Annotated in this window: 106 protein-coding genes and 1 riboswitch (2 of these 107 cut by a window edge); of the genes, 60 read left to right on the top strand and 46 right to left on the bottom strand. The window is 68.9% G+C overall.

Features of this window, described 5'->3' with window-relative positions:
* The 9 genes in view from ACRAQ3_RS09760 to ACRAQ3_RS09720 are tightly spaced (at most 54 nt apart) and all read left to right on the top strand, a layout consistent with a single transcriptional unit that may run on beyond the window.
* On the top strand, positions 1-805 hold the final stretch of the coding sequence (locus tag ACRAQ3_RS09760) for an AMP-binding protein (RefSeq protein WP_432254488.1). It extends 818 nt beyond the left edge of the window; 805 of the gene's 1,623 nt are visible here — the last part of the coding sequence; the start codon falls outside the window, past its left edge; the stop codon is at positions 803-805.
* Between the two features lie 14 nt (positions 806-819).
* The gene (gene kynA / locus ACRAQ3_RS09755; RefSeq protein WP_432256276.1) at positions 820-1,593 is read left to right on the top strand and encodes a tryptophan 2,3-dioxygenase; all 774 of its coding nucleotides are present in this window, start codon (positions 820-822) and stop codon (positions 1,591-1,593) included.
* 35 nt (positions 1,594-1,628) lie between these two features.
* Positions 1,629-2,765 carry an ABC transporter substrate-binding protein gene (locus tag ACRAQ3_RS09750; RefSeq protein ID WP_432254487.1) on the top strand — a complete coding sequence of 379 codons (1,137 nt, stop codon included), beginning with the start codon at positions 1,629-1,631 and terminating at the stop codon, positions 2,763-2,765.
* Between the two features lie 54 nt (positions 2,766-2,819).
* On the top strand, positions 2,820-3,740 hold the full coding sequence (locus ACRAQ3_RS09745; protein ID WP_269395853.1) for a branched-chain amino acid ABC transporter permease: 921 nt from the start codon (positions 2,820-2,822) through the stop codon (positions 3,738-3,740).
* Positions 3,741-3,784: 44 nt separating this feature from the next.
* Positions 3,785-4,765, top strand: coding sequence for a branched-chain amino acid ABC transporter permease (locus tag ACRAQ3_RS09740; protein WP_432254486.1), 981 nt, complete (start codon positions 3,785-3,787; stop codon positions 4,763-4,765).
* Complete coding sequence (locus ACRAQ3_RS09735; RefSeq protein ID WP_432254485.1) at positions 4,758-5,507, top strand: ABC transporter ATP-binding protein; 750 nt, start codon at positions 4,758-4,760, stop codon at positions 5,505-5,507. The genes ACRAQ3_RS09740 and ACRAQ3_RS09735 overlap by 8 nt, the downstream gene beginning before the upstream one ends.
* Positions 5,504-6,193 carry an ABC transporter ATP-binding protein gene (locus tag ACRAQ3_RS09730; RefSeq protein ID WP_432254484.1) on the top strand — a complete coding sequence of 230 codons (690 nt, stop codon included), beginning with the start codon at positions 5,504-5,506 and terminating at the stop codon, positions 6,191-6,193. The genes ACRAQ3_RS09735 and ACRAQ3_RS09730 overlap by 4 nt, the downstream gene beginning before the upstream one ends.
* Positions 6,194-6,197: 4 nt before the next feature.
* Complete coding sequence (locus tag ACRAQ3_RS09725) at positions 6,198-6,653, top strand: acyl-CoA thioesterase (RefSeq protein WP_432254483.1); 456 nt, start codon at positions 6,198-6,200, stop codon at positions 6,651-6,653.
* Positions 6,643-7,041, top strand: coding sequence for a RidA family protein (locus ACRAQ3_RS09720; protein ID WP_269395848.1), 399 nt, complete (start codon positions 6,643-6,645; stop codon positions 7,039-7,041). The genes ACRAQ3_RS09725 and ACRAQ3_RS09720 overlap by 11 nt, the downstream gene beginning before the upstream one ends.
* On the opposite strand, the gene ACRAQ3_RS09715 is transcribed toward ACRAQ3_RS09720, so the two are convergent.
* From ACRAQ3_RS09715 to ACRAQ3_RS09705, 3 genes are read right to left on the bottom strand one after another with little or no spacing between them, the layout of a single operon-like run.
* Positions 7,038-7,790: a metallophosphoesterase gene (locus tag ACRAQ3_RS09715; protein ID WP_432254482.1), complete on the bottom strand. Its 753-nt coding sequence runs from the start codon at positions 7,788-7,790 to the stop codon at positions 7,038-7,040. The genes ACRAQ3_RS09720 and ACRAQ3_RS09715 overlap by 4 nt on opposite strands.
* Positions 7,791-7,827: 37 nt before the next feature.
* On the bottom strand, positions 7,828-9,372 hold the full coding sequence (locus ACRAQ3_RS09710; protein WP_432254481.1) for a CRTAC1 family protein: 1,545 nt from the start codon (positions 9,370-9,372) through the stop codon (positions 7,828-7,830).
* The gene (locus ACRAQ3_RS09705; RefSeq protein ID WP_432254480.1) at positions 9,369-10,634 is read right to left on the bottom strand and encodes an ROK family protein; all 1,266 of its coding nucleotides are present in this window, start codon (positions 10,632-10,634) and stop codon (positions 9,369-9,371) included. The genes ACRAQ3_RS09710 and ACRAQ3_RS09705 overlap by 4 nt, the downstream gene beginning before the upstream one ends.
* Before the next feature lie 218 nt (positions 10,635-10,852).
* Between ACRAQ3_RS09705 and xylF the strand changes: the two genes are divergently transcribed.
* From xylF to ACRAQ3_RS09685, 4 genes are all read left to right on the top strand, one after another.
* The gene (xylF, locus tag ACRAQ3_RS09700) at positions 10,853-11,887 is read left to right on the top strand and encodes a D-xylose ABC transporter substrate-binding protein (RefSeq protein ID WP_269395845.1); all 1,035 of its coding nucleotides are present in this window, start codon (positions 10,853-10,855) and stop codon (positions 11,885-11,887) included.
* Positions 11,888-11,985: 98 nt separating this feature from the next.
* Positions 11,986-13,311, top strand: a complete 1,326-nt coding sequence (locus ACRAQ3_RS09695) for a sugar ABC transporter permease (protein WP_432254479.1) — start codon at positions 11,986-11,988, stop codon at positions 13,309-13,311.
* A 1-nt stretch (position 13,312) separates the two neighbouring features.
* A complete protein-coding gene (locus ACRAQ3_RS09690) occupies positions 13,313-14,119 on the top strand; it encodes an ATP-binding cassette domain-containing protein (RefSeq protein WP_269395843.1) in 807 nt (268 codons plus the stop codon).
* 201 nt (positions 14,120-14,320) lie between these two features.
* Positions 14,321-15,295: a hypothetical protein gene (locus tag ACRAQ3_RS09685; RefSeq protein ID WP_432254478.1), complete on the top strand. Its 975-nt coding sequence runs from the start codon at positions 14,321-14,323 to the stop codon at positions 15,293-15,295.
* A 4-nt stretch (positions 15,296-15,299) separates the two neighbouring features.
* Here the strand turns inward: ACRAQ3_RS09685 and ACRAQ3_RS09680 are convergent, their stop codons facing one another.
* Complete coding sequence (locus ACRAQ3_RS09680; protein WP_269395841.1) at positions 15,300-16,016, bottom strand: endonuclease/exonuclease/phosphatase family protein; 717 nt, start codon at positions 16,014-16,016, stop codon at positions 15,300-15,302.
* A 7-nt stretch (positions 16,017-16,023) separates the two neighbouring features.
* Positions 16,024-17,412, bottom strand: a complete 1,389-nt coding sequence (locus ACRAQ3_RS09675) for a phospholipase D-like domain-containing protein (RefSeq protein WP_432254477.1) — start codon at positions 17,410-17,412, stop codon at positions 16,024-16,026.
* A gap of 164 nt (positions 17,413-17,576) precedes the next feature.
* Between ACRAQ3_RS09675 and ACRAQ3_RS09670 the strand changes: the two genes are divergently transcribed.
* The 17 genes from ACRAQ3_RS09670 (at position 17,577) to ACRAQ3_RS09590 (ending at position 35,464) form a co-directional block, all read left to right on the top strand.
* The gene (locus ACRAQ3_RS09670) at positions 17,577-18,611 is read left to right on the top strand and encodes an LLM class flavin-dependent oxidoreductase (protein WP_432254476.1); all 1,035 of its coding nucleotides are present in this window, start codon (positions 17,577-17,579) and stop codon (positions 18,609-18,611) included.
* Positions 18,611-19,069 carry a metallophosphoesterase family protein gene (locus ACRAQ3_RS09665; protein WP_432254475.1) on the top strand — a complete coding sequence of 153 codons (459 nt, stop codon included), beginning with the start codon at positions 18,611-18,613 and terminating at the stop codon, positions 19,067-19,069. Before ACRAQ3_RS09670 ends, ACRAQ3_RS09665 begins: the two co-directional genes overlap by 1 nt.
* A 113-nt stretch (positions 19,070-19,182) precedes the next feature.
* The gene (locus tag ACRAQ3_RS09660; protein ID WP_432254474.1) at positions 19,183-20,241 is read left to right on the top strand and encodes a C4-dicarboxylate TRAP transporter substrate-binding protein; all 1,059 of its coding nucleotides are present in this window, start codon (positions 19,183-19,185) and stop codon (positions 20,239-20,241) included.
* Positions 20,242-20,354: 113 nt separating this feature from the next.
* Positions 20,355-20,876: a TRAP transporter small permease gene (locus ACRAQ3_RS09655; RefSeq protein WP_432254473.1), complete on the top strand. Its 522-nt coding sequence runs from the start codon at positions 20,355-20,357 to the stop codon at positions 20,874-20,876.
* 4 nt (positions 20,877-20,880) lie between these two features.
* Complete coding sequence (locus tag ACRAQ3_RS09650) at positions 20,881-22,218, top strand: TRAP transporter large permease (RefSeq protein WP_269395835.1); 1,338 nt, start codon at positions 20,881-20,883, stop codon at positions 22,216-22,218.
* Between the two features lie 7 nt (positions 22,219-22,225).
* Entirely contained in the window at positions 22,226-23,038 is an 813-nt protein-coding gene (locus tag ACRAQ3_RS09645) for an IclR family transcriptional regulator (RefSeq protein ID WP_432254472.1), read from the top strand.
* Positions 23,039-23,130: 92 nt separating this feature from the next.
* The gene (locus ACRAQ3_RS09640) at positions 23,131-25,218 is read left to right on the top strand and encodes a 3-hydroxyacyl-CoA dehydrogenase NAD-binding domain-containing protein (RefSeq protein WP_432254471.1); all 2,088 of its coding nucleotides are present in this window, start codon (positions 23,131-23,133) and stop codon (positions 25,216-25,218) included.
* 14 nt (positions 25,219-25,232) lie between these two features.
* Positions 25,233-26,408: an acetyl-CoA C-acyltransferase gene (locus ACRAQ3_RS09635; RefSeq protein ID WP_432254470.1), complete on the top strand. Its 1,176-nt coding sequence runs from the start codon at positions 25,233-25,235 to the stop codon at positions 26,406-26,408.
* Positions 26,409-26,421: 13 nt separating this feature from the next.
* Complete coding sequence (locus ACRAQ3_RS09630) at positions 26,422-27,618, top strand: acyl-CoA dehydrogenase family protein (RefSeq protein ID WP_432254469.1); 1,197 nt, start codon at positions 26,422-26,424, stop codon at positions 27,616-27,618.
* A gap of 10 nt (positions 27,619-27,628) precedes the next feature.
* On the top strand, positions 27,629-28,753 hold the full coding sequence (locus ACRAQ3_RS09625) for an acyl-CoA dehydrogenase family protein (RefSeq protein ID WP_432254468.1): 1,125 nt from the start codon (positions 27,629-27,631) through the stop codon (positions 28,751-28,753).
* A gap of 1 nt (position 28,754) precedes the next feature.
* On the top strand, positions 28,755-29,183 hold the full coding sequence (locus ACRAQ3_RS09620; RefSeq protein ID WP_432254467.1) for a PaaI family thioesterase: 429 nt from the start codon (positions 28,755-28,757) through the stop codon (positions 29,181-29,183).
* The gene (locus ACRAQ3_RS09615; protein WP_432254466.1) at positions 29,180-29,974 is read left to right on the top strand and encodes an oxepin-CoA hydrolase, alternative type; all 795 of its coding nucleotides are present in this window, start codon (positions 29,180-29,182) and stop codon (positions 29,972-29,974) included. Before ACRAQ3_RS09620 ends, ACRAQ3_RS09615 begins: the two co-directional genes overlap by 4 nt.
* Positions 29,971-30,993, top strand: a complete 1,023-nt coding sequence (locus ACRAQ3_RS09610; RefSeq protein WP_432254465.1) for an NAD(P)H-dependent flavin oxidoreductase — start codon at positions 29,971-29,973, stop codon at positions 30,991-30,993. The genes ACRAQ3_RS09615 and ACRAQ3_RS09610 overlap by 4 nt, the downstream gene beginning before the upstream one ends.
* Positions 30,990-32,552 (top strand): class I adenylate-forming enzyme family protein, encoded by a 1,563-nt coding sequence (locus tag ACRAQ3_RS09605; protein ID WP_432254464.1) that lies wholly within the window; start codon positions 30,990-30,992, stop codon positions 32,550-32,552. The genes ACRAQ3_RS09610 and ACRAQ3_RS09605 overlap by 4 nt, the downstream gene beginning before the upstream one ends.
* Before the next feature lies 1 nt (position 32,553).
* Complete coding sequence (locus ACRAQ3_RS09600) at positions 32,554-33,765, top strand: acyl-CoA dehydrogenase (protein WP_432254463.1); 1,212 nt, start codon at positions 32,554-32,556, stop codon at positions 33,763-33,765.
* 14 nt (positions 33,766-33,779) lie between these two features.
* Positions 33,780-34,541 (top strand): electron transfer flavoprotein subunit beta/FixA family protein, encoded by a 762-nt coding sequence (locus tag ACRAQ3_RS09595; RefSeq protein ID WP_269398383.1) that lies wholly within the window; start codon positions 33,780-33,782, stop codon positions 34,539-34,541.
* Positions 34,538-35,464, top strand: coding sequence for an electron transfer flavoprotein subunit alpha/FixB family protein (locus tag ACRAQ3_RS09590; RefSeq protein WP_432254462.1), 927 nt, complete (start codon positions 34,538-34,540; stop codon positions 35,462-35,464). The genes ACRAQ3_RS09595 and ACRAQ3_RS09590 overlap by 4 nt, the downstream gene beginning before the upstream one ends.
* A 136-nt stretch (positions 35,465-35,600) precedes the next feature.
* Here the strand turns inward: ACRAQ3_RS09590 and ACRAQ3_RS09585 are convergent, their stop codons facing one another.
* Genes ACRAQ3_RS09585 through ACRAQ3_RS09575 form a run of 3 tightly spaced genes read right to left on the bottom strand, consistent with a single transcriptional unit; the run spans position 35,601 to position 38,675 of the window.
* Positions 35,601-37,133, bottom strand: coding sequence for a PhnE/PtxC family ABC transporter permease (locus ACRAQ3_RS09585; protein ID WP_432254461.1), 1,533 nt, complete (start codon positions 37,131-37,133; stop codon positions 35,601-35,603).
* Positions 37,114-37,794 (bottom strand): ATP-binding cassette domain-containing protein, encoded by a 681-nt coding sequence (locus tag ACRAQ3_RS09580; RefSeq protein ID WP_432254460.1) that lies wholly within the window; start codon positions 37,792-37,794, stop codon positions 37,114-37,116. Before ACRAQ3_RS09580 ends, ACRAQ3_RS09585 begins: the two co-directional genes overlap by 20 nt.
* Entirely contained in the window at positions 37,794-38,675 is an 882-nt protein-coding gene (locus tag ACRAQ3_RS09575; protein ID WP_432254459.1) for a putative selenate ABC transporter substrate-binding protein, read from the bottom strand. The genes ACRAQ3_RS09580 and ACRAQ3_RS09575 overlap by 1 nt, the downstream gene beginning before the upstream one ends.
* Before the next feature lie 137 nt (positions 38,676-38,812).
* Here ACRAQ3_RS09575 and ACRAQ3_RS09570 point away from each other — a divergent pair, with 137 nt between their 5' ends.
* Complete coding sequence (locus tag ACRAQ3_RS09570; protein WP_432254458.1) at positions 38,813-39,805, top strand: aldo/keto reductase; 993 nt, start codon at positions 38,813-38,815, stop codon at positions 39,803-39,805.
* A 57-nt stretch (positions 39,806-39,862) separates the two neighbouring features.
* Here ACRAQ3_RS09570 and ACRAQ3_RS09565 read toward each other — a convergent pair whose 3' ends face one another.
* The 4 genes from ACRAQ3_RS09565 to ACRAQ3_RS09550 form a co-directional block, all read right to left on the bottom strand.
* Positions 39,863-40,546: a type 1 glutamine amidotransferase domain-containing protein gene (locus ACRAQ3_RS09565; protein WP_432254457.1), complete on the bottom strand. Its 684-nt coding sequence runs from the start codon at positions 40,544-40,546 to the stop codon at positions 39,863-39,865.
* 35 nt (positions 40,547-40,581) lie between these two features.
* On the bottom strand, positions 40,582-41,610 hold the full coding sequence (locus tag ACRAQ3_RS09560; protein ID WP_432254456.1) for an NADP-dependent oxidoreductase: 1,029 nt from the start codon (positions 41,608-41,610) through the stop codon (positions 40,582-40,584).
* The gene (locus ACRAQ3_RS09555) at positions 41,610-42,197 is read right to left on the bottom strand and encodes a TetR/AcrR family transcriptional regulator (protein ID WP_432254455.1); all 588 of its coding nucleotides are present in this window, start codon (positions 42,195-42,197) and stop codon (positions 41,610-41,612) included. Before ACRAQ3_RS09555 ends, ACRAQ3_RS09560 begins: the two co-directional genes overlap by 1 nt.
* Before the next feature lie 118 nt (positions 42,198-42,315).
* Positions 42,316-42,711 (bottom strand): VOC family protein, encoded by a 396-nt coding sequence (locus ACRAQ3_RS09550; RefSeq protein WP_432254454.1) that lies wholly within the window; start codon positions 42,709-42,711, stop codon positions 42,316-42,318.
* A 215-nt stretch (positions 42,712-42,926) separates the two neighbouring features.
* Here ACRAQ3_RS09550 and ACRAQ3_RS09545 point away from each other — a divergent pair, with 215 nt between their 5' ends.
* Positions 42,927-44,147: an MFS transporter gene (locus ACRAQ3_RS09545; protein ID WP_432254453.1), complete on the top strand. Its 1,221-nt coding sequence runs from the start codon at positions 42,927-42,929 to the stop codon at positions 44,145-44,147.
* Between the two features lie 15 nt (positions 44,148-44,162).
* Here ACRAQ3_RS09545 and ACRAQ3_RS09540 read toward each other — a convergent pair whose 3' ends face one another.
* From ACRAQ3_RS09540 to motA, 5 genes are all read right to left on the bottom strand, one after another.
* A complete protein-coding gene (locus tag ACRAQ3_RS09540; RefSeq protein WP_085897933.1) occupies positions 44,163-45,398 on the bottom strand; it encodes a saccharopine dehydrogenase family protein in 1,236 nt (411 codons plus the stop codon).
* A 34-nt stretch (positions 45,399-45,432) separates the two neighbouring features.
* Positions 45,433-46,530: a carboxynorspermidine decarboxylase gene (locus ACRAQ3_RS09535; protein ID WP_432254452.1), complete on the bottom strand. Its 1,098-nt coding sequence runs from the start codon at positions 46,528-46,530 to the stop codon at positions 45,433-45,435.
* A gap of 91 nt (positions 46,531-46,621) precedes the next feature.
* Positions 46,622-47,044: a hypothetical protein gene (locus ACRAQ3_RS09530; protein ID WP_432254451.1), complete on the bottom strand. Its 423-nt coding sequence runs from the start codon at positions 47,042-47,044 to the stop codon at positions 46,622-46,624.
* Positions 47,034-47,258 carry a hypothetical protein gene (locus ACRAQ3_RS09525; RefSeq protein WP_432254450.1) on the bottom strand — a complete coding sequence of 75 codons (225 nt, stop codon included), beginning with the start codon at positions 47,256-47,258 and terminating at the stop codon, positions 47,034-47,036. The genes ACRAQ3_RS09530 and ACRAQ3_RS09525 overlap by 11 nt, the downstream gene beginning before the upstream one ends.
* Positions 47,255-48,121 carry a flagellar motor stator protein MotA gene (gene motA, locus ACRAQ3_RS09520; RefSeq protein WP_269398368.1) on the bottom strand — a complete coding sequence of 289 codons (867 nt, stop codon included), beginning with the start codon at positions 48,119-48,121 and terminating at the stop codon, positions 47,255-47,257. Before motA ends, ACRAQ3_RS09525 begins: the two co-directional genes overlap by 4 nt.
* 129 nt (positions 48,122-48,250) lie before the next feature.
* Between motA and ACRAQ3_RS09515 the strand changes: the two genes are divergently transcribed.
* The 7 genes from ACRAQ3_RS09515 (at position 48,251) to ACRAQ3_RS09485 (ending at position 54,602) form a co-directional block, all read left to right on the top strand.
* Entirely contained in the window at positions 48,251-49,303 is a 1,053-nt protein-coding gene (locus tag ACRAQ3_RS09515) for a hypothetical protein (protein WP_432254449.1), read from the top strand.
* A complete protein-coding gene (locus ACRAQ3_RS09510) occupies positions 49,300-49,548 on the top strand; it encodes a MucR family transcriptional regulator (protein WP_269398366.1) in 249 nt (82 codons plus the stop codon). The genes ACRAQ3_RS09515 and ACRAQ3_RS09510 overlap by 4 nt, the downstream gene beginning before the upstream one ends.
* 133 nt (positions 49,549-49,681) lie before the next feature.
* Entirely contained in the window at positions 49,682-50,137 is a 456-nt protein-coding gene (locus ACRAQ3_RS09505; RefSeq protein WP_269398365.1) for a MucR family transcriptional regulator, read from the top strand.
* A gap of 107 nt (positions 50,138-50,244) precedes the next feature.
* Entirely contained in the window at positions 50,245-51,228 is a 984-nt protein-coding gene (locus ACRAQ3_RS09500; RefSeq protein WP_432254448.1) for a flagellar motor protein MotB, read from the top strand.
* 227 nt (positions 51,229-51,455) lie between these two features.
* Positions 51,456-52,223 carry a hypothetical protein gene (locus ACRAQ3_RS09495; RefSeq protein ID WP_269398363.1) on the top strand — a complete coding sequence of 256 codons (768 nt, stop codon included), beginning with the start codon at positions 51,456-51,458 and terminating at the stop codon, positions 52,221-52,223.
* Between the two features lie 74 nt (positions 52,224-52,297).
* Positions 52,298-53,917 carry a flagellar hook-length control protein FliK gene (locus tag ACRAQ3_RS09490; RefSeq protein WP_432254447.1) on the top strand — a complete coding sequence of 540 codons (1,620 nt, stop codon included), beginning with the start codon at positions 52,298-52,300 and terminating at the stop codon, positions 53,915-53,917.
* A gap of 16 nt (positions 53,918-53,933) precedes the next feature.
* Complete coding sequence (locus ACRAQ3_RS09485; protein WP_432254446.1) at positions 53,934-54,602, top strand: flagellar hook assembly protein FlgD; 669 nt, start codon at positions 53,934-53,936, stop codon at positions 54,600-54,602.
* A gap of 52 nt (positions 54,603-54,654) precedes the next feature.
* On the opposite strand, the gene ACRAQ3_RS09480 is transcribed toward ACRAQ3_RS09485, so the two are convergent.
* The 5 genes from ACRAQ3_RS09480 to flgF all read right to left on the bottom strand — a co-directional run bounded on the left by ACRAQ3_RS09480 (position 54,655) and on the right by flgF (position 58,337).
* Positions 54,655-55,278, bottom strand: a complete 624-nt coding sequence (locus ACRAQ3_RS09480) for a flagellar basal body-associated FliL family protein (RefSeq protein WP_432254445.1) — start codon at positions 55,276-55,278, stop codon at positions 54,655-54,657.
* Between the two features lie 62 nt (positions 55,279-55,340).
* Complete coding sequence (flgH, locus tag ACRAQ3_RS09475) at positions 55,341-56,117, bottom strand: flagellar basal body L-ring protein FlgH (protein WP_269398359.1); 777 nt, start codon at positions 56,115-56,117, stop codon at positions 55,341-55,343.
* The gene (gene flgA / locus ACRAQ3_RS09470) at positions 56,114-56,770 is read right to left on the bottom strand and encodes a flagellar basal body P-ring formation chaperone FlgA (RefSeq protein ID WP_269398358.1); all 657 of its coding nucleotides are present in this window, start codon (positions 56,768-56,770) and stop codon (positions 56,114-56,116) included. The genes flgH and flgA overlap by 4 nt, the downstream gene beginning before the upstream one ends.
* Complete coding sequence (gene flgG, locus ACRAQ3_RS09465) at positions 56,770-57,555, bottom strand: flagellar basal-body rod protein FlgG (protein WP_269398357.1); 786 nt, start codon at positions 57,553-57,555, stop codon at positions 56,770-56,772. The genes flgA and flgG overlap by 1 nt, the downstream gene beginning before the upstream one ends.
* A 35-nt stretch (positions 57,556-57,590) precedes the next feature.
* Positions 57,591-58,337, bottom strand: coding sequence for a flagellar basal-body rod protein FlgF (flgF, locus tag ACRAQ3_RS09460; protein ID WP_269398356.1), 747 nt, complete (start codon positions 58,335-58,337; stop codon positions 57,591-57,593).
* A gap of 161 nt (positions 58,338-58,498) precedes the next feature.
* Here flgF and ACRAQ3_RS09455 point away from each other — a divergent pair, with 161 nt between their 5' ends.
* The 11 genes from ACRAQ3_RS09455 to ACRAQ3_RS09405 all read left to right on the top strand — a co-directional run bounded on the left by ACRAQ3_RS09455 (position 58,499) and on the right by ACRAQ3_RS09405 (position 69,022).
* Positions 58,499-60,214: a hypothetical protein gene (locus ACRAQ3_RS09455; RefSeq protein ID WP_432254444.1), complete on the top strand. Its 1,716-nt coding sequence runs from the start codon at positions 58,499-58,501 to the stop codon at positions 60,212-60,214.
* 94 nt (positions 60,215-60,308) lie between these two features.
* Positions 60,309-61,616 (top strand): flagellar hook protein FlgE, encoded by a 1,308-nt coding sequence (locus ACRAQ3_RS09450; protein ID WP_432254443.1) that lies wholly within the window; start codon positions 60,309-60,311, stop codon positions 61,614-61,616.
* Between the two features lie 55 nt (positions 61,617-61,671).
* On the top strand, positions 61,672-63,087 hold the full coding sequence (flgK, locus tag ACRAQ3_RS09445) for a flagellar hook-associated protein FlgK (protein WP_432254442.1): 1,416 nt from the start codon (positions 61,672-61,674) through the stop codon (positions 63,085-63,087).
* A gap of 12 nt (positions 63,088-63,099) precedes the next feature.
* Complete coding sequence (locus ACRAQ3_RS09440; RefSeq protein WP_432254441.1) at positions 63,100-64,161, top strand: flagellin; 1,062 nt, start codon at positions 63,100-63,102, stop codon at positions 64,159-64,161.
* Between the two features lie 131 nt (positions 64,162-64,292).
* The gene (locus tag ACRAQ3_RS09435; RefSeq protein WP_269398633.1) at positions 64,293-65,408 is read left to right on the top strand and encodes a flagellar basal body P-ring protein FlgI; all 1,116 of its coding nucleotides are present in this window, start codon (positions 64,293-64,295) and stop codon (positions 65,406-65,408) included.
* Entirely contained in the window at positions 65,408-65,722 is a 315-nt protein-coding gene (locus ACRAQ3_RS09430) for a rod-binding protein (protein WP_432254440.1), read from the top strand. Before ACRAQ3_RS09435 ends, ACRAQ3_RS09430 begins: the two co-directional genes overlap by 1 nt.
* The gene (locus tag ACRAQ3_RS09425) at positions 65,719-66,138 is read left to right on the top strand and encodes a hypothetical protein (RefSeq protein WP_432254439.1); all 420 of its coding nucleotides are present in this window, start codon (positions 65,719-65,721) and stop codon (positions 66,136-66,138) included. Before ACRAQ3_RS09430 ends, ACRAQ3_RS09425 begins: the two co-directional genes overlap by 4 nt.
* Before the next feature lie 107 nt (positions 66,139-66,245).
* A complete protein-coding gene (locus ACRAQ3_RS09420) occupies positions 66,246-67,193 on the top strand; it encodes a flagellin (protein WP_269398636.1) in 948 nt (315 codons plus the stop codon).
* Between the two features lie 173 nt (positions 67,194-67,366).
* On the top strand, positions 67,367-67,771 hold the full coding sequence (locus ACRAQ3_RS09415) for a flagellar biosynthesis regulator FlaF (RefSeq protein WP_085897999.1): 405 nt from the start codon (positions 67,367-67,369) through the stop codon (positions 67,769-67,771).
* Position 67,772: 1 nt separating this feature from the next.
* Positions 67,773-68,201 carry a flagellar biosynthesis repressor FlbT gene (locus ACRAQ3_RS09410; RefSeq protein ID WP_269398638.1) on the top strand — a complete coding sequence of 143 codons (429 nt, stop codon included), beginning with the start codon at positions 67,773-67,775 and terminating at the stop codon, positions 68,199-68,201.
* Positions 68,198-69,022, top strand: coding sequence for a DUF1217 domain-containing protein (locus tag ACRAQ3_RS09405; RefSeq protein WP_432254438.1), 825 nt, complete (start codon positions 68,198-68,200; stop codon positions 69,020-69,022). Before ACRAQ3_RS09410 ends, ACRAQ3_RS09405 begins: the two co-directional genes overlap by 4 nt.
* A 72-nt stretch (positions 69,023-69,094) precedes the next feature.
* Here ACRAQ3_RS09405 and ACRAQ3_RS09400 read toward each other — a convergent pair whose 3' ends face one another.
* Genes ACRAQ3_RS09400 through fliF form a run of 5 tightly spaced genes read right to left on the bottom strand, consistent with a single transcriptional unit; the run spans position 69,095 to position 73,721 of the window.
* Positions 69,095-70,168, bottom strand: a complete 1,074-nt coding sequence (locus tag ACRAQ3_RS09400; RefSeq protein WP_269398640.1) for a flagellar motor switch protein FliG — start codon at positions 70,166-70,168, stop codon at positions 69,095-69,097.
* Positions 70,169-70,179: 11 nt separating this feature from the next.
* Positions 70,180-70,986 (bottom strand): flagellar type III secretion system pore protein FliP, encoded by an 807-nt coding sequence (gene fliP, locus ACRAQ3_RS09395; RefSeq protein WP_432254437.1) that lies wholly within the window; start codon positions 70,984-70,986, stop codon positions 70,180-70,182.
* Positions 70,987-70,994: 8 nt separating this feature from the next.
* A complete protein-coding gene (locus tag ACRAQ3_RS09390) occupies positions 70,995-71,354 on the bottom strand; it encodes a FliM/FliN family flagellar motor switch protein (protein WP_432254436.1) in 360 nt (119 codons plus the stop codon).
* On the bottom strand, positions 71,351-72,001 hold the full coding sequence (locus ACRAQ3_RS09385; protein ID WP_432254435.1) for a hypothetical protein: 651 nt from the start codon (positions 71,999-72,001) through the stop codon (positions 71,351-71,353). The genes ACRAQ3_RS09390 and ACRAQ3_RS09385 overlap by 4 nt, the downstream gene beginning before the upstream one ends.
* 1 nt (position 72,002) lies before the next feature.
* A complete protein-coding gene (gene fliF / locus ACRAQ3_RS09380) occupies positions 72,003-73,721 on the bottom strand; it encodes a flagellar basal-body MS-ring/collar protein FliF (protein WP_432254434.1) in 1,719 nt (572 codons plus the stop codon).
* 141 nt (positions 73,722-73,862) lie between these two features.
* Here fliF and ACRAQ3_RS09375 point away from each other — a divergent pair, with 141 nt between their 5' ends.
* The 4 genes from ACRAQ3_RS09375 to ACRAQ3_RS09360 are packed head-to-tail and all read left to right on the top strand — an operon-like array spanning position 73,863 to position 76,425.
* The gene (locus ACRAQ3_RS09375; RefSeq protein WP_269398645.1) at positions 73,863-74,426 is read left to right on the top strand and encodes a flagellar basal body-associated FliL family protein; all 564 of its coding nucleotides are present in this window, start codon (positions 73,863-73,865) and stop codon (positions 74,424-74,426) included.
* Positions 74,427-74,439: 13 nt separating this feature from the next.
* Positions 74,440-75,393 carry a flagellar motor switch protein FliM gene (locus tag ACRAQ3_RS09370; RefSeq protein WP_269398646.1) on the top strand — a complete coding sequence of 318 codons (954 nt, stop codon included), beginning with the start codon at positions 74,440-74,442 and terminating at the stop codon, positions 75,391-75,393.
* On the top strand, positions 75,377-75,760 hold the full coding sequence (locus ACRAQ3_RS09365; protein WP_432254433.1) for a flagellar motor switch protein: 384 nt from the start codon (positions 75,377-75,379) through the stop codon (positions 75,758-75,760). Before ACRAQ3_RS09370 ends, ACRAQ3_RS09365 begins: the two co-directional genes overlap by 17 nt.
* Positions 75,757-76,425 (top strand): MotE family protein, encoded by a 669-nt coding sequence (locus tag ACRAQ3_RS09360; protein WP_269398647.1) that lies wholly within the window; start codon positions 75,757-75,759, stop codon positions 76,423-76,425. The genes ACRAQ3_RS09365 and ACRAQ3_RS09360 overlap by 4 nt, the downstream gene beginning before the upstream one ends.
* Before the next feature lie 29 nt (positions 76,426-76,454).
* Here the strand turns inward: ACRAQ3_RS09360 and flhB are convergent, their stop codons facing one another.
* The 8 genes from flhB to flgB are packed head-to-tail and all read right to left on the bottom strand — an operon-like array spanning position 76,455 to position 82,739.
* On the bottom strand, positions 76,455-77,576 hold the full coding sequence (flhB, locus tag ACRAQ3_RS09355) for a flagellar biosynthesis protein FlhB (protein WP_269398648.1): 1,122 nt from the start codon (positions 77,574-77,576) through the stop codon (positions 76,455-76,457).
* Between the two features lie 9 nt (positions 77,577-77,585).
* Positions 77,586-78,341 (bottom strand): flagellar biosynthetic protein FliR, encoded by a 756-nt coding sequence (locus tag ACRAQ3_RS09350; protein WP_085897710.1) that lies wholly within the window; start codon positions 78,339-78,341, stop codon positions 77,586-77,588.
* A gap of 3 nt (positions 78,342-78,344) precedes the next feature.
* The gene (flhA, locus tag ACRAQ3_RS09345) at positions 78,345-80,444 is read right to left on the bottom strand and encodes a flagellar biosynthesis protein FlhA (protein WP_432254432.1); all 2,100 of its coding nucleotides are present in this window, start codon (positions 80,442-80,444) and stop codon (positions 78,345-78,347) included.
* Positions 80,445-80,451: 7 nt separating this feature from the next.
* Entirely contained in the window at positions 80,452-81,279 is an 828-nt protein-coding gene (locus ACRAQ3_RS09340; protein WP_432254431.1) for a lytic transglycosylase domain-containing protein, read from the bottom strand.
* Positions 81,276-81,545 (bottom strand): flagellar biosynthetic protein FliQ, encoded by a 270-nt coding sequence (locus tag ACRAQ3_RS09335; protein WP_085897708.1) that lies wholly within the window; start codon positions 81,543-81,545, stop codon positions 81,276-81,278. The genes ACRAQ3_RS09340 and ACRAQ3_RS09335 overlap by 4 nt, the downstream gene beginning before the upstream one ends.
* Positions 81,546-81,585: 40 nt before the next feature.
* Positions 81,586-81,909, bottom strand: coding sequence for a flagellar hook-basal body complex protein FliE (locus ACRAQ3_RS09330; protein WP_432254430.1), 324 nt, complete (start codon positions 81,907-81,909; stop codon positions 81,586-81,588).
* Positions 81,910-81,918: 9 nt separating this feature from the next.
* On the bottom strand, positions 81,919-82,329 hold the full coding sequence (gene flgC, locus ACRAQ3_RS09325) for a flagellar basal body rod protein FlgC (RefSeq protein WP_432254429.1): 411 nt from the start codon (positions 82,327-82,329) through the stop codon (positions 81,919-81,921).
* A gap of 17 nt (positions 82,330-82,346) precedes the next feature.
* On the bottom strand, positions 82,347-82,739 hold the full coding sequence (gene flgB, locus ACRAQ3_RS09320; RefSeq protein ID WP_085897705.1) for a flagellar basal body rod protein FlgB: 393 nt from the start codon (positions 82,737-82,739) through the stop codon (positions 82,347-82,349).
* 67 nt (positions 82,740-82,806) lie between these two features.
* Here flgB and fliI point away from each other — a divergent pair, with 67 nt between their 5' ends.
* Positions 82,807-84,201, top strand: coding sequence for a flagellar protein export ATPase FliI (gene fliI / locus ACRAQ3_RS09315; protein WP_432254428.1), 1,395 nt, complete (start codon positions 82,807-82,809; stop codon positions 84,199-84,201).
* Positions 84,202-84,292: 91 nt separating this feature from the next.
* Entirely contained in the window at positions 84,293-85,546 is a 1,254-nt protein-coding gene (locus tag ACRAQ3_RS09310; protein WP_432254427.1) for an Hsp70 family protein, read from the top strand.
* A gap of 102 nt (positions 85,547-85,648) precedes the next feature.
* Here the strand turns inward: ACRAQ3_RS09310 and ACRAQ3_RS09305 are convergent, their stop codons facing one another.
* The 5 genes from ACRAQ3_RS09305 to ACRAQ3_RS09285 all read right to left on the bottom strand — a co-directional run bounded on the left by ACRAQ3_RS09305 (position 85,649) and on the right by ACRAQ3_RS09285 (position 90,326).
* Positions 85,649-86,629, bottom strand: a complete 981-nt coding sequence (locus ACRAQ3_RS09305) for a branched-chain amino acid ABC transporter permease (RefSeq protein WP_106535125.1) — start codon at positions 86,627-86,629, stop codon at positions 85,649-85,651.
* Entirely contained in the window at positions 86,629-87,516 is an 888-nt protein-coding gene (locus tag ACRAQ3_RS09300; RefSeq protein WP_085897703.1) for a branched-chain amino acid ABC transporter permease, read from the bottom strand. Before ACRAQ3_RS09300 ends, ACRAQ3_RS09305 begins: the two co-directional genes overlap by 1 nt.
* A gap of 75 nt (positions 87,517-87,591) precedes the next feature.
* The gene (locus ACRAQ3_RS09295) at positions 87,592-88,794 is read right to left on the bottom strand and encodes an ABC transporter substrate-binding protein (protein WP_432254426.1); all 1,203 of its coding nucleotides are present in this window, start codon (positions 88,792-88,794) and stop codon (positions 87,592-87,594) included.
* A 46-nt stretch (positions 88,795-88,840) separates the two neighbouring features.
* On the bottom strand, positions 88,841-89,566 hold the full coding sequence (locus ACRAQ3_RS09290) for an ABC transporter ATP-binding protein (protein ID WP_432256275.1): 726 nt from the start codon (positions 89,564-89,566) through the stop codon (positions 88,841-88,843).
* A gap of 10 nt (positions 89,567-89,576) precedes the next feature.
* On the bottom strand, positions 89,577-90,326 hold the full coding sequence (locus ACRAQ3_RS09285; protein WP_432254425.1) for an ABC transporter ATP-binding protein: 750 nt from the start codon (positions 90,324-90,326) through the stop codon (positions 89,577-89,579).
* Between the two features lie 310 nt (positions 90,327-90,636).
* Between ACRAQ3_RS09285 and ACRAQ3_RS09280 the strand changes: the two genes are divergently transcribed.
* Together ACRAQ3_RS09280 and ACRAQ3_RS09275 are read left to right on the top strand one after the other, a co-directional pair.
* The gene (locus ACRAQ3_RS09280) at positions 90,637-91,209 is read left to right on the top strand and encodes a TRAP transporter small permease subunit (protein ID WP_269398670.1); all 573 of its coding nucleotides are present in this window, start codon (positions 90,637-90,639) and stop codon (positions 91,207-91,209) included.
* A 1-nt stretch (position 91,210) separates the two neighbouring features.
* Positions 91,211-92,596 (top strand): TRAP transporter large permease, encoded by a 1,386-nt coding sequence (locus ACRAQ3_RS09275; protein ID WP_269398660.1) that lies wholly within the window; start codon positions 91,211-91,213, stop codon positions 92,594-92,596.
* Positions 92,597-92,676: 80 nt separating this feature from the next.
* Here the strand turns inward: ACRAQ3_RS09275 and ACRAQ3_RS09270 are convergent, their stop codons facing one another.
* A complete protein-coding gene (locus tag ACRAQ3_RS09270; RefSeq protein WP_269398661.1) occupies positions 92,677-93,762 on the bottom strand; it encodes a TRAP transporter substrate-binding protein in 1,086 nt (361 codons plus the stop codon).
* Positions 93,763-93,958: 196 nt separating this feature from the next.
* Here ACRAQ3_RS09270 and ACRAQ3_RS09265 point away from each other — a divergent pair, with 196 nt between their 5' ends.
* Both ACRAQ3_RS09265 and ACRAQ3_RS09260 read left to right on the top strand, forming a co-directional pair.
* The gene (locus ACRAQ3_RS09265) at positions 93,959-99,109 is read left to right on the top strand and encodes a DUF4011 domain-containing protein (RefSeq protein ID WP_432254424.1); all 5,151 of its coding nucleotides are present in this window, start codon (positions 93,959-93,961) and stop codon (positions 99,107-99,109) included.
* Positions 99,110-99,288: 179 nt separating this feature from the next.
* Complete coding sequence (locus ACRAQ3_RS09260; RefSeq protein ID WP_432254423.1) at positions 99,289-100,263, top strand: DMT family transporter; 975 nt, start codon at positions 99,289-99,291, stop codon at positions 100,261-100,263.
* Positions 100,264-100,377: 114 nt separating this feature from the next.
* Here ACRAQ3_RS09260 and thiC read toward each other — a convergent pair whose 3' ends face one another.
* The 5 genes from thiC to ACRAQ3_RS09235 form a co-directional block, all read right to left on the bottom strand.
* Positions 100,378-102,189 (bottom strand): phosphomethylpyrimidine synthase ThiC, encoded by a 1,812-nt coding sequence (thiC, locus tag ACRAQ3_RS09255; protein ID WP_432254422.1) that lies wholly within the window; start codon positions 102,187-102,189, stop codon positions 100,378-100,380.
* 82 nt (positions 102,190-102,271) lie between these two features.
* A riboswitch (TPP riboswitch) is annotated at positions 102,272-102,409 on the bottom strand.
* Between the two features lie 29 nt (positions 102,410-102,438).
* Entirely contained in the window at positions 102,439-104,253 is a 1,815-nt protein-coding gene (malQ, locus tag ACRAQ3_RS09250; RefSeq protein WP_432254421.1) for a 4-alpha-glucanotransferase, read from the bottom strand.
* A 70-nt stretch (positions 104,254-104,323) separates the two neighbouring features.
* A complete protein-coding gene (gene glgB / locus ACRAQ3_RS09245; protein ID WP_432254420.1) occupies positions 104,324-106,546 on the bottom strand; it encodes a 1,4-alpha-glucan branching protein GlgB in 2,223 nt (740 codons plus the stop codon).
* Entirely contained in the window at positions 106,543-109,824 is a 3,282-nt protein-coding gene (gene treS / locus ACRAQ3_RS09240) for a maltose alpha-D-glucosyltransferase (protein ID WP_432254419.1), read from the bottom strand. Before treS ends, glgB begins: the two co-directional genes overlap by 4 nt.
* Positions 109,824-110,644, bottom strand: partial view of an alpha-1,4-glucan--maltose-1-phosphate maltosyltransferase gene (locus tag ACRAQ3_RS09235; RefSeq protein WP_432256274.1) — the 3' end only. Its footprint extends 1,150 nt past the window's final position; the window shows 821 of its 1,971 coding nt (coding positions 1,151-1,971); its start codon lies off the right edge, out of view; the stop codon is at positions 109,824-109,826. The genes treS and ACRAQ3_RS09235 overlap by 1 nt, the downstream gene beginning before the upstream one ends.

The following is a 110,644-nucleotide window of genomic DNA, read 5'->3' as shown; positions in this document are numbered from 1 at the left end:
GCCGCCCAACATGATCGAGATCATCGAGAAGTATAAGGCGACCGTCTGCTTCACCGCGCCGACCGCCTACCGCGCCATGCTGCGCGCGATGGACGAGGGCGCGGACCTGTCGTCGCTGCGCTGCGCCGTTTCGGCGGGCGAGACGCTGCCCGCGCCGGTCTATCACGAGTGGATGGAGAAGACCGGCAAGCCGATGCTCGACGGCATCGGCGCGACCGAGCTTCTGCACATCTTCATCACCAACCGGCTCGACGACAGCCATCCGGGCTGCACCGGGCGGCCCGTCACCGGCTATGTCGCCAAGGTGGTGGATGACGAGATGAACGAGGTGCCGCGCGGTACGGTTGGGCAACTGGCGGTCAAGGGGCCCACGGGCTGCCGCTATCTCGCCGACGAGCGGCAGCGCGACTACGTCCGCGACGGCTGGAACCTCACCGGCGACGCCTTCGTGCAGGACGAGGAGGGGCGCTTCCACTTCGCCGCCCGCTCCGACGACATCATCCTGTCCGCGGGCTACAACATCGCGGCGCCCGAGGTCGAGGCGGCGCTGCTGTCGCACGAGGCGGTCGCCGAATGCGCGGTGGTGGGCGCGCCCGATCCCGATCGCGGGCAGGTGGTGCAGGCGCATGTGGTGCTGGCCGAGGGCCACGAGGCCTGCGACGCGATGACGAAGCTCTTGCAGGACCACGTGAAGGCGCAGATCGCGCCCTACAAGTATCCCCGCTCCGTCGTGTTCTGCGACGCGCTGCCCAAGACCGAGAGCGGCAAGATCCAGAGGTTCCGGCTGCGCGAGGGATCGAAGTGACCGACGATCCCGTCATGCGGTTCGAGGGCAAGATGTCCTACACGGACTATCTCGGTCTCGACGCGGTGCTGACCGCGCAGCACCCGCGCACCGAAGAGCATGACGAGATGCTGTTCATCGTGCAGCATCAGGTGACCGAGCTGTGGATGCGGCTGGCGTTGCACGAGCTGGACGCGGCCCGCAGCGCCATTGCCGAGGACCGGCTGCGTCCGGCCTTCAAGATGCTGACCCGCGTGGCGCGGATCTTCGAGCAGATGAACGCGGCGTGGGACGTGCTCAGGACCATGACGCCCAGCGAATACACCCGCTACCGCGACGCGCTGGGGCAGAGCTCGGGCTTCCAGTCCTGGCAGTACCGGCTGATCGAGTTCACCGTGGGCAACCGCAACGAGAAGATGATCGGCCCGCATGAGCACCGTCCCGACATCGTGGAGCGGCTGCGCGCCGAGCTGGCCCGTCCGAGTCTCTACGACACCGCCATCGGCTGTCTCGCCCGCGCCGGCTTCGACGTGCCGGAACAGGCCGCGCATCCCGATGACCGCGTCATGGCCGCATGGACCGAGGTCTACCGCGATCCCGAGACGCATTGGCCGCTCTACGAGCTGGCCGAGAAGCTCGTCGATTTCGAGGACTACTTCCGTCGCTGGCGCTTCAACCACGTCACCACGGTGGAGCGGGTCATCGGCTTCAAGCGCGGGACGGGGGGCACGGGGGGCGTCAGCTACCTCAAGCGGATGCTCGAAATCGAACTCTTTCCAGAGCTTTGGCACTTGCGTACCAATCTATGACCGGCCCCAAGACCGGCATTCACAGGGAGACGAGAATGACCAGATACCTGACGACGACCGCCCTCGCGCTGTCGATGATCGGCGGCACGGCCATGGCCGAACCGGTCAAGGTCGGCATGATCACCACGCTGTCGGGCGGTGGCGCCAGCCTCGGCATCGACACGCGCGACGGCTTCATGCTGGCGGTCGAGGAGGCGGGCAACCCCGAGCTGGAGGTCGTCATCGAGGACGACCAGCGCAAGCCCGAGGTAGCGGTGCAGCTCTCGGACGAGATGATCCAGTCCGAGGATGTCGATGTGCTGACCGGCATCGTTTGGTCGAACCTCGCCATGGCGGTGGTGCCGGGCGCGACGCGGCAGGGCAAGTTCTACCTTTCGACCAATGCCGCGCCCTCGCAGCTCGCGGGCAAGGGCTGCCACGAGAACTACTTCTCGGTCAGCTACCAGAACGACAACCTGCACGAGGCGGCGGGGCAATACGCCACCGACGAAGGCTTCGGCAGCATGTTCATCATGGCGCCGAACTACCCGGCCGGTCAGGACAGCCTCTCGGGCTTCAAGCGCTTCTACGAGGGCGAGGTCGCGAGCGAGGTCTACACCCAGCTCGGCCAGACCGACTACGCCGCCGAGATCGCCCAGATCCGCGACAGCGGCGCCGACGCGCTGTTCTTCTTCCTGCCGGGCGGCATGGGCATCTCCTTCATGAAGCAGTGGGCCGAGGCGGGCATCGACATGCCGGTCGTGGGCCCGGCCTTCTCCTTCAGCCAGGACATCCTGCCCGCGATCGGCGAGGCGGCGGTCGGCGTGAAGAACACCGCGCAGTGGTCCCCCGATCTCGACAACGAGGCCAACAAGGCCTTCGTCGCGGGCTTCGAGGAGAAATACGACCGTCTGCCGTCGCTCTATGCGGCGCAGGGCTACGACACGGCGCGGCTGCTGCTCTCGGCGATGGAAAAGGCCGATATCGCGGATGCGGAGGCCTTCCGCGAGGCGCTGCGCGCCGCCGAGTTCGACAGCGTGCGCGGTGATTTCGCCTTCGGGCCGAACCAGCACCCGGTGCAGGACATCTATGTGCGCGAGGTGATCTCAGAGGACGGTACGCTGACCAACAAGATCGTCGCCACGGCGATGGAGGATCGCGGCGACGCCTACGCCGAAGAGTGCAGCATGTAAGACCCCGCGCGGCGGGCCGTTCCGGCCCGCCGCATCCCTGACGAAAGCGAGCCGATGTCGATGTTATTGCTGATAGAGCAGCTGCTGAACGGGCTTCAGTCCGGGCTGATGCTGTTCCTGATGGCCGCCGGTCTCACGCTGGTTTTCGGCGTGATGGGGCTGATCAACCTCGCGCATGGCTCGCTCTACATGATCGGCGCCTTCGCCTGCGCGGGCGTGGCAGCGGCCACCGGCTCCTTCTGGCTCGGCCTCGCCGCCTCGATCGCGGCGGCCGCGGCGGCGGGTGCGATCGTCGAGGTGGCGGTGATCCGCAGGCTCTACCGCCGCGACCATCTCGACCAGGTGCTCGCCACATTCGCGCTGATCCTGATCTTCTCGGAAGGCACGCGCTGGCTCTACGGCTCCTTTCCGCTCTATCTCAACGTGCCGCCCAGCTTGTCGGGCAGCGTGACCCTGCCGGGCGGCATCCAGTATTCGCTGTTTCGCCTCGCCATCATCGGCGCCGGGCTTCTCGTGGCGGTGGGGCTGTTCCTGCTGATCGGCAAGACCCGGATCGGCGTGCAGGTCCGCGCGGGCGAAGCCGACCGCGAGATGATCGCGGCGCTGGGCGTCGATATCGGCCGCCTCTACACGCTGGTCTTCGCGCTTGGCGCGGCGCTGGCGGGAATGGCGGGCGCGCTGGTCGGTACGATCCAGTCGGTGCAGGTCGGCATGGGCGAGCCGGTGCTGATCCTCGCCTTCGTGGTGATCGTCATCGGCGGCATCGGCTCGATCAAGGGCGCGCTGGTCGGCGCGCTGCTGGTCGGGCTCACCGACACGATGGGCCGGGTGCTGCTACCATCGATCTTCGATCTCTTCATGGAGACCTCGGCGGCGACGAGCGTTGGCGCGGCGCTGGCCTCGATGGCGATCTACATCCTCATGGCGCTGGTGCTGATCGTGAAACCCGGCGGGTTGTTCGGAGCGCGGGCATGAGCGCGGCGGAGATCACGGCGGCGCCTACGGGGCGGGGAGGGCGCATGGCACGCGCGCAGATCGTCAACGCCGCGCTGGCGCTCGGGCTGATCGGCTTCGGCCTCGGCGCCTGGGCGATGGGCGAGACCTTCCTCGTGACGCTGGCGACCAAGGTGGCGATCCTCGCCATCGCCGGCGCCGGGCTGAACCTCGTGCTGGGCTTCGGCGGGCTCGTCTCCTTCGGCCACGCCGCCTATTTCGGCTTGGGGGGCTACACCGCCGGCATCCTCGCGCATCACGCGCTGAACTACACGCCCATGTTCGAATGGCCGGTGCTGTTCGAGGGCACCACCTCGATGCCGGTGATCTGGCTGGTGGCCATGGCGGTGGGCGCGCTGGCCGCGGCGGTGATCGGCGCGCTGTCCCTGCGGACCACCGGCGTCTACTTCATCATGATCACCTTGGCCTTCGGGCAGATGATCTTCTACTTCGCCATTTCATGGCCCGCCTATGGCGGCGAGGACGGGCTGCCGATCTACGTGCGCAACGGCTTTCCGGGGCTGAACACGCTCGACCCGATCCAGTTCTTCGGACTCGTCGTCGCGTTGCTGCTGGCGGTGCTGGGCCTGATCGCCATGCTGGCGCGCTCGCGCTTCGGTCTCGCGCTTCAGGCGGCGCGGCAGAACCGGCAGCGGCTGATGGCGGTGGGCATCCGTCCCGGCGGGGTGCTGCTGGTGGCCTTCGTCATCTCGGGCGCGATCACGGCGCTGGCCGGTGCGCTCTATGCCGACCTCAACCGCTTCGTCAGCCCCTCGATGCTGTCATGGCACCTGTCGGGCGAGTTGCTGGTGTTCCTGATCCTCGGTGGCACCGGGCGGCTCTTCGCGCCGCTGGCGGGTGCCGGGCTCTACATCGCGCTCGAACACCTGCTGGGCGGGGTCAGCGATCACTGGCAGTTCTTCTTCGGGCTGCTGCTCCTGGGCGTCGTGCTGTTTGCGCGCGGCGGCGTCATCGGATTCCTCGCGGGGGGCAGAAAACATGGCTGATCCGATCCTCGACATCCGCGGCCTGTCGAAGAGCTTCGGCGCGCTGAAGGCCACCGACGACGTGTCGCTCGACCTGCGCCCGGGCGAGATCCATGCGTTGATCGGGCCGAACGGGGCGGGCAAGTCGACGCTGATCAAGCAGATCTCGGGCGAGATCGCACAGGATGCGGGCGAGATCCGGCTCGACGGGCGCAGCCTGTCGGGCGTCGACGCGGCCGGGCGGGCGCGGTCGGGCATGGCGCGCAGCTTCCAGGTGTCCTCGGTCGCGTCCGAGTTCACGGTGCTGCAGAACGTGGTGCTGGCCGTGCAGGGTGCGTCGGGGGCGACATTCCGCTTCTTCCGCCCGGTGATGCGCGACGCCGCGCTCCTCGATCCCGCGCGCGACTGCATCGCGCAGGCCGGCCTCACGGGGCGCGAGGACGTGCCCGCGGCGGCGCTGGCGCATGGCGAGCGGCGGAAGCTCGAGATCGCGATGGCGCTGGCGCTCCGGCCGCGGCTGTTTCTGCTCGACGAGCCGATGGCCGGGATGGGCACCGAGGGCGCTCGGGCCTTGGGCGACCTGCTCGACGGGTTGCGTCACCGCGCGCCGATCCTACTGGTCGAGCATGACATGGACGCGGTGTTCCGGCTCTCGGACCGGGTGTCGGTGCTGGTCTATGGCCGCGTCGTCGCCACCGGCACGCCGGACGAGATCCGGGCCGACCCGGAAGTGCAGCGGGTCTATCTGGGGGAAGAGGCATGAACGCGCTTCTGGAAGTCGAGGATCTCTGCGCCTCCTACGGTGCGAGCCAAGCGCTGTTCGGCGTCTCCTTCACGCTGAAGGAGGGCTGCGCGCTGGCTCTGATGGGCCGCAACGGCATGGGCAAGACCACCACCATCGCCTGCATCACCCGAATGATGGCGGCCAATTCGGGGCGCATCGCCTTCGCCGGGCAGGACCTGTCGCGGCTGCCCTCGCACCGCGCGGCGCGGCTCGGCCTGGGCCTCGTGCCGGAAGGCCGCCGCGCCTTTGCCGGGCTCACGGTGCGCGAGAACTTGATGGCCGCCGCGCGGCGCGGCGAATGGACGATGGCGCGGGTCTGTGCGCTGTTCCCGCGCCTTGCCGAGCGGGCCGGGCAGCGCGCCGAGACGCTGTCGGGGGGCGAGCAGCAGATGCTGGTGATCGGCCGCGCGCTGATGACCAACCCGAAGCTCCTGATCCTCGACGAGGCGACCGAGGGGCTGGCACCGGTGGTGCGGGCCGAGATCTGGGCCGCGATCCGCGAATTGAAGACGCAGGGCCAGTCGATCCTCGTGGTCGACAAGTCGCTGCGCGAACTGGCGACGGTGGCCGATGACTGCGTGGTGCTCGAGCGCGGCCGCGATGTCTGGCACGGCGCGCCTGCGGCGCTCTCGGGTGATCTCGCGCAGCAATATCTGGGAGTGTGAGGCGATGGTCTTCACCACCACGCGCAAGGTGCGGTTCGAGCATTGCGACCCGGCGGGGATCGTCTTCTACCCGCGCTATTTCGAGATGCTGAACGCCTGCATCGAGGACTGGTTCGAGGAGCGTCTCGGCCGCAGTTTCGGGGCGATCCACGTCGATGGCGGCTTTGCCGTGCCGACTGCGCGCTGCGAGGTGCGCTTCACCGCGCCGAGCCGGATCGGCGATCCGCTGGAGCTGCGGCTCAGGCCGCTGCGTGTCGGGCGTTCCAGCCTCGATCTGGAGATCGACATCTCCAGCAATGGCGAGGCGCGGCTGCGCGCCGATTTCACGCTGGTCCATGTCGCGCAGGCGACGGGGCGGCCGGCGCGCTGGCCCGACGCGCTGCGCGGACCGATCGAGGAAGACATCGCCCGGACGGGCGCGACAGAACAGACCGAAGGAGAGGCCCCGCATGGGACATGAGATCATCCACCCCGAAGGCTGGGCGCCCGCCAAGGGCTATGCGAACGGCGTGATGACGCCAGAGGGGCATCTCTTCGTCGGCGGCCAGATCGGCTGGACCGAAAACCAGGTGTTCGAAACGCATGATTTCATCGGCCAGATGGAACAGGCGCTGCGCAACATCCTCGCGGTGGTCGAGGCGGCGGGCGGCAAGGCCGAGCACATCACCCGGCTGACATGGTTCGTCACCGACAAGAGCGAATATCTCGCGCGGCAAAAGGAGGTGGGGCAAGCCTATCGCCGGGTGCTGGGGCGGCATTTCCCGGCGATGACCATGGTGATCGTCGCGGGCCTCGTCGAGGACGAGGCGCTGGTCGAGATCGAGGCGACGGCGGCGATCCCGCGCTAGGCCTCGGGTTCGGGGCGCAGCGGCGTCCGGCCAGCGGGCGTCAGCAGCGACACCTCGCGTCCCTCGATCACCGCCGCCGCCAGCGGCCGCCCATAGGCCGCGCCGCCGTCGAGATCGACCCGGTTGCCGAAATGGCGGGGACGTTCGAGCGCGGTGTGGCCATGCACCACCAGCGGGCCGTGATCGCGGCCATCCTCGAGCCAGCCCTTGCGGATCCAGACGAGGTCGTCCTCGGTCTGGTCGGCGAGGGCGACGCCGGGGCGGATGCCCGCATGAACGAAAAGCACCTCCCCGCGTGAATGGGTGAGCGGCAGCGCGGCGACAAAGTCGCGATGCGCGCGGGGCACCTTCGCCACGGCCTCGCGATGCACCTCGTAGAGATCGCGCCCCGCCACCGGTGCCACGCCGTAGCTTTCGAGCGTGGTGTCGCCGCCCAGCCTCGGATCGAGCCAGCCGAGATCCTCGCGTAACCCCGGATCGTGCCAATCGGGATCGTTGAGGAAGCGGTGAAACATCCGGTCGTGATTGCCCAACAGGACGATCCACGGCGCGCCGGCCGCGATGCCCTCGATCAACATCTCGATCACGCCCCGGCTGTCGGGGCCGCGATCGGTGAGATCGCCCAAATGGATCACCGGGCTTTCACCGTCGCCGGTCCGGTCCCGGTCGGCCGCGATGAGGTCATGCGCCGCGCGGAGTTTCTCCGGGTGGCCGTGAATGTCGCCGATGGCGTAGCTGCGTGTGCTCATGGCCGCGAGCCTAGCGTCGGGCGCGGCGGTGGCAAGCTCAGCCGGGCAGGGCGGCGCGGTCCAGTGTGACGATGCGGTCCCCCTCTACCTCGTGCGGGCCCGTGATCGCGCCGTCGGGCCATTCGACGCTGACCCGCGCGCGCTTGGCGGCACCCAGCCCGACATGGAGCGGCCCGAGCTGTCCACCTGCATGGCCGCCGCCGATGGTCCTTTGCAGCGCCTGCCGGCCCGCTTTCGTCTCGACCGTCACTACCGCGCCGATGGCGAACCGGTTGCCGCCGGGTTGGCGCAGATCGAGGCCGAGCCAGTGGCCGGTGCCCTCGCTCGCATTGCGCCAAAGCTCCATCGGCGCGCGGCGGTTGAGAACCACGAGGTCGAGCCGCCCGTCGCCGTCGAAATCGGCGAGCGCGGCGCCACGCGACCGCTCGGTGGTGGCGATCCCTGCCTCGACCGAGGTCTCGGTGAAAGTTCCGTCAGCCTGCTGCATCAGCAGGTTGTTGGGGTCGCGCATGGCATTGGAGGGCATCTGGTCGACATTGCCCTTGGCTATGAACAGGTCGGCACGCCCGTCATTGTCGATATCGCCGAATTCTGCGTGCCAGCCGGTCGAGGGGCGGCCGTCATCGCCGATATGCGGACGCTGCGCATAGGAGCCGATCGAGAAGGGCGCGGCGGCATAGCTGCCATCTTGTTGCGCGAGCTGCAGAAGCTGGTCGCCCATGGAGGTGAGCATCACCTCGTCGCGCCCGTCGCCCGTCAGGTCGCGCGAGGCGATGCCCATGCCCCAGAGCGAAACGGTGGGCCAGCCATCGGCCTCGTCCAGAAACCGGCGCGCTTCGATGTCCCACATCTGCTCGAAGCCGCCGCGCACGTAGTAGTGCCGGTCGTTGGAGATCCTGAGCGCGCGCCGCCCCCGCGCGTCGCGCGCCGCGAGCATCGACAGCGCGCAGAAGCCGGGGCCGAGTTCCTCGGCGCGCCAGCCATCCGCCCCGGGCCGCAGGATCGCGTTCTCGTCGCAGGCCTCGAAGGGGCCTTCCGGGTCGTCGCGATCCACGTAATTCCCGATCGCCATCACCGGGCGCTCATCCGCCTCCCACCATGCGGTGAAGGCGGTGGTCCAGCCGTCGCCCGGGGGCAGCCCCAAGGCCTCGGTCGCATCCTCGAACCGGCAGTCGCCCAGGCCCCGCAGCAGCCGGTTCGGACCGGCGCGCATCACGAAGAGATCGGGTCGGCCATCGGCGTCGGCGTCGAGCGGATAGGCCCCGGTGGTGCCGCGCAGATCGGGCAGGGGCACGGGATCGAAGGTGAGATCGCCGCGGTTGCGCATGAGCCGTGCCGGGGTCTCGCCCCCGGCGGCGAAGATGTCGGGCCGCGCGTCGCCGTCGCAGTCGAACACCGCGACGCCGCCCCCCACGAAATGCTCCCAACCGCCCGCATAGACATGTTCGGGAAGCGCCGCCGAGCGGTCCTCGAAGCGCGGTCCGGCCGGGGCAGGGCCTGCCGAGAGCAGGGCGGTCAGTCCGAGCGCCGCGATCCCCGCGCGACCGATCTCGGTCCCGGTCCGCCGATCCCGCCGCGTCATGCCGAGCGCGCCTCGGCGAGCACCGTCCCGGTGACGTCGGCCAGCGCCAGCGCGCTCGCGCCGCGGGCCCAGACCAGATCGCCCCAAGCGTGGATCTCGATCCGGGCCGGGACGCGCCCCTCGACGAGGGTGAGCTCGCGCATCTCCGACAGCACCTCGTCGGCGTAGAGATAGTCGTAGCGCATCCGTTCGCCCGAGAGGATCACCAGCTCCGGGTCGAACAGCTGGATCACGTTGGACAGGCCGAGCGCGAGGTAGCGTCCGGCGCGGTTGAAGATCGACCGGGCGGCCCGGTTGCCGCTCTTGGCCTCGGCATAGAGCGCGTCGAGCATCACCTGCGGGCTCTGCGGCGACCGGCCCAGCGCCGTGGCCGCCTCGCGGGCCAGAGCGTAATCGGCGATATAGGCCTCGAGGCAGCCACGTTTGCCGCAGCGGCACAGCGCGCCGTCGAGCTGCACCTTGGTGTGGCCCATCTCGAGCCCCATGCCGCGTTCGCCGCGATAGAGGCGGTTGTCGATCACGAGCCCCATGCCGACGCCGTGCTCGATGGTGACCACGGCGAAGTCCGAGCGCTGCCGCCCGACGCCGAACCACAGCTCGGCGAGGGTGAGCATGTTGGCGTCGTTGTCGATCAGCACCGGCAGTCCGAAGCGGCGGCTGGCCTCGGGACCGAGCGGCATGTCCGGGCCCAGATGCGGCGACCAGAGCACGGTGCCGCTTTCGTGGTCGACCATGCCCGAGAGGCCGACGCCCACCGCGAGAAGCTCGTCTCGCGGCCGCCCGGCCTGCGCCAGCACCGCCTCGATCAGCGCATCGATTTCGTGGCAGGTCTGGTCCAGCGTGCGGCGGCTCGGCGGGACCGGCCGCGCGGCATCGGCGAGGATGGCGCCGGAGAAATCGACCAGCACGGCGGTGTTGCGCTCGTCGGAGATCTTGATGCCGATGACGAGCCGACCCTCCGAGACCAGCTCGAGCGCCACCGGGGGTCGGCCCCGCGTCGTTGGGGCCGCGCCGGCGCTCTCGACCTCGCGCAGCAGGCCGAGGCCGATCAACTCCGAGGTCAGGGTGGTGACCGACCCGGCGCTGACGCCGAGGGCACGGCTGATATCGGCGCGGGCGGTGCGCCCATGGGCGCGGACATGCTCGAGGATCTGTTGCCGCAGCGGTCGCGCCTCGCGCTGCGCGCCGGGCAGCAGCGGTCCGACGCCCTGTTGCGGTTCGGCCACGGTATCGTCCGCCTCCGCCGGTTGTGCGTCGATCATAGTTCGATCCCCGAATTATCTGCAGGCCTCCTCCGGCCGATATTCCCGATTTGCTCGAAATGCGGCGCGCCTGCCATCGATTGTTACCGTCTCGGGGCAGCTCTTGGCAAAATATATTTTGACAAGCGAACTAAATATGCGACTGTGTCGGTCAACCGGTCCCTGGGAGGGGATCGGCATCCCGGTGGGACGGGAGACATGTTTTAGGGAGGATACCCATGCGCAACGCAATTCTGGCCGCCGTCGCCCTGACGGCCGGCTTCAGCACGACCGCGATCGCCGAGCAGCACGGCATGACCGTGGGCGTCAGCTGGTCCAACTTCCAGGAAGAGCGCTGGAAGACCGACGAGGCCGCGATCAAGTCCGCGCTCGAAGCCGCAGGCGCCGAATACGTCTCGGCCGATGCGCAGTCCTCCTCCTCGAAGCAGCTCTCCGACGTCGAGAGCCTGATCGCGCAGGGCGTCGACGCGCTGATCATCCTCGCGCAGGACACCCAGGCGATCGGCCCGGCCGTGGACGCCGCCTTCAACGAAGGCATCCCGGTCATCGCCTATGACCGGCTGATCGAGGACGACCGCGCCTTCTACCTGACCTTCGACAACGTCGAGGTGGGCCGAATGCAGGCCCGCGCCGTGCTCGAGGCCGCGCCCGAGGGCAACTACGTGATGATCAAGGGCTCGCCCACCGATCCCAATGCCGACTTCCTGCGCGGCGGCCAGCAGGAGGTGCTGCAGGAGGCGATCGACAGCGGCGCCATCACCATCGTCGGCGAGGCCTATACCGACGGCTGGCTGCCCGCCAACGCCCAGCGCAACATGGAGCAGATCCTGACCGCGCAGGACAACCAGGTCGACGCCGTGGTCGCCTCGAATGACGGCACCGCCGGCGGCGCCGTGGCCGCGCTCACCGCGCAGGGCATGGACGGCATCCCGGTCTCGGGTCAGGACGCCGACCACGCCGCGCTCAACCGCGTCGCGCAGGGCACGCAGACCGTCTCGGTCTGGAAGGACAGCCGCGAGCTGGGCCGCGAGGCCGGCGAGATCGCGATCGAGCTGGCCGGTGGCGCCGAGATGAGCGCGATCGAGGGTGCCGAGGAGTGGACCTCGCCCGCGGGCACCACGCTCTGGGCCAAGTTCCTCGATCCGGTCCCGGTGACCATCGAGAACCTCGACGTGGTGGTCGATGCCGGCTGGATCGATCAGGAAACCCTGTGCCAGGGCGTGACCGGCGACGTTCCCGCCTGCGCCGAGTGATACGCGCCGCCCCGGCCCGGTGATCCGGGCCGGGGCGTCACGCCCCCATGACCGCGCGCGCTCCCCCGCGCCGCGCCTCTCCGTCCAGGAGCCCCCACATGTCCGATACCGATACCGTCCCCAACGCCGCCCCCTCGGGGCAGCGGCCCGCGGACAAGGCGCCCGCGCGCTCCTTCCTGAACCAGCTGGAACTCGACCTGCGCCTGCTGGGCATGGTCGGGGCCTTCATCATCGTCTGCGTCGTGTTCAACGTGCTGACCGATGGCCGCTTCCTGACCCCGCGCAACATCTTCAACCTGTCGATCCAGACCGTCTCGGTGGCGATCATGGCGACCGGCATGGTGTTCATCATCGTCACCCGCCACATCGACCTCTCGGTCGGCGCGCTGCTGGCCACGGCATCCGCCGTCATGGCGATGATGCAGACCCGCTGGCTGCCCGACATGATGGGCCTGCCGCTGGGTCACGCGGCGCTGCCATGGCTGTCGATCCTCGCGGGCTTGATCACCGGCGCGGTGATCGGCGCGTTCCAGGGCTGGCTGGTCGGTTACCTCACCATTCCCGCCTTCATCGTGACGCTGGGCGGGTTGCTGATCTGGCGCAATGTCGGCTGGTACATCACCTCCGGCCAGACCATCGGCCCGCTCGACGAGACCTTCCAGGCCTTCGGCGGCATCAACGGCACGCTGGGCGCGCAATGGAGCTGGATCGCCGGCCTTCTCGCCGCCGTCGTCGCGGTGCTGGCGCTGTGGTCGGCGCGGCACAACAAGATCGGTCACGGTTTCCGGGTCAAGCCGATCTGGGCCGAGGCGGTGGTCATGGCCATCATCGTCGGCGCGATCCTCGGCTTCGTCGCCATCCTCAACGCCTACGAGATCCCGAGCCGGGTGCTGGCCCGCGACTTCGCCGCGCGCGGCGCGGAGATGCCCGAGGGCTTCACCGCCTCCTACGGCATTCCCTACTCGGTGCTGCTGCTGATCGCGGTGGCGGTGGTGATGACGGTGATCGCTCGCAAGACGCGGCTCGGCCGCTACATCTTCGCCACCGGCGGCAATCCGGACGCGGCGGAGCTGTCGGGCATCAACACCCGGCTGCTCACGGTCAAGGTCTTCGCGATCATGGGCACGCTCGTCGCCATCTCGGCCGTGGTCGCCTCGGCGCGCCTGACCAACCATTCCAACGATATCGGCACGCTCGACGAGCTACGCGTCATCGCCGCGGCGGTGATCGGCGGCACGGCGCTGTCGGGCGGCATCGGCACGATCTACGGCGCCATTCTTGGCGCGCTGATCATGCAGTCGCTGCAATCGGGCATGGCCATGGTCGGCGTCGACGCGCCCTTGCAGAACATGGTCGTCGGCACCGTGCTGGTCGCCGCCGTGCTGATCGACATCATCTATCGCCGCCGCGTCGGAGGGAAGTGACATGGACAAGCAATCCGATCCCCGCGCCTCTGGCGCACCCGATCCGCGCGCCTCTGGCGCAACCCCCCTCGTCGAACTGAAGGACATCCGCATCGCCTTTGGCGGCGTGCAGGCGGTCGATGGGGTGTCGCTCGATCTCTACCCGGGCGAGGTGGTGGGGCTTCTGGGTCATAACGGCGCCGGCAAGTCGACGCTGATCAAGATCCTCTCGGGCGCCTACAAGGCGGATTCGGGCGAGATCTGGATCAACGGCGAGAAGGCCTCGATTCACAGCCCTCGCGACGCACGGCGCTACAATATCGAGACGATCTACCAGACGCTGGCGCTGGCCGACAATCTCGACGCCGCCTCGAACCTGTTCCTGGGGCGCGAGATCGTCACTAGGATGGGCTTTGTCGACGATGCCAAGCAGGAGGCCGAGACGCGCAAGATCATGGCGCGGCTCAACCCCAATTTCCGCAAGCTTTCGGAGCCGGTTTCGGCGCTGTCGGGTGGCCAGAGACAGTCGGTGGCGATCGCCCGCGCGGTGTATTTCAACGCCAGGATCCTGATCATGGACGAGCCGACCGCGGCGCTCGGCGTGCACGAGACGGCGATGGTCGCGGACCTGATCAAGGAGTTGAAGGCGCAGGGTCTGGGCATCTTCCTGATCAGCCACGACACCCGCGAGATGATGGAGCTGTGCGACCGGGTCTCGGTGATGAAGAACGGCCAGCTGGTCGGCACCGAGCGGGTCGAGGACGTGACCGAGGACGATATCCTGTCGATGATCATCATGGGCAAGAATCCCAAGCGCGACGCCGCCTGAAGCCGGGCGGGACGCAGCGATGTTCCGGCCGTCCCGCAAGGGGCGGCCGGATTTTCATTTCTGCCGCTGAGCCGGACCTCTGCATATCGAACCTCGCACGCGCTGCGTGGTTTGCGCCACGCTCGCTCCCGAACGGCTTGCCGTCGCGGCAGCGGCCGCTAGGGTCTGGCCAGCCGGGCGCGTCGCCCGAGGGAGCGGCAGATGCAGACCGAACAGTTTCGAGAGATCGTGGAGGAAGCGCGCAGCGCTCCTTCCGCTCTCAACACGCAGCCCGCGCGCTGGCGCCGCAAGGGCGACACGATCCTGATCGGTTGCGACCCCGCCGCGACGCTGCCCGTCTCCGACCCGCATGGCATTGCCGCCGGCCTCGCCTGCGGCGCGGCGGCGGAGGCCACGATCCTCGCGCTCTCGGCGCGGCGCATGGGGGCGGGCTTTACCGACCTCTGGGGCCAGGACGACCGGGAGACGATGCCGGGGCTGCGGCTGGCGGCGCGGATCACGCTCGAGGCGCAGACCGACCCGGACCCGCTGGGGCGGCAGCTGCCGCTGCGCTTCAGCGATCGGGGGCCCTACGAGCCGGGGCCGGTGGATCTCTATGGCTGGACCCGCCGCGATGCAATCCTCGTCACCGACGCGGGACGTCGCGACTGGCTGGCCGATCTGCATGACCGGGCGGCGATGGCGCATCTGCGCGACGGCGCGGCGCGGCGCGAGCTGCTGTCGTGGCTGCGGCTGAGCCCGCGCCACCCGCGCAAGCGCCATGACGGGCTCGACCGGGCGACGCTGCGGCTGAGCCCGCGCGCCGCGGCCGAGGCACGGCTGGTGCTGGGCCCGTTGTGGCGCCCGGCGGACATGCTTGGACTGACCGACCGGCTGGTGGGCGAGACCATGCAGATCCGCAGCAGCGCGGTGATCGCGCTGTTCCATCGGCCCGTCGCCGACAGTCCGGTGACCGCGGGCCGCGCCTATCTGCGATTGCTGCTCGAAGCCTCGAAGCTGGGCCTCGCGGGCTGGCCGATGGGGGTGCTGACCTCGCGCCACGACGCGCGGGAGGAGGTGGCGCGGCATGTCGGAATCGATCCGGAGCGGCGGCTGATGCAGGTGATCCGTTTCGGCCCGCCCGGGACGCATCCCGATCAGCGGGCACGGCGGCCTCTGGAGGAGCTGATCGTCTGATCGCTCAGACGTGGTGCAGATCGGCCCAGATCGGCAGGTGATCCGAGGCCGCGGGGGCGGGCTGTTCGTGCCAAACGCCGCTTTCGGCGATCACCAGCCCCGGGCCGGTCGCGATCCGGTCGAGCGCGGCCACGGGGCGCCGAGCGTGAAAGCTGCGTCCCGGCGCGTGTATCTCGAAGTGCCGCGCCAGCCGGCCCAGCCCGACCCGCTCCGACCACTCGTTCATGTCGCCCGCCAGCACCGTCGGGCGTTCGGGCATCCGGTCCAGCTCGTCCATGATATGGGTGAGCTGCAACCGACGCGAGCCGCGCAGCAACCCCAGATGCAGCCCGCCTACCCGCAGAGGCCCCGCCGGCGTGTCGAGATCGGCGGCGATCGCGCCGCGCGGCTCGAAGCCCGGAAGCACCATCCGGTGCAGGTCCCGCACCGCGATGCCCTCGCGCACCAGCATCGCGTTGCCGTGCCATCCGAGGCTCTTGGCCGATTGCCCGAAATCCACGACATGCAGGCCGCCGAGCTGCGAAAGCTCGGTCAGCGGGATCGCGGTGGGCCGTGCCCCGAGCCGCAGATCGGCCTCCTGCAGCACCACGATATCGGCCTCCATCGCCGCGATGACGTTGCAGATCCGGGCCGGGTTGCGGCGTCGGTCGGTGCCCAGCGCCTTGCGGATGTTGTAGCTCACCAGCCTGAGACGGCCGGGACGAAGATGGGGCTGGGTCATGGCATCCTCACAGCATCGGCGCGCCGAGGCGGAACACCCCCTCGGCCAGCCTGCGCCCGAGGCCGGGGCGGCGCACGCCCTCGCGGCACAGCGCCGTCTCGGCCGCGAACCAGTCGGCCAGGAGCGCGACCGATCCCGCATCATAGACGAAGACCGCCACTTCGAAATTGAGCAACATCGAGCGCACGTCGAAATTGGCCGAACCGGCCCAGGCCGCGTCATCGATCACGCCCGCCTTGGCATGGGTCATCTGCCGTGGCAGCTGCAGCACCCGACCGCCGGCCTCGTCGAGGCTCCGCAGATAGGCGCCGCGCGCGAAATCGGCGATCCGCTGGTTCGAGCGGGCAGGGACCATGACGCGCACGTCGACGCCTCGTCGCGCCGCGGTGCACAGCGCCGCGTTGAGCGGCTCGGTCGGCAGGTAGTAGGGCGTGGCGATCCAGATCCGGCGGGTGGCGGCGTGGATCATCTGCACCAGAACGTCGTGCAGTGGATCGAGATGGGTATCGGGCCCCGACGGGACGACCTGCACCACCGCATCGCCGGGCCGCTCCTCGACATGCAGCTCCGGCAGCGCGTCGGGGTTGTCTTCGACGACTCCCCAATCGGCGCGAAACAGGTCCCACAGCACCTCGACCGAGGGCCCTTGAAGCGTGAAGGACAGGTCGCGCCACAGCTCGGGGTCGCGCGGTCCGCGACCGGTCTGAAGCGGCGTCCCCATGTATTCGCAGCCGACATTGCGACCGCCGGTCCAGGCGCGGGCACGGTCGGCGATGATCATCTTGCGGTGGTTGCGCAGGTTCATGTGGCCCTTCAGCGGCCAGTTCAGGAAGGGCTGGTGCCAGCGCAGTTCGCCCCCGGCCGCCTCGAAGCGCGCCAGCGCCGCGCGCGGGCACCAGAAGCCGCCCAGCCGGTCGATGATCAGCCGCACCTGCACGCCATCCTCGACCTTGGCGGTGAGCCGGTCGACGAAATCGCGGCCGATCTCGTCGTCGTGGATCAGGTAGAAGGTGATGTCGAGCTCGTGCCGGGCGCTCGCCACGAGGTCCCGCATCGCTTCGCGCGCATGGGCCGCGTCGCGATGCAGCTCGATCTTGTTGCCGGCGCTGGCGGGCGGCACGCCATAGGCGCGGAACGCCTCCGAGGGGCCGCCGGCGGGGTCTGGCCGGTCGCGACCGGCGGAGGAGGAGAACCGGATGAAGGGGTGGCGGGTCCGGGTCTTGCGAAACCCCAGCGCGAAGAACAGCGGGATCGCGGCCCAGGGCAGCAGGATGATCGCGAGAATCCAAGCCGCCGCCGATTGCGGGGTGCGGCGCTGCTGCAGCAGCATCACCGTGGCGAGCAGCGCGAGGCCGATCCCGAGCAATGTGAAGAGGAACGTGTCGTAGGTGAACAAGCGCCCGGAATCCTTATGCTCCATCAAGATGTGGGGGAAACGCCGCCCTTGCGCAACGGGGTTCCGCGCCGTCGGACATCGATGCACAGATCATGCGCGAAAGCGACAGTTGGACCGGGCGGGGCGGGCCGCTAGCTCAGTCTCGTCAGGAGCGGGAGAACACCATGGAGCTTGGCCTCTACACCTTTGGCGACGTCGGCACGGACCCGGTCACCGGTGCCCGGGTCGACCCGGCGCTCAGGCTGTCGCAGCTGGTCGAGGAGATCGCGCTTGCCGACGAGGTCGGGCTCGACGTGTTCGGACTGGGCGAGCATCACCGCCCAGATTACGCGGTGTCGGCCCCGGCGGTGGTGCTGGCGGCGGCGGCCGGGCGCACCCGGCGGATCAGGCTGAGCAGCGCCGTCACCGTGCTGTCCTCGGACGATCCGATCCGGGTGTTCCAGCAATTCGCGACGCTCGACAATCTCAGCGGCGGCCGGGCCGAGATCATCGCCGGGCGCGGCTCCTTCATCGAGAGCTTTCCGCTCTTCGGCCACGACCTCGAGGATTACGAGGACCTGTTCGAGGAGAAGCTGCAGCTCTTGATGGCGTTGAACGAGGGAGAGGTGATCCGCTGGCCCGGCAGCACCCATACCCACGCGATCCCCGGGCGCGGCGTCTATCCGCGGCCCGTGCAGGAACGGCTGCCGATCTGGCGCGCCGTGGGCGGTTCGCCGCAATCGGTGGCCCGCGCCGGTGCGCTGGGCCTGCCGATGGCGCTTGCGATCATCGGTGGCGAGCCGGCGCGGTTCGCGCCCCTGTTCGACCTCTACCGCAAGAGCGCCGCGCAGGCGGGGCAGGAGCCCAGCGCGTTGAAGACCTCCCTCAACGTGCATGGCTTCGTGGCCGAGACCAGCCAGCAGGCCGCCGACATCATCTATCCGGCGCAGGCCGAGGTGATGAACCGGATCGGCCGGGAGCGGGGCTGGGGTCCCACGAGCCGCGCCCAGTTCGATGCGGCACGCGGCCCGGGGGGCGCGCAGTTCGTCGGCAGCCCCGCCGAGATGGTCGACAAGATCCTCGCCACGCATGAGATCTTCGGATTCGACAGGCTGCTGATCCAGATGGCAATCGGGGTCTATGACCACGCGCAGCTGATGAAGGCGATCGAGCTTTTCGGCACCCGCGTCGCGCCCGAGCTGCGCCGCGCCACGGCCTGATGCGGATCGGCGTCATCTCGGACACGCACGGGCTCCTGCGACCCGAGGCTCTCAGGGCGCTGGCCGGGGTGGACCACATCCTGCATGGCGGGGATATCGGCCGCGAGGACATCGTGACGGCGCTGGAGGAGATCGCGCCGGTCACGGCTATCCGGGGCAACATCGATACCGCGCCGTGGTGCCGGCGATTTCCCGAAACCCGCGATATTGAGCTGGACCGGCTGCGGCTCCACATGCGGCATGACCGCAAGACGCTCGATTTCGATCCCGCTGCGCGGGGTTTCGACGTGGTGATCAGCGGCCATTCGCACAAGCCGCAGATCGAGAGACGGGGCGGCGTGCTCTACCTCAACCCCGGTGCCGCCGGACCAAGGCGATTCAAGCTGCCGATCACGCTGGCCATTCTGGAGCCGGGGCCGGATGGGCCCATCGCCGAGCTGGTGCCGCTTCTCGATTGAGGCGCGTTGCCGCGCTGCGGCGTATGCAACGGGTTGCCAGAACGGTACTGCTCTCGTAGGTTTCGTTTAGCAGAATACAATTCTACTATGCGAAATTCAGGGAGGAGACTGAAATGACGCGATTTCTGAAGGCGGCCCTCGCCTCGACGATTCTCGCCGGTGCCACGCTCGGCTCCGTCGCCCATGCCGAAACCACGCTTTTCTTCGGCGAGGCCGGTCCCAACCGCGGTGCTCGCGCCGAGGCGCTGAACTGGTTCGTGGAGGATGTGAAGACCCGCACCGATGGCGAGCTGAACTTCGACGTGCAATGGGGCGGCGCCCTGTTCAAGGCCGATGCCGCGGCCCAGGCCGTGGCCGATGGCGTGGCCGATGCGGGCACCATCATCGGTGTCTACTTCCCGCAGGAAATGCTGGCCTACGGCATCGCCGACCTGCCGGTGCAGAACCCCGATCCTTGGGTCGGCATGAAGGCCACCGACGAGCTGATGCGCAATTCCGAGGCGATCCAGGCGAACCTCGCCGATCAGAACCTCGTATATCTGGGCACCTACACCACCTCGGCCGTGCATATCGGCTGCAAGGGCACGGCGATCCGCTCGGTCGAGGACATCGACGGCCTCAAGGTCCGCGGCGTCGGCGCCTATGGCAAGACCTTCGCCGATTTCGGCGCCAACCTCGTCAACATGTCGATCTACGACGCCTATCAGGGCCTCGATTCGGGGCTGCTCGACTGCAGTCAGGGCTATTCCTACGCGGTCGGCGCGTTGAACCAGCAAGAGGTCATGGACAGCTACACCATGCTCAACTGGGGCCAGGTCGGTGCGCTGGGCATCTTCATGAACAAGGACGCCTATGACGCGCTCCCCGAGGATCAGCAGCAGGCGCTGATGGAGGCGGGCAAGGGGCTTTCCGACGAGTTCGGCCGCCTCGTGAACGCCGACAACGACGCCGCCATCGAGAAGATGAAGGAAGCGGGCGTCGAGATCATCGAACTCCCCGAGGCCGAGCGCGCCAAGCTCGTGGAGAAGGGCAACACCTATCTCGAGGAGTGGGCCGCGCAGGCCGATGCCGCCGGTCTCGACGGTGCGGCGCTGCTCGAGGAGTACCGCAGTCTGATCGCCAAGTATCAGGCCGAGGTCGACGAGAAGGGTTACCCCTGGGAGCGTGGCTGAACCACGCCCCATGGGAGCTTCGGGCGGCGCGCCTCACCCGCGTCGCCCGTCTTTCACCTGACCATATCCGCTGATGACCGCCGGGGCCCGGCCCCGGCGCCAAGGGAGTGCGCATGCTGAGCCGTATCGAAAGCTTCCTGCTCAACCTCGCCGCCGCGGCGGTGATCGGGCTTGGGCTGCTGATCACCACCAGCGTGGTGCTGCGCGCGACGCTGAACTCGGGCATCCCCGACACGATCAACATGGTGCGCGAACTGATGGTCGCCGCCATCGTGCTGCCGCTTGCGGCCACGGCGGCGGCGCGCGGCAACATCGTGGTCGAGGTGCTCTCCGAGCGGCTGCCGCCGCGCACGCAGGATTGGCTGGTGGTGCTGGGCTCGCTGGTCGGCCTCCTGGCGCTGGCGCCGCTGATCTGGGCCGGCTGGAACGAGGCGGTGCACACGCTGAAATCGGGAAGCTACTTCTTCGGTCAGCTGTCCTTGCCGAAATGGCCGGGCCGCGTGATCTTCCTGTTCGGCGTCTCGTTCTGCTGGCTGCGCCTCGCGATCCAGATGGTGGGCGACATCCGCACGATCCGCTCGGGCGGCCGGGTGCTCGTCGATCCTTCCAAGCACTCTCCCCACGAAGAGGTCTGAGACCATGGACGGCACTCTCATCGGTCTCGTGGCCTTCGGCGCGGTCCTGTTCCTCTTGGCGCTGCGCGTGCCGATCGCCTTCGCGCTCGCGGCGATCGCCACCATCGGCACCTTCGTGATCTTTGCCTTCCGCACCGGCGCCTTCGCGCCGGAGCGGGCGATCCGGCCGACCACCTCGCTGGTCTTTTCCAACAGCTTCGATCTCATCCACAGCTACGACCTGTCGATGATCCCGCTCTTCGTGGCGCTGGGCCACATCGCCTACCGCGCCGACATCACCACCAAGATCTACCATGCCGCGCGGGTCTGGCTCGCCCGCGTGCCCGGCGGCGTCGCCATGGCCTCGGTCGTGGGCTGCGGTGGCTTTTCGGCGATCACCGGATCCTCGATCGCCTGCGCCTCCACCATGGGCCGCATCTGTACCCCCGAGATGCTCTCGGTGGGCTATGACAAGCGCCTCGCCACGGCGAGCGTCGCCGCCGGCGGCACGCTGGGCTCGCTCATCCCGCCATCGGTGCTGTTCATCATCTACGGCATCTTCACCGAGACCTCGATCAGCCAGTTGTTCCTCGCCGGTATCCTGCCGGGCATCGTTTCGCTGCTGGGCTTCCTGCTGGTGATCTTCATCTGGGTAAAGCGCGACCCGGCCTCGGCGCCCGCCTATACCGGCACGATCTCCATGGCCGATCGCGGCCGCGCCGCGCTCGAGGCCTGGCCCGCCGTGCTGCTGTTCGTGATCATCGTCGGCGGCATCTATGGCGGCATCTTCACCGCCACCGAAGCGGCGGCGGTCTGCGTCTCGGCGGCGGTGCTGATCGGGCTGGTGCAGCGCAAGCTGACGCTGCGCGCGATCTGGGAGAGCTTGCGCGAGACCTGCATCCAGACCACCTCGATCTTCCTGATCGCGGCGGGGGCCAAGATCTTCGTGGCCTTCATCGCGCTCACCGGCGTCGCGCCCGACATCGTCGAGGCGGTGACCGCGGCCGAGCTGTCGCCGATCCTGCTGATGGCGGCGATCGCGCTGATCTACCTCGCGCTGGGCATGTTCCTCGATCCGATCGGCATCATGGTGCTGACGCTGCCGCTGATGATCCCGCTGATCGAGACCTACGGCTTCGATCTGATCTGGTTCGGCGTCGTCGTCATCAAGCTCCTGGAGATCGGCCTGATCACGCCGCCTGTGGGCCTCAACGTCTTCGTCATCGCGGGCGTGGTCGGGCGCGACGTGCCGATCGACCGCATCTTCGCCGGCATCGCGCGGTTTTTGTCGGTGGACGTTCTGGTGCTGATCCTGATCATGGCGGTGCCGGCGCTGTCGCTGGTCATCCCCTATTCGATGTGAGGCGCCCATGAAGATCACCGACGAAAGCCAGGACCGCCGTTTCGCCACAACGCTGGCGCGGGGCCTGTCGGTGCTGCGCGCCTTTCGGCCTTCGGACGACGGGCTGGGCAATGCCGAGATCTCCGAGCGGACCGGCCTGCCGAAATCGACCGTCTCGCGGCTGACCTTCACGCTCCAGTCGCTGGGCTATCTCACCCATGCGCGGCGCCACGACCGTTACCGCCCCGGACCGGCGCTGCTGGCACTGGGCAACGTGGCGAGCGCCTCCATTTCCTTCGTCGAGCTGTCGGGGCCGATCATGCAGCGCGTGGCTGACGAGACCGGCACGCTGGCGCTCCTGTCGGTGCGCGATCGGGGCCGGGTGCTGATCACCAAGACCTGGCGGCCGCAGAATGTCTCGTCGATCTGGCTCGAGGTCGGGCACCGGCTGCCCTTCAAGGGATCGAGCTCGGGCCACGCGATGCTGGCCGCCCTGTCGGAGGAGGGCTTCGTCGAGGCCGTCGCCGATGCCGAGGGGCATCGCGGCCTCGACGAGGAGACGGCGCGCGAGGCCCGGCGCGAGGCCTATACGCAGCTCGTCACCGAGGGCTTCGTGATCGCGAACCCGGCGGTCTATTTCGCTTCTAACATCCACGCCGTCTCGGTGCCGTTCCAGTCGCGCGACCTGAGCGAGCCGGTGGTCTTCACCTGCGGCGCCATGCCCAAGGATCTGAGCATGGAACGGATGAGGGGCGAGGTCGGGCGGAAGCTGCAGGCCGGGGTGCGCGAGCTCGAGCGGATCATGGGGCAGGGGCCGTTCCTGACCCGGCACGAGATCTGAATGCCGTATCAGTTCCGCATTGCGGAATTAAGATTTGCATGTTGAAATAGATTGGCGCGGCCGATAGGTTGAGGCCGGAGAGGGAGGACCAGATGGCAGGTACAGTGCATTTCGAGAGCCGGGGCCGGGTCGCGGTCATCACGGTGGATCATGCGCCGGTGAACGCCTTGGGCCGCGACGTGCGGGCCGGGCTGGTGCAGGCGATCGAGCGGTTCGAGGCCGATGCCGCCGAAATCGCGGTGATCCACGGGGCCGGGCGGCTTTTCATCGGTGGCGCCGACATCTCCGAATTCGGCAAGCCGCCGCAGGAGCCGTCGCTGCCCGAGGTGGTGAACCGGATCGAGGCCTGCACCAAGCCGGTCGTCGCCGCGATCCACGGCGCGGCCTTGGGTGGCGGTCTGGAGATCGCGCTCGGCGCGCATTACCGCGTCGCCGTCCCGGGCGCGCAGCTGGGCCTGCCGGAGACGAAGCTCGGCGTGATCCCCGGCGCCGGCGGCACCCAGCGCGCGCCGCGCCTCGTCGGCGCCGAGGCCGCGATCGAGATGGCCACCACCGGCACCCCGGTTTCGGCCCGGAAGGCCGTCGAGCTGGGGCTGGTGGATCGTCTCGGCGAGGGCGAGGCGCTCGAGGCCGGTCTCGCCTATGCCGAGGAACTGCTGCAGCAGGGCGCAGGCCCGCGCCCGGTCCGCGACATGGCCGCGCCCGCGCATGACGCCGCGATGTTCGAGGCCCGCCGCGCAGCGCTGCAAAAGAAGCTGCGTGGCGAGGTCGCCCCGCTGGCCGCGCTCGACGCGATCGAGGCGGCGACCAAGCTGGGCTTCGACGAGGGCCTCGCCGAGGAACGCCGTCAGTTCATGAAGATGATGGAGACGCCGCAGCGCGCGGGGCTGATCCACGCCTTCTTCATCGAGCGCAAGGTCGCCAAGCTGCCCGAGATCGAGGGCGTCGCCCCCCGCGACGTATCGGCCATCGGCGTCATTGGCGGCGGTACCATGGGGGCGGGCATCGCCACCGCGGCGCTCTTGCGCGGCCTGACCGTGACGCTGGTCGAGCGCGACGAGGAGGCCGCATCCCGCGCCCGCGCCACCATCGAGAAGAACCTCGCCGCCGCCGTGAAGCGCGGGAAGCTGAAAGAGGACAAGCGCGACGCGATCCTTGGCAATGCCCTCTCCTGCGTCACCGGCTACGACGCGCTGAGCGGGGCCGACGTGATCATCGAGGCCGTGTTCGAGAGCATGGACGTCAAGAAGGACGTGTTCCGGGAACTCGACCGGGTCGCCAAGCCCGGCGCGGTGCTGGCGACCAACACCTCCTATCTCGACATCGACGAGATCGCGCAGGCGACCAAGCGTCCGGAGGACGTGATCGGGCTGCACTTCTTCTCGCCTGCCCATGTGATGAAGCTTCTGGAGGTCGTGGTCGCCGACAAGACCGCGCCAGAGGTCACCGCCACCGCTTTCGCGCTCGGCAAGAAGCTGGGCAAGGTCTCGGTTCGTGCCGGCGTCTGCGACGGCTTCATCGGCAATCGCATCCTGTCGCATTACCGGACCGCCGCCGATCACATGATCCTCGACGGCGCCAGCCCCTACCAGATCGACAAGGCCCTGCGCGATTTCGGCTTCCCGATGGGCCCCTACCAGGTCGGCGATCTCGCGGGGCTCGACATCGGCTACATGACGCGCCAGCGCAAGGCCGGTCAGCGCCACGAGCGCGACCGTTACCCGGGCTGGGCCGACACGCTCTACGAGATGGGGCGGCTGGGCCAGAAGACGCAGCGCGGCTACTACATCTACGACGAGGAAAGCCCGCGCGGCCGCCCCGACCCGGAGGTCGAGGAGATCATCGCGGCCGAGCGCGAGAAGCAGGGCGTGAGCCCGCGCGACTTCACCGACGAAGAGATCGTCGCGCGTTACATGGCCGCCATGGTCAACGAGAGCGCCCGCGTGGTCGAGGAGGGCATCGCGCAGCGCCCGCTCGATGTCGATGTGACGCTGCTCTACGGCTACGGCTTCCCGCGCCATCGCGGTGGCCCGATGCACTATGCCGACACGGAAGGCCCTGCCACGATCCGCGACCGGATCAGGCAATACGCCGCCGAGGACGATCACTTCTGGCAGGTGGCGCCGCTGCTCGACCGCCTCGCCGACGAGAATTCCACATTCGCCAGCCTGAACGGCTGAGAGGGAGAGACGACATGACCGACGCCGTCATCGTATCCACCGCCCGCACCCCGATCGGCAAGGCCGCCCGGGGCGCGTTCAACATCACCCATGGCGCCGACATGGCGGGCCATGCCGCCCGTCACGCGGTCGAGCGCGCCGGTATCGATCCGGCGCTGATCGAAGACGCGATCTTCGGCTGCGGCTACCCGGAATACGTCACCGGCGGCAACATCGCCCGTCAGGCGGTGATCCGTGCCGGGATGCCGGTCTCGATCGCAGCGACCACCGTGAACCGCTTCTGCGCCTCCGGCCTGCAGGCCATTGCCATGGGTGGGCACATGATCAGCCAGGAGGGCGCGAAGGCGATCCTCGTCGGCGGCGTCGAGAGCATCTCGATGGTGCAGCCGCCCGTGCGCCATTCGCGCAACGCCTGGATCGAGGAGCACAAGCCCGAGATCTACCACGCGATGATCGAGACCGCCGACACGGTGGCCAAGCGCTACGGCATCTCGCGCGAGGCGCAGGACGAGCTGGCGCTGTCGAGCCAGCAGCGCACCGCCGAGGCTCAAAAGGCCGGGCGCTACGACGCCGAGATCGCGCCTATGGAGGTGACCAAGGCGGTCAAGGACAAGGAAACCGGCGAGGTTTCCCACGTCACCGAGACCATCTCGATGGACGAGTGCAACCGTCCTTCGACCAATCTCGAAGGCCTGCAAAAGCTCCAGCCGGTGCGCGGCGACGGCAACTTCATCACCGCCGGCAACGCCAGCCAGCTCTCCGACGGCGCCGCCGCGCTCGTCATGATGGACCGCAAGGAGGCCGAGCGCCTCGGCCTAGACATCCTCGGCGCCTTCCGCGGCTTTGCCGTGGCGGGCTGCGAGCCCGATGAGATGGGCATCGGCCCGGTCTTCGCCGTGCCGCGTCTCCTGGAGCGTCAGGGCCTCACCGTCGACGACATCGACCTGTGGGAGCTGAACGAGGCCTTCGCCTCCCAGGCGCTCTACTGCCGCGACACGCTGGGCATCGACAACGATAAGCTCAACGTCTCGGGCGGCTCGATCTCGATCGGCCATCCCTTCGGCATGACCGGCGCGCGGATGACCGGCCACCTGATGATCGAGGGCCGCCGTCGCGGCGCCAAGCTCGGCGTCGTGACCATGTGCATCGGCGGCGGGCAGGGTGCTGCCGGCCTGTTCGAGATCTACTGAGAAGGGGGCCGCAATGGACCTGAGCTTCACCGAAGAGCAGAAGGCCTTCCGCGCCGAGGTGCGCCGCTTTCTGGACGAGAAACTGCCCAAGCGCCTGTCGGACAAGGGCCGTCTTGGCCAGCGGCTGACCAAAGAGGATTACGAGGAATGGCACGCCATCCTCAACGAGAAGGGCTGGCTCGCGGGCAACTGGCCCAAGGAACATGGCGGCGCCGGCTGGAACGCGGTCGAGCGGCACATCTTCGAGGAGGAGACCACCGCCGCCCATGCGCCGCGCATCGTGCCCTTCGGCCTCGCGATGCTCGGCCCGGTGCTGCAGAAGTTCGGCTCCAGGGAACAGCAGGATTACTGGCTGCCGCGCATCCTCAACGGTGACGACTGGTGGTGCCAGGGCTATTCCGAGCCGGGCGCCGGCTCGGACCTCGCCTCGGTCAAGACCACCGCAGAACGCGACGGCGACCATTACGTGGTCAACGGGCAGAAGACTTGGACCACGCTGGGCCAGTACGCGAACATGATCTTCTGCCTCGTGCGCACCTCCAAGGAAGGCAAGCCGCAGGAGGGGATCTCCTTCCTGCTGGTCGACATGAACGACCCCGGCGTCACCGTGCGCCCGATCGTGCTGCTCGACGGAGAGCCGGAGGTGAACGAGGTCTTCTTCGACAACGTCCGCGTGCCGGTGGAGAACCTCGTCGGCGAGGAGAACAAGGGCTGGACCTACGCCAAGTACCTGCTGACGCATGAGCGCACCAACATCGCCGGTGTCGGCTTTGCCAATGCCGGTCTGGCCAATCTCAAGCGGATCGCGAAGCTGGAACAGTGCCAGGGCCGCCCGCTGATCGAGGACCCGCTGTTTGCCGCGAAGATCGCCGAGGTCGAGATCGCGCTGATGGCGATGGCCACGACCAATCTGCGGGTGGTCTCGGCCGCAGCCGCCGGTCAGGCGCCGGGCGCGGAAAGCTCGATGCTCAAGGTCAAGGGCACGGTGATCCGGCAGGAAATCAACGCGCTGACCAAGCAGGCCGTCGGCCCCTGGGCCATGCCTTTCGTCTCCGAGGCGCTGGATGCGGGCTCGAACGAGGGGCCGGTCGGGCCGGACTACGCGATGGCCGCGACGCCGCATTACCTGAACAACCGCAAGCTCTCGATCTATGGCGGATCGAACGAGGTGCAGAAGACGATCATCGCCAAGGCGATCCTGGAACTCTGAGGAGCGGGCCATGAACTTCCAACTGACCGAAGAGCGGCAGATGCTGCAGGACGGGCTGCGCCGCTATCTCGGCGACGCCGTCACCCCCGCCGCGCTCGAAGCGGCCGAGGCCACCGGCTCCTCGCCCGAGATCTGGGCTGGGCTGTCCGAGATGGGCGTCGCCGGTGCCCTGTTCACCGAAGACCAGGGCGGCTTCGGCGGCATGGGCTTCGACCTGATGACCGTGTTCGAGGAGCTGGGCCGCTCGGGTGCCACCGAGCCGATGCTCGAGCTGCTGCTCGCGGGCGGGCTGGTGGCCGAGCTGGGCACGGAGGCGCAGAAGGGCCTGATCGAGCAGGCGGTCGAGGGCAGCGTCCAGCTCGCTTTCGCGCATGGCGAGCCGGCCAGCCGCTTCGACGTCGAGCGGGTCGAGACCCGGGCCGAGCGTTCGGGCGAGGGCTGGAGCCTCACGGGCCGCAAATCGGTCGTCGTGAACGGCGCGCAGGCCGATCACATCGTCATCTCGGCGCGGACCTCCGGCGAGGCGCGCGACCGCGACGGCATCAGCCTGTTCCTGCTGCCCAAGGGCACGGCGGGCGTCGAAATCCGCGACTACCCGCTGAGCCATGGCGGCCGCGCGGCCGAGATCACGCTCGACGGCGTGTCCCTGCCCGAGAGCGCGCTTCTGGGGGCCGAGGGCGCGGCGATCGAGGCGATCGAGACTGCGCAGGCACGCGCCACCGCCGCGCTTTGCGCCGATGCGCTCGGGGCGATGGAGACGGCGCGCGGTTTCACCGGCGACTATCTCAAGACCCGCAAGCAGTTCGGCCAGCCAATCGGCAAGTTCCAGGCGCTGCAGCACCGCGCCGCCGACATGCTGATCGAGATCGAGCAGGCGCGCTCGGCGGTGATCAACTTGTGCGGCCATCTCGAGGCCGACCGCGACACCCGCGAGATCCATGTCTCCGCGACCAAGCATCTCGTCGGCAAGGTGGCGCGGCTGGTGGCCGAGGAGGCGATCCAGATGCATGGTGGCATCGGCATGACCGAGGAATACGATCTCGGCCGCTTCGCGCGCCGCCTGTCGATGCTCGATCAGCGCTTCGGCGACGCGACCTTCCATCTCGGGCGCTTCGTCCGGCTTCGGGCCGCCTGAGATGACCGGGGAGGGGATCATCAGGGGCGAGACCGGGGCGCAGCGGCTGCTGGGCTACACGCTCGACGTGGGACAGGGCGACGGACGGGCGCGCTGTCACCTGCGGGTGGGGCCGGAGCACACCAACAGGCACGGCATGCTGCATGGCGGCATCGTCGCGACGATCCTCGACAACGCGATGGGCGCCACCGGTAGCCTGACCCGCGACCCCGAGGGGCGGCACCCCTTCCTGACGATCTCGCTCAACACCCAGTACCTCGCCCCCGCCCGCGAGGGCGAGGCGCTCGTGGCGGTGGGCCGGATCACCGGCGGCGGTCGCAAGCTGTTGTTCATCGAGGGCGAGTTGCGGGCCGAGGACGACCGACTCGTCGCCACCGCGACCGGCGTGTTCAAGCCTGTGTCGCAACCTGCAAAGGAGGGCACGGCATGAGCATGGCACGGATCCAGGATCTCGGCGACCGGCTGGTGGTGTGGAACCTCAACGCCGCCCGGCGCGGTGCGCTGACGCCGGATTACTACGCGGCGCTGCAGGAGGCGATCATGACGGCGGCCTATACGCCGCGCATCGCCTGCGTGGTCCTCGCCTCCGAGGGCGGCTTCTTCTGTGCCGGCGGCGATCTGGGTGTGCTGGCGACCCGCGCGGCGCAGACCGAGGCCGAGCGGCGCGGCAATATCGACCGGCTGCACGACCTGATCCGCGCCGTGATCGGTTGCCCCAAGCCGGTGATCGCCGCCGTCGAGGGGGGCGCCGCCGGGGCCGGGCTGTCGCTGGCGCTGGCCTGCGATTTCACCATCGCCGCCGAGAACGCCCGCTTCACCGCAGCCTATGTGAAGGCGGGGCTGGTGCCCGATGCCGGGCTCACGCATTTCCTCACAGCCCTGCTGCCGCGGGCGCTGGCGCGGCGCATGGTGCTCTTGGGCGAGCCGATCGCGGCCGAGCGGCTGCAGGGGCTCGGCGCGCTTTCCGAACTGGCGCCCGAGGGCGAGGTGTTCGAGCGCGCCATGGCGCTGGCCGACCGGCTGGCGCAGGGGCCGACCGTCGCGCAGGGCGAGATCAAGGCGCTGATGAACGGCGCCGCGACGGGCGATTTCTTTAGCCAGCTCGATGCCGAGCGCGACGCCATGGCCCGCGCCCAGGGAACGGCCGAGGCGGCCGAGGGCATCGGCGCCTTCCTCGAAAAGCGCAGCCCGGATTTCGCCAAGCTGAGGGAGCGGACATGATCGATCCGGTCTTCGACACCGCCGTCACCCGTGCCTATGGCACGCGGCTGCCGATCGTGGCGGGCGGGCTGATGTGGCTGTCGGACGCGTCCTATGTCTCGGCCTGCGCGCGCGCGAGCATCATCGGGTTCCTGACGGCGGCGAGCTTCCCCGAGCCCGACGCGCTGCGCGCCGAGATCCGGCGCACGCGCGAGATGTCGCAGGGCGGCGCCTTCGGGGTCAACGTCTCGATGCTGCCCAAGCTGGTGCCGGGCGAGCGCACGGAGGAGATCTTCGCGCTGATCGCCGAGGAGGGCGTGCGCTTCGTCGAGACCTCGGGACGCAACCCCGAGCCATGGCTGCCGATGCTGAAGGATGCCGGGATCACCGTGCTGCACAAGGTGCCGAGCGTGCGCTTCGCAGAGAAGGCGCAGGCGGTGGGCGTCGACATGGTGTCGATCGTCGGCGCCGAATGCGGCGGCCATCCCGGCCTCGACCTCGTCGGTTCCTTCGTCAACCTCGCGCTTGCCGAGCGGCGGTTGAAGATCCCGTTCCTGATCGGCGGCGGCGTCGGTCATGGCGGGCAGATCGTGGCCGCGCTGGCGGGCGGCGCTGCGGGCGTCGTGGTCGGCACGCGCTTTCTCGTCGCCGAGGAGATCGGCGCGCATCCCGATTACAAGCGGGCGCTGTCGGGCGCGCGCGAGACCGACACGATGCTCACCATGTCCAGCGTGCGCAACACCATCCGCACGCTGAGGAACGAGACCTCGGAGACGGTGGCGCGGTTGGAGGCGGAGAACCCGGAGATCGGGATCGAGGCGCTGCTGCCGCATGTCGCGGGGCGGATCGGGCGCCGGGCCTACGAGACCGGCGACGTGTCACGCGGCATGCTCTCGGCCGGTCAGTCGCTGGGGCTCACCGGGGAGATTGCGCCGCTGGCGGAGATCGTCGGCGGGCTCGAGGAGGAGGCGCTGGCGGCGCTGGCGCGGCTGCGCCCCGCGCCAGCGCGCGACAGGATGCAGGAGGGGATGATCGCATGACGAGTGCCGAGATGGCCCAGAGCCCCGAGGCCGGGACGAGGACGCGCCGGGTGCACGAGCTGATCGCCCGGCAGGCGGCCGATCGCGGCGACGCGCCGGGGCTGATCGACAGCGATGGCCGCGTGCTCAGCCACGCCGAATACCACGCCGCCATCGAGGAGATGGCCGGGCTGCTGCGCGACCGCGCCGTGGGGGCGGGCGACCGGGTGCTGATCGTCGCCGAGAACTGCGCCGCCGCGGCGCTGGCGATCTTCGCGGCCTCGCGTCTCGACGCCATCGCGGTGCCGGTCAACGCCCGCATGACCGGCCCAGAGCTGGAGCGCATCACCGTACATGCCGCGCCGCGCGCGATCCTCTACACCTCGCATGTCTCGCCCGAGGCGCGCGCCCATGCGCAGGCGGCGGGCGCGGCTGAGGTCACCACCACGACCGGCAGTCTCGGCGTCGCCGAGGGCCCCGCTGGGGCGCCGGAGCCGGGGCCCGCGGGCCCCGAACGGGTCGCCGTGATTCTCTACACCACCGGCACCACGGGCGACCCCAAGGGCGTGATGCTGACCCATGCCAACCTGCTCTTCGCCGGCGCCTCGAGCGCCGCGATGCGCGCGATGGTGCCCGGGGACCGGATCTACGGGGCCTTGCCGCTCACCCATGTGTTCGGTCTTGCCTCGATGCTGATGGCCGGCGCCTCCTGCGGCGCCTGCGTCCAGCTGGAGACCCGCTTCGCCCCCGACCGGCTGCTGGCCGCCCTGAAGGACGGCGCGACGGTGCTGCCGGCCGTGCCGCAAATGCACGCGCTGCTGATGAAACACGTCGCTTCGCTCGGCCTCGACCGGCTGGAGGGCGCGAAGCTGCGCTACGTCTCCTCCGGCGCCGCGCCGCTCGATCCGGCATGGAAGCGCAAGGCCGAGGCCTTCTACGGGCTGCCGCTGCAGAACGGCTACGGCATGACCGAAAGCACGGCGGGCGTCTGCGGCACCCGCAACCCGATCGGCACGCCCGACGTCTCGGTCGGCCCGGCGCTGCCCGGCATCGAGATCCGCATCGACCCGGCGGCGAGCGACGCCGAGGGCGTGGGCGAGATCCACACGCGCGGGCCTCATGTGATGAAGGGCTACTACCGCAACCCCGAGGCCACGGCGCAGGTGATCGATGCCGAGGGCTGGCTCAGGACCGGCGATCTGGGCCGGATCGACACCGAGGGCCGCCTGCACGTGGTGGGCCGTTGCAAAGAGCTGATCATCCGCTCCGGCTTCAACGTCTATCCGCCCGAGGTCGAGGCGGCGCTGAACGATCACCCCTGCGTGGTGCAGGCCGCGGTCATCGGCCGCAGCCGGGGCGGCAACGAGGAGGTGCTAGCCTTCGTGCAGTGCACCGATCCGGCGCCCGAGCCGGCGACGCTGAAAGCCCATGTCTCGGAGCGGCTTTCGAGCTACAAGCGGCCATCGAAGATCCTGATCGTGGACCGGCTGCCCGCCGCGGCGACCGGCAAGATCCTGAAACACAAGCTGCTGGGCACCTTTGCGGATCGCCTGGCGGCACTCGACGCGGAGGAGAACTGACATGCCCAAGGATACACACGGCCACGGCCCCGAACTCGCTCAATTCGACTGGAGCGACCCGTTCCTGCTGGAGGCCCAGCTCGACGAGGACGAACGGATGCTGCGCGATGCGGCGCGGGCCTTCGCACAGGACAAGCTCGCCCCGCGCGTGACCGAGGCCTACCGCGAGGAGACGGCCGATCCCTCGATCTTCCGCGAGATGGGCGAGGCGGGCCTGCTCGGCGTCACCGTCGAGGAGGAGTATGGCGGTCTCGGCGCGTCCTATGTCACCTATGGCCTGATCGCCCGCGAGGTGGAGCGCGTGGACAGTGGCTACCGCTCGATGATGTCGGTGCAGTCGAGCCTCGTGATCTACCCGATCCACGCCTATGGCTCCGAAGAGCAGAAGAAGAAATACCTGCCCGGCCTGTGCTCTGGCGAGCTGATCGGCTGCTTCGGCCTGACCGAGCCCGATGCGGGCTCGGACCCTGCCGGCATGAAGACCGTGGCCAAGAAGACCGACACCGGCTACCGGCTGTCGGGCTCGAAGATGTGGATCTCGAACGCGCCGTTCGCGGATGTCTTCGTGGTCTGGGCCAAGTCCGAGGCGCATGAGGGCAAGATCCGCGGCTTCATCCTCGAAAAGGGCATGGCCGGCCTGTCCTCGCCGAAGATCGGCGGCAAGCTCTCCTTGCGCGCCTCGACCACCGGCGAGATCGTCATGGACGGCGTCGAGGTCGGCGAGGACGCGCTGCTGCCGAACGTGCAGGGCCTCAAGGGTCCCTTCGGCTGCCTCAACCGCGCGCGCTACGGCATCAGCTGGGGCGCGATGGGCGCGGCCGAGGCCTGCTGGCATGCGGCGCGGCAATACGGCCTCGACCGCAAGCAGTTCAACAAGCCGCTGGCCCAGACCCAGCTGTTCCAGAAGAAGCTCGCCGACATGCAGACCGAGATCGCGCTCGGCTTGCAGGGCAGCCTGCGGCTTGGCCGACTGATGGATGAAGGCCGCGCCTCGCCCGAGCTGGTCAGCCTGATGAAGCGCAACAATTGCGGCAAGGCGCTCGAGATCGCGCGCCATGCCCGCGACATGCATGGCGGCAACGGCATCTCCGACGAGTTCCCGGTGATGCGCCACATGATCAACCTGGAAACCGTGAACACCTATGAGGGCACGCATGACGTTCATGCGCTGATCCTTGGCCGCGCCCAGACCGGCCTGCAGGCGTTCTTCTGAGACAGGAGCAGATGATGAAGATCCTAGTCCCCGTGAAGCGGGTGATCGACTACAACGTGAAGGTCCGTGTGAAGTCGGACGGCACGGGGGTCGACCTGGCGAACGTGAAGATGTCGATGAACCCGTTCGACGAGATCGCGGTCGAGGAGGCGATCCGTCTGAAGGAGGCGGGCGTGGCCACCGAGGTGGTGGCGGTGTCGATCGGCGTGAAGCAGGCGCAGGAGACGCTCCGGACGGCGCTGGCGATGGGCGCGGACCGGGCGATCCTGGTGGTCGCGGCCGAGGCCCCCGACCAGGATATCGAGCCGCTGGCGGTGGCGAAGATCCTCGCCAAGCTGGTCGAGGAGGAGCAGCCCCAGCTGGTGCTCTGCGGCAAGCAGGCGATCGACAACGACATGAACGCCACCGGCCAGATGCTGTCGGCGCTCTTGGGCTGGTCCCAGGCCACCTTCGCCTCCGAGGTGAAGATCGAGGGCGAAGAGGCGCAGGTGACGCGCGAGGTCGATGGCGGGTTGCAGACGATCTCGGTGAAGCTGCCGGCGATCGTCTCGGTGGACCTGCGGCTGAACGAGCCACGCTACGCCTCGCTGCCCAACATCATGAAGGCCAAGAAGAAGCCGCTCGACGAGAAGACGGCGGCGGATTTCGGCGTCGATGTCAGCCCGCGGCTCGAGGTGGTGAAGACCGCCGAGCCGCCGGCGCGCAAGGCGGGGATGATGGTCGGCTCGGTCGATGAGCTGGTCGAGAAACTCAAGGATCTGGGGGTCGTGGGATGAGCGTTCTGCTTCTGGCCGAGGTCACGGACGGCGAACTGAACCGTGACGCCACCGCCCGCGCCGTTTCGGCGGTGCAGGCTCTGGGCGAGGTGACGCTCCTGTGCGTCGGCGCCAAGGCCAAGGACGCGGCGCAGGCCGCCGCCTCGATCGAGGGCGTGGCCCGGGTGCTCTGCGCCGAGGATGCGCTCTATTCGCACCGGCTGGCCGAGCCGGTCGCGGCGCTGGTGGCGCAGCTCGCGGAGGGCCACGAGGTGGTCGCCGCGCCCGCCACCACGGACGCCAAGAACATCATGCCGCGGGTCGCGGCGCTCTTGGACGTGATGATCATCCCCGACGTGCTGGCGCTGCATGGCGACGGCTCGTTCGACCGCCCGGTCTATGCCGGCAACGCGGTACAGACGGTGAAGTCGCGCGACGCCACCAAGGTCATCACCATCCGCACCACCGGCTTCGAGCCGGCGGGCGACGGCGGGTCGGCCCCGGTCGAGGACGTGGCGCCGGCCGCCGATCCGGGCCTGTCCTCCTGGGTCGAGGACAAGCTGGCCGAGAGCGACCGGCCCGAGCTGACCTCCGCCGGCATCGTGGTGTCGGGCGGCCGCGGCGTCGGCTCGCAGGAGAACTTCGCGCTGATCGAGACGCTGGCCGACAAGCTCGGCGCCGCCGTCGGCGCGTCGCGCGCCGCGGTGGATTCGGGCTTCGCGCCGAACGACTGGCAGGTCGGGCAGACCGGCAAGGTGGTGGCGCCCGCGCTCTACGTGGCGGTCGGCATCTCGGGCGCGATCCAGCATCTCGCGGGGATGAAGGATTCGAAGGTGATCGTGGCGATCAACAAGGACGAGGAGGCGCCGATCTTCCAGGTCGCCGATTACGGCCTCGTCGCCGACCTGTTCACCGCGCTGCCCGAGCTCACCGAGAAGCTCTGAGCCTCGCCCCCCCGACCAAGGGGCCCGGCGCGCGCCTTCTCCGCGCCGGGCCCGCCCGCCGGCCACTTTGTTCCACAAATACGCAAACCCCGCCGCCAGCCCCCAGCCCCGCCGCCAGCCCAAAAGCCGCAAGGCCTCAGGCCGCCTCCGCGGTCTCCGGCTCGGCCCGGCGCATGCCCGGCGCAGAGAGCCGCATCCGCGACCTGATCCAGCCGGAGAACGCGTCGATCCCGAGCGTCAGCAGCGCCGAGACCACGAGCAGCATCACCGCGCGATCGGTGCGCAGCTCCTGCACGGCCGCATCGACGGAGAAGCCGAGCGTCGCGATCCCCAGAAGGCCGAGGATGGCGCTGTCCCGGACGATGATCTCCCAGCGATAAAGGCATAGCGCGAAGAAGTTGCCCGACATGCGCGGCAGCAGCTCCCAGGCGGCCAGCCGCAGCCCGCGCGGGGCATCGGGCCTGAGGCGCGCGGTCAGGGCGTCACCCTGGCGCCCCATCAGATGCGCGATGATCGCGCCGTTGTGCAGGCCGAGCGCGAGGATCGCGGGGATCATCGAGGGGCCGGTCACCTGCAGGATCAGGAAGGCAAGCATGTAGTCGGGGATCGATCGCGACAGCACCAGCGACAGGTGCCCCAGCAGCGCACCGGCCCGCCCGGCCACACGGCGCACGATCAGCGGGAAGCCCGCCACGGCCACCGCCGCGGCCAGGGCAAGCGCCAGCTGCGACAGGACAAGCGTGGCGGCCACCCCCGGCAGCGCCTGTTCGCTCAGCAGCCGGGACAGCCAAGGCCAGAGTCCCGCCCAATCGCCCATGCGTAGCGGCGCTGGTACGGCATCGGAGAGAAAGCGCAGGAGCGCGCCGTCGCCCATCGGCGGCGCCGGGTGGCGCGCCAGAAGCCATGCGCCCGCAACGAGCCAGAGCGGCGCCAGCCGCAGCCGCATCCAGTAGCGGATCGGCAGGATCAGCGCGAGGTAGACGGCCAGCGCCGCCGCCGCCGCGCCGTACTGCGCCTGCCGGAAATCGGTTTCGAGCAGGTAGCCCAGCGTCGGCAGCCCCACGAAGCCCAGCACCGCCGAGGAGCGCAGCCCGCATTCGAGCCTGTAGAGCGTGTAGGCGCCGAGTTCGGGCAGCGCCAGCGGCAGCCGGCTCCACAGCAGCCGCGACAGCGGCGGCGTGCGGCGCGGCAGCGCGCGGGTGGCGGCGGGATCGGCCTCGGCAAGATACTCGGCAAAGACCTTGGCGAAGATGCCGGCATAGGGCAGGGCGATGGCCAGTACCCCGGTGAGCGGACCCAGACCGGTGACGCCCAGCAGCAGGAGCGCCCAGAACAGCTCGTGCACCGAGCGGATCAGGATGCAGAAACACCGCAGAGGCGCGAAGCCGTAGCCGAGGCTGAGAACGAAGCCGGCCAGCGCCCCGGCGAAGACGCCGCAGACCGCGAAGGCCACGGTGAGGGCCGCCGCGTAGGCCAGCGCGGCGGGATCCCCGAAATCGGGCGCGGCGAGACCGGCGCCGATCCGGCGCAGCGTCAGCCACGGATCGGGGCGGGCGAGATCGAGATCGGCGAAGATCAGGGCGATCAGCGTTGCGATACCGAAACCCGCCAGCACCTGGCCAGCCCGCAACCGGCGGTTCGGTTTCGGCTCAGGCGGCGTAGAGCGCATGGAGCTCGGGCAGGGTAAGATCGCGCGTCGGCCGGTCGAGCGTGACTTGGCCGCCGCGGATACCGATGATCCGGGTGCCGATGGCGAGCGCGCGCTCGGGGTCGTGCAGCGCCAGCACCATGGTCGGGAAGCGCTGCGCAAGCGCGTCGAGCAGGTCGCCGGACTGGCGTGGATCGACGGCCGAGACCGGCTCGTCGGCGATCAGCGCGTCACCGCCGCGCATCAGCGCACGGGCCAGTGCGGTGCGCTGCCGTTGCCCGCCCGACAGCGCCGCGACGCGGCGCCGTTCGAGCCCAGCGAGGCCGACCCGCTCCACGAAGGGGGCGACGCGGGCGCGTTCGCGGGCGGGGGGATGCAGCAGTACCCGCAGCCCGTAGGCGGCCGAGTGATCGTCGAGCCCGCCCATCCAGACGTTGTGAAATACCGAGAGCTGCGGCACCAGCCCGGGATCCTGCGGCACGAGGGCGAGGCGCGGCGCCGGGCGCGCCGCCTCGAGCTTGAGGCGGATCGCGTTCAGCAGGGTGCTCTTGCCGGAGCCCGAGCGCCCGAGGAGCACCAGCCGCTCGCCGCGCGCCAGCGACAGGTTCAACCCCTCGAGCACGGCCGCCCCGTCCCAGGAGAGCGTTTCGCCCTCGAAGCGCAGGAGCGACGCGGCGGTCATCAGTCGATCAGGTCGAGCTGCTGGGCGGTGTCCTCGATCGCGTCGTAAAGCGCGTCCTCGGCGGCGATGAAGCCGGTTCTGGGGAAGCTTTCGAGCAGCGCGGGATCGTCGATGGCGATGATCGCCTCCTGCACGCGCTCGGCGAAACCGTCGCCCCAGCGCTCGTCCACGTCGCCGCGGATGGTCCAGTTGTAATCGGGATAGGGCGGGGTGCGCCAGATCACTTTGGTGGTCTCCACCTCGGGGGCGCCCTCTGTGACCGCCTGCTCGTAGACGGTGTAGTTCAGCGCGCCGACGTCGTATGCGCCGGAGGCCACGAGCCGCAGCGTCTGGCCGTGATCGCCCGAGAAGCCGACATCCGAGAAGAAGTCGCGCGGGTCCTCGCCGGTGATCCGGCGCAGGTGGAATTCGGGCATCAGGCGTCCCGAGGTCGAGCCCTGCGAGCCGAAGGTGAAGCTCAGCCCCTCGAGGCCTTCGGGAAAGCTGCCATCCTCGGACTCGGTCAGCGGGGTGCCGGTGTTGGCGATGAAATAGGTGACGAAGCTCTGATCCTCGGCGCCCTGCGCGATGGCATGGCTGCCGGGCACCAGCCGCCGTGCCTGCACGCCCGAGAGGCCGCCGAACCAGGCAAGCTGGATCTGGTCGTTGCGAAAGGCGGTGACGGAGGCGGCGTAGTCCTTGACCGGGACGTATTCGACCGGCACGCCGAGCGTGGCCTCGAGATATTCGGCGACCTTGCCGAACCGCTCCTGAAGCTTGGTCTCGTCATTGTCGGGGATGGCCGAGAAGTAGAGCGTCGGCACGTCCTGGGCCGCGGCGGGGAGCGCGGCGAGGATGGCGATGGCCGCGGCAAAGGCCCGGCGGGTCGTGGTCAGGGGCATGGCAGGTCTCCGTGTGGATCGCAGCCCTTCTAGGCGAAGATGCGCGCGAGGCAAGCGCCGAGCGGGCTGGGCGCCGCGTCGTGGCGGTCTAGTATCGAGGCAAGCGCGGCCGCGCCGCCATAAGGGGAGACGACAAGATGAGCATGGCGAGCAGGGTTTTCGGGCGCACCGGCATCCCGGTGAGCGAGATCGGCTTCGGCGCGTGGGCGATCGGCGGTACATGGGGCGAGGTGAGCGAGGCCGACGCCAAGGCGGCGCTGCACGCGGCGCTCGATGCGGGCGTCGACTTCATCGACACGGCGGATGTCTATGGCGACGGCCGGTCCGAGCGGATCATCGGCGAGGTGATCGCCGCGCGGGGCGGCGAGAGGCCCTTCGTGGCGACCAAGCTCGGCCGCAGGCTCGCTCCGCATCTGGCCGAAGGCTACACGGCGCAGGCGATGGAGGGCTTCGTCGATCGCAGCCTGAAGAATCTCGGCACCGACACGCTCGACCTCGTACAGCTGCATTGCCCGCCCACGGAGGTCTATTACCGGCCGGAAGTGTTCGGGGCGCTCGACGATCTGGTGTCGCGCGGCAAGATCCGCCGCTACGGCGTCTCGGTCGAAAAGGTCGAGGAGGGGCTGAAGGCGATCGAGTACGACAACGTCGACTCGGTGCAGATCATCTACAACATGTTCCGGCAGCGCCCGGCGGAGCTGTTCCTGCCGGAGGCAAGGCGGCGCCACAAGGCGGTGATCGCACGGGTGCCGCTGGCCTCGGGGCTGCTGACGGGCAAGATGTTGCCCGACACGGATTTCGCACCGGACGATCATCGCCATTTCAACCGCGACGGCGCGGCCTTCGACAAGGGCGAGACCTTTGCGGGCGTGCCCTATGACGTGGCCCTGGAGGCGGTCGAGGCGCTGCGGCTGCTGCTGCCGGCCGAAGCGGTGATGGCGCAGGTGGCGCTGCGCTGGATCCTGATGCAGGAGGCGGTAACGGTGGTGATCCCGGGCGCCAAGACGCCCGAGCAGGCCAATTCCAACGCCGCCGCCAGCGGGCTGCCGGTGCTGCCCGAGGATCTGATGGCCGGGGTGCGCGAGATCTACGAGACGCGCATCCGGCCACATGTGCATCATCGCTGGTGATGCGAATAGGCCCGCCCGCAATCCGCGCGCGGGCCTTCATCAGAGACTGGCCGGGGATCAGTCCTCGATCAGCGCCAGCAGCTTCTTCGCGGCCTCTTCCGAGGATGCCGGGTTCTGGCCGGTGACGAGCTTGCCGTCGACCAGCACGTAGGGCGCCCAATCCTCGCCCTTGGCGTATTCCGCGCCCTTCTCCTTGAGCATGTCCTCGAGCAGGAAGGGCACGACATCGGTCAGGCCCACGCCCTCTTCCTCGCCATTGGTGAAGCCGGTAACGCGGCGGCCCTTCACCAGCGGCTCTCCGGCTTCGGTCTGGGTATGTCGGAACACGGCCGGGGCGTGGCAGACGGCGCCGAGCGGGCGGTCGCCATTCACGAAGGTCTCGATGATGCGACGGCTGTCGGCATTCTCGGCGAGATCCCACATCGGGCCATGGCCGCCGGGATAGAACACGGCGTCGTATTGCGTGGGATAGATCTCGTCGAGACGCGTGGTATTCGCGAGTAGCTCCTGCGCCTCCGCGTCCTCCTTGAACCGGCGGGTCGCATCGGTCTGGAAGTCCTCCGCGTCGCTCTTGGGGTCGAGCGGCGGCTGGCCGCCCTGCGGCGAGGCCAGCGTGATCTCGGCACCCGCATCCTTGAAGACGTAGTAGGGGGCAGCGAACTCCTCCAGCCAGAAGCCGGTCTTCTCGCCGGTGTCGCCGAGGCGGTCATGCGAGGTGAGGATCATCAGGATCTTGGGCATTTGGTCTTTCCTTTGCACTTCGGGGGCGATGTCGTTCAGGCGACGCGGATCACGCGCTTGCCGAAGGCTTCGCCGCGCAGCAGGCCAACGAAGGCCGAGGGCGCCTGTTCCAGACCCTCGATCATCTCCTCGCGGTAGGCGATCTTTCCGTCCGCGACCCAGCCGCCCATCTCGACGGCGAATTCGGGGTAGAGATGTCCGAAATCGTCGAAGATGATGAAGCCGCGCATGGCGATCCGCTTGCGCAGCATCTGCCCCATGAGCCAGTTCATCCGGTCCGGCCCCTCCGGCAGCGCGGTTGCGTTGTATTGCGAGATCAGCCCGCAGAGCGGGATGCGCGCGCCGGTGTTGAGACGCGGCAGCACGGCGTCGAACACCGCACCGCCGACATTCTCGAAATAGACGTCGACGCCCTCAGGCGTTTCTCGCGCGAGATCATCGGCGAAGCTCTCGGCCTTGTAATCGACGCAGGCGTCGAAGCCCAATGTCTCGACCGCGTGGCGGCACTTCTCGGGCCCGCCCGCGATGCCCACGGCGCGCAGACCCTGCAACTTGGCGATCTGGCCCACGGTCGAGCCGACGGGCCCGGTCGCGCCGCCGACCACCAGCGTCTCGCCCGGCTTCGGCTTGCCGATCTCGCGCAGCCCCGCCCAGGCGGTGAAGCCCGGCATGCCCAGCACACCCAGCGCCCAGGAGGGGTTGGGCATGTCAGCGGGCAGCTTGTTGAGACCGGTGCCGTCCGAGACGGCGTAGTCCTGCCAGCCCGAGAAGCTCACCACGCGGTCGCCCTCGGCGAAGTTCGGGTTGTTGGACCTGGCCACGCGCGCCACCGTGCCGCCGACCATCGGCTGACCGATCTCCACCGGGGCCGCGTAGGAGGGCGCGTCGCTCATTCGGCCGCGCATGTAGGGGTCCAGCGACAGGAACTCGGTCGCCAGCAGCACCTCGCCCTGTTCCGGCTCGGGCACCGGGGCGGTCTCGAGCCGCAGCGTATTCTCGTTCGGCTCGCCCTTGGGGCGTTCGGCGAGAACCCAGCGGCGGTTGGTGTCGGGGGATTGGGGCATCAAGCATGTCCTTTGTTGTCGAGAAGCGCCGCCGTGGCGGTCATGGCGCCGTCATAGGGGATGGTGTCGCGCGACAGCGCGCCCATCAGGCTCGCGCCGAGCCAGATCTGGTAGAGCGTGGTGGCGAGCATGTGCGGATTGGGATGCGCGGGCAGCGAGCCGTCACCGGCCCCCTCGCGGATCACCGCCGCGAGACGGGCGATGATGGCCGAGACGCCACGATCCAGAACGTCCCGCATGCCGGGCGACAGTTCGGCCACCTCGGCCGAAAGCTTCACCACGAGGCAGCGCGCCTCGTAGGCCTCGCCCGACTGGCGCGCGCGCCAGCCCTCGAAATAGGCCATGAGCCGCGCGCGGGCATCCTTGTCCGGCGCGCCGAGCGTTGCCGACAGATCCTCGGCATAGCCCTCCACGAAGCTGTCGAGAAGGGCGCAGCCGAAGGCCTCCTTCGACTTGAAGAAGTGGTAGAAGCTGCCCTTGGGCACGCCGGCCTCGCGCAAAAGCTCGGAGAGCCCGACGCCGGTATAGCCGTGCCGTGCCACGAGGGCGCGTCCGATGGCGAGGATGTGCTGTCGCGTGTCGGTCATGCCCGGCAGATGGGCATGATTAGACCGGTCGTCTAGTGGCGCGGCTCCGATGCGTCGGATGACTTTGCGTCAGCGTTGGGGGGTGCCGGGGCGGCGCGGGGCCGCCCCGGGGGCGGGGTCACTGGTTCGCGAAGCGACCCTTGTGGGCCAACACCTCGATCTCGTAGCCATCTGGGTCCGCCACGAAGAAGAACCGCGCGACGGTCTCGCCATCGGGCGCGAAATCCTTGATGTCGCGCGGCTGATGGCCGGCTTCGGCGAGCCGCTGGTGCAGCGCTTCCAGATCGTCCTCGAGGAAGGCGAGGTGACCGTATCCGTCACCGAGATCGTAGGTCTTGTCGCCCTTGTTCACGGTTAACTCCAGCTCGAAGCCGCTTTCGGGGTTGCTGAGGTAGATCAGCGAGAAGCTCTCGAAATCGAGCCGATCGGCGATTTCGAGGCCGAACATCTCGTAGAAGGCCAGCGAGCGGGCCTCGTCGCGAACGCGGATCATGGAGTGGATCATCTTGGGCATGGGGCGTCCTTTCCTCGAATGGGTCGCCGGCCGAATGCCCAAACCGGGCCTTGGGGTCCAGCCCCCCTCTCGACACGCGCACCGCGCCGGGGGAGTGTCGCGGCAATGACGAGGGACGGCATGACGACACGATACGAGGACTGTGACAGCGGCGGAATGAAACCGTCCATTTCGTTCTGCAGGGACGGATGCCAAGGCAATTTCCGGGGGATCGCGTGACCGCCGCCCAGGCACCGGGGCGCTGGCGCGCGCTGGCGCTGATCTGCGCCGGCGTGGTCTGCGCAATGACGAGCTGGTTCTCGGCGACGGCGATCCTGCCGGATCTGGTACGCGACTGGGGGATCGGCCCCGGCGCGCAGGCCTGGCTCACCAACGCGGTGCAGCTGGGTTTCGTGGCGGGCGCGGTGGGGGCGAGTCTCGTCAACCTGCCCGACATCGTGGCGTTGCCACGGCTGATGGCGGTCTCGGCGCTGGTCGCGGCGATTGCCAATGCGGTGCTGCTTCTGGAGCCGGGGGCTGGGGCGATGATCGCGGCGCGCGCGCTCACCGGGGCGGCGCTGGCGGGGGTCTATCCGCCGGCGATCAAGCTGATGGCGACATGGTTCATGCGCGGGCGCGGGCTGGCACTCGGTTTCCTGATCGGGGCGCTGACGCTCGGCTCCTCGATGCCGCATCTGCTGCGCGCCCTGACCGAAGGGCTCGACTGGCGCGCCGTGGTGATCGGTACGACGGCGGCCACCGGCCTTGCCGCCGCCCTGTTCGGGCTGGGGCTGGCCGAGGGGCCGCACGGCTTCGGCCGCGCCACCTTCGATCCGCGCCAGAGCCTCGCCGCGCTGCGCAACCGCGGCGTGATGCACGCCAATCTCGGCTATTTCGGCCACATGTGGGAGCTCTATGCCATGTGGGCGTGGTTCCTCGCCTTCGCCACGGCGGCAGAGGCGGAATTGTTCCCGTTTCCAACGGGTTCCGCGTCGATGCTCACCTTCCTCGTGGTGGCGTCGGGAGCCTTGGGTTGCGTGCTCGCGGGGGCGCTGTCGGACCGGATCGGCCGGTGCGCGACCACGGCCCTGATGATGGGGCTTTCGGGGGCCTCGGCGCTGGTGATCGGCTTCGCCTTCGACGGGCCGGGCTGGCTTCTGGCGCTGGTGGCGCTGGTCTGGGGAGTGACGATCGTGGCCGACAGCGCCCAGTTCTCGGCCGCCGTGACCGAACTGGCCGAGCCGCGCTTCGTCGGTACCGCCGTGACGCTGCAACTCGGGATCGGCTTCGCGCTGACGGTGCTGGCGATCCAGATTATGCCGTGGGTGGCCGGGGCCATGGGCGGCTGGCGCTGGGCGTTCCTGGTACTGGTGCCGGGGCCGGTGATCGGGGCGGCCGCGATGCTGTGGCTGCGCCGCCTGCCGGAGGCGGCGCAGCTTGCAGGCGGGCGGCGTTAGCGCCGCCCTGACCGGTCAGTAGAGCTTCTCGTCGGTGCCATCCTTGCGCACCCAGGTGCCGAGGCCGATCTGGCCCAGCACCTTGAGGAAGGGCTTGGGGTCCATTTCCTCGACATTGCGCATCTCGCGCGCGTCCCACTCGCCGGTGGCGATCAGCATCGCGGCGGCGACGGGCGGTACGCCCGCGGTGTAGGAGATGCCCTGGCTGCCCACTTCCTCGTAGGCCTCCTTGTGGTCGGCCACGTTGTAGACGAAGACCTCGACCTCCTCGCCGCCCTTGGTGCCCTTCACCAGATCGCCGATGCAGGTCTTGCCGGTGTAGTCGGGCGCGAGGCTCGACGGATCCGGCAGGCAGGCCTTCACCACCTTGAGCGGCACGACTTCCTGGCCCTCGGCCAGCTTCACCGGCTGCTCGGACAGGAGGCCGATGTTCTTCAGCACGGTGAAGACGTTGATGTAGTGCTCGCCGAAGCCCATCCAGAACCGCACGTCGGCGTGGGGGTAGTTGGTCGCGAGCGAATGCACCTCGTCATGGCCCGACATGTAGGCGCGCTGGGTGCCGACGACCGGCAGGTCCCAATCGCGGCCGACCTCGAACATCTCGTTTTCCTGCCACGCGCCGTCCTGCCAGGAATAGACCGTGCCGGTGAACTCGCGGAAGTTGATCTCCGGGTCGAAATTGGTCGCGAAGTACTTGCCATGGGAGCCGGCGTTGATGTCGACGATGTCGATGGACTTCACCTCGTCCATGTACTCGTCGATGGCGAAACGGGCATAGGCGTTGACCACGCCCGGATCGAAGCCCGCGCCGAGGATCGCGGTGACGCCCTTTTCGGCGCAGCGCTCCTTCCGCTTCCACTCGTAATTGCCGTACCAGGGCGGCGTCTCGCAGATCTTGTCGGGCTCTTCGTGGATCGCGGTGTCGATATAGGCGACGCCGGTCTCGATGCAGGCCTCGAGCACGTGCATGTTCACGAAGGCCGAGGCGACGTTGATGACGATCTGCGCGCCGGTCTGCTCGATCAGCGCGGCCACTGCCTTGCTGTCGGTCGCGTCCACGGCATGGGCCGCGAGGGCGCCGTCGGTCTTGTGGGCCCCCTTTTCACGGACGCTGGCGAGGATCGCCTCGCATTTCGCCTTCGTGCGCGAGGCGATGTGGATGTCTCCGAGCAGGTCGGCGTTCTGCGCGCATTTATGCGCCACGACCTGGGCGACGCCACCGGCGCCGATGATGAGGACGTTCTTCTTCAAGACCCTCGAGCCTCCTTTCGTGTTATGCCGCGCCTCAGGACAGGGCGGCTTCGAAGTCACCATAGCCGAATTCGCGCACGGACCTAACCGTGCCGTCGAGTTCGCGCACCGCGATGGCGGGCATGCGCACGCCGTTGAACCAGTTCTTCTTGACCATCGTGTAACCCGCCGCGTCCCGGATCGAGACGCGGTCGCCAGGTTTCAGCGGCTCTTCGAAGCGGAATTCGCCGAAGATGTCGCCCGCGAGGCAGGAGTTGCCACAGACCATCCACTCGTGATCGCCGGTGTTCGGCGCGACCTTGGCGCTCTCGCGGTAGATCAGCAGGTCGAGCATGTGCGCCTCGATCGAGCTGTCGACGATGGCGAGGTTCTTGCCGTTGTCGAGCGTGTCGAGGACGGTCAGCTCCAGCGTGGTGGAGTTGGTGATCGCCGCCTCGCCTGGCTCCAGATACACCTGAACGCCGTGGGTCTCGCCGAAGCGCTTGAGCCGTTCCGCCAGCTTTTCCAGCGGGTAGCCCGCGCCGGTGAAATGGATGCCGCCGCCGAGGCTGATCCACTCCATGCGGCCGATCAGGTGACCGAAGCGGTCTTCGATCTGGCCCAGCATCGCGTCGAAACGGTCGAAATCGGCGTTCTCGCAGTTGTTGTGGAACATGAAGCCCGAGACGCGGTCGCAGACCGCCTCGATCCGCGCGGGATCATGCTCGCCCAGCCGCGAGAAGGGCCGGGCCGGGTCGGCGATGTCGAAGCTCGACGAGCTGATGCCGGGGTTCACGCGCAGCCCGCGCACGTGATCCTTCGCCGCCTCGCCGAAACGCTCGAGTTGGCCGATCGTGTTGAAGATGATCTTGTCGGAATTGGCCAGCACCTCGGCGATGTCGGCCTCGTCCCAGGCCACCGAATAGGCATGGGTCTCGCCCGGGAAATGCGTGCGCCCGAGCTTCACCTCGAAGGGCGACGACGAGGTGGTGCCATCCATGTATTCGCTCATCAGGTCGAACACCGACCACGAGGCGAAACATTTCAGCGCCAGCAGCGACTTGGCCCCCGAAAGCTCGCGCAGCTTGGCGATCTTCTCAAGGTTCGGCAGCAGCGCCTGCTTGTCGATGAGATAATAGGGGGTACGCAGCATCTCGGGGCTCCCTCGCGTGTCGGGCCACGTGCGGGTGGCGCGAGGGGCATATAGACATGCGCCGCGGCAGGCTCAACAGGAGCCGTGGGGTTCAGCCCTCGCGGCCCCAGCGCAGCAGCACCATCTCGTCGGTCTCCGCGGCCTCGCGCGCGGCGCGGTCCCGGGCGGCGCGCAGCTTCGCGCGGGCGGCCACCGTGGCGACCGTCTTCATCTCGCGAAATCCCTCCCGCATCGCCGCTTCGAGCGCCTCGGCCTGCGGTTCCAGCGCCGCGCGCGCCCGGTCGAGCGTGCCGATCTGCGCGCGGGCGTCGCGGATGTAGTCCCCGACATAGGGGGCGGTCTCGATGCTGGTGATGCGACCGTCGCGGGCCAGCGCCTGCGCCGTTTCGGCGCTTTGTCGTTCCAGCTCGGCCATGCGATCGCGCAGGGCGCCGAGCTCCACCGCGCGGGCTTCGATCTCGACCCGGTGCAGCCGCTCGATCAGCCCCAGCGCCCGGTCGCGCCTACTGGCCACCGCGCGCGGCCTCCAGCGCTACCAGCGCCTCGCGCATCCGCGCCAGGATCTCGGGCGGAAAGGCGTTGACGTGCTCGGGCGGCTCCAAGGAGTAGGGGGTTGGCGCAAGGCCCGTCGCGGCCTCGGCCGGGTTCTCTTCCTCCGCCGGCTCTGCCGAACCTGCCGCGATGGCGGGACCGGCCAGCAGGGCGACGATGAGAGCCAGGCGGATCATGCCGCAGGAAGCTCCTTCTGCGCGGCCTCGACGCGGTAGAAGTCGGGCTGCTTGGAGGTCGGGATGTTGCCGCGGCCGATCTCGACGCAGATGTTCGGCGGGTGGTTGGCGACCATCGCGACGAAGATGTCACGGATGATCATGTAGAAGGCGCCGTCCTCGTCCTCGATCTGCTTAAGCCGGTTGGAGACCGGCTGCACCATGCAATAGGCGAGGAACACGCCGAGGAAGGTGCCCACGAGCGCGCCGCCGATCATCTTGCCCAGCACCTCGGGCGGCTGATCGATCGAGGACATGGTCTTGATCACGCCCAGAACGGCGGCGACGATGCCGATCGCGGGTAGGCCGTCGGCCATGGTCTGGATCGCGCCGGCCGCGCCCAGTGCCTCGTGGTGGTGCTTCTTGATCTTGCGGTTGATGACGTCCTCGGTCTGGTACTTGTCGTCGAACTGCATCGCCAGCATCCGGAAGCTGTCGGTGATCAGCTCGGTCGCGAAGTGGTCCTTGAGGATCGTCGGGTAGCGCTGGAAGATCGGGCTGTCCTTGGGGGTCTCGATATGCTCGTCGAGCGCGAGAATGCCCTTCTGCTTGTAGAGCCGCGCCAGCTCGTACATCAGGTTCAGGAGCGCCTCGTAGTCGGAGGCCTTCCATTTCGGCCCCTTGAGCACCTTGATCAGGCCGCTGAACGAGCTCTTGATGACGGTCATCGAGTTGGCGATCACGAAGGCGCCGAGCGCCGCGCCGCCGATCATCATGCCCTCATAGGGCAGGGCGTAGAGCACGATGTCCATCTTGCCGCCCGACAGCATGAATCCGCCGAAGACCAGTCCGAAAACCATGCCAAGTCCGAGGATTAGGGTCATCGCAGCTCTCCGAAACCTTGCGCCCGCGACACAGCATCGCGTGTTTCCGCTTAAATCGGATAAGGATAATTGACACCAATTCAAGCATAAACAAGGATAGTTCCCAAGATTGCCGCAGTGGTGTTTGAAATGAGCAGCGTCGAGACACTTGCCTATTTCCTCGAAGAGGACAGCCTTCGCGGCGTGATGCGCGACTGGCCCGAAGGCATGCAGCTGATGGTGCGGCTCGACGGTGCGGGACGCTGCGAATTGATGGTGCATCACCGCGACGAGGCGGGACGCGTGCTCGAGGTTCTGCGCGAAAGCCTCGGCGAGGCGGCGGAGACGTTGGCCGTGGTGCCGCCGGTCGAGGGATTTGCCTCGCGCCGGGTGCGGTTCTCGGAGGAGCAGCAGCTTCTGGCGCTCGCCGCCTCGACCGACGGGCTGAGCGAAAGCGCGCAGGATTACGCGATCAACTATCGTTTCGCGCGCGAGGAAGGGCTCGACCCCGAGGCGGTGATCGGACGCGACGCGCGCCGTTTCGCCGAGGAGATCGAGAGCGACCTGCCGCAGGTGAGCGAGCGTCGCAGCGCCCGCCGTGCGCCGCAGCCCGAGCCAGAGCCGCGGCTGTTCCCCGAGGGGTTCGAGGCCGCCGACGATCCGGCGCGGCGCGAATGCGCGCTGGTTTCGGCGCATCTGCACGGGCAGGGCGCGCGGGTGCGGCTGACGCTCGAACCGGAGGCGGCGCAGGGCAACGAGATGCCGGTGACCGTGGGCAATGTCGGCCACAGCGTCGATTTCGGCTGCTTCGTGCTGCCGCGCGGGGCGCTGGCGGACTGGCAGCCCGGAACACCCCTGGTGATCGACATGCCGCAAGAGCAGTTCCCCGAGGCCTGGGCCGCCCGGTTCCGCCGCCAGACCCACAACGCGCAGGTGTCGATCACCGCGGGCGGGATCTTCGTACGGCCGTTGCTGCCGGCTCTGGCGGCGCCGCCAGAGGCGCCGATGGTGCAGGTCGAGGAGGGCTGGAGCCTTGGCCGGCCGCTGCGCGCGGCGCTGGTGCTGGCCGGCATGGTGCTGGTCGGCGGCTCGCTGATGGTGAGCTGGAGCCCCTTCTCGGTCTCCGAGGAGGTGGCGGGCGCGCTGCAACCGGCGCGGGCCGGGCTGGCGGCTCTGGCCGGCGTATCCGAGGCAGCGCGGTGAGTCCCGCGCCCGAGCGCGGCGAGCGAAGCCCGGCCGTGCCGATCGAGGCCAGCGTGACGCCCGATTACATCATCTGCCTCGAAACCGGGCGCAAGCTGGTGCTCTTGCGCCGGCACCTGCGCGAAACCCTGCACCTGACCCCCGAGGAGTACCGCTCGCGTTGGGGTTTGCCGCCCGAATACCCGATGGCGGCGCCGAACTATCGGTGTCGGCGACATACCGCCAAGAATGCAGGGAGTCGTTGATTATTCTTGAGGCACGTGCAAGGATAGAGAAAGACCCGTCGAAGAATTCGACTTGCTGCATTTCGGCGGACCGACCTGCGACCACTGTCGGGCAGAGCCGAGCGGCGCGCGCTCCCTGAAAGAGAGGGTGGAAATGACCAGATCGAATTCGAAAACCGAGCTTCTGAGCGCCATCGTGGCCTCCTATGCGGCGCGGCCGGATGTGGGATCGGACGATATCGTGGCCCTCGTCGCGAAGCTGAGCCACGAGCTGGGCCTCGATGAGGATGCCAATGGCGATGGCGGTCGGCCCGAAGCTTCGCCCGCCGGGTCCGGGACCATGACCCCGGCCATCCCGGTCTCGCGGGCGGTGACCCAGGACAAGGTGTTCTGCTTGTGCTGCGGCAAGGGGTTCAAGATGCTCAAGCGGCATCTCGGCGCCGAGCATGGCATGACCGAGGCCGAGTACCGCGCCGCCTTCGGCCTGCCCGAGGAGATGCCGCTGGTCGCGCCGAGCTATTCAGAGCGCAAGGCGAATTACGCCCGCAAGGTCGGCTTCGGCCGTTACAGCCGCGACGCGCAGCGCCAGAGCGGCGAATCCGTCGGCTGAGCGACGTCCGCCCTATCGTTTCCCCATATCAGGATTAGCCACGCGGCGCGCCATTGGCGCCGCGTCATCGCAACGCGCGCCACGGGCCGCGGGCAGGAGGACAGCGCATGGCCGCCGGGCAGACCATCATCATCAAGAAAGTCGAGGACGACGGCCATCATGACCACCATGGCGGTGGCTGGAAGGTGGCCTATGCCGACTTCATGACGGCGATGATGGCGTTCTTCCTGCTGCTGTGGATCCTGGCCGCCAGCGAGGAAGAGACGCTGGAAGGGCTGGCGGAATATTTCACGCCCTCGCTGTCGGCGGTGAGTGACGGCGGCGCGGCGGGGCTGCTGAGCGGCCAGATCGTCGAGATGGCGGGCGACGTGGCGGCCTCGGACGGGGTGCCTCCGAACGATGCGCCGGAGCTGCCGGATTTCGGCACGGAAAGCCCGCTCGAGGTGTTCGACAGCCGACTGCGCGACAAGGCGCCCGAGGTGGTGGTCGAATACCTGCCCGCCGAGGCCGCGCCGCCCAGCGCCGAAGAGATCGAGACGCGGCAGATGGCGCAGGCCGCCGCCGAGATGCAGGAACGGGTGGAGCGCCGCGACGCGGAGCTCGACGCCATCGAGGCCGAGATCGCCGAGCGGATCGCGGCGACGCCGGCGCTGTCGGATATCGGCGACAATCTGCGGCTCGACCGGACGCCCGAGGGGCTGCTCGTGCAGATTCTCGACGAGGAGGAGCGCCCGATGTTCGCCACCGGGTCGGCCCGGATCGTGCCGCAGACCCAGGCCCTGATCGAAATCGTGAGCGAGACGATCGGCGACATGCCGCAGCCGCTGGCGATCACCGGCCACACGGATTCGCTGCCCTTTGCGCGTCAGGATGGCTATGGCAACTGGGAGTTGTCCTCCGACCGCGCGAACGCCACGCGCCGGGCGCTGATCGACAGCGGGTTTCCGGCCGAGCGGATCAGCCGGGTCACCGGCCTCGCCGACACGGTCCCGCTCTATGCGGACCGGCCCGAAGCCCCGCAAAACAGGCGGATCGGGCTGCTGCTCGAATACCCCGAGCCCGGCATCGCCGCCGTCGGCCGGCCCCGCTGAGCGCGAGTCCTTCGCGCCACATGGCTGCGGCATAAAGATCACGATCATGGCGCTCAGGGGGCAGCGACGAAATGGGTGCCCCAATTCGGCCTCAATTTGCTATCAATCTGAACATGCCCCGAAAGGCAGCGCGGACAGGCCCGCGTCGGGGTGACGAAAAGCGTCGGACGAACCGCAAAGCGGCGTTCGGCGGGGCAATTACCAGACCTGGACAACAGGGCGGATCGATGCAGAGCAGTGACCTTCTCGAAGCCATCTGGCGGGGCGATGTCGCCTGCGCGGGCGACAGTGACACCGAGGCCCGTTTCGGCCTCATTCTCGATGCGATGCTGCCGATGCGGCGCGTGGCCCTGCAGCGGGGCGACGGGCTTGGCGGGCAGGTGATGTCCGAGCAGGCCGAGCTGATGCCGGCCCTCGCGCTCGGCGACGTCATCGAGGAAGAGCTTGAGCTCGTCGCGCCCTACGGCGCGCTGGTGGTGATCCTCGATCGGGCCGCGCTGCGGCCGGGCGCGGGCGATGCCGCGCGCTCGCAGCTCGCCGGCCGGCTGGTCGGCGAGCTGCTGGTCGACGCGGTGCAGCGCGGCGTGTTCCCGGTCGAGCAGGAGACCGATGCGCTCTACCTACTGGCGCAGGCCTATGACGCGTTCGCGGCCAGCCCGCGGATGCAGCGCCTCGGCCTCGTGGCGGCGCCGTTCCGGGCCGGGCTCGCGGCGGTGCTGGCCAGCTTCTGGACCGGTGGCGCGGTGCGGGGCTCGGAACCCGACATGCTGCTCGGCGGACCGCTCTTTCTGGCCAGCCCGCGGCTGCGTGACTATCTTGGCGCGCTCGATGCCAGCTTCAGCGCGCCAGCCATCGAACTGGCGGTGCCGGATCTGATCGGTTTCGCACATGGCGCCCGCAGCCATGATGACTGGCTGCGCGCGATCGGCACCCGCATCGGCGCCGTGCTGGGCCGCGCGACGGCGGCGCAGGATCAGGCCGCGGGCGATAGCTGACGACCCCCATGGCCCTGTTTCCGACCCCCCTGACGCAGAACGCAGCCTCCTCGGGGACGGCGCATGGCGCGGCGATGCGGCGTGGCACGGCGGGCGATCCCGGCGCCTTCGAGGCGATGCTCGCGTCGAGCCGCGACACGGGCGCGCCATCGCGCCCGGCCGCCCCGCCTTCGGCGCCGCCATATGAGCGGCTGTTCGAAGCGGCGGCGAAGCTGATGGAGAAGGGGGCGGCATCGCTTGGCGAGGCGGGCGAGGACCCCGTCGCACGCGCGGCCAGCCTCTCGGAGACGGGTGCAGCGCTGCGCGACCTGTTCGCGGATTTCGACGCGGCGCATGGCACCGACATCTCGGCACGCCTCGACGAGCTCTCCGGTGCCGAAGACATGGTTGTTGCCTCTGACGACATGATCACCGGGCTGTCGGTCATCCTGTCCGAGCTGTCCGGCAAACCCATGGGTGATCTCGCGACCACTTTGCCCGCATGGTCGGCCGTCCCGGCTACCACGTTCGGTGCCGAAGGGTGGAATCAGGTTGCAGGTGCGGCCGCCGCACAGGCGTCGGTCCGGTCCGCCGCGCCAGTCCCATCCGCGCCAGCCCCATCCACGCCAGTGCCGGTATCACCCTTCGTCGAGACGGGTCACGTCTCTCTGCGCCCCACCGATGCGACCTTGGCTGGCGATGCGCGAATGGGGCCGACCGCCGCTTCGGCAGGCGCGGAGACCGCGATGCCGCAACAGATGCGGATCGGTGCCACGCCGGGCGGGCAAATCGCCATGCCTTCGACCCAGGCCGTAAGCATGGGGCAGGTGACGCTCCCCGCGGAGCAACTGCCCGCGCAGGCTGGCCAAGCCGCGATGCAGACGGTTCAGGCGACAGCCATTGCGCCCCTCGCAAACGGGCAGCCGACCATGCCCGCCGCGCCTTCCCGGCAGGCGGTCCCGACAGCCGGCCCCGCCCCGGCGCGCGGCATTCCCGGCCCGCGCGTGGCAGCGCAGGGCGACCAGGTCGCTTCGGCCCCGGACGCCACCGAAGCGGCGGGGCATGACGCCGAACCCTTGGCGACCGTCGAGGCCGCAACACCGTCGCGGCGTGGCTTCGCGGCCCTGCTCGGCGAGGCCCTGGCGCAGCAGGCGAAGATCGGACCGGAAGGGGCCGAGCCGACACTCCGCGAGCCGACCACCGTTGAGGCGGCGCAGCCGGCCCCCAGAACGCTGGATGCCGGTGTCGCGTCGCGCGCCCCGATGGAGCCTCAGGCTCCACCGCCGCCGCCGCCGGCCGCACCGCAACTGGCGAGCGGCTTCTCGCGCGCGGTCGCGAGCCAGATCCGGAATGCCACCCTGAACGACGGCGTGACGCGGATCTCGCTGACGCCCGGCGGGATCGGCGAGATCGAGATCGACCTCACCCAGGAGGACGGGCAACTCCGCGTCGTGATCCGCGCCGAGAACCAGGGCGTCCTGCAGGCACTGCGCGGCGACCGCGAAGGCCTTGCCGCGCTGTTGGGCAATGAGGGGGCCGGTTTCGACGAGAGCCAGCTCAGCTTCGAATCCTTCGATCGCGGCAACGGCGGGGATCGCGGCGATGGCCGCCCGACGGCTATTCCGGCGATCGAGAACGATGCCGAGGCCGAGCCCGTCGCGGGTCCCGCCACGCCATCCGCAGGCGGCGCAGGCCGCCTCGACATGTTGACCTGAATCTCCGGAGCCCGCCATGGAAACGCTGTCCCCGATCAACGCCGCGAGCGCGAGCGCGTCCACGAAGGCCACGACCTCGCGCGAGAAGCTCAACACCGACTACCAGAGCTTCCTGACGCTGCTGATCGCGCAGGTGTCGAACCAGGACCCGCTGGAGCCGATGGACTCCACCGCCTTCGTGTCGCAGCTCGCGCAGCTGACGCAGGTCGAGCAGTCGATCACCACGAACGAGACGCTGGAGCGGATCGAGACCCAACTCGGTGACAGCGGTACCCGCAGCGACATCATGCTGCTCGGGCGCGAGGTTCTGGCGCCGAGCGACCTGATCACCCTGCGCGACGGCGAGGCGCGGTTCTCCTACCAGCTCAGCGGCGAGGCCACGCAGGTCTCCGCCCGCATCCTCGGCGAGGACGGGACCGAGCTGCGCCGGATCGACGGTCTGCCCGCCGTCAACGGGGTGCGGCACGAGGTTGTCTGGGACGGGCGCGATCCCGACGGGCTGCCGGTGCCCGCTGGCACCTTCCAAGTCGAGATCGTCGCGCTCGATGCCGAGGAGGAGTCGGTGTTTCACACCACCTATGCAAGCGGCCAGGTCGAGCGCGTGGCATTCCGCGATGGCTGGCCGATCCTCGAGCTCGACACCGGGGCGGAAATCTCTCCCGACAGCCTGATCAGCGTTCAGTAATACTTCGGATCGGGTTTACCCGAGCGGCCCGAGGGCCGCTCGGGGAGCGGTCTCAATGCGTGACCTGCGCCGTGGCGGGCAGGGTTTCGGCGCGCGGGATGTCCTGCCGCGCCACGTCCTGCTTGAACATGTTGGGGAACAGCACCTCCTCGACCGGCATGCCGATCGCCTTGAGATCGGCCAGCACGCGCTTTGACAGCGCTTCGGTGTCGATCGCGGGCCCCGCCATGGCTGGCGTCGCGGCCGCCTCGGTGAGGGACGCGAGGACCGCGTCGCGCATCCTCAGCATGGTCTCGGGGGTCTCCTCGACCTTCGCCACCAGCGCCGCCTCGGGCATCGCCAGCGCGATGTCGGCGACCACATAGGTGATGCTGCGCGGCTTCAGCACCGGCACGGTCAGCCGGCCGATCTCCAGGAGCGGCACGGCCTCGGCCTCGGGCTCCGCATGATCGGCCTTGGAGGTCTCTTCCGCATGGGCGCCGGCCTCGGGATCGACGGGGGCGGGCGGGATGCCCAGCGCCTCGTGATCGCCGGGGCGGCCGGGCGCGGCATCGGTGAGCGTCGTCGGCTCGGCCGAGGCCACGAGGGTCTGGGCGGGGACGAGGAACATCCCCGCGCCGTAGCCGCCCACGAGGCAGGCCAGCGGCACGGAGATCATCAGGATCGTGGATTTCATCGGACCATCGCGTGCGTTGCGTTCGGTCCCTTGTCGCCCGGTATCGTGGCGGTGATTGCGCCTCAGTAGGGCAAGATGATGTCCATCGCATCCTCGCCATAGCCGCGCTCCTGGGTGCGCGACAGCTGGCCGCGCCCGCCATAGGTGATGCGCGCCTCGGCGATCTTCTCGTAGGGGATGGTGTTGTCCATCTGGATGTCCTGCGGCCGGATGATCCCCGCGACCCGCAGTTCGCGCAGTTCCTGGTTCACCTTGACCTCCTGCCGCCCGGCGATGACGAGGTTGCCGTTGGGCAGCATCTGCACCACCAGCGCCGCCACCTTCAGCTCGATCGATTCGTTGCGGGTGATCGAGCCCGAGCCCGACACGTCGGTGGTCGAGCCGATATCGACGATGTCGCCCTGCGGCAGGTCCTCGGGGCCGACGCCCGGGAGGATCTTGTCGATCTGGGTGCCGTAGCCGAACAGCGTCGGGAAGGCGATCGTGCTCTGGCCGTCGCGCGAGCGCTGCCCGGCGTTCCGGAGCTGCGCGCGGTCGTCGATGCGGATGTCGACGGTAAGGATGTCGCCCACCTGGCTCGCCCTCTGGTCGGCGAAGAAGCCGCCCGAGCCGCCGCGTTCCCACAGCGAGGCCGCCTCGGCGCGCTGGTAGACGCGCGGGGGCGCCGGGGGTGGCATCGGCACCGAAACCGAGGCCGCCTCGGGCACGGTGAGCGGGTTCACGGCGATCGCAGTGGTCTGCGGATCACGGTCGAAGCGGTCGCGCACCCCGCCGCAGCCGGAGACGAGCGCCGCCCCCAGCAACAGGACGGGCAGGGGACGCAGATGGGTGCGGCTCAACGGGAGACCTCCACGATGCCCTCGGCGGCGGCGATGCCGGTGAGGGTGGTGTTGCTTGACGTGTTGACGATACGGACTTCCTGACCGCGATGCGCGTCCGACAGCGCCCGGCCGGGCGCCTTGAGCCGCAGCGCGCCGTCGGTGAAGCTGATGCTGACCTCGTCGCCGCGTTCGATCACCAGCGGCTGCATCACCGACTGCACCATCACCGGGCGGCCCTCGGGCAGCATCCGGCGCACCTGCATGCCGATCACGCCGTCGGGGTCGATCACCGCATAGGGCCCGAGTCGGGCCTGCGGCAGCCGCATCTCGGTCAGGTCGCCCGCGGACACGATGTCGCCGGGCATCAGCCGGCGGTTGGGCACCGGCAGCGGGATCATCACCGAGGCGAGGCCGCTGACCCGGTGCAGCCCGCCGACATCGTCGATGGCGTTGGCGACGAAGCGCCCGGAGGCCGGGTCCATCCAGAACTCGGCGATCAGCGCCGCCTCGCTCGGCGGGCTGCCGGCAAAGCCGATCTCGAACTCGGCCCGCTCGGGAAGCTGCGGCCCCAGATGGTCGCGCGCGCGCTCCTCCACCAGCACCGGCAAGGGCGCGGCGGCGGCGGCCAGAGGTGCCGCAAGCGCGAGGAGGAGTAGAGCGGCGCGGCGCATCACTTGATCTGGTTGGCGGCGGTCATCATCTCGTTGGCGGTCTCCAGCGACTTGGAGTTCATCTCGTAGGCCCGCTGCGCCGAGATCAGGTCGGTGATCTGCTGGATGATGTTGACGTTCGAGTTCTCGAGATAGCCCTGCCGCAGGATGCCTAGACCGGCATCGCCCGGATTGGCGGGTACCGCGTCGCCGGAGGCGGTGGTCGCCTGCAACAGGTTGCCGCCGAGTTGGCGCATCCCCGCCTCGTTGGTGAAGGTCGCCATGGTGATCTGGCCCAGCTCCACCGGGACCGGGTCCTCGCCGACGAAGGCCATGACCACGCCCTGCTCGGAGATCTCCACCTGGGTGGTGTTCTCCGGCACGACGATGCCGGGATCGAGCTCGTAGCCCTGCATGGTGACGAGCTGGCCCTCGGCCGAAAGCTGGAACGCGCCGTCGCGGGTATAGGCCTGACCGCCATCGGGCAGGTTCACCGTGAAGAAGCCGCGCCCGTCGATCGCGAGGTCGAGCTGGTTCTCGGTCGCCATCAGCCCGCCTTGGGTGTTGAGCCGCACCGTGCCCGCGGTCTCGACGCCGAAGCCGATATCGACGCCCGTCGGGCGCATCGTGCCGGCCTCGGAGGTGAGCGCACCCTCGCGCCGGACCGTCTCGTAGATCAGGTCCTGGAACGCCGCGCGGCTCGACTTGAAGCCGGTGGTGTTGGCGTTGGCGATGTTGTTCGAGATGACGTCCACATTGGTCTGCTGCGCGAGCATGCCGGTGGCGGCGATTCCGAGGGCTTTCATGGTCGGGCTCCTGTGTCGGGTCCGTGAAAAGGGGGTCAGGCCGTCTTGCCGATGCGGCGCAGCATGTCGCGCATCAGGTCGTCCTCGCTGTTCACCAGCTTGAGCGCGCGCTCATAGGCCTGCTGGATCGCCATCAGCCGGGTCATCTCGACCACCGGCTGCACGTTGCTGGCCTCGACCGCCCCCTGGACGACGCGGGTGGCGTCGGTGGCGGGACGGGCGGTGTCGCCGGCCTCGGGGGGCACGAACATGCCCGCGCCGATCCGTTCATAGGCCTGCAGATCGGGTAGGTCGAACAGGCCGACGCGACCGATCACGCCGTTGGCCAGCGAGGAGATCGTGCCGTCCTGCGAAATCGTGACATCGCCGCCGAGATCGGGGGGCAGGGCGATCGGCGCGCCGCCGGGATCGAGCACCTTGGCGCCTGACAACGTCACCAGCGCGCCGTTCGGGTCGAGCGCAAAGCGGCCGTCGCGGCCATAGGCGGTGCGCCCATCTGTTTCATAGGCGAACCAGCCATCGCCCTGCAGCGCCAGGTCGAGCGGGTTGCCGGTCTGGCTCATCGCGCCCTGGTTCGGGTCCATATAGGAGCCTTGGTCGATCAGGAAATCGGTTTCGCGGGTCTCCTCGGTGCCGGTCTCGCGCAGCATGTAGCTGTCGAAGACCACGCGCTCGCCCTTGAAACCGGCGGTGTTGGCATTGGCGATATTGTTGGCGGTCACGTCGAGCGCGTTGCGCATCGCCGTCGCGAGGGACAGCGAAACATAGGTGCTGTTGTCCATCCCGGCCTGTCTCCCGATTCCCACGATTCCCGGTGCTTGCGCCCCGTAGCTCGGACTGTTGTTGCGCCGTTCAGGAATTCGATCAAGGATAGTGCCTATCAATTCATGGGGTCGTGGCGGATTTGCCAAGATTACTGAGCATATGTCTGGGGCTGTCCCTGATGGGACATGCCGCCGCGGCCGATCCGGCGCCGCGGGGGGCAAGCTCTGTCGACTATGTCGATCGCCGTGCCGCGCTGGTCGCGGGGCTGGCCGAGGCGGAGACCGCCGGGGCCCGCGCCGACCTGCTGCTCGACCTCGCCGCGCTCTCGGTGAGCCATGCGCTCGCGCCCGAGGCACTATCCTTCCTGTCGGGCCTGCCGGATGACGAGGGCGCGGCAGCCCTCGATCCGGCCCGCGCCGCGCGGCGCGACCGGATCGCGCTCGCCGCCTGGGGGGTGTCGGGCGACGCCACGCCGGCGCCTCTCCCCGCGCGCTCGCAGCTCGAGGCCGCCGATCACTGGTCGCAGCGACCGCTATGGCGGGCACTGTCCCATGCGCGCGAGGGCGACGTGGCCGCCGCGGCCGAGGATCTGCCGCTGGCGGAGGAGGTGCTCGGCGCGCTGCCGCCGGCCCTCGCCGCGGCGCTGCTGCCCGAATTGCTGGAAACCGCGATCGAGGCCGGGCTTTGGGATGCCGCCCATGCGCTGGCGCAGCGCTTCGACAGTCACCCGGAGCTGCGCGGCGGCAGCGCCTACAGGTTCCTTCTGGGCCGCGCGGCGCAGGCCGGGGGCAACCCGGTCATGGCCTTCGACAGCTACGCGATGGCCGCAGGCGGCAGCGATGTCTGGGCGCAGCGGGCGCGGCTGGCGCTGATCGATCTGGGGCGCGCCACCGACACGCTGGTGCCCGAGGACGCGGCCCAGCTCCTGCGGCAGAGCTGGCGCTCTTGGCGCGGCGACGCGCTGGAGGTGGCCACGCTGGAGCGGCTGGCCGAGGTCGAATATGGCCGGGGCGACACCGAAGCCGCGATCGCCGCGCTGACCGAGGTGCTGCGCCGTCACCCGCAGAGCGACGCGGCCCGCAATTCCGGCGACCGGCTCGACGAGATGGTCGCGGATCTCTACGCGCAAGGCGCATCCGGCGACCTGCCGATCGCCGAATTCGTGGCGGCGCATCGGCGGCTTTCGCCCGAACTGGTGTTCCGCCCGGGCTTCGCGGCGCAGGCGGAACTCCTGGCCGGGAGGCTCTACGAGATCGGCGCCACCGACGCGGCGGCGCGCGAATACGCCGCGATCCGGGACCAGCTCGCGGTGATGCGCGACCTCGGGCTCGAGGAGGTGCCGCCCGCCCGGTTCGACGCCCTGCGGCTGGCGCAGGCCGAGGCGCTGCTGCGCGGCGGCCAGACCGAGGCGGCGGCGCAGGCGCTGGGGACCGCCCCGGCCTCGGTGCCGGAGCTGCGTGACCGCCTGGCGCTGCTGCGCGCGCGGCTCTCGAGCGCCGAGGGCGACGGGGCGGCGGTGATCGCCACGCGGATGGAAATTCCCTCGGAAGGCTACCTGCGGCTGCGCGCGGCGGCGCTGTTCGAGCGCGGTGAATGGGCCGCGGCGCGCGATGCCTATGCCAGCCTGTGGCGCGATCTGGGCCCCGGGCTCGGCACGTCGGAGGCAATTCGCCTGCTGCTCGCGGCGCATCGCGCCGGCGATGCGGAACTGGTGGCGGAACTGCTGGATCGGCTACCCGATCTCGCGGCCAGCCCGGAGCTTGCGGCGGTGGCGCGCTCGCTCGCGCCGGTCGCGCCGCTGTCGCTGCCGATCGGTCAAAAATCCGCCACGGATCGGATGCAGGGTGCGGACGCAGCCCTGCGCCGTCTCGAAACCATCGCGGGGGATGGCTGATGACCACCACCGCCCATTCCCGGCCCCGGCCGGAGCAACGACCGGACCCGGACCGATGCGTCCGCGGCGGCAACAGTAAGGAAGGACAGGCAGGATGAGCATTTCCTACGCGATGCAGACCGGCGTGAGCGGGTTGCGCGCCAATTCCACGGCGGTGGGCCGGATCTCGGAGAACATCGCCAACGCCAACACCGACGGCTACCGGCGCAGCTTCGTGCAGATGGTCACCACCAGCACGTTGAGCGACAATGCCGGCATCTCGCCCTCGGGTGTTCGGGCCTTCCAGGGCGCCGATGTCAGCACCGAGGGCGCGGTGCGTGCCACCAACAGCGCCACCGATCTGGCGATCGGCGGGCAGGGGTTCTTCGTGGTCTCGAAGCAGCCGGGCGAGACCAACGAGGCGAACTTCATGCTGACCCGCGCCGGCTCGTTCCTGCCCGACGAGAACGGCGATCTGCGCAACGCCGCCGGCTACTACCTCGCGGGCTTTCCCTACGACCAGACCGCCTCGATCGGCAATGTCGACCGCAACCAGTTCGGCGACCTGAGGACCGTCAATCTCGGCAGCCTGTCGCAGACCGGCTCGCCCACCGGCGAGATGACCGTCAGCGGCAACATCCCGGCCCAGCAGACCGGGCTGGCCACCCCGGGCGAGCCGTTCCTCAGCTCGGCCGAGTATTACAGCCCGCTGGGCGAGGCCGAGCGGATGCAGTTCTCCTGGCAGCCCAGCGCCACCGCCAGCCAGTGGACGCTGAGCATCTCCGGCGCCGACGGCGCGCAATACGGCGAGGTCACCGTCGACTTCCACGACAGCGGCCCGCTCGCCGGCGCGCCGCGGCTCTATTCGAATGCCACCTCCAACGCCGCGGCGCCGGCGGGCTTCGCCTTCGACGCCGCCACCGGCATCGCGACGCTGACCGTCGACAACGGCGCCGTGCCGCAGACCATCGAGGTCTCGATCGGCGCGCCCGACAGCCACACCGGCATGACCCAGTTCGCCGGCGACTACTCGGCGCTCAAGATCGGCGCCGACGGCGCCGAGAGCGGCGTGCTGGTGCGCACCGAGATCGACGAGCGCGGCGACGTCTACGGCGTGTTCAACAACGGCAGCCGCAAGCCGCTCTACAACATCCCGCTGGCCGAGGTCGCCAACCCCGACGGGCTCCTGGCCGCCGACGGCAACGCCTACGTGCTGTCGCGCAACTCCGGCAAGTTCAGCCTGAACCAGGCCGGCGAGGGCTCGGCCGGCGGGCTGACCGCCGGGGCGCTGGAGAGCTCCAACGTCGAGGTGGCGCAGGAGCTGACCGACCTGATCAGCACCCAGCGCGCCTATTCCTCCAACGCCAAGATCGTCACCACCGTCGACGAAATGCTGCAGGAAACCACCAACCTCAAGCGCTGAGCCGCGCTAGGCGGCAGCAGAATGCGCCGCGCTTCTCTTTCTAAAGGATCGCAGAATGGGCATCACCGCCGCCTTCAACGCCAGCCGCACCGGCCTTGCCGCCGTGGAGAGCTGGTCGGAAATGACCTCCAGCAACATCGCCAACGCCTCGCGCGCGGGCTATTCGAAGCGCAGCGCCCCCATGACGAGCCTGCCCGGCGGCGGCGTCGCGGTGACGGGCTATGCCCGCGCCGCCGATGCCCGCCTCGAACAGGCGCATCGACAGGAGATCTCGCGGGTGGCCGGGCGCGAGGTCGTCGCCTCGGCCCTCGCGAGCCACGCGGTCGTTCTGGGCGAGATCGATTCCGACACCGGGCTGCATGGTCGGCTCGCGACCTTCCAGAGCGCGCTCGACGCGGTGGCGTCCGATCCGGCGCAGCCGGCGCTTCAGGAGAGCGCCGTGAAGGCGGCGGTCGCGATGGCCTCGACGCTGCGCGGCGCCGCCGACAGCCTCGCGCTCATCGAATCCGACACTCGCGCCGGGGTCCGCAGCGATGTGAGCCAGATCAACGAAACGCTGACCGACATCGCCGAGATCAACCGCCAGATCAGCCGGGAGAACGGCCCGACCGAGCGCCGCGCCGCGCTCGAGGACAACCTGTCGACGAAGCTCGACGGTCTCAGCGAAATCCTCGATATCCGCACCAGCTTCGACGCCGGCGGGCGGATCTCGATCTTCACCACCGGTGGCGCGCCGCTGGTCGAAAACGATTCCGTGCGCGTGTTGAAATTCGACGAACAGACCGATCGGTTGTCGATCGACGGCGTCGACGTGACACCGGGCAGCGTCGGTTCGCGGGGCTCCGAAGAGGGGCGGCTGGCGGGCCGTCTGGGTCTTCTGGGGGGCGACCTGCCGCGCATGCAGCTGCAGCTCGACGAGATGGCGCGCGCCCTCGTGCAGGGGTTCGAGGCGGCGGATGACAGCCTTGCCGCCGGTCAGCCCGGCCTGTTCACCGATGGGGGGGACGCCTATTCGGCGGCGGATCTGACGGGGCTGGCCTCGCGCATCGCCGTCAGCGATGCCGTGCGCTCCGATGCGGGCGGCGGCGCATGGCGGCTGCGCGACGGCGTGGGCGCGGTGGCGCAGGGCCCGGCCTCGGATGGGCGGCGCATCGATGGCTACGTCACCATGCTGGCCGGAACGACCAGTTTCGACGAATCCGCGGGGCTGGGACAGAACCGGACCCTCGCGGATTTCGCGGCCGGGCTGATCGCCGATCACCAGCAGATGCGGAACACCGCGCGCGACGAGGCGGAGGCCCTGGGGGCCGGACGCGACGCCGCCGAGGCGGCACGCTCGGCGGTGCAGGGCGTCAACATCGACGAGGAACTGCAACAGCTGATGTTGATCGAGCAGAGCTATTCCGCCAACGCCACGGTCATGAAGACGCTGGGCGAGATGATGGACACGCTGCTTGCGGCCGTCAGGTAAAGGAGACCGATGATGATTTCGATGACCCGGACATCCGGCAGCCTGCAAAGCACGCTGACCCGCACCCGCCTGATCGGCGAGCTTGACCGCAAGCTCGGCGATGCCGGCACGGAGATGAGCACGAACCGCAAAGCGGACGTGTATCGCTCCTTGGGCACGCGCTCGGCCGAGGCCTTGACGCTGCGCTCCAACACCAAGCGGCTCGAGGGGTTCGCCCTCTCGAACGAGCTGCTGTCCTACAGGCTCGACAGCGGCACCAAGGCATTGGGCGAGATCCGCAGCACGGTGGGCGGCGTGCTTGATCTGGCCGCGCAGACCGGCGCCAACGGGCTGATCCAGGGCAAGGAGCTGCAAGCGGCGGCGCGCGTCGCGATCGAGCAGATCATCGGCCAGGCCAACCGTACCGTGCAGGGCAGCGCGCTGTTCGGGGGGCTCGACAGCGGCAACCTGACGCTGCAGCCCTGGGACCAGGCGAACCCGCGCAGCGGTCTCGCCCCATCCGACGTGGTGTCGGGGATCTACGGGGCAGGGCCGGTCGATGCCGCCGATGCGGCGGCGATCGCGAACCAGATGGCCGCCGTGTTCACCCCGGGCGGCACCGCGCCCGGTGATTTCGAGCAGACCTTCTACAATGGCAGCCCGGTCTCGGAGACCGCCCGGCTCACGGCCCGGATCGATGCGGATGAGACGATCGAGTACGGGGTTCAGGCCAACGATCCGGGTATGACGGAAATCCTGCGGGGGCTGGCGATGCTGGCGGCGACCGACATCGCCGACATCGCCGATCCCGAGGCGCGCCAAGTCTGGTTCGACGATGGTCTCAAGGCCCTCAGCACGGGTTCCGAGAATCTCCTCGCCGCCGAGACCCGGATGGGGGCGCAGGCCTCCCGGGTCGAGGAACTACGTGAATCGCAGGAACTCCGGATCAATCTCTATCGGAGCCAGACCGCTGCCCTCGAAGGCGTCGATCCCTACGAAGCCGCGACTCGGCTGACCCAGTTGCAGACGCAGCTCGAGGCCACCTATGCGGTGACGGCGCGGCTCTCGAAGCTGTCCTTCCTCAACTATCTCTGACCCGTGTTGATCCATGAACAGTTTGCATAATTGCAACCTGTTCATGGATTGATCGGAACTGTTCTTGTGGGCCTTCCCGGCGCCCGGCTAGGATGACCGGGCAATTCAGGCCTCCGGGAGCAGCGTCGCACATGGCAGGACATCTTCCGCGTCTCTTGCCGGCCCTCGCGCTGGCGCTCGGTCTGGGCGCGATCGCGGCACCGCCATCGGCGGCGGATGTGCGGATCAAGGACATCGCCCAGTTCGAGGGCGTTCGCGAGAACCAGCTCGTGGGCTACGGCCTCGTGGTCGGCCTCAACGGCACCGGTGATTCCCTGCGCAACTCGCCCTTCACCGAACGCTCGATCGAAGGGATGCTGGAACGGCTCGGCGTGGGCAACCTGACCGACGAGCAGATGCGCACCCAGAACACCGCCGCCGTCATGGTCACCGCGATGTTGCCGCCCTTCGCACGGCGCGGCTCGACCATCGACGTGGTCGTCTCGTCGCTGGGCGACGCCACCAGCCTGCGCGGCGGCACGCTGATCGTGACGCCGCTCACCGGCGCCGACGGCGAGGTCTACGCGGTGAGCCAGGGGCCGATCGCGGTGGCGGGCTACGCGGCGCAGGGCGCCAATGCCAGCATCGTCGAGGGCGTACCCACCGTGGCGCGAATCGAGAACGGCGCCACGGTCGAGAACGAGATCGATTTCGACCTCGCGGCGATGAACTCGATCCGCATCGCGCTGCGCACCCCGGATTTCACCACCGCCAAGCGGGTCGAACAGGCGATCAACGCGCATATGGGCAGCATCGCCAGAACGCTCGATTCGGGGACCGTCGAGGTGCGCTCGGCCGCCAAGGTCGACATCCCCGGCATGCTGGCCGAGATCGAGGGGCTGCGCGTGCAGCCCGACGCCATCGCCAAGGTGGTGATCGACGCCCGCTCGGGCACCATCGTCATCGGCTCCGAGGTGCGCATCGCCGAGGTCGCGGTGAGCCAGGGCGGCCTCACGGTGATCGTCAAGGAAGAGATCGAGGTGAGCCAGCCGGAGCCGATCTCGATCGGCAACACCGTGATCGTGCCGCAGACCGAGGTGACGGTCGAGGAGCAGGAGGCGCAGTTCTCGATCCTCGAGGGCGATGTCAGCCTGCAGCGCCTCGTCGACGGGCTCAACGCCATCGGCGTCACCGCCAGCCAGACCATTTCGATCCTGCAGGCGATCAAGGCCGCGGGCGCGCTTCACGCCGATCTGGAGATCATCTGATGGAGATCATGCCCACCGCGCTGTCTCTCAAGCCGCTCGCCAAGACCCGCGAGGCGGATCCCGAGACGATGAAGACCGCGAAGAAGTTCGAGGAGATGTTCCTCGCGCAGACCGTGGACGAGATGCTCAAGAGCGTCGACATCGGCGCCTTCGGCGGCGGCCATGCCGAGGAAACCTGGCGCAGCTTCTTGGCGCGCGCCTTCGCCGAGCAGATCGCCGATCAGGACAGCACGGGAATCGCCACCAGCGTGGCGCGTGCGATCGGCGCCTATGGAGACACCGACGGCACCCGGACGGGGCAGGGGACAGCATGACGCAGGAAACCGAATCGCAGCCGAGCGGCCTCGAGGCCGAGATCGCGGAACTCGTGGCGCTGCTCGAGGCGGAGATCGCCGAGATCCGCGCGGGCGACCTTGCCGGCGTGACCGCGCGGCTCGAGCGCAAATCGGAACTGGCCGCGCGAATCGAAGCGGCGCGCCCCGAGATCGAGGCCGGTCTCGCGGCCGGGGACGATGCGGCGCAGGAGCTGCGCGAGCGGCTCGACGTGCTGGCGGATCTCATCGCGCGGGATGCAGCGATGCTGGAACGGATGCGCGCCACCACCGGCGCCGTCGCGCGCGATCTGGAGCGCCTGCGCGACCGGCACGGGCTGGGCGGCCTCTATGGCGCGAACGGCAACCGTAGCACAAAGGACACGCTTTCCCGCGCCCCCATGGATAAGACCGTATAGCGCCACAAACGCGCCCCAATTCATGGGTTTAACCATAGTCACACCGCGGCGGTCATGCCGACTTCGTCAGAAAAACGATCGAACAGTTAGAATGCTGGAGAACTAAAATGTCTTCGATCCTCACCAACAACTCCGCGATGTCCGCCCTCTCGACCCTGCGGAACATCAACTCCAACCTGAACAGCACCCAGGACCGCATCTCGACCGGTCTGAAAGTGTCGTCGGGCAAGGACAATGCCGCCTACTTCGCGATCTCCGAGACGATGAAGGGCGACAGCGGCATGACCAAGGCCGTCAACGAAAGCCTGACCCTGACCAAGAACTCGGTCGCGACCGCGCGTCTCGGCGCCGAGCAGTTCTCGGACCTGGCGACGGAATTCCGCGACAAGGTCGCCTTTGCCCAAGAGAACAAGGGTGGTCTCGACGAGATCGAGTCCGACCTGACGCGCCTCGTCGCCGATATGTCGGCAATCCTCTCGCAGTCGACCTTCAACGGCGATGACCTGGTCAACGCTGCCGGCAAACAGGCGGACGGTACTACGGACGCGAGTGCAGACAGCGCTTTCGCTGCGGACGGGACCTATACCGCTGAAACTGGCGCGAGTGCGGCAGGGGGTGCGCGTACGATCGTCACCGGCATCAGCCGCGACTCCGCTGGTGCCCTGACCACGACGACCATCTCGGTTACGCCGGTGGATCTGAACGCTCAGAAGGAAATGTTCCGGGCGATCGCCGATGGTTTCGCCGCGAAGGCCGGATCGGCGACTGGCGAGGCCTACCTCTCGGCAGTTCTGAGCAGCGCCGACACCGCGACTAAGGCGACCGTCGACGCGGCTACCTCGCTGGGTCAGTCGGAGAAGTCGATCGAGCGTCAGCAGGAGTTCCTGACCAAGCTCTCCGACAACCTCGACGCCGGCGTCGGCGCGATGGTCGATGCGAACATGGAAGAGGAAGCGGCCCGTCTGCAAGCACTGCAGGTCCAGCAGCAGCTGGCGTCGCAGTCGCTCTCGATCGCCAACCAGGCGCCGCAGAACATCCTGAGCCTGTTCCGCTAAGGCACTTCGCGGCCCGCCCTCCGGGGCGGGCCGCACCCCAACCGGGCCAGCGCCCGGTATCCCCCCCGACAGTTTTCGACCGGCTGACGCGTCTGCGCGATCCTCGGGTTGTGTCCGCGTCCGCCTCCACCGTCCCCGCCAGAAGAGCAGGGCCCTGAGCGAGAGCAGAACGCATGAGCATCGCCGCCTACAAGACCACCATCCGCGAAAGCGAAACCCCCCGCCAGATCGAGCGCCGTGTGCTGAGCCGCGTCACCGGCCAGCTCGCCACCCGTGCCTCTGCCTTCGACCGGGCCGAGAGCGCCCGCGAGCGCAGCGCGCTCCTGTCCGACGGGCTGCGCGACGATCTGGTGACCAATCAGAAATTCTGGTCCGAGCTGCAATTCGACCTGGCCCAGCCCGGCAACGCGCTGCCGGCCGAGCTGCGCGCCGGGCTGATCTCGCTGGCGATCTTCGTCGACCGCCAGACCAGCGCCGTGATCGGCGGCAATGCCGGCGTCGGCGCGCTCGTCGAGATCAACCGCTCGATCGTGGCGGGCCTTGGCGGCCAGGCCCCGGCCCCGGCGGAGGTGGCCTGACATGGCGCTCAAGCTCACCCTCCGCCCCGACGAGCGGATCGTCGTCAACGGCTGCATGATGCGCAACTCGTCGCGCCGCCACGTGCTCACGATCGAGAGCCATGCAGACGTGGTGCGCGGGCATGACCTGCTCGACGAGGACGCGCCGGTGACGCCGGTCACCCGGGTCTACTACCTCGTGCAGAACGCGCTGATCCATTCCAAGCTGCGCGACGACCTGGTGCCGATCATCCAGCGGGAGATGGCGAACCTCGCCACCACCTTCGGCCATCCGAGCCTCGGCCATATCTTCGAGGCGGCCAACTACGTCAGCGTCGGCGACTATTACAAGGCGATGCGCGCGCTGCGCCCGGTCCTCGAACACGAGGCGAAGCTGTTCGACCATATCTCGTCGGGCACGCAGGCCTCCGCGTCCATGGCCGCCGAATGATCTCGCTTTCGGGCCTCAACGCCCGGATGGGCCTGCAGCTGGTGGACGCCACGCGCGACCGCCAGCTCGAGATGATCCGCAGCAGCGCCGAGCACAGCCGCGCCATCGAGGCGTTCGAGGAGCGCATCGGCGACATCAAGACGGTCGACCAGCTGATGGAGGACCGGGAGCTCTATGTCTTCGTGATGAAGGCCTTCGATCTGGAGGACCAGATCTTCGGCAAGGCGATGATCAAGAAGCTCCTCAAGAGCGACTCCGAGGACTCCAGCTCCCTGGTCAATCGCCTGACCGACCCGCGGTTTCAGGATCTCTACAAGAACCTCGGCTTCAAGGACGAGGGAACCCGGAACACGCTGACCAACTCCAGTTTCTGGCGCAAGACGATCGTCAACAAATACGTCGAGCAGCATTTCGAGAATGCCCAGGCCGACCAGAACGAGACGGTCGGCACCGTGCTGGAGTTCCGCCGCAAGGCGGGTAGCATCAAGAACTGGTACGACGTGCTCAAGGATTCCGACCTGACGGAGTTCATGCGCACCTCGCTCGGGGTGCCTGCAAGCGTGGCGGGCCTCGACATCGACAAGCAGGTCGAGCTGTTCAAGGCGAAGTTCGATCTCACCAAGCTCAAGGATCCGGACGAGCTCGCGAAGCTCGAGCGGACCTATGTCGCGATCTCTGACACGAAGTCCGGCGTCAACAGCTCGACCAACGCGGCGCTGGCCCTGATGAACGCCGCCGTCAGCGCCGGGGCGGGGGGACAGTTCACGCCGATCACCCTCGACATCTCGATCATCACCTCGATGCCGCGCTCGACCTACTAGCCCGGACGCGCCGAAACACGGCCATCGGACGGGAACCGGCAGGGCCGGAGCGACAGCTCCGGCCCTTTATCGTCATTCGAGGATGTCCTCTTCCTCGTCGGCCGCGCTCGGCAGCTCGATCGTGCCCTCTTCGGCAAGCTGGCGGGTGTAGTCGACGATCATCGTCTGCGCCGCGCGGGCGTCGCGGCCGCGGACCGGCCCCATCGTGTTCATCTCGTCGAGCAGCATGTCGCGCGCCCGCGCGGTCAGCGCGTCGAGGAAATGCTCGCGCATCTCCTTGGAGGCGCCGCGCAGCGCCAGCGGCAGCGTGTTGCCGGTCAGGCCGCGCATCACCCGCGCGAGGCTCTGCGCGTCGAGCCGGATCAGGTCCTCGAAGGTGAACATCTTGGCCATGATGCCGTCGAGCGCGCCAGGCTTGCGGGCGTCGATCGCCTGCTGCAGCCCTTCGAACACGTCGCGGTCGAGCTTGTTGAACAGATCCGCCATGCGCTGTTCCATCTCGACGCCGCTCGACTGGCCGCCGGCCGAGAGCATGTCGGTCTGCAGCGTCTCCTCGATCTGCGCCATCATCTTGGGCGGCACCGCCTCCATCCGTATCATCCGCTCGACGACTTCGCGCATCATCTCCTCGCCCAGAAGCGGCAGCACCTTGGCGGCGACCTCGGTGTCGACATTGGACAGGATCGCCGCGGCGGTCTGCTCGTGCTCGCCGCGCAGATAGGTGGCGATGACGCTCTCGTTCATCGCCGAGAAGCGGGTCCAGAGGTCGCGCTCCTTCATCGGGCCGCGAATGTCGTTGAGGATCGCCTCGACCTGCTCCTCGGGCAGGAAGGCGCGCAGCATCGCCTCGGCGGTGGCCAGCGAGCCGACCACGCCGCCGCCGGTATCGACGCCCTCGGAGAACTCGGCCAGCACCCGCTCGACCAACTCGGCCTGCACCACGCCGAGCCGCGCCACGGCGCGGGTGATCTTGGCAATGTCCTCGGGCGCGAGCTTGCGCATCAGCTCCGAGCCGCGCTCCTCGCCGAGGCAGAGAAACAGGATCGCCGCCTTCTCGGCGCCGCGCAGCCGGCGCAGCGGCGGGGTGGGGGGCGTCGCCGCGGCGCGGACCGGGCTGGGCTCGTCGCGCGCGGGCGCGGGGGTCATCGCGTTCATCCTCATCCTCCGGCCAGTGGCACGTAGCTTTCCATCAGGCTGCCCGCCAGCATGTACCAGCCGTCGATCAGCACGAAGAAGATCACCTTGAACGGCAAGGAGATCAACACGGGCGGCAGCATCATCATGCCGGCGCTCATCAGCACCGAGGCGACGATCAGGTCGATCGCCACGAAGGGCAGGTAGATCAGGAAGCCGATCGAGAAGGCGCGGCGCAGCTCCGAGATCATGAAGGCCGGGATCAGCGAGCGCCACGACGCCGCCTCGGCGGTCTCGGGCAGCGGCTCGGGCTCGGCCCCGTCGGCGCGCGCGGCCAGCCCCTGGAACAGCTCGATGTCGCGCGGCCGGGTGTTGGCGAACATGAAGGCGCGGAACGGGTCGCCGATCCGCGCGATCGCCTGCTCCTCGGTGATCGCGTTGTTCATCAGCGGCTGCAACCCGCCCTCCCAAGCATCCTCGAACACCGGCTGCATGACGAAGAAGGTCATGAACAGCGCCATCGAGGACAGCACCATGTTGGGCGGCGTCTGGTTCAGACCCAGCGCCGAGCGCAGGATCGAGAACACGATCACGAAGCGGGTGAAGCTGGTCATGATCATCAGCAGCCCCGGCGCGATCGACAGCACCGTCATCAGCGCCACCAGCTGGATGATCCGCCCCGAGAGCGAAGCGCGCTCGTCAGAGCCCGGCGCCGCGTCCGAGAACACGTCGCCCAGCGCGTCGAGCACGCCCGCCCCGTCCTGCGCCATCGCGGGCCAGGCCGCGAGCGCGAAGGCGCCGGTGGCGAGAAGGAGGAGGCTGCGGTTCATGGCCGTGTTCAGTCGCCCGAAACGTAGTCCTTGACGATCTCGGTCAGCGAAACGCCGATCCGCGCATCGCCCAGCTTCACGAGATCGCCGCGCGCCACGAGGCGGTCGTTGATCACCACCTCGACCGGTTCGCCGATCCGCTTGTCGAGCTCGATCACCGAGCCGCGCCCGAATTTCAGAAGCTGCGCGATCGGCAGCCGGGCATGGCCCAGCACGATCTGCACGTCGAGACCGACATTGAGCATCGCCTCGATGTTGCGCCCGCCCTTCGTGGCCTGGGCCTCGGGGGCGTCGTCGAACAGCGCGGCGGCATCGTCCTCGATCTCGGGGAACTCGGCGCCGGTGGTCTTGCTGGGGGTCTCCGTCACGTGCGGTCCTCCGCTTGGGGGTGGGGGCGGGCGCTGGCCCGCAATGTGCTCAGGATCGCGTCGCAGATCTGCGCGAAGCTGTAGTCGAGATTGCCGCCCTCCCAGAAGACGCGGGCGTCGCCGGGAACGAGTTCGGGATCGATGGTGACGTGGGCGCGCGCGCCGAGGTTCCGATCGGTGATCAGCGCCTCGACCTCGCGCTGCAAGTCTTGCGAGCCCGGGGGCAGGGCGATGTCCAGCCGCGCCGCGCCGAGCCCGAGCCTGAGCCCGCGCCGGATCTGCGCCAGGGCGCGGCGATGGGCATGGGCCTCGAGGATCTCGGGCAGGACAGTCGCGGCGGTGGTCGCGGCATAGTCGAGCAGCTGCGCCTCGAGCGCGGCGCGGTGCCGCGCCTCCTGCGCCATGATCTCGCCAAGCCGCCCGGCGATCCGTTCCAGCGCCGCCGAGCGGGCCGCGTCTTCGGCGGCGCACGCCTCGGCCTCGGCCTTGGCGCGGCCCTCGGCGCGGCCCTGCGCCAGCGCCTCGTCGCGGGCGGCGGCGACGGCGGCGAGCAGCTCGTCATCGGTATGGCGCGCCTGCGCCTCGCGCCGCGCCAGCTGGCGTTCCTGCGCGATCTCATGGTCGAAATCCCGTTCGAAGATCGACATCTCAGGCCTCCTCGGCCAGCCAGCCCTGCACCACCTTCAACGAGGCCTCGGGCTCGTTCTCGACCATCTCGCCGACCGAGATGAGGCGGCGCTTGCCGATCTTGCCCTCGACCGAGGCGAGCGACACCATCTCGTCGCCCTCCCAGGTCGCGATCTGCTGCTCGTAGGGCAGCACGGCCTGCTGTCCCGGTCCCGTTGCGCCGATCATCCCGGGCTGGCCGAGTTCCGAGCCTGGTGCCGCCGCAGTGCCGGGCAGGCGCGGGGCGCCGGCCCCGGCCGGGCCGCCCTCGTAGCCGAGCTGGCCCGCGCCATCGGCCCCGGCGAGCGCCAGGCCCGGCGCCACCTCGGGCAGCACGCGGCGCAGCATCGGCCGAAGCCCGAAGGCCAGCACCGCCGCGACCAGCGCCAGGGCGAAGGTGCCGCGCAGGATCGCGCCGAAATTCTGGGCGATGGTCTGGCCCATCGTCAGACCGATCGGGGCGCCGACATCCATCGAGTAATCCATGAAGCGCAGGCTATCGACCGAGACCAGATCGCCGCGCGCCTCGTCATAGCCCACCGCCGAGCGCACCAGCGCCGCGAGCCGCTCCAGCTCTTCGGGGCTGCGCTCCTCGTAGACCGTCTCGCCGTTCGCGGCGACGTTGTAGATGCCGTTGACCAGCACCGCGACCGAGATCCGCTCCACCGATCCGGGCTCGCGCACCGTCTCGCTTTGGGTCGAGCCGATTTCGTAATTGACGATCTCGTCGGTGCGGGTCGAGGTCGAGGCGGACTGTTCGCCATTCACGTCGCCGCCCAGTTCGGGGGGCAGGTTGTTGCCGACGCCGACCTCCTGCTGCGTGCCCTCGCGGTCCTGGTTCTCCTCCTGGCGGGTCTCGGTCGAGCGCACCACCTGCTGATCGGGGTTGAAGCTCTGCTCGCGGATCACCTGGCGCTCGGTCGAGAGGTCGACATTGACCTGCACACGGGCGTTGCCGGCGCCGACGCGGGCGGTCAGCATCTCGGTGATCGACCGCTGCAGCCGCTCCTGCATCGAGGCCCCCGCCGCCTGCACGCCGGCGTCGCCCTCGGTCTCTTCCGACAGGATCGTCTCGCCGCTGGCCGAGAGCACGGTGACGCGCGAGGCGGCGAGATCGGGCACCGCCGAGGCCACCAGCGCCCGGATCGCGAGACCCTGCCGGCGCGAGATCGAGGAGGTGGCGCGTCCGCGCACGATCACCGAGGCCGAGGGCTCGGGCCGGGTGCGCGAGAAGGCCTCGCGCTCGGGCAGCACGAGATGCACGCGGGCCGCGTCGATGCCGTCGATGGTCTGGATCGACCGGGCGAGTTCCCCTTCGAGAGCGCGCAGCCGGCTCACCTGCTGCATGAAGCTGTTCATGCCGAGGCCCGAGGACTGGTCGAAGATCTCCCAGCCGGCACCGCCCTCGCCGGGCAGGCCCTGCTCGGCCAGCGCCATGCGGGCCCGGGCCACGTCGTCCTGTGGCACCGAGACGATGGTGCCGCCGCCCGACAGCTCCACGTCGAAGCCGTCCTGCTCCAGCGCCGAAACCACCCGGCCGGCGGTGGCGAGCGACAGATCCGAGTAGAGCGGCGCGAAGTTCGGGGCCAGCACGAGGTTCAGCCCGACCAGCAGCGCCAGCACGAGACCGAGGCCGGTTGCGCCCAAGGCGATGAGCCGGGGCCGTCCGAGGGCCGCGAGGTTGTCGATGATGGATTGCACGCAAAGCCTCGCCGATACGGGTCTTTGTGTCGAAACTATCCTCAAAACATTCCATGGAACAAGTATAGTCATGGATAAGTTCTTGCCTGTTGGGTCCGAAAACCACATATTGTCCATGTTCCGACAATCGCGGGAACCAACATGTCCGAAGCGAATGCCAAGATGGCCGGCAAGGCAAGCGGCGCGCGGCCCGGTCGGCTGCGCCTGATATTGCTCGTGTTTCTCTCCGTGATCGCCTTGGGCGGCGGATTGATCGCGGCGGTCGGCCCGGCACGAATCCTCGAACTGGCCGGTTTGGGCGGCGATGCGGCCGAGACCGAGCCGGTCTCCGAGCCGGCGGAGCCCGCGGCCGAGGAGATGCGCGCGGCGCTGGCCGCCGATCCGGCGCATATGGCGCTGCCCTTCGAGGAGATCATCGTCAACATCACCGCCACCACCGCCTCGGGCCGCCAGACCAGCCGTTTCCTCAAGCTCGACCTCGCGCTGATCTACGATTCGACCGCACCGGACGCAGCGCGGCTGCCGGAACGGCAGATCTACATGCGCGACAGCTTTCAGGACTACCTGCGCACGCTGGACGAGCGCGACCTGCGCGGCAGCCTCGGCCTATCGGAACTGAAGTCCGAACTGCTGCGCCGGGCCCGCGCGGTCTCGGGTGGCGAGGCGCCGCGCGAGATCCTCGTCTCGGACATGATCGTCCAGTGAAAGGGGAGATCGCATGAGCCAGCGCACGCTGCGTGAGCCCGAAGGCGGCCTGACCCAGGGCAGCATCGAGGAGCAGATCATCCAGATGGCCTCGCTCAGCTACGAGCGGCTGCCCTTGCTGGAGGCGATCTTCGAGCGCTACGCCCTCGGCCTGGGCGGGGCCTTCAAGACCTTTGCGGCGATGCCTGCCGAGGTGACGCTGCTCTCCTTCGAATACATGCCCTGCGCCGATGCGCTCGACGGGATCGCCGCGCCGGCCCTGACCGCGGTGGCGCGGGCCGAGCCCTGGGACGGGCGGCTCGCGGTCGCGTTGTCGCCGGAGCTGTTGTTCTCGACCCTCGAGATCATGCTGGGTGGCCGCAGCGGCGACGGGCGGCCATGGACGCCGCGAAGCTTCACCGCCATCGAAAAGCGATTCGGCCAGAAGCTGGCCGAGCTGGTGCTGGCGGATCTCGAGGCCGCCTTCGAGCCGGTGGGCCCGGTGAAGTTCCGGCATGACCACCTCGAAAGCCGCCCGTCGAACGCGGTGCTGGCGCCGCCGATCGCCCCGGCGGTGCGGATCGCGCTGCAGGTCAGCCTCGAAGGGCGCGGCGGCGTCTTTCACATCGTCATTCCCGATACGACGCTGCAGACGGTGCGGCCATTGCTGTCGCAGAGTTTTCCGGGCGGCGACCTCGGCGTCGAGAGCGGCTGGCGCGAGGCACTGAGCCGCTCGATCGAGGGCTCCGAGGCGCGGGTGACGGCGATGCTGCACGAGGTGCGGCTCGGCCTGCGCGAGGTTCTGGACTGGAAACCGGGCGACATCATTGACCTCGGCATCGACATGGATCACGAGGCCACCGTATCGTGCAACGGTCTGGCGCTGTTCCGCGCCGCGATGGGCCGTCGCAAGAACGGCTCGGTGGCGCTGCGCGTCACCCAGGAGCTTGCGGACGAGAAGGAGCGCGACGATGGCGATGCTGATTGACGCTGTGATCCTGCTGATGCTGGCCGGCGTGCTGTGCTATGCGATCATGGTGGATCGCCGGGTGCGCCTGCTGATGGAGACGCTGCGCGAGCTGCAGCCGATGATCACCGCCTATTCGGCGGCTGTCGACCGCTCCGAGGAAACGGTGCGCGACCTCGCGGGCGCCGCGCGCGATCTGGGCGAGGCCGAGGCCCGCCCGGCCAAGGCACCGCTTTCCGCCAGCCGCGATAAAATTCCGGCGCGGTCCGGCGACAAGGCGGCGCGGGCCGCGCGCGCCCGCGCGCAGGCGGCGGGCGTCACCCGCGTCACCGGCAAGACCGAGCTGGTGCAGGGCTTCTTCGACAGCGTGCGCGAGCGCGATCAATGATCACGCCGCGCCCGTTCCAGATGGTGGTCGGCGCGCTGGCGCTCGCGGGCGTCGCCAAGGCGTCGCTGCTGATCGGCGGCGTCGGCACGAATGCCGGACCCGGCGCGGCGCCGCAGCCATCGCGGCCCGGCCTCTTCGTCAGCGCGGCCAACGCCGCCGCCGGTGACCCGGCCCCAGAGCCCGCGCCGGAACCGGCGCCGGCCCCGGCCGAGACCGTGATCCCGCAAAGCTGCGCCGCCCCCGAGGAGGTGCTCTCGGCCATCGCCACCGAGCGCGGCCTGCTCGACGAGCAGCGCGCGGCGCTGAACGACCGCGCTTCCGAGATCGCGCTGGCCGAGGAGACGCTGGCGATCGAGACGGCACGGCTCGAGGAGCTGCGCGGCGAGCTGGAAGGGCTGCTGACCAAGATCGACGAGGCGCGGCAGGCCGATGTAGAGCGTCTGGTGGCGCTCTACGTGAACATGAAGCCGCGCGAGGCGGCGACGATCATGAACGATCTCGACATCGAGGTGGCGGTGACCGTGCTTGGCGCGATGCCCGAGCGTGACGCCGCGCCGATCCTGGCCGCGATGAACGTGGTGCGCGCGCAGGCGATCTCGATGATCATTCTCGAGCGCTCCAAGCTGCCCGGCGACCAGCGGCTGAACGGCATCCGGCTGCAATAGTCCGGCGGCGGCGCGCGGGGTTCCTCGCTTCAGTCCTCTTCGCGCAGCCGCGAGCCCTCCGGCGGGGCGCGGCGGATCTTGCGACGCAGGTCCATGATGTAGCCGATGATCTCGGCCACCGCCTGCCAGTGCTCTGTCGGGATCGCCTCGTCCACCTCGACCACCTCGTGCAGGGCCCGGGCGAGGGGGCGGTTCTCGACCACGGTCACCTCGTTCTCGCGCGCGATCCGGCGGATCTGCGCCGCGATCAGGTCGGTGCCCTTGGCGACGCAGACCGGCGCCGGGTCGACCCCGGGCGTGTAGCGCAGCGCCACCGCGTAATGGGTCGGGTTGGTCAGCACCACGGTCGCCTTCGGCACGGCGATGGCGATGCGCTGCTGCGCCCGCTTGCGGCGGATCTGGGCGCGCTTGCCCTTGATGTGCGGATCGCCCTCGCTGTCCTTGTGCTCGTCGCGGATCTCCTTGAGGCTCATCCGCTGCTTGCGGATGTAGTCCATCCGCTTCCAGATGATGTCGATCAGCGCCACCACGGCCAGGAAGGCGGTCGCCCCCACCAGCATCCGCACGATCGCGCCGCGCGCATGCGGCAGCAGCGTCTCGGGGGCGAAGCCCGGCGCCTCCCAGATGCCCATCACCGAGCTCTTGACCGCGAGGCCCGCGATGATCGCCACCACCGCGACCTTGAGGATGTTCTTGCCGAACTCGACGAAGGCGTCGGCCGAGAACAGCCGCTTGAAGCCCGAGAGCGGGTTGAGCTTCGACAGCTTGGGCTTGATCCGCTCCAGCGCCACCACGGTCTGGCCCTGGATCAGCACACCGAACAGCGCCGCCAGCACCATGACGAGCACCACCGGCGCCAGCGTGCCCGCCACCGCGCCCACGAGATGCTGCGCCACGCCGCTAACGTCGCGCAGCCCGGCCGAGCCGACGCCGATCTCCATGCCGCCCGCCGAGGCCAGAAGCCCCGACAGGTCCCCCGCGAGACGCGGCAGCAGCTCCGGCAGCACGTAGAGCGACAGGACGAGCAGGGAGAAGGCGCTCATCATGTTGCCGGTTTCCTTGGAGGAGGGGACGTCGCCCTTCTGCCGCGCCTTGCGCAGCTTCTGCTCCGTCGGCTCCTCGGTCTTGCTGCTCTTGTCTTCCTCCGACATCGCGCCCCCTTAGAAGCTGAAGCCCGTGAGCCAGTCGGCGAGGGCCTGCATCATCGCCGATAGCATGGGGGGACCGGCGAAGACGAGGCCCGCGAGCCCGCCGGCGATCAGCAGCGGCGCCGCCACGAAGAACACCGGCAGGCTCGGCATCACCCGGTTGGCGAGACCCATGCCGAGATTGAGCACCAGCGACAGCACGTAGAACGGCGCCGCGAGCGACACGCCGAGATAGAAGCTGCGCGCCACCGCGCGCACCGTCTGCTGCGCGAGGTCGCCCAGCATCAGCCGCCCCGGCGGGAACAGCACGTAGCTGTCGATCAGCGCGGTGATCATGACGTGGTGCAGCTCGGTGACGAAGATCAGCACCACCCCGGCCATCAGCAGCAGCCCCGACAGCAGGGTCGAGCCCTCGAAGCTGCCCTGGCTCGGCGCGAAGGCGTTCGACAGGCCCGCCACCATGCCGAGCTGGTAGCCCGCGAACGAGAGCGCCGAGAACAGGATCCGCGCGGTGGTGCCGATCCACAGCCCGATCGTGATCTCGGTGGCGAAGATCGCCAGAAGCGCCACGGGAGCGGCCTGCGCCGCCCCTTCGATCGGCGCCAGCGGCGACAGCGACACGCTCAGCGCGAGGGCAAAGAGCAGCCGGTGCCGGGCCGGGATCGACTGTTCGCCGAAGCCCGGCAGGAACATCAGCGCCGTGCCCAGCCGGGCAAAGACCAGACCGGCGGCGAGGGCCTGCGCGACGAGGAGTTCACCGAGATCCAAGCCTCAGCCGCCGATGGTGGCGACGGTGCGCAGCGCCGCCTTGCGATGCACTTCGTTGTGGGAGATCACCTGCGTCATCGGGCTCACCCGCTCCAGCATCGAGCGCACGAAGCCGCGCACCTCGGGGCTGACCATCAGCGCCGGCCATTCATCGGCCTGCGCGAAGCGCTGGATCTCCTTGCGCGCCTCGAGCACGAATTCCTGCACCCGCTGCGGCGACATCAGGAAATTGCGCTCCTCGCCGTTCATCCGCACCGCGCCGTTGAACTCGGTCTCCCAAGCCGAGGACATGGTGATCACCGGCACGAATCCCTGCGCGTCGGTCAGCGCGTGGCAGATCTGGTTCGACAGGCGGCGGCGCACATGCTCGGTGATCAGCGTCACCGAGGAGGTGGTGCGCCCGGCCTCGGCGATCGCCTCGACGATCAGCGGCAGGTTGCGGATCGAGATCCGCTCCAGCAGCAGCGCCTGCAGCACGTGCTGCACGAGGATCGTCGGGCTGGTGCCGGAAATCTCGCCCGCGAGCTTCTGGTAGGGGCGGGGCAGCCCCTCGATCAGCTGCTGCACCGCGCCATAGGTCAGCAGCTCGGGCATGTGCTGCTTGATCACCTCGGTCAGATGCGTGGTGATGACGCTTTCGGGGTCCACCACGGTGCAGCCCGCCGCCTCGGCCTGATCGGCCAGGGCCTGGTCGACCCAGACCACCTCGAGCCCGAAGGTCGGGTCCTTGGTGCGCGGACCGGGCAGCTCGATCGCGGCCTCGGCGGGGTTGATCACCATCATTCCGGTGGCACGGATCTGCGCGGTGGCGGCGGCCACGCCCTGCACGGTGATCGCGTAGCTGTCCGAGGCCAGCGCCGGGTCGTCCTTGATCCGCACCGAGGGCAGGACGAAGCCGAACTCGCGCGCGAAGAGATGGCGCAGGCTCTTGATCTTGCCGGGCAGGGCGGCGTCGGGCCGGTTGATCAGCGGCACCAGCGCGCCGCCCAGATCGAGCCGCAGATCGTCGAGCTTCAGCGTCTCCTGCACGTCATCCTCGGGGGTCTTGGCCTCGGCCTCTTCGCCCTCGATCGCCTTGGCCGCCTCGCGCAGCACCCGTGCCTTGGCCTCGCGGTCCATGACGTAGCCCAGACCCGCCATCATCGCCGCGAGGATCACGAAAACCGGCAGCGGAAAGCCCGGCAGCAGGCCGATGCCGCACAAGAGCCCCGCGGCCATGTAGAGCGCCTTGGGAAACTTGCCGAGCTGGCCCAGCACCGCCTCGTTGGCCGCGCCCTCGGTGCCGCCCTTGGTGACGATGAGGCCGGCGGCGAGCGAAACGATGAGCGCCGGGATCTGGCTCACCAGCCCGTCGCCGATGGTCAGGGTGGTATAGACATTGGCGGCCTCGCCGATCGGCAGCCCGTGCTGGACCACGCCGATCAGGATGCCGCCGACGATGTTGATCATGGTGATGATCAGGCCCGCCACCGCATCGCCGCGCACGAACTTCGAGGCGCCGTCCATCGCCCCGAAGAAGCCGCTCTCGTCTTCGAGTTCCTTGCGCCTCGTCTTGGCCTGCGCCTCGTCGATCAGCCCCGCGCCCAGATCGGCGTCGATCGCCATCTGCTTGCCCGGCATCGCGTCGAGCGAGAAGCGCGCCGCGACCTCGGCGATCCGGGTCGAGCCCTTGGAGATGACGATGAAGTTGATCACCACGAGGATCGCGAAGATCACGATGCCGATCACGAAGCTGCCGGCGACGATGAAGCGCGAGAAGCCCTCGATCACCCCGCCAGCAGCGCCCGGCCCGGTGTGACCCTGGCTCAGGATCAGCCGGGTGGAGGCGACGTTGAGCGACAGCCGCAGCATGGTGACCACCAGCAGAAGCGTCGGGAAGCTGTTGAACTCCAGTGGTTTGGGAATCCAGAGCGCGACCATCAGGATCAGCGCCGAGAGCGCCAGCGAGATCGCGAGTCCCAGATCGAGCAGCACCGAGGGCAGCGGCACGAACAGCACCGCCAGCACCGCCGTGACGCCGAGCGCGAAGCCCACGTCGCGGTTGGCGAGGCCGAGGGCCAGCATGCGGGAGGGCGGTTTGGCGCCGGTGGGATTGCTGCTCATGCGTGCCTCACGAGGATGGCCGGTCTTGGCCGATCATCGGCCGCAGCGGTGCGTTGCTGTAGATCCCGAAGCGGGCACCGTTGCCGGCGCCGCCGCCCGTGCTGCCGGCGGACCAGCCGCGTCGGCCCGGCTGCGCGATGGCGCCTGCGCTTTGCGGGGCGGGGGCCGGGCGGGCGGCGCCGGCTGCGCGTCCCTGACCCGGGGCGGCGAGATCGCGGAAGCCGGAGATGCGTTCGTTGGCGATCTCGATATTGCGGCGCAGCGACGCGAGATAGATCTGCTGCGCCTCGGGCGTGCGCGAGTGATAGGCCCCGGCGGCGGCGGTCCAGTCGCCGAACTCCTCGTAGAGCCCGCGCAGGAAGCGCGCCGCGTATTCGACGTTGCGCGCCGGATCGAAACCCTCGGCGACGCCGTCGAAGGCCTTCGGATGCCAGCGCAGGTTGATCTGCATGCAGCCGACATCGATGCTCTCGACCCCGGCGGCGCGGCGCGCGGAGATCCAGCCCAGCGCCGCCTCGCGATTGTCGAACAGGCGGCCTTCGCCGGCGGCGTTCACCGCCCATGGCCAGATCGTCAGCTGGCCGCCACGGGTCACCCCGGCCTCTTGGATGCCGATGGCCAGCAGCAGGTTGCCGGGGATCCGGTGACGCAGCTGCGCGCGCAGGATCTCGGCGACGCAGACGCCGTGCTCGAGGGGCGCGCCGCGCGGCGCGGCCCCCGCGGTCGAGCCCTCGCGCAGCGCGTCGCTGCCGCGGTAGAAATCGCCCCAGCCGGCAAGACCGGGCCGCGGCATCAGGGCCGCGACGAGCGCGATGGCGAGCCCGAGGCGCCTCACGCGCCACCGCTCGCGATCAGGTCGAAGACCCTGTCCGACAGCTTGGTCAGCGTCGTGTAGATGAAGGGGGTGGCGGCGAGGAGCCCGAGGAAGATCGCCGCGATCTTCGGCACGAAGGTCAGCGTCATTTCCTGGATCTGGGTCAGCGCCTGGAAGAAGGCGATGGCGAGGCCGACCCCCAGCGCCAACGCCAGGATCGGCCCCGAGCCGATCAGCACCGCGAGGATCGTCTCCGACAGGATGTCGTATGTATCGCTCTCGGTCATCGCCGGTGCCCCCGCGCGCGTGGTCTGTCCGGTGCCGCGATCAGATCGGCATCCGCAGCACTTCCTGATAGGCCTCGACCACCTTGTCGCGCATCGAGATCATGACCTTCACGGTGCTCTCGAGTTCGAGCGTTGCCTCGACCACTCGCTGCGCGCCGACCTCGCCGGTCAGGCCCTTCTGCGCCACGGCCTCGGATTCCCGTACGTTCTTCACCGCCTTAGAGGCGGCCTCGCTCAGGACGTCGGCAAAGCTCTCGCCCTTGGCCGGCGCCTCGACGGCAGCCGGGCTTGAAGTCAGTTCCTGCGAGGAGCGGTAGGCGCCGCGAATATTCGTGGTGGAAAGGATCGAGGAGAATTCGGTCATCGGTCAGCCCTATCGCAGGAGGTCGATCATCTGGTTGCGCATGTCGCGCCCGGCTTCGAACATGTTCATGTTCGCCTCGTAGCTGCGCGATGCCTCGCGCATGTTGCTCATTTCGAGGATCGGGTTGACGTTGGGCATCTTGACCATGCCCTTGTCGTCGGCGGCCGGATGCGCGGGATCGTGCACCAGCGCGAAGGGGCTGTCGTCGCGGCCGATCTGCTCGACCTTGACCATCGAGGCGCCGATCGCGCGGTCGACCAGCTCCTCGAAGGCCAGCGTCTTGCGGCGATACGGGTCAGCGCCGGGCGTGCTGCCAGTCGAATCCGCGTTGGCGACGTTCTCGGCGACGACCTTGAGCCGTTCGCCCTGCGCCCGCATGCCGCTGGCGGCGATGGCGCTGATCGAGGAAAGCGGGTCCATGACGGTCTCCTAAAGGGTCAGCGCAGGCCGGTGGCGGACATTGTGAGAAGCTCGTGGCCCTTGCGATAGAGCTGGGTGGCGAGGCGGTAGCTTTCGCTGATCTCCGAGGCCTTTACCGTCTGCTGCTCCAGCACCACCGAGTTGCCGTCGATCGAACGTTCCCAGGCGACCGGGTCGTCGATCACCCGGGTCGTCTCGTGGCGGCCGCCCGAAGAGGTGATGTGGCGCGGATCGGTGGTGGCGATACCCGCCTGCCGGCCGGCCAGCAGCGCCTCGAAACCCGACACTTCCTTGGCCCGAAAGCCCGGGGTGTTGGCGTTGGCGATGTTTTCGGAAACCACCTTTTGCCGCGCCGCGAGCCAGTCGAGGCGCTTCGAGGCAAGAGCAAAGAAGGACATTCCGTCGAGCATTTGCGTTTCCTTTCCGGTCGATCATGGATAGCATGTATAAATCGGCATGACTACCGGAGTGATTTTCATGCAGACCGCATTTTCGGAACTGACGTCGCAACTGCGCAACGCTCCGGAGGCGCGCATCACCGGCGAGGTGCGCGCGGTGCTGGGCCTGTCGCTCACGGTGAGCGGGCTGGAACGCGCGGTCGGGATCGGCGGGCGCTGCACGGTGCATGGGGCCCGCGGCCCGGTGCTGGGCGAGGTCGTCGGCATCGACGCGCGCGGCACGCATCTGCTGCCCTTCGGCTCATGGGCCGGCGTCGTGGTCGGCGACCGGGTGGAACACAGCCCGCGCGGCGACCTGCTGCGGCCCGACGCCTCGTGGATCGGCCGCGTGGTCAACGCGCTGGGCGAACCGCTCGACGAGCGCGGCCCGCTGATGGAGGGTGAGGCGGCGCGGCAGGTGCGGGCCGGTCCTCCGGCGGCTTTCGCGCGGCGCCGCGTCGGGGCGCGGCTCGACACCGGCATCAAGACGCTCGATGTCTTCGTGCCGCTGTGCCGGGGCCAGCGCATGGGCGTCTTCGCAGGCTCGGGCGTCGGCAAATCGACCCTGATGGCGATGCTGGCGCGCGGCGCGCAGGCCGACGTGATCGTGGTGGGTCTCGTCGGCGAGCGCGGCCGCGAGGTACAGGATTTCATCCAGGAGGATCTCGGCCCCGAGGGCATGGCGCGCTCCGTCATGGTGGTCTCGACCGGCGACGAGCCGCCCCTGATGCGCCGCCAGGCGGCCTGGACCGCGACGGCGGTGGCCGAGCATTTCCGCGACCAGGGGCTGCAGGTGCTGCTGCTCTTGGACAGCGTCACCCGCTTCGCCATGGCGCAGCGCGAGATCGGGCTGGCGGCGGGCGAGCCGCCCACTGCCAAGGGCTACCCGCCCACGGTCTTCGCCGAGCTGCCGCAGCTCCTGGAGCGTTCGGGTCCCGGCGCGGAGGGGCAGGGCGACATCACCGGGCTCTACACTGTGCTGGTCGATGGCGACGACATGAACGAGCCGGTGGCCGATGCGGTGCGCGGCGTGCTCGACGGCCATGTCGTGCTCGACCGGTCCATCGCCGAGCAGGGGCGGTTCCCGGCCGTGAACATCCAGAAGAGCATCTCGCGGATGCTGCCGGGCTGCCATTCGGCGGCGGAATACGCGGTGCTGCAGGCGGCGCGGCGCAGCCTCGCGCGCCATGCCGACATGGAGGAGCTGATCCGGATCGGCGCCTACAAGCAGGGCTCCGACGAGGAGGTCGACGCCGCGATCCGCTTCGCTGGCCCGGCCGACGGTTTCCTGAGCCAGCGCAAGGGCGAGGCGATGGTGGCCGATGAGAGCTTTGCCGAGATCTACCGCATGCTGAGCGAGGCCGGGATCAACGTGGCGCTGCCGAAGGCGCCGCAACCGCCGGCGCCCTTGCGCCGGGTCGGACAGGCGGGCTGAGCTCTCTCGGGGCTTTCGCCGCGCCCGGCTTGCCGCTAGACGGGTCCGCTCGACAACGGCCCGGCGGGCCGATCAAGGCGGAGAAATTCTCATGACCCCCGTGGCCTGCGGCATCGATTTCGGCACCTCCAACTCCACCATGGGGCTCGGCGCCGCGCGTGGCGCGCGGCTGATCGCGCTCGAGGGCGACGAGGTGACGCTGCCCAGCGCCGTGTTCTGGGAGGTGGACGACCCGGCGCCGATCTTCGGCCGTGCCGCGATCTCGGCCTATGTGGCGGGTGAGGAGGGGCGGCTGCTGCGCGGTCTCAAGAGCACGCTGGGCTCATCGCTCATCACCGAGCGCACCGCGATCGGCCGCCGCTCGGTGAGCTTCGTCGAGATCCTCGGCCGCTACTTCGGGCACCTGCGCGCCCGGCTCGACGCGGTCGCGCCGGGGGTGGAGCGGGCGGTGCTGGGCCGGCCCGTGCATTTCGTCGACGACGACGCGGCGGGCGACCGCGCGGCGCAGGACGCGCTGGAGGAGATCGCGCGCGGCGCGGGCTTCTCCGAGGTCGGCTTCCAATACGAGCCGATCGCCGCGGCGCTGGATTACGAAAGCGGCATCGCGCGGGAGGAACTGGTCCTCATCGTCGATATCGGCGGCGGCACCTCGGACTTCTCGGTGGTGCGCGTCGGCCCCGACCGCATGGAACGGCCGGATCGCGCGAATGACATCCTCGGCAATGACGGCATCCGCGTCGGCGGCACCGATCTCGACCGGCTGCTGAGCCTCGCGAGCGCGATGCCGCATCTCGGCCTCGGCAGCCCGATCCGCGGCGGCAAGGGCGACATGCCGCGCCACTACTACGTGGATTTCGCCACGTGGCATCGCATCAATCGCCTCTACGCGGCGCGGGCCCTGTCGGATCTCAAGGCGCTGTCGCGGGAGGCGGATGCGCCCGAACTCGTGGACCGGATGGTCCGGGCGGTCGAGGATCGGCGCGGCCATGCGCTCGCCATGGCGGTCGAGGGGGTGAAGCTCGACCTGTCGGAGGCCGAGGCCGCGCGGCTGGAGTTGAAGCCGCTCGTGGGCGGCCCGAACCCGGTGGTGACGCGCGCGGGTTTCGAGGAGGCGATCGCCATGCCGCTGCGCCGGATCGGCGAACGGATCGGTGCGGTACTGTCACAGGCCGGCGTCGGCCCGCAGGCGATCGGAACGGTGTTCATGACCGGCGGTTCCTCGCGGCTGCCGGTACTGCGGTCGCTGGTGGCCGCGCATCTGCCCGAGGCGCGGATCGCCACGGGGGACATGCTGGGCTCGGTCGGCACCGGTCTTGCCTTGGAGGCCGGTCGGCGCTTCGCCTGAGGCAACTTTGTTCCCGAAATACGCAATGACGACCTGTCCACCGGCGCCACGAAAAAGGCCCGGGCGATCCGCCCGGGCCTTTGCCTTTCCCCTACCGGTTTCTCAGAGCGGCCGCTTGAGCCACTTCGACAGCACGCCGATGATGCCTTCGCGGAACAGCAGCACGCCGAGCACGAAGATCACGCCCTGGATCACCGTGACCCATGCCCCCATCGAGGCGAGGTAGTTCTGCATCGTCACCACGATGGTCGCACCGAGGATCGGCCCGAACACCGTGCCGACGCCGCCCAGCAGGGTCATCAGCACCACCTCGCCCGACATCGACCAATGCACGTCGGTGAGCGAGGCAAGCTGGAACACCTGGCTCTTGGTCGCGCCGGCGAGCCCGGCGAAGCTGGCCGAGAGCACGAAGACCATAAGCTTGTAGCGGTTGACCCGGTAGCCCAGCGAGATCGCGCGCGGCTCGTTCTCGCGGATCGCCTTGAGCACCTGCCCGAAGGGCGAGTGAACGATGCGGTAGAGGAACAGGATGCCGCCAAAGGTGATGGCGAGCACGAGGTAGTAGAGCGCCTCGTTGCTGTTGACCGAGAACAGGCCGAACAGTTCGCCGCGCGGCACCGACTGAATCCCGTCCTCGCCGCCGGTGAAATCGGCCTGCAGCGCAAAGAAATAGACCATCTGCGCGAAGGCCAGCGTCACCATGGCGAAGTAGATGCCCTGCCGGCGGATCGCCAGCGCGCCGATCGCGAGGCCTAGCAGGCCCGCCGCCAGCGTACCGACGAGGATCGACGCCTCGGGCGTCCAGCCCCAGACCTTGGAGGCATGCGCCGCCACGTAGGAGGCCCCGCCGAAATACGCGGCATGGCCGAAGGATAGAAGCCCGCCGAAGCCCAGCAGCAGGTTGAAGGCCGCCGCGAAGAGCGCGAAGCACATCACCTTCATCGCGAAGACCGGGTAGACCAGCATCGGCAGGATGGCGAGCAGCACGAAGAGCACCGCGAAGATCGCCTTGTGCAGCATCGGCATGCCGGCGGTGGCGGGGCGGCGCTCGTTCACCGGGGCCTGGATATCGCTCACGCTCATCAGTTGTTCCTCCCGAACAGGCCCTCGGGCTTGATCATCAGCACGATGGCCATGATCACGAAGATCACCACGGCGGAGCCCGCCGGGTAGAACACCTTGGTGAGACCCTCGACGATGCCGAGGCCGAAGCCGGTGACGATGGCGCCCATGATCGAGCCCATGCCGCCGATCACCACCACCGCGAAGACGACGATGATCAGGTCGGCGCCCATGTTCGGGTTGACCGAGTAGATCGGCGCCGCGAGCACGCCGGCAAAGCCCGCCAGCGCCACGCCGAAGCCGTAGGTCAGCATGATCATCAGGGGCACGTTGATGCCGAAGGCGCCGACGAGGGTCGGGTTCTCGGTCGCGGCGCGCAGATAGGCGCCGAGCCGGGTCTTCTCGATCACGAACCAGGTGCCGAAGCAGACCACGACCGAGGCCACCACGACCCAGCCGCGATAGTTGGGCAGGAACATGAAGCCGAGATTCTGGCCGCCGGAGAGCTGCGACGGGATCTGGTAGGGCAGGCCGGAGATGCCGTAGTAGTTGCGAAACAGCCCCTGGATGATCAGCGCCACGCCGAAGGTCAGTAGCAGGCCGTAGAGATGGTCGAGGTGGTAGAGCCGCCGGAGCGCCAGCTTCTCCAGCACGATGCCGGTCGCACCGACGATCACCGGGGCGAGGAGCAGCGCCCACCAGTAGTTGATGCCGAGATATTCGAGCAGCATCCATGCGACGAAGGCGCCGAGCATGTACTGCGCGCCATGGCTGAAATTGATGATGTTGAGGAGGCCGAAGATCACCGCGAGGCCGAGCGACAGGACCGCGTAGAACGACCCGTTGATCAGCCCGAGCAGGAGCTGCCCCATCAGAACCTGCGGCGGTATGCCTAGGAGTTCGAACATGCCTGTCCCGTTGTTTTGAGTGGCCCCTTGGGGCGGAGGCGGGCGCGCCGCGTCACGCGGCGCGCCCGGTCAGGATCAGCTTTCGTTGGCAAAGGCGCAGCCCGAGCCTTCCATCGGCAGGAAGGCTTCCTCGCCGGGGATGGTCGAGACGTGCTTGTAGAGGTCCCACTCGCCGGTCGATTCATCGGGCGTCTTTACCTCGTAGAGGTGCATGTCGTGGATCACGCGGCCGTCCTTGCGCACATAGCCCTCGCCGAAGAGCGGATCGTCGAACTCGTTGGCCTTCATCCACTCGGCCACCACGTCGCCATCGGTCGAACCGGTGGCCTCGACGGCGCGCAGGTAGTGCATGGTGCCCGAATAGACGCCGGCATGGACCATGGTCGGCTTCGAGCCGAACTTCTCCTCGAAGCGGGCCGACCACTCGCGGGTCTCGTCGTCATGATCCCAGTAGAACGCCTCGGTGAGCACCAGCCCCTGCGCGGTCTGCGCGCCGAGCGCGTGCACGTCGGTGATGAACATCAGGAGCGCCGCGAGCGACTGCCCCGACTGGGTGATGCCGAACTCGGCGGCCTGCTTGATCGCGTTGACGGTGTCGCCGCCAGCATTGGCAAGGCCGATCACGTCGGCGCCGGAGGCCTGGGCCTGCAGCAGGAAGGACGAGAAGTCGGTGGCCGGGAAGGGGTGGCGGACCGAGCCCACGATCTCGCCGCCGGATTCCTCGACGATCTTCATCGTCTCTTCCTCGAGCGAATGGCCGAAGGCGTAGTCGGCGGTGAGGAAGAACCACTTCTTGTCGCCCGCCTCGGTCACGGCGCCGCCGGTGCCCTTGGCCAGTGCCGCGGTGTCGTAGGTCCAGTGGATCGTGGTCGGCTGGCACTGCTCGCCGGTCAGCTGGGTCGAGCCGGCGCCGCTGTCGATCAGGATCTTGTTGGCCTGGGCGGTGATGTCGGCCACCGCGAGCGCGGTCGAGGAGGTCGGCACGTCGAGGATCGCGTCGACGCCGTCCTGGTCGTACCACTGGCGCGCGATGTTCGAGGCGATGTCCGGCTTGTTCTGGTGGTCGGCCGAGATCACCTCGACGTCGAGCCCCTTCGAGGCGGCGTCGAAATCCTCGACCGCCATGCGCGCCGCGACGACCGAGCCCTCGCCCGAAAGGTCGGCATAGACGCCGGAGCGGTCGTTCAGCACGCCCAGCGTGACCTCGATGTTGTCCTGCGCCATGGCGGGCAGGCCAAACGACGCGAGGGTCAGCGCTCCGAGAATAGTTTTCTTCATGTTTTCCTCCCAGTGGACGGCGCTTTTCATGCGCCTTGTGAAGCCATCAGACGCCCAGATAGGCGTGCAGCTTGTCGATGTTGGCGTCGAGTTCGGCGTTGGGGATCATGTCCACCACACGGCCCTGATCGACGACGTAGTGGCGATCTGCGACCGAAGCCGCGAAGCGGAAGTTCTGCTCGACCAGCACGATGGTGAAGCCCTCCTTCTTCAGCTCGCGGATCGTCGCGCCGATCTGCTGGACGATCACCGGGGCGAGGCCCTCGGTCGGCTCGTCGAGCAGCAGCAGCTTGGCGCCGGTGCGCAGGATGCGGGCGATGGCGAGCATCTGCTGTTCGCCCCCCGACAGCTTGGTGCCCTGGCTGCGCTTGCGCTCCAGAAGGTTCGGGAACAGCTGGTAGATCCGCTCGACCGAGAGACCGCCTTCGGCGATCTTCGGCGGCAGCATCAGGTTCTCCTCGACATTGAGCGAGGAGAAGATGCCGCGCTCCTCGGGGCACAGCGCGATGCCGAGCTTGGCGATGTGGCGCGGCTCGAGCCCGATCGTCTCGGTGCCACGCATCGTCACCGAGCCGGTGCGCTTCGACAGGATCCCCATGATCGCCTTGAGCGTCGAGGTCTTGCCGGCGCCGTTGCGGCCCAGCAGCGTCACCACCTCGCCCTCGCGCACCTCGAAATCGATGCCGTGCAGCACGTGGCTTTCGCCGTACCAGCCCTGAAGCCCCTCGATCCTCAGGAGCGCTGCGCCGCTGGCGGCGGGGCGGTGGGTCATCGTGGCGGCCTCAGTCATGTCCGGCTCCGATATAGGCGTCGATCACGTCGGGCGATTTCGACACGGTGGCGTAATCGCCCTCTGCGAGGATCTCGCCGCGCGCCAAAACCGTAATCTTGTCAGACAGATCCGCGACGACCTTGAGGTTGTGCTCGACCATTAGGATGGTGCGGTTCGCGGCGATGCGCTTGATCAACTGCGAAGTGCGTTCCACGTCCTCCTGGCCCATGCCGGCCATCGGTTCGTCGAGGAGCAGCATCGCCGGATCGAGCGCCAGCGTCGTGGCGATCTCGAGCGCGCGCTTGCGGCCATAGGACAGCTCGCCCGCGCGGGTATCGGTGAACTCCGACAGACCCACCGCGTCGATATGTTCGCGCGCCTCGTCGTCGAACTGGGTCAGCCCGCGCTCCGAGCGCCAGAAATCATAGCTGTCGCCGCGCTTGCGCTGCAGCGCCACGCGCACGTTCTGCAGCACGCTGAGATCCGGGAACACGGCCGAGATCTGGAAGCTTCGCACCATGCCGAGCCGGGCGATGTCGGCCGGGGCCATCTTGGTGATGTCGCGCCCGTCATAGGTGATCGTGCCACGCGTCGGCTGCAGGAACTTGGTCAGCAGGTTGAAGCAGGTCGTCTTGCCCGCCCCGTTGGGCCCGATCAGCGCGTGGATCGAGCCGCGCTCGACCGCGAGATCGACCTTGTTGACGGCGACGAAGCCCTTGAATTCCTTGGTGAGCCCTTCGGCCTTCAGAACAGCGTCCATCAGCAACCGCCCCGCGATTGCGGCCCGGCAAGCGTGATCAGCATCACGGCCTTCCTCCCCTTTTCCTTCCGCCTCAATGTCCTCCGGGCGGATTGCTTGGAGGCTAGGCAGCGGGTGGCGGAGCTGTCAACTGGGGGCTGCGCCAATTCGCTGCATACGCAAGGTTAATTTGCCGCCATGCAGAAAAATGCTGCCCAATGCCAAGCGAGTGGGCGTTTTTTCCGATGCCGCGCCGCATCGGGGCGTTGCTTGAAGCGGTTCCGACATGCCATGTGAACGCGGATTGAAATGTCCCATGAGGGAGGGAGAGATGCGCGCGCTCGCGGCGGTGGTCACCGCCATATCGGCCTTGAACCGGATCATCGGTCAGGTCTTCTCCTGGCTGGCGCTGGGGATCGTGGTGGTCTGCTTCACCGTGGTGGTGCAGCGCTACGTCTTCGCGATCAGCTACGTCTGGATGCAGGACCTCTATATCTGGCTCAACGGTGCGATGTTCACCGCCGTGGCCGGTTTCGCGCTGCTGCGCGACGACCATGTCCGGGTCGACATCTTCTACCGGCCCGCGCCGATCCCGCGAAAGGCGCTGATCGACCTGATCGGCGTGGCGGTGTTCCTGCTGCCCTTCTGCGTGGTCGTCCTCGTCTACGGCATGCCCTTCGTGCAGCGCAGCTGGGGCTATTACGAGGCCTCGGCCAATGTCGGCGGCATGCCGGGGCTGTTCATCCTCAAGAGCTTCATCATCGGCTTCGCGGTGTTGGTTGGCCTTCAGGGCCTTGCCCTGGCGGGCCGCGCGATCCTGACGCTCGCGGGGCGCGACGGGCTGTTGCCCGAGCGCCTGCGCTACTCCCTCAAGACCGACCACCTGACCGAGGCCGCCGAATAACATGGATCTAGTGCTCATCGGAGAGATCCTCTCGGGTCTCATGTTCTTCGGCATCATCGGTTTCCTGATGATGGGCTTTCCCGTGGCCTTCACGCTGGCGGGCGTGTCGCTGATGTTCGGCCTCGTCGGCTGGGCGATCGGCGTGTTCGACCCCTCGAACTTCGGCAGCCTGCCGAGCCGCTATATCGGCTTCATGACCAGCGAAGTGCTGGTCGCGGTGCCGCTGTTCATCTTCATGGGGGTGATGCTGGAGCGGTCGCGCATCGCCGAGCAGCTGCTGCTCACCATGTCGAAGCTGTTCGGCAACCTGCGCGGCGGTCTCGGCCTGTCGGTGGTGATCGTCGGCGCGATGCTCGCGGCCTCGACCGGCGTGGTCGGCGCCACGGTCGTCACCATGGGGCTCATTTCGCTGCCGGCGATGCTTCGCGCGGGCTACGACCCCAAGCTCGCCACGGGGGTGATCTGCTCCTCGGGCACGCTGGGCCAGATCATCCCGCCCTCGACGGTGCTAATCTTCATGGGCGACATGCTCTCGGGCATCAACAGCCAGGTGCAGATGGAGAAGGGCAACTTCGCGCCCACCCCGGTCTCGGTCGGCGACCTCTTCGCGGGCGCGCTGCTGCCGGGCGTGCTGCTGGTCGGGCTCTATTCGCTGTGGATCATCTTCAAGGCGATCACCGATCCCGAGAGCTGCCCCGCGACGCCGGTGCCGGCCGAGGAGAAGCGCGGCCTGTTCAAGGAGGTGCTGGTCGCGCTGCTGCCGCCGCTCCTGTTGATCATGGCGGTGCTGGGCTCGATCCTGGGCGGCGTGGCGACCCCCACCGAGGCGGCCTCGGTCGGCGCGGTCGGCGCGATCATCCTCGCGGCGCTACGCTGGCGGCTCAGCCCGCGCATCCTGCACGAGACGGTGGTGGCGACGGCGACGATCACCTCGATGGTGTTCATTATCCTGTTCGGCGCCTCGGTCTTCTCGATCGTGTTCCGGCTGATGGGCGGCGACAACCTCGTGCACGAGTTCCTGTCGAACCTGCCGGGCGGCGCCGTGGCGGCGGTGATCGTGGTGATGGCGATCATGTTCGTGCTGGGCTTCATCCTCGACACCTTCGAGATCATCTTCATCGTGATCCCGATCACCGCGCCGATCCTCCTGGCGCTCGACATCGACCCGATCTGGCTCGGCGTGCTGGTGGGGATGAACCTTCAGACCTCGTTCCTGACGCCGCCCTTCGGCTTCGCGCTGTTCTACCTGCGCGGCGTGGCGCCGGACAGCCTGCCGACCTCGGCGATCTATCGCGGCATCATCCCCTTCGTGCTGCTGCAGGTGATCGGCATCGCGCTGCTCTTCGCCTTCCCGCAGATCGTGACCTGGCTGCCGACCGTGCTGTAACAACCGCGGATCGCGCCAAACGGAACGAAAAAGCCCGGATCTTTCGATCCGGGCTTTCTCGTTCTGCGAGGAGGTCGAGATCACATCTCGAAATACTGCTCGCGGGCGCGGATGAAGTTGGCATCCGCGGTCTGCGCCTTGGTGCGCAGGAGCTTGAGCGACTCGATGAAGCTCTCGGTGGTGCGCTTGGTCAGGTCGTCGCCGTTGTCGCGCAGCTCGCCCAGAACCTCCTTGGCGGCACCGGCCGCGGCCTCGAGCACTTCCTCGGGGAACTGCTTCACCTGCACGCCATGCTCGTTCATCAGCGTGTTGAGCGCGCGCGGGTCGTTGGCCGCGAAATCCGAGGCCACCATGTCGTACTCGGCCTGCGACACGTCACGGATGATCGCCTGCAGGTCCTCGGGCAGCTCGGAGTACTTCGCCTTGTCGACCACCAGCTCGGTGGCGAGGCCCGGCTCCACGAAGGAGGGGAAGTAGTAGTTCTTGGCGACCTGGTGGAAGCCCAGCGCGAGGTCGTTGTAGGGGCCCACGAACTCGGCCGCGTCGAGCGCGCCCGACTGCAGCGCCTGGAAGATCTCGCCCGCGGCCATGTTGGTCGCGGTGACACCGAGCTTTTCCCAGACCCGGCCGCCGAGGCCCGGGGTGCGGAAGCGCAGGCCCTTGAGGCTGTCGAGGCCGGTGACCTCGTCGCGGAACCAGCCGCCGGCCTGGGTGCCGGTGTTGCCCGACAGGAAGCCCTTCACGCCGAACTGGTCATAGGCCTCGTCCCACAGCTCCTGACCGCCCATGTGGCGCATCCAGCCCGCCAGCTCGGTCGAGGTCATGCCGTAGGGCACGCCGGTGAAGAAGTTCAGCGCGGCGGACTTGTTCTGCCAGTAATAGGCGGCCGAATGCGACATCTCGGCGGTGCCGTCGATCACCGCGTCGAGCGATTGCAGCGGCGGCACCAGCTCGCCGGCCGAGTAGACCTGGATCGTCAGCCGGCCGCCCGAGGCGGCGGTGATCCGGTCCGCGAGGCGCTGGGCGCCGACGCCGAGGCCCGGAAAGTTCTTGGGCCAGGTGGTGACCATGCGCCAGGTGATGTTGCCCTGCGCCACGGCGGGTGCGGCCAGTGCGGCGGCGCCGGCACCCAGACCGGCCTTGGTGATGAACGAACGACGATCCACGCGTCTCTCCCTGCTGTCTCTCACGTCCCGCGCCCCTCCCGGATGCGGGCCCTCGCGCGAGATAAATCGATGCGGGGTGTCCTTGTCCAGCCTTTCGGGCCCCCCAGGCATCGGCGGTGCCCTGCCGGATCGCGGCGAGGCTGTTGACGGCAAAGGGCAAATGGATTCATGTCCGCCGAAGCGCAGGAGAGAACGGATGACGAACCCCAAGATGCAGCTTCCGACCGTTTCGCCGCGCCTCACGATCGAGATCGACGCGGTGGCACGGCTGGGCTTCGTCACCGCGCAGGCCCGCTCGGCGGTGATCAGGAGCCTCGCGCTGCACCATGACGGAGAGGCGGCGATCGAGGGGGCGGAGCTGCATCTGTGGTGCGAACCGGCGGTGCTGCGACCGCGGCACTGGCGCCTCGACCGGATCGCCCCCGGGGAGCGCCTCGCGATCGGTGATCTGGCGGTGACGCTCGACCCGGTGCCGCTCGCGACGCTGGAGGCGGCGGAGCCTGCGCTGCTGCGACTGGAACTGCGGCAGGCGGGGCAGGTTCTGGCCCGCGCCGAGCGCTGGCTGAGGCTGCTGGCGCGCGACGAATGGGGCGGCTTGGGCGAGATGGCGCATCTGCTGCCCGCCTTCGCACGGCCCGACGCGGCGGTGGCGGAGGGGCTGATCGAGGCGGCGCAGGCGCTTCTGGCGCGGGCCGGGCAGGGCGATCCCGACGGCTACCGCTCCGGCGATCCGGGCCGGGCCTGGATGCAGGCGGCGGCGATCTGGTCCGCGCTTGAGGGCTGGGGCGTGCGCGGCGCGGTGGCGGGCGGCGACGTGGCCAGTCGCGGCCAGAAGCTGCGATCCGCGTCGCGGATCCGCGCCGAGCGACTGGCGACGCCGCTGGAGGCCACGCTGCTGATGGCGGCGGGGATGGAGGCTCTGGGGCTGAACCCGGTGCTGGCCTTCGCACAGGGGCAGGTCTGGTGCGGCGTCTGGCTGGTCGACCGCGATTTCGGTCGCGTGGTCGAGCCCGACGCCGTGGCGCTGCGCAAGGCGATCGCCGCGCGGGAGTTGCTGATGCTCGACCCGGAGCTTTCGGGCCGTGGCATGGGCTTCGAGGCGGCGGTGGCCGCGGGGCGGGCGCTGGGCGACGAAGCGCGGGAGACCGGCTTCATCGCCGCGATCGACATCGCGGCGGCGCGGGCGAACGGCATCATGCCGATGGCCGAGACCGGGCTCGAGCCCGCTTCGGAGGCGGGGGAGGTGACGCCGCCGCCCTTGCCGCGCGCGCCCGCAGCGGCCGATCTGCCGGTGGCCGAGATCGAGGAAAGCCCCGCCACCGCCGAGGGGCGGATCGAGCGCTGGCAGCGCAAGCTTCTGGACCTGTCGCTGCGCAATCGCCTGCTGAATTTCCGCGACGGGCGCGGCGCGGTGCCGTTCCTGTGCGCCGACATGGCGGCGCTGGAGGATCGTCTGGCGGGCGGCGCCACCGCCATCCCGGTGCCGATGGAAGAGGCCGAGAGCCTGTCGCCGGACGAGATCGCGCGCCGCGCGGCGCAGGCGCAGGAGCGTGGACGCCTCGCCGCGCCGCTGACGGCGACCGAGCTGCAATCGCGGCTCGTGGCGCTGCACCGGCGTGCCAAGAGCGACCTGCAGGAGGGGGGCACAAACACGCTGTTCCTTGCCGCGGGCTTCCTGCGCTGGCGCCGCGAGGGCGAGGAGCGGGCCTACCGCGCGCCGTTGCTGCTGATCCCGGCGCGGCTCGACCGGCGCTCGGCCAAGTCCGAGTTCCGTCTGGGCCATCTCGAGGACGAGGTGCGGGTCAACGCGACGCTGCTCGAATTCCTGCGCCGCGATTTCGCGCTGTCGGTGCCCGGTCTCGACGGTGAGCTGCCGCGCGACGACAGCGGCATCGACCTCGCGCGGATCTTCGATCTGGTGCGGCTCGCGGTGCGCGACATGCCCGGTTTCGAGGTGATCGAGGAGCTGGCGCTCTCGACCTTTTCCTTCGCCAAGTTCCTGATGTGGGAGGATCTGGTCGCGCGCGAAGCGGAGCTGCGCGACAGCCCGCTGGTGCGGCACCTGCTCGACGGGCCGGAAACGGCCTATCCGCAGCCTGACTTGCCGATGATCGCGCCGCGCGATCTCGACCGGGTGCTGGCCCCGGCCGATCTGGTGACGCCGCTGCCTGCCGACAGCAGCCAGCTCGCTGCCGTGGCGGCGGCGGCGCAGGGCCGCGACTTCGTGCTCATCGGCCCGCCCGGCACCGGCAAGAGCCAGACCATCGCCAACATCATCGCGCAGGTCATGTCGCAGGGGCGGACCGTGCTCTTCGTGGCCGAGAAGGCCGCCGCGCTCGAGGTGGTGCATCGCCGCCTCGCGAGATGCGGTCTGGGCGACGCCTGCCTCGAGCTGCATTCGAGCAAGACCGACCGCGCCTCGGTGCTGGCGCAGCTCGGGCGTGGCTGGGACCGTGCGGCGGCGGGGACCGAGGCCGATTGGATCGAGGTGACCGAGGATCTGCGGCTCACCCGCGATCGGCTCAACGCCTATGTCGCGGCGCTGCACCGCAAGGGGCGGCAGGGCTTTTCGGTGTTCGAGGCGATCGGCCGCGTCGCGGCGGGCGCGCCACCGCTGCGCCTCGGCTTCGCTTGCGTGGATGCGCATGACGCCGAAAGCTACGCGCGGTTGCGCGATCTCGCCGGTGATCTGGAGCGCCTCGCGCAGGTGGCCGGGCAGGGCGCGCCGCTCGACCTTCTGGGCGATGTCGAATGGTCCTTCGACTGGCAGGCGCGGTTCCTCGATGCGGCGGCCGTGCTGGGCCGCGCCGCGCGGGGCCTCGACCGGGCGCTGGGCGGGATTTGCGATCGGCTGGGCCTCACCCCCGAGGCGGCGCGCATGGCGGCGCGGCGGGCGCTTTTCGCCGAGCTGACGCCGCTGGCGAACCCGCAGGCGCCGGACCTCTCGGCGCTGCCCGAGCTGCCGCTCGCCGAGCTGGAGCGCGCGGCACGAGAGCGGGCCGAGGCCGAAGCGGCGATGGCGGCGGCGCGCGGACGGCTCGCGGCGGAGTATCCGGATGATGCCGACAGCCGCATCGACCTCGCGGCGCTCGATGCCGAATGGCGCGCGGCACAGGGCGGGATCTGGCCGCTTTCGGCGCTGGCGCGGCGGCGGGTGCGCGCGGTGCTGCAAAGCCATGCGCGGGCGGGCGAGGTCGATCCCGGCCCCGATCTCGAGGCGCTGCACCGGCTTGGCCGGGGCCGCGCGACGCGCGACGCCTCGCCGCTGGCGCATCTGCCTGCCGAGCGGAACGAACCGCTCATCGAGGCCTGGCGCAGGCTCGAGACGGCCCTGGGGGGGCTTGCGAGCGAGGGCGCCGATCCCGCGCGCCTCGGCGCGATGCGGGCCGAGCTGAGCCGGCCCGGCGACGGGCCGATCCGCGCGGCGCTGGCTGCTCTGGAAACGGCCGAAGCGGAGGCGCTGGCGGCCCGCGACGCCTATGCGGATCTCGGCGGGCTGGTGCCCGAGACCATGGCCCCCGCCGAACTGGTCCGGGCGCTGGAAACGCTGGAGCGTCAGGCGGCGCGGCTGGCCGACTGGACCCGCTGGATCGCGCTGCGCGGCCGGGCCGAGGCGGCGGGGCTGGGCCCGCTGGTCGAGGCGATCGAGGCGGGGCGGCTCGACCGGCCCGCGCGCGACGCCTTCGAGGCCGCCTATGCCGACTGGTGGTTGCCGCGCGCCATGGATGCCGAACCGCTGCTGCGCGATTTCGCCCATTGGGCCCATGACGATCTCGTGGCGCGGTTCCGCATGCTCGACGACCGCGCCGCCGCCCTTGCCCCCGCCGAGGCGCTGCGCCGGATCGGTGGCGACCTGCCGTCGCGCGACGCGGTGCCGCGCGCCTCGGAACTGGGCGTGCTGCGTCACCAGCTGGGGCTGAAGCGGCCCTCGATGCCGATCCGGCAGCTGCTGGGGCAGATGCCCGAGAGCCTGCCGCGCCTCGCGCCCTGCGTGCTGATGTCGCCTTTGTCGGTGGCGCAATACCTGCCCGCCGGACAGCCCGCCTTCGACGTGGTGATCTTCGACGAGGCGAGCCAGATCACCACCTGGGACGCCATCGGCGCCATCGCACGCGGGCGGCAGGCGATCGTGGTGGGCGACCCGAGGCAGCTGCCGCCGACCAATTTCTTCGGCCGCTCCGAGGACGAGGAGGACGAGGATGAAGACGTCTTCGCGCTGCGCGACATGCCCTCGATCCTCGACGAAGTGGCGGCCTCGGGCGTGCCGGTGCGGCGGCTCGACTGGCACTACCGCTCGCGCGACGAAGCGCTGATCGCGTTCTCGAACCACTTCTACTACGATGGCGGTCTCGTCACCTTCCCGTCGCCGGGCACGGGGCGCGAGGCGATCACGCTGCACCGTGTCGACGGGCGCTATGGCCGTGGCAAGGGCCGCACCAACATCGAGGAGGCGCGCGCCGTGGTGGCGCTGATCCGCGAGCGGCTCGTGGCGGCGCTGGCGCAGCCGGAGGCGCGGCGCCACAGCATCGGCGTCATCACCTTCAACGGCGATCAGCAGGCTCTCATCCTTGACCAGCTCGACGCGATGCGCCGCGAGATGCCCGAGCTGGAATGGTTCTTCGACGAGGCCCGCGACGAGCCGCTCATCGTCAAGAACCTCGAGAACATCCAAGGCGACGAGCGCGACGTGATGCTGTTCTCGGTCACCTTCGGGCCGGACCTCGCGGGCAAGCTCTCAATGAATTTCGGCGCGCTCAATGCCGAAGGGGGCGAGCGGCGGCTCAACGTGGCGATCACCCGGGCGCGGCGCGAGTTGCACGTCTTCGCCTCGCTCGGGGTCGAGCAGATCGATCTGGGCCGCAGCCGCGCCCGTGGCGTCGCCGACCTCAAGGCGTTTCTCGACTACGCCGATCGCGGCGCCGTGGCGCTGCCCGCGCGCGAGACGGGCAGCCTCGGCCCGGCCGAGAACCCGTTCGAAGAGGCGGTGGCGCGCGCGCTCGAGGCCAGGGGCTGGGAGGTGCGCACGCAGATCGGGGTGTCGGGATACCGCATCGATCTCGCGGTAGTGCACCCGGACCGGGGCGGCGCCTATCTCGCCGGGGTCGAGTGCGACGGGGCGAGCTACCACTCGGCGGCCACGGCGCGCGATCGCGACCGGGTGCGGCAGGCGGTGCTGGAGGGCCTTGGATGGCGCATCGAGCGGGTCTGGTCGACCGACTGGTTCCGCGCGCCGGGCCACGTGGCCGAGCGTCTGGATACCCGGCTGCGCGAGGCGCTGGCCGAGGATCGGGCCCGGCGCGAGACCGCGCGCCCGCGCCGCCTGTCTCTGCCCGCCCCGGGAGAGTGACGCGCGCCGCAGCCCTGAGGCTTGACCGGCCGGCGCGGGGTCACTAGCCCTGTGGCATGGCCGGTCACGGGGCCGACGATGGCGTCGTCCGGGCCCCCGGCCATCTCATCATTCTCGTCCCGGACGCCCGGACGGTCGTGCCCCGTCGCGAGGCGGCGCGCGCATGTTGGGAGACGCCCATGATCAGACCCCGCACCAAGAGCCCGGTCGCCCCCGCCCGCCGCACAGATCACGGGCCCGCGGGCACCGGCATCGCGTTGATGGTGGTCGCCATGGCGCTGCTGCCGGTGGGCGACACGCTGGCCAAGCTGCTCACCGGGGCGATGCCGCCCGCCGAGGTGGTGCTGTGGCGCTTCGGCTTTCAGGGCGCGACGCTGGCGGCGCTGGCGCTGCTGCTGCGGGACCGGTTGCGGGGCGCGATGTTCTCGCCGGTGCTGATCCTGTCGGGGCTGTGCTCGGTCGTCACCATGACCGGCCTCGTAGGTGCCTTCGCGGTGATGCCGATCGCCACCGCCATCGCGATCTTCTTCGTGGAGCCGCTGATCCTCGTGCTGCTGGCCGCGCCGCTTCTGGGCGAGAAGGTCGGGCCCCGCCGCTACGCCGCCGTCGCGGTGGGGTTCGTGGGCGCGCTGGTGGTGATCCGCCCGGGCTTCGAAGGCTTCACCCCGGCGGCGCTCCTGCCGCTGATGGCGGCCACGGGCTACGCGCTCAACGCGGTGATCCTGCGCAGCGCCTCGGCCTCGCGCTCCGCGCTCACCATCCAGACCGGGGCCACGCTCTACGCGGCGCTGATCGCGCTGGCGCTGTTCGAGGTGATGGCGCTCTTGGGCGGGCCGGGCTTCACGGCGCCCGCCGCACCCGGCTGGATCTGGGGGGTGCTGCCACTGGCCGGGTTGATCTCGGCGGCGACCTTCCTGCTGATCGCCGAGGCGTTCCGCCGCTCCGAGGCGGGGCTTCTGGCGCCGTTCCAGTATCTCGAGATCGTGGGCGCGGTGCTGCTCGGCTATCTGGTGTTCGGTGACCTGCCGGACCTCGCCACGGCGGTCGGCACCGCGATCATCCTCGGCTCCGGCGGTTACGTGGTGCATCGCGAGAGGGCCGCCGCCCGTGGGGACCGTACCCGTGCCGAGGGGCTCGCCGCGCCGCAGGGCTGAGCATGAACGGCGGGCCCGGGGTCATGCTAACCCCGCCCGCCGTTCACTTCACTGGCCAACCGATCAATCGGAAAACGCGTCAGCGATGCCGGTCCGCGCCGGTCCCGCGTGCCTTCAGGCTTCGGGCTCGGGCACGTAGAGCGCGCCGCCCTCGCGGAACTTCTCGGCCATCTTCGCCATGCCCTCTTTCTGGGCCTCGGACCTGATGTCGTGGCTGATCCGCATGGAACAGAACTTGGGCCCGCACATCGAGCAGAAATGTGCCGTTTTGTGGGCTTCCTTGGGGAGCGTCTCGTCATGCATGGAGCGCGCCGTGTCGGGGTCGAGCGCGAGGTTGAACTGGTCTTCCCAGCGGAACTCGAAGCGGGCGCGGCTCAGCGCGTCGTCGCGGATCTGCGCGCCCGGATGCCCCTTGGCGAGATCGGCGGCATGGGCCGCGATCTTGTAGGTGATCACGCCGGTCTTCACGTCGTCGCGGTCGGGCAGGCCCAGATGCTCCTTGGGCGTGACGTAGCACAGCATCGCGCAGCCGAACCAACCGATCATCGCAGCACCGATGCCGCTCGTGATGTGGTCGTAGCCTGGCGCGATGTCGGTGGTGAGCGGCCCCAGCGTGTAGAAGGGCGCCTCGTCGCAGCAGGCCAGCTGCTTGTCCATGTTCTCCTTGATCTTGTGCATGGCGACGTGGCCGGGCCCTTCGATCATCACCTGGCAGTCATGCTTCCACGCGATCTGGGTCAGCTCGCCCAGTGTCTCCAGCTCCGCGAACTGCGCCGCGTCGTTGGCGTCGGCGATCGAGCCCGGGCGCAGCCCGTCGCCCAGCGAGAACGACACGTCGTAGCGGCGGCAGATCTCGCAGATCTCCTCGAAATGCTCGTAGAGAAAGCTCTCGCGGTGGTGGTGCAGGCACCACTTGGCCATGATCGAGCCGCCGCGGCTGACGATGCCGGTGACCCGGTCGATGGTGAGCGGCACGTGATGCAGCCTGAGCCCGGCATGGATGGTGAAGTAGTCCACCCCCTGTTCGGCCTGCTCGATCAGCGTGTCGCGGAACACGTCCCATGTCAGGTCCTCGGCGATGCCGCCGACCTTCTCCAGCGCCTGATAGAGCGGCACCGTGCCGATCGGCACCGGGGAATTGCGCAGGATCCAGTCGCGGATGTCGTGGATGTCGCGCCCCGTGGAGAGGTCCATCACCGTGTCGGCGCCCCAGCGCGTGGCCCAGACCATCTTCTCGACCTCCTCCTCCATCGAGGAGGTGACCGCCGAGTTGCCGATATTGGCGTTGATCTTCACGAGGAAGTTGCGGCCGATGATCATCGGCTCGAGCTCGGGATGGTTGATGTTGGCGGGGATGATGGCGCGGCCGCGCGCGATCTCCTCGCGCACGAATTCGGGCGTCACGTGATCGGGGATCGCGGCGCCGAAGCTCTCGCCGTCGCGCGGCCGGGCCAGCGCCGCGTCGCGGCCCATGTTCTCGCGGATCGCGACGAATTCCATCTCGGGCGTGACGATGCCCGCGCGTGCATAGGCGAGCTGGGTGACGGCGCGGTCGGCCGTCGCGCGGCGCGGCGCATGGGCGCGCGGGAAGGGGCGCAGCTTGCCGCTGGCCTCGTCTCGGCCATTGTCCTCGGGGCGGGTGGCGCGGCCCGGATAGGTTTCGGTATCGCCGCGCGCGGCGATCCATGCCTCGCGGTGACGGGGCAGGCCAGCGGCGGTGTCGATCGCGGCCTCGGGATCGGTATAGGGGCCCGAGCTGTCATAGACCCGGACATCCGGCTCGCCGGCGCTGGGGTGCAGGGCGATCTCGCGCATCGGCACGCGGATCTCGGGATGCAGGGTTCCGGCCGTCCAGACCTTGCGCGAGGCGGGCAGCGCGCCGGTGGTGACCTTGGGCAATTCGGGCGGGGTGGTGTTGATCGTCATGCGGCGTCCTTGCGTCGGCGGTGACGATCCAGAACGACAGCGGGGGTGGAAGGGCGGCGATGGAGCGGGAGTCTCCCCCGAAGCCAGCGGCCGCGCACCGTCCCTACGCCAGTATGAACTGGATCAGGTTCGAAGGGTCTGCGCGCGCGTGGGCCGCCATTCATGGCGACCTCGCCCAGCGATATCTCAGCCCCTTGCCGGGGCCCCCCTGGTGAAGTGCGGCCACCCTGCCGCCGGGTCAGGCGGCTGTCAAGCGCCCCGCCGGCGCTCGCGCCGCATCATCGAGGTCACGGCGCGAAACTCGGGATGGGTGGCGATCCGCGACAGGTCGAGCGGCGCCCGCGGGCGCCAGTTGGGATAGTCGTCCACCGTGCCGGGCATGTTGGTCGGCGCCTGCGGCCCGACCATGTCTGCCAGCCGGACGCCGACAAGCGCGGCGCGGCTCCGCGCGAGGTAGCGATAGGCCGCGACCAGCACCTCGCGCGGCATTTCCTTCTGCCGCGGCAGCCGCCCGCGCAGCGCGCCGGCGCGGCGCATCGCGTCGAGCAGGGCGCGGCGTTCGCGGGCGCGCTCCTTCTCATGCGCGTCGCTGTCCTCTTCGCCGACGAGGCCGAGCTTGCGGCGCAGCGCGATGTCCTCGCCGGCCCACCAGCGTTCCAGCACCGGCAGGTCGTGGGTCGAGAGGCAGGCCAGCGCGGTGGGGCTGTACTCCTGCGGCGCCCGGAAACGGTCGCCCTCCTTCTCGAAGTAGAGAATCGAGTAGGACAGGATGTTGGCCGCCTGCATGGCCTCGCGAAAGCCGGGCGGCACGAAGCCCAGATCCTCGCCGATCACCACCGCGTTCTGGGCGCGGCTTTGCTGCGCCAGCACGCGCAACAGGTCGGAGAAGGGGTAGCGCAGATGCGCCCCGGCGCTGGCGGGCTCGCCCTCGGGGATCAGGAAGAGCTGCCACAGCGCCATCGCGTGGTCGATCCTGAGCGCGCCGGCATGGGCGAGCTGCGCGCCGATCATGTCGCGGAACGGCGCGAAATCGAGCTTGCGCAGCGTGCCGGGGTTGAAGGCGGACAGGCCCCAATACTGGCCCTCGGCGGCAAAGACGTCCGGCGGCGCGCCGACCGCGAGACCGGTCATCTGCACCTCGCCGCCGCTCCAGCTGGCCGAGCCGTCGGGAGCTTCGCCCACCGCGAGATCGAGATAGAGCCCGATGCGCATGCCCGCGTCGAGCGCGCAGGCCTGCGCCTCATCGAGCTGGCGCGTCGCGCGCCATTGCAGCCAGAGATGAAAGCGGACCTCCTCCGCATTCCTGTCGGCGAAATCCGCGACCTCGGGACTGTCCGCGTCTTGCAACGCCGCGGGCCAGCCCTTCCAGCCCGAGCCGTGGCCTTCCGCCACCATCGCCAGCGACAACGCCTCGAACAGCGCGTGGCGGCGCAGCGGCTCGGCGCCCCGGGTCACGAAATCCTCGAAATCCGCCTCGTCGCCATCGAAGGGTCGCCGGCCGAAGGCCGCGCGCAGAGCCTTTAGCTTTGCGGGCACCACCGCGTCGTAATCCACCAGATCGCCGGCGCGCAGCGCCTCGCCGTCGAGATCGCCCGCCTCGTGCCCCAACAGGTCGTCCAGCGCGATATAGACCGGGTTGAGGAAGCTGCGGGTCGAGGGAAAGAAGGGGCTGCGGCGGTCGGGATCGCCGAGGAACAGCGCGTGCAGCGGGTTCACCCCGAGGAAATCCGCCCCGGCGCGCCCGGCGGTCCGCGCCATCTCCGCGAGATCGCGGAAATCGCCGATGCCGTGATTGCGCGCCGAGCGCAGCTCGTAGAGCTGGCAGAAGATGCCCCAGCCCGGGGCGCGGTCGAGCCAGTCGGGAAAATGACAGATGCCATCCTCGGGCACCTGCATCTCCTGCGGCGCGGCGGGCCCCTCGGGCGCGCCTTCGGGATCGACGCCGATCTTGCGCAGGATCAGCCGCAGCGTCGCCTCGGGAACGGGGCGGCTGCCCTCGCCATGCGGGTCGTCATATTCGGTGGTGATCCCGTGATGGCGGCACAGATCGGCGAGGTCGGTCATGCGGGCTCCATGATGGGGCCGGGCAGGGCGCCCGGCCCGTGAGGGAAGGCGGGCCCATCGGCCCGCCGGGTCAGCGGTCGGGAACGAGAACGATGGTCGCCAGCGGCGGCAAGGTCAGCGCCAGCGACACCGAGCGGCCATGGCACTCCTCCTGTCGGCAGGCGATCCTGCCCGAGTTGCCGACGCCGGAACCGCCGTAGATCTCGGCATCCGTGTTCAGAAGCTCGGTCCAGTCGCCGCCCTCGGGCACGCCGATCCGGTAGTCCTCGCGCACCACGGGGGTCATGTTGGAGATGATCAGCGCCGGGCGCGTGCCGCTATCGGCCTTGCGAAGGAAGGCGAAGATCGAGCGTTCGTCGTCGCCGCCATCGACCCATTCGAAACCCGCCGGGTCGCAATCGAGCGCGTGCAACGCCGGCTCGTCGCGGTAGAGACGGTTGAGATCGCGCACGAGGTTCTGCGCGCCCTTGTGCTTCTCGTCCTCGAGCAGGTGCCAGTCGAGCGACACGTCGTGGTTCCACTCGCGCTCCTGTCCGAACTCGCAGCCCATGAACAGGAGCTTCTTGCCCGGATGGGTCCACATGAAGCCCAGATAGGCGCGCAGGTTCGCGAATTTCTGCCAGCGGTCGCCGGGCATCTTGTTCAGCAGCGACCCCTTGCCATGCACCACCTCGTCATGGCTGATCGGCAGCACGAAATTCTCGGACCACGCATAGTGGATCGAGAAGGTCATCTGGTGGTGGTTGTACTTGCGGTAGACCGGGTCCTGCTGGATGTAGCTCAGGCTGTCATGCATCCAGCCCATGTTCCACTTGAAGTCGAAGCCCAGGCCGCCCTGGTCGACGGGACGGCTGACGCCCGGAAAGGCGGTGCTTTCCTCGGCGATGGTGGCGGCGCCGGGGGTCCGGAGCTGCACCTGGTGGTTGGTGCCCTTGAGGAACTCGATCGCGTCGAGGTTCTCGCGGCCGCCATACTGGTTCGGGATCCATTCGCCCTCGTTGCGCGAATAGTCGAGGTAGAGCATCGAGGCGACCGCATCCACGCGCAACGCGTCGATGTGGTACTTGTCGAGCCAGAAGGTGCCCGAGCAGCGCAGGAAGTTCGCCACCTCGTTGCGCCCGAAATTGTAGATCAGCGTGTTCCAGTCCTGATGGAAGCCCTGCCGCGGATCGGCATGCTCGTAGAGCGCGGTGCCGTCGAAATTGGCGAGGCCATGCGCGTCGGTCGGGAAATGCGCCGGCACCCAGTCGACGATGACGCCGATGCCCGCCTGGTGCAGCCGGTCGACCATCGCCGCGAACTGCTCGGGCGTGCCGTAGCGCGAGGTTGGCGCGAAGAGGCCCACCGGCTGGTAGCCCCACGAGCCGGTGAAGGGGTGCTCGGAGACCGGCATGAACTCCACATGGGTGAAGTTCATGTCCTGCAGGTAGTCGACCAAGAGCCCGCCGATCGTGTCGTAGTCGAGGATCTCGCCCTCGGCGCCGCGGCGCCACGAGCCGAGATGCACCTCGTAGATCGAGACCGGCTTGTCGTGCAGCGTGCTTTTGCCACGGCTCTCCATCCACGCGGCATCCTGCCATTCGTGGCGGTGCATGCCGTGCACGATCGAGCCGGTGGAGGGCGGCTGCTCCTGCCGGAACGACATCGGGTCGGCCTTGAGCGGCTGCAGGTCGCCATGCGCGCCGACGATCTCGAACTTGTAGAGATCGCCCACCGCGAGCCCCGGCACGAACAGCTCCCACAGACCGGCGCCGAAGCGGCGGCGCAGCGGGTGGCGGCGTCCGTCCCAGGCATTGAAATGGCCGACGACGCTGACCCGGCGGGCATTGGGCGCCCAGACCGCGAAGCTCACACCCTCGACGCCCTCATGGGTCACGGGATGCGCGCCGAGCCGTTTCCAGATCTCTTCGTGGCGGCCCTCGGCGACGAGGTATTCGTCCATCTCGCCCAGCACCGGGGTGAAGCGATAGGGGTCGTCGCGCTCCCATTCGTGGCTCCCGGCCCTCATGCGCAGCCGGTAGGGGGTGCCGAAGTCGAAGCCGCCGGGCATCGGGCCCCAGAACACGCCTTCGGGGTTGATCCGGCTCAGCGGCGCGATCTCCGATCCCTCGGGGGTGATCGCCACCACCTCGGCGGCGTCGGGCGCGAAGACGGTCAGCCCCATCACGCCGTCCTCGGTCTTGTGCGGCCCGAGGAGTTCGAAGGGATCTCCCATGCGGCCGCGGATGATGGCTTCGATCCGCGTGGCGTCGGGGGCCGATGCGGGCAGGGTGTCGCTCGCGTGGGTCGTCATTGGGTATCCTCTTCGTCGATCAGGTCGAGCAGGCCGCTCAGCGGAATGTCCACCCAAGCCGGGCGACTGGCAAGCTCGTAGCCCACTTCGTAGACCGCTTTCTGGATCAGGAAGAGATCCAGAAGCGCGGCGGCGAAGCCTTCGTCGTCGGGATGCGCCGGGTTGTCGCTGGCGACCTCCCGATACGCGGCCATGAAGTCGCGCCGCGCTTCGTCGTGCCAGTTCCGGATCAACTCGTCGGCCTCGGCGCCGTCGGTGCCCGAGCTTTCGGCCCAGCGCAGCGCCGATTGCGCGGCGTAGTCGAGCGAACGCAGCATGCCGGCCACGTCGCGCAGCGCGAGCGACTTGGCGCGGCGTTCGTCCAGCGTCCGCCGGGGTTCGCCTTCGAAGTCGATGATCACCACGTCGTTCTGTGCCATCAGCACCTGGCCGAGATGGTAGTCGCCATGGATGCGGCTGCGTGCGCCCGAGGGCTGCATCCGCGACACAGCGTCGATCCGCGAGATCAGCACGTCGCGCCGATCGAGGATCTGGCGGGCATGCTCGGCGGCCCGCTCGGGCAGGTCGGACAGGCCCTTGAGCCGGTCGAGCATCGCCACGGTCTCGGCCCGGACCTCGTCGCAGAGCGCGGCGAGATCCGCGCCGGTGAGCGGCTCGGTGGCGAAGGCCGGATCATCGGTCGGATGTGCCAGCGCCCGGTGCATCTCGGCGGTGCGGCGGCCCAGCGTGCCGGCGATGCCGAGCACCGGCTGGTAGGGCGGCGCCTCGTCCTCGTTGCCCGTGGCCGCGTCCTGCAGGTAGCGGTCGAGCGCGTTGGTGAGCGCGCCCCAAGCATCGCCCTGGTTGGCGACATAGGCGAAGGCGGCGCCCAGCGAGGTGGCCTCACCCCCATCCGGGCGCAGCGCGATCTCGCCCAGGAAGGCCGGGGTGTGATCGAAGCCCGCGACATCGGTGAGGAAGCGCGCCACCTCGATATCCGGCTGCAACCCGGCGCGCAGCCGACGGTAGACCTTGAGGATCACCTTGTCGCCGAAGGCCACGGTGGCGTTAGACTGCTCGACATTGAGCAGCCGCGGCTCGCCCGGATCCTCGATCTCGGCCATCGCCGCGCTGGGCGAAAAGACCAGTCGGCCGCGCGGCGTGTCGGTCTCATAGCCCTCGCGCAGTGCCGCCAGCATCTCGCCCATCAGGGTCTCGTCCACCGTGCCGTCGATCAGCCCGCCGACGCGGGGCCCGCGCCGCAGCTTGGCCATGGTGTAGCCCAGCGTCGCGGAGCCGAAGGACACGCTGTCCTCGCCCCAGACCGCCGCGAGCGGCAGCAGGTAATGCTGCGTCTCGCCGCCCACCTCGACATCGATGAGACCCAGCGCGCCGTTGCGGCCGATCTCGGCCAGGGGCTCGATCGCGACGCGGGAGATGCGGGCGTCCTTGGCCGCGAACCAGCGCTGGAGCGGCAGGAACTTGGGCAGCACGTCGGTGCCCAGAAGCCGCCCGTCGCGCCCCGAGATCGCCGAGGACACGCGACCGTCGCGGGTGGTCAGCGTCACGAATTCCGGCAGGATCTGCTGCGGTGCCTGGTGCCAGGACGGTGCCTGGTCCTCATCGGCGAGCAGGAACCAGTAGAAGCCGTAGGAGGGCAGGGTGATCAGGTAGGGCAGGGCCCCGACCGGCGGGAAGGCCGAATGCCCGGTCAGCTCGATCGGCACGCGGCCCTGATAGGCCGAGAGGTCGATCTCCACCGCCTGCGCGGCGCGGCCCAGATTGGCGACGCAAAGCACCGCCTCGCCCTCGTGTTCGCGGATATAGGCGAGCACCCGGCGGTTGGAGGGATAGAGCAGCTTCATCTCGCCGCGGCCGAACACCGTGTGGTTCGAGCGGACCTGCACCATGCGGCGCATCCAGTTCAGCAGCGATGAGGGGTCCTTGGACTGGCTCTCGACGTTGAGCGCCTGGTAGCCGTAGATCGAATCCTGAATCGTCGGCAGATAGAGCCGCTGCGGGTCGGCGCGGGAGAAGCCCGCATTGCGGTCGGGCGACCATTGCATCGGCGTGCGCACGCCGTCGCGGTCGCCGAGATAGATGTTGTCGCCCATGCCGATCTCGTCGCCGTAATAGAGGATCGGCGTGCCGGGCATCGACATCAGCAGCGAGTTCAAGAGCTCGATCTTGCGCCGATCGTTCTGCATCAGCGGCGCGAGGCGGCGGCGGATGCCCATGTTGATCCGCGCGCGCTTGTCGCTGGCATAGGTGTCCCAGAGGTAATCCCGCTCCTTGTCGGTCACCATCTCGAGCGTCAGCTCGTCATGGTTGCGCAGGAAGATTGCCCATTGGCAATCCTCGGGGATGTCCGGCGTCTGGCGGATGATGTCGGTGATCGGGTGCCGATCTTCCTGGGCCACCGCCATGTACATGCGCGGCATCAGCGGGAAGTGGAAGCCCATGTGGCATTCGTCGCCATCGCCGAAATAGGGGCGGGTGTCCTCGGGCCATTGGTTGGCCTCGGCCAAGAGCATCTTGTCGGGGTAATGCGCGTCGAGATCGGCGCGGATCGCCTTCAACACGTCATGCGTCTCGGGCAGGTTCTCATTGTTGGTGCCGTCGCGCTCCACGAGGTAGGGGATCGCGTCGAGCCTGAGCCCGTCGACGCCCATGTCGAGCCAGAAATGCATGACCCGCAGCACCTCTTTCAGAACTTCGGGATTGTCGAAGTTCAGGTCGGGCTGATGGCTGAAGAAGCGGTGCCAGTAATACTGCCCCGCGACCGGATCCCAGGTCCAGTTCGACGGCTCGGTGTCGTTGAAGATGATCCGCGTCTCGGGCCATTTGCCGTCATCGTCGGACCAGACGTAGAAATCGCGCTCCGGGCTGCCGATGGGGGCGTTGCGGGCGCGCTGGAACCATTCGTGCTGGTCCGAGGTGTGGTTGATCACCAACTCGGTGATCACCCGCAGCCCCCGGCGATGCGCCTCCTCCACGAAGGCGCGGAACTCGTCCATGTTGCCGTATTGCGGGTTGATCTCGGTGTATTCCTGGATGTCGTAGCCATCGTCGCGCAGCGGCGAGGGGTAGAAGGGCAGCAGCCAGATCGCCGTCGCGCCCAGCTCCTGCACATGGTCGAGCCGGCTCATCAGGCCGGCGAAATCGCCCATGCCGTCGCCATTGCTGTCCTGGTAGGCCTTGACGTGAAGCTGGTAGATGACCGCGTCCTTGTACCAGTCGCGCTGGCTGTTATCGATCGCGTCCGCCTCGGCTGCGGGGGCCATGCTCTGGTCTTCCATCAATCTCTCGCTCCTCCCGGCGGGATCAGCCGCCAGATCGCATAGGGCCGGGTCTCGGGGTCGAGCGTCAGCCGGTGTTCCTTGCCGTGCCAGGTAAAGTGATTGCCATGGATCGCGTCCTGCACCTCGATCGAGGCCTCGTCGGGCAGGCCGAAGCGCCACAGCGGCAGGTCGAAGGCGAATTCCCGCCCCGCATGCGGATCGAGCAGCACGTGGAACAGCAAGTAGTTCTCGGTCGCCGGGTCGAAGCGGCCGTAATAGAGCACCGCCCCGTCATGCGCGTCGAAGAACTCCAGATTGGTGAAGTCGCGCATCGCGGCGTGCTTGCGGCGGATGCCGTTCAGGAGCCGGATATCGTCCTTGATATGGCCCTCGCGGTCGAAATCCCAGTCGCGGATCTCGTATTTCTCGCTGTCGAGATACTCTTCCTTGCCGGGGATCGGCGTGGCCTCGCAGATCTCGTAACCGCTGTAGACGCCGTAATTGCCGGCCAGCGTCGCGGCGAGAGCGAGCCGGATGCGGTGCCCGGCGCGGCCCGATGTCTGCAGGAAATACGGGTTGATGTCGGGCGTGTTGACGAAGAAGTTCGGCCGCATGTAGTGGCGGCACTCTTCGCTCGTCAGCTCGGTCAGGTACTCGGTCAGCTCGGCCTTGGTGTTGCGCCAGGTGAAATAGCTGTAGGACTGGTTGTAGCCCAGCTTGGCGAGGCGCTTCATCATCTTGGGCCGGGTGAAGGCCTCCGAGAGGAACACCGCGCCCGGATGCCTGGCCCGCACCTCGTCGATCACCCATTCCCAGAACGGAAAGGGCTTGGTGTGCG

The sequence above is a fragment of the Limimaricola sp. AA108-03 genome (genome assembly GCF_050847355.1).
GTDB lineage: Bacteria > Pseudomonadota > Alphaproteobacteria > Rhodobacterales > Rhodobacteraceae > Limimaricola.
This window is presented reverse-complemented; position numbering and strand designations above follow the sequence as displayed.

What these genes read in the sequence shown, in the direction of transcription:
- kynA (WP_432256276.1), top strand. Translation starts at nt 820, where the DNA reads ATGCGGTTCGAGGGCAAGATGTCCTACACGGACTATCTCGGTCTCGAC.
- ACRAQ3_RS09750 (WP_432254487.1), top strand. Translation starts at nt 1,629, where the DNA reads ATGACCAGATACCTGACGACGACCGCCCTCGCGCTGTCGATGATCGGC.
- ACRAQ3_RS09745 (WP_269395853.1), top strand. Translation starts at nt 2,820, where the DNA reads ATGTCGATGTTATTGCTGATAGAGCAGCTGCTGAACGGGCTTCAGTCC.
- ACRAQ3_RS09740 (WP_432254486.1), top strand. Translation starts at nt 3,785, where the DNA reads ATGGCACGCGCGCAGATCGTCAACGCCGCGCTGGCGCTCGGGCTGATC.
- ACRAQ3_RS09735 (WP_432254485.1), top strand. Translation starts at nt 4,758, where the DNA reads ATGGCTGATCCGATCCTCGACATCCGCGGCCTGTCGAAGAGCTTCGGC.
- ACRAQ3_RS09730 (WP_432254484.1), top strand. Translation starts at nt 5,504, where the DNA reads ATGAACGCGCTTCTGGAAGTCGAGGATCTCTGCGCCTCCTACGGTGCG.
- ACRAQ3_RS09725 (WP_432254483.1), top strand. Translation starts at nt 6,198, where the DNA reads ATGGTCTTCACCACCACGCGCAAGGTGCGGTTCGAGCATTGCGACCCG.
- ACRAQ3_RS09720 (WP_269395848.1), top strand. Translation starts at nt 6,643, where the DNA reads ATGGGACATGAGATCATCCACCCCGAAGGCTGGGCGCCCGCCAAGGGC.
- ACRAQ3_RS09715 (WP_432254482.1), bottom strand. Translation starts at nt 7,790, where the DNA reads ATGAGCACACGCAGCTACGCCATCGGCGACATTCACGGCCACCCGGAG.
- ACRAQ3_RS09710 (WP_432254481.1), bottom strand. Translation starts at nt 9,372, where the DNA reads ATGACGCGGCGGGATCGGCGGACCGGGACCGAGATCGGTCGCGCGGGG.
- ACRAQ3_RS09705 (WP_432254480.1), bottom strand. Translation starts at nt 10,634, where the DNA reads ATGATCGACGCACAACCGGCGGAGGCGGACGATACCGTGGCCGAACCG.
- xylF (WP_269395845.1), top strand. Translation starts at nt 10,853, where the DNA reads ATGCGCAACGCAATTCTGGCCGCCGTCGCCCTGACGGCCGGCTTCAGC.
- ACRAQ3_RS09695 (WP_432254479.1), top strand. Translation starts at nt 11,986, where the DNA reads ATGTCCGATACCGATACCGTCCCCAACGCCGCCCCCTCGGGGCAGCGG.
- ACRAQ3_RS09690 (WP_269395843.1), top strand. Translation starts at nt 13,313, where the DNA reads ATGGACAAGCAATCCGATCCCCGCGCCTCTGGCGCACCCGATCCGCGC.
- ACRAQ3_RS09685 (WP_432254478.1), top strand. Translation starts at nt 14,321, where the DNA reads ATGCAGACCGAACAGTTTCGAGAGATCGTGGAGGAAGCGCGCAGCGCT.
- ACRAQ3_RS09680 (WP_269395841.1), bottom strand. Translation starts at nt 16,016, where the DNA reads ATGACCCAGCCCCATCTTCGTCCCGGCCGTCTCAGGCTGGTGAGCTAC.
- ACRAQ3_RS09670 (WP_432254476.1), top strand. Translation starts at nt 17,577, where the DNA reads ATGGAGCTTGGCCTCTACACCTTTGGCGACGTCGGCACGGACCCGGTC.
- ACRAQ3_RS09665 (WP_432254475.1), top strand. Translation starts at nt 18,611, where the DNA reads ATGCGGATCGGCGTCATCTCGGACACGCACGGGCTCCTGCGACCCGAG.
- ACRAQ3_RS09660 (WP_432254474.1), top strand. Translation starts at nt 19,183, where the DNA reads ATGACGCGATTTCTGAAGGCGGCCCTCGCCTCGACGATTCTCGCCGGT.
- ACRAQ3_RS09655 (WP_432254473.1), top strand. Translation starts at nt 20,355, where the DNA reads ATGCTGAGCCGTATCGAAAGCTTCCTGCTCAACCTCGCCGCCGCGGCG.
- ACRAQ3_RS09650 (WP_269395835.1), top strand. Translation starts at nt 20,881, where the DNA reads ATGGACGGCACTCTCATCGGTCTCGTGGCCTTCGGCGCGGTCCTGTTC.
- ACRAQ3_RS09645 (WP_432254472.1), top strand. Translation starts at nt 22,226, where the DNA reads ATGAAGATCACCGACGAAAGCCAGGACCGCCGTTTCGCCACAACGCTG.
- ACRAQ3_RS09640 (WP_432254471.1), top strand. Translation starts at nt 23,131, where the DNA reads ATGGCAGGTACAGTGCATTTCGAGAGCCGGGGCCGGGTCGCGGTCATC.
- ACRAQ3_RS09635 (WP_432254470.1), top strand. Translation starts at nt 25,233, where the DNA reads ATGACCGACGCCGTCATCGTATCCACCGCCCGCACCCCGATCGGCAAG.
- ACRAQ3_RS09630 (WP_432254469.1), top strand. Translation starts at nt 26,422, where the DNA reads ATGGACCTGAGCTTCACCGAAGAGCAGAAGGCCTTCCGCGCCGAGGTG.
- ACRAQ3_RS09625 (WP_432254468.1), top strand. Translation starts at nt 27,629, where the DNA reads ATGAACTTCCAACTGACCGAAGAGCGGCAGATGCTGCAGGACGGGCTG.
- ACRAQ3_RS09620 (WP_432254467.1), top strand. Translation starts at nt 28,755, where the DNA reads ATGACCGGGGAGGGGATCATCAGGGGCGAGACCGGGGCGCAGCGGCTG.
- ACRAQ3_RS09615 (WP_432254466.1), top strand. Translation starts at nt 29,180, where the DNA reads ATGAGCATGGCACGGATCCAGGATCTCGGCGACCGGCTGGTGGTGTGG.
- ACRAQ3_RS09610 (WP_432254465.1), top strand. Translation starts at nt 29,971, where the DNA reads ATGATCGATCCGGTCTTCGACACCGCCGTCACCCGTGCCTATGGCACG.
- ACRAQ3_RS09605 (WP_432254464.1), top strand. Translation starts at nt 30,990, where the DNA reads ATGACGAGTGCCGAGATGGCCCAGAGCCCCGAGGCCGGGACGAGGACG.
- ACRAQ3_RS09600 (WP_432254463.1), top strand. Translation starts at nt 32,554, where the DNA reads ATGCCCAAGGATACACACGGCCACGGCCCCGAACTCGCTCAATTCGAC.
- ACRAQ3_RS09595 (WP_269398383.1), top strand. Translation starts at nt 33,780, where the DNA reads ATGAAGATCCTAGTCCCCGTGAAGCGGGTGATCGACTACAACGTGAAG.
- ACRAQ3_RS09590 (WP_432254462.1), top strand. Translation starts at nt 34,538, where the DNA reads ATGAGCGTTCTGCTTCTGGCCGAGGTCACGGACGGCGAACTGAACCGT.
- ACRAQ3_RS09585 (WP_432254461.1), bottom strand. Translation starts at nt 37,133, where the DNA reads ATGCGCTCTACGCCGCCTGAGCCGAAACCGAACCGCCGGTTGCGGGCT.
- ACRAQ3_RS09580 (WP_432254460.1), bottom strand. Translation starts at nt 37,794, where the DNA reads ATGACCGCCGCGTCGCTCCTGCGCTTCGAGGGCGAAACGCTCTCCTGG.
- ACRAQ3_RS09575 (WP_432254459.1), bottom strand. Translation starts at nt 38,675, where the DNA reads ATGCCCCTGACCACGACCCGCCGGGCCTTTGCCGCGGCCATCGCCATC.
- ACRAQ3_RS09570 (WP_432254458.1), top strand. Translation starts at nt 38,813, where the DNA reads ATGAGCATGGCGAGCAGGGTTTTCGGGCGCACCGGCATCCCGGTGAGC.
- ACRAQ3_RS09565 (WP_432254457.1), bottom strand. Translation starts at nt 40,546, where the DNA reads ATGCCCAAGATCCTGATGATCCTCACCTCGCATGACCGCCTCGGCGAC.
- ACRAQ3_RS09560 (WP_432254456.1), bottom strand. Translation starts at nt 41,610, where the DNA reads ATGCCCCAATCCCCCGACACCAACCGCCGCTGGGTTCTCGCCGAACGC.
- ACRAQ3_RS09555 (WP_432254455.1), bottom strand. Translation starts at nt 42,197, where the DNA reads ATGACCGACACGCGACAGCACATCCTCGCCATCGGACGCGCCCTCGTG.
- ACRAQ3_RS09550 (WP_432254454.1), bottom strand. Translation starts at nt 42,711, where the DNA reads ATGCCCAAGATGATCCACTCCATGATCCGCGTTCGCGACGAGGCCCGC.
- ACRAQ3_RS09535 (WP_432254452.1), bottom strand. Translation starts at nt 46,530, where the DNA reads ATGCTGCGTACCCCCTATTATCTCATCGACAAGCAGGCGCTGCTGCCG.
- ACRAQ3_RS09525 (WP_432254450.1), bottom strand. Translation starts at nt 47,258, where the DNA reads ATGATCCGCCTGGCTCTCATCGTCGCCCTGCTGGCCGGTCCCGCCATC.
- motA (WP_269398368.1), bottom strand. Translation starts at nt 48,121, where the DNA reads ATGACCCTAATCCTCGGACTTGGCATGGTTTTCGGACTGGTCTTCGGC.
- ACRAQ3_RS09515 (WP_432254449.1), top strand. Translation starts at nt 48,251, where the DNA reads ATGAGCAGCGTCGAGACACTTGCCTATTTCCTCGAAGAGGACAGCCTT.
- ACRAQ3_RS09505 (WP_269398365.1), top strand. Translation starts at nt 49,682, where the DNA reads ATGACCAGATCGAATTCGAAAACCGAGCTTCTGAGCGCCATCGTGGCC.
- ACRAQ3_RS09500 (WP_432254448.1), top strand. Translation starts at nt 50,245, where the DNA reads ATGGCCGCCGGGCAGACCATCATCATCAAGAAAGTCGAGGACGACGGC.
- ACRAQ3_RS09495 (WP_269398363.1), top strand. Translation starts at nt 51,456, where the DNA reads ATGCAGAGCAGTGACCTTCTCGAAGCCATCTGGCGGGGCGATGTCGCC.
- ACRAQ3_RS09490 (WP_432254447.1), top strand. Translation starts at nt 52,298, where the DNA reads ATGCGGCGTGGCACGGCGGGCGATCCCGGCGCCTTCGAGGCGATGCTC.
- ACRAQ3_RS09485 (WP_432254446.1), top strand. Translation starts at nt 53,934, where the DNA reads ATGGAAACGCTGTCCCCGATCAACGCCGCGAGCGCGAGCGCGTCCACG.
- ACRAQ3_RS09480 (WP_432254445.1), bottom strand. Translation starts at nt 55,278, where the DNA reads ATGAAATCCACGATCCTGATGATCTCCGTGCCGCTGGCCTGCCTCGTG.
- flgA (WP_269398358.1), bottom strand. Translation starts at nt 56,770, where the DNA reads ATGCGCCGCGCCGCTCTACTCCTCCTCGCGCTTGCGGCACCTCTGGCC.
- flgG (WP_269398357.1), bottom strand. Translation starts at nt 57,555, where the DNA reads ATGAAAGCCCTCGGAATCGCCGCCACCGGCATGCTCGCGCAGCAGACC.
- flgF (WP_269398356.1), bottom strand. Translation starts at nt 58,337, where the DNA reads ATGGACAACAGCACCTATGTTTCGCTGTCCCTCGCGACGGCGATGCGC.
- ACRAQ3_RS09455 (WP_432254444.1), top strand. Translation starts at nt 58,499, where the DNA reads ATGGGACATGCCGCCGCGGCCGATCCGGCGCCGCGGGGGGCAAGCTCT.
- ACRAQ3_RS09450 (WP_432254443.1), top strand. Translation starts at nt 60,309, where the DNA reads ATGAGCATTTCCTACGCGATGCAGACCGGCGTGAGCGGGTTGCGCGCC.
- flgK (WP_432254442.1), top strand. Translation starts at nt 61,672, where the DNA reads ATGGGCATCACCGCCGCCTTCAACGCCAGCCGCACCGGCCTTGCCGCC.
- ACRAQ3_RS09440 (WP_432254441.1), top strand. Translation starts at nt 63,100, where the DNA reads ATGATTTCGATGACCCGGACATCCGGCAGCCTGCAAAGCACGCTGACC.
- ACRAQ3_RS09435 (WP_269398633.1), top strand. Translation starts at nt 64,293, where the DNA reads ATGGCAGGACATCTTCCGCGTCTCTTGCCGGCCCTCGCGCTGGCGCTC.
- ACRAQ3_RS09430 (WP_432254440.1), top strand. Translation starts at nt 65,408, where the DNA reads ATGGAGATCATGCCCACCGCGCTGTCTCTCAAGCCGCTCGCCAAGACC.
- ACRAQ3_RS09425 (WP_432254439.1), top strand. Translation starts at nt 65,719, where the DNA reads ATGACGCAGGAAACCGAATCGCAGCCGAGCGGCCTCGAGGCCGAGATC.
- ACRAQ3_RS09420 (WP_269398636.1), top strand. Translation starts at nt 66,246, where the DNA reads ATGTCTTCGATCCTCACCAACAACTCCGCGATGTCCGCCCTCTCGACC.
- ACRAQ3_RS09415 (WP_085897999.1), top strand. Translation starts at nt 67,367, where the DNA reads ATGAGCATCGCCGCCTACAAGACCACCATCCGCGAAAGCGAAACCCCC.
- ACRAQ3_RS09410 (WP_269398638.1), top strand. Translation starts at nt 67,773, where the DNA reads ATGGCGCTCAAGCTCACCCTCCGCCCCGACGAGCGGATCGTCGTCAAC.
- ACRAQ3_RS09405 (WP_432254438.1), top strand. Translation starts at nt 68,198, where the DNA reads ATGATCTCGCTTTCGGGCCTCAACGCCCGGATGGGCCTGCAGCTGGTG.
- ACRAQ3_RS09400 (WP_269398640.1), bottom strand. Translation starts at nt 70,168, where the DNA reads ATGACCCCCGCGCCCGCGCGCGACGAGCCCAGCCCGGTCCGCGCCGCG.
- fliP (WP_432254437.1), bottom strand. Translation starts at nt 70,986, where the DNA reads ATGAACCGCAGCCTCCTCCTTCTCGCCACCGGCGCCTTCGCGCTCGCG.
- ACRAQ3_RS09385 (WP_432254435.1), bottom strand. Translation starts at nt 72,001, where the DNA reads ATGTCGATCTTCGAACGGGATTTCGACCATGAGATCGCGCAGGAACGC.
- ACRAQ3_RS09375 (WP_269398645.1), top strand. Translation starts at nt 73,863, where the DNA reads ATGTCCGAAGCGAATGCCAAGATGGCCGGCAAGGCAAGCGGCGCGCGG.
- ACRAQ3_RS09370 (WP_269398646.1), top strand. Translation starts at nt 74,440, where the DNA reads ATGAGCCAGCGCACGCTGCGTGAGCCCGAAGGCGGCCTGACCCAGGGC.
- ACRAQ3_RS09365 (WP_432254433.1), top strand. Translation starts at nt 75,377, where the DNA reads ATGGCGATGCTGATTGACGCTGTGATCCTGCTGATGCTGGCCGGCGTG.
- ACRAQ3_RS09360 (WP_269398647.1), top strand. Translation starts at nt 75,757, where the DNA reads ATGATCACGCCGCGCCCGTTCCAGATGGTGGTCGGCGCGCTGGCGCTC.
- flhB (WP_269398648.1), bottom strand. Translation starts at nt 77,576, where the DNA reads ATGTCGGAGGAAGACAAGAGCAGCAAGACCGAGGAGCCGACGGAGCAG.
- flhA (WP_432254432.1), bottom strand. Translation starts at nt 80,444, where the DNA reads ATGAGCAGCAATCCCACCGGCGCCAAACCGCCCTCCCGCATGCTGGCC.
- ACRAQ3_RS09335 (WP_085897708.1), bottom strand. Translation starts at nt 81,545, where the DNA reads ATGACCGAGAGCGATACATACGACATCCTGTCGGAGACGATCCTCGCG.
- ACRAQ3_RS09330 (WP_432254430.1), bottom strand. Translation starts at nt 81,909, where the DNA reads ATGACCGAATTCTCCTCGATCCTTTCCACCACGAATATTCGCGGCGCC.
- flgC (WP_432254429.1), bottom strand. Translation starts at nt 82,329, where the DNA reads ATGGACCCGCTTTCCTCGATCAGCGCCATCGCCGCCAGCGGCATGCGG.
- flgB (WP_085897705.1), bottom strand. Translation starts at nt 82,739, where the DNA reads ATGCTCGACGGAATGTCCTTCTTTGCTCTTGCCTCGAAGCGCCTCGAC.
- fliI (WP_432254428.1), top strand. Translation starts at nt 82,807, where the DNA reads ATGCAGACCGCATTTTCGGAACTGACGTCGCAACTGCGCAACGCTCCG.
- ACRAQ3_RS09310 (WP_432254427.1), top strand. Translation starts at nt 84,293, where the DNA reads ATGACCCCCGTGGCCTGCGGCATCGATTTCGGCACCTCCAACTCCACC.
- ACRAQ3_RS09305 (WP_106535125.1), bottom strand. Translation starts at nt 86,629, where the DNA reads ATGAGCGTGAGCGATATCCAGGCCCCGGTGAACGAGCGCCGCCCCGCC.
- ACRAQ3_RS09300 (WP_085897703.1), bottom strand. Translation starts at nt 87,516, where the DNA reads ATGTTCGAACTCCTAGGCATACCGCCGCAGGTTCTGATGGGGCAGCTC.
- ACRAQ3_RS09295 (WP_432254426.1), bottom strand. Translation starts at nt 88,794, where the DNA reads ATGAAGAAAACTATTCTCGGAGCGCTGACCCTCGCGTCGTTTGGCCTG.
- ACRAQ3_RS09290 (WP_432256275.1), bottom strand. Translation starts at nt 89,566, where the DNA reads ATGACCCACCGCCCCGCCGCCAGCGGCGCAGCGCTCCTGAGGATCGAG.
- ACRAQ3_RS09285 (WP_432254425.1), bottom strand. Translation starts at nt 90,326, where the DNA reads ATGGACGCTGTTCTGAAGGCCGAAGGGCTCACCAAGGAATTCAAGGGC.
- ACRAQ3_RS09280 (WP_269398670.1), top strand. Translation starts at nt 90,637, where the DNA reads ATGCGCGCGCTCGCGGCGGTGGTCACCGCCATATCGGCCTTGAACCGG.
- ACRAQ3_RS09275 (WP_269398660.1), top strand. Translation starts at nt 91,211, where the DNA reads ATGGATCTAGTGCTCATCGGAGAGATCCTCTCGGGTCTCATGTTCTTC.
- ACRAQ3_RS09265 (WP_432254424.1), top strand. Translation starts at nt 93,959, where the DNA reads ATGACGAACCCCAAGATGCAGCTTCCGACCGTTTCGCCGCGCCTCACG.
- ACRAQ3_RS09260 (WP_432254423.1), top strand. Translation starts at nt 99,289, where the DNA reads ATGATCAGACCCCGCACCAAGAGCCCGGTCGCCCCCGCCCGCCGCACA.
- thiC (WP_432254422.1), bottom strand. Translation starts at nt 102,189, where the DNA reads ATGACGATCAACACCACCCCGCCCGAATTGCCCAAGGTCACCACCGGC.
- malQ (WP_432254421.1), bottom strand. Translation starts at nt 104,253, where the DNA reads ATGACCGACCTCGCCGATCTGTGCCGCCATCACGGGATCACCACCGAA.
- glgB (WP_432254420.1), bottom strand. Translation starts at nt 106,546, where the DNA reads ATGACGACCCACGCGAGCGACACCCTGCCCGCATCGGCCCCCGACGCC.
- treS (WP_432254419.1), bottom strand. Translation starts at nt 109,824, where the DNA reads ATGGAAGACCAGAGCATGGCCCCCGCAGCCGAGGCGGACGCGATCGAT.